The 115,039-nt window shown below is 72.9% G+C and carries 98 protein-coding genes and 2 pseudogenes; 58 read left to right on the top strand and 42 right to left on the bottom strand.

Translation table 11 applies throughout. The annotated features are described in order from the left end of the window. Positions 1-47 precede the first annotated feature (47 nt). The 5 genes from arc (at position 48) to dop (ending at position 8,051) form a co-directional block, all read left to right on the top strand. Positions 48-1,811, top strand: coding sequence for a proteasome ATPase (gene arc / locus AB0J76_RS41310; RefSeq protein ID WP_352326893.1), 1,764 nt, complete (start codon positions 48-50; stop codon positions 1,809-1,811). Between the two features lie 146 nt (positions 1,812-1,957). Then, the gene (hypF, locus tag AB0J76_RS41305) at positions 1,958-4,216 is read left to right on the top strand and encodes a carbamoyltransferase HypF (RefSeq protein ID WP_352330913.1); all 2,259 of its coding nucleotides are present in this window, start codon (positions 1,958-1,960) and stop codon (positions 4,214-4,216) included. Positions 4,217-4,281: 65 nt separating this feature from the next. Further along, entirely contained in the window at positions 4,282-5,301 is a 1,020-nt protein-coding gene (locus AB0J76_RS41300) for a pyridoxal-phosphate dependent enzyme (RefSeq protein ID WP_364392879.1), read from the top strand. 66 nt (positions 5,302-5,367) lie between these two features. Beyond that, entirely contained in the window at positions 5,368-6,447 is a 1,080-nt protein-coding gene (locus AB0J76_RS41295) for an acyltransferase (RefSeq protein ID WP_352327587.1), read from the top strand. Between the two features lie 86 nt (positions 6,448-6,533). Further along, positions 6,534-8,051, top strand: a complete 1,518-nt coding sequence (dop, locus tag AB0J76_RS41290; RefSeq protein WP_352327588.1) for a depupylase/deamidase Dop — start codon at positions 6,534-6,536, stop codon at positions 8,049-8,051. Between the two features lie 25 nt (positions 8,052-8,076). Here dop and AB0J76_RS41285 read toward each other — a convergent pair whose 3' ends face one another. Further along, on the bottom strand, positions 8,077-8,481 hold the full coding sequence (locus AB0J76_RS41285) for a hypothetical protein (RefSeq protein ID WP_352327589.1): 405 nt from the start codon (positions 8,479-8,481) through the stop codon (positions 8,077-8,079). 149 nt (positions 8,482-8,630) lie between these two features. Here AB0J76_RS41285 and AB0J76_RS41280 point away from each other — a divergent pair, with 149 nt between their 5' ends. Continuing rightward, entirely contained in the window at positions 8,631-8,840 is a 210-nt protein-coding gene (locus AB0J76_RS41280) for a ubiquitin-like protein Pup (RefSeq protein WP_132622197.1), read from the top strand. Between the two features lie 97 nt (positions 8,841-8,937). Here AB0J76_RS41280 and AB0J76_RS41275 read toward each other — a convergent pair whose 3' ends face one another. Genes AB0J76_RS41275 through AB0J76_RS41255 form a run of 5 tightly spaced genes read right to left on the bottom strand, consistent with a single transcriptional unit; the run spans position 8,938 to position 14,128 of the window. Then, positions 8,938-9,972: a DNA polymerase IV gene (locus AB0J76_RS41275; protein WP_352327590.1), complete on the bottom strand. Its 1,035-nt coding sequence runs from the start codon at positions 9,970-9,972 to the stop codon at positions 8,938-8,940. A 32-nt stretch (positions 9,973-10,004) separates the two neighbouring features. After that, complete coding sequence (locus tag AB0J76_RS41270) at positions 10,005-11,051, bottom strand: ABC transporter ATP-binding protein (RefSeq protein ID WP_352327591.1); 1,047 nt, start codon at positions 11,049-11,051, stop codon at positions 10,005-10,007. Then, complete coding sequence (locus tag AB0J76_RS41265; RefSeq protein ID WP_352327592.1) at positions 11,048-11,866, bottom strand: carbohydrate ABC transporter permease; 819 nt, start codon at positions 11,864-11,866, stop codon at positions 11,048-11,050. The genes AB0J76_RS41270 and AB0J76_RS41265 overlap by 4 nt, the downstream gene beginning before the upstream one ends. Beyond that, positions 11,863-12,789 carry a sugar ABC transporter permease gene (locus tag AB0J76_RS41260; RefSeq protein WP_352327593.1) on the bottom strand — a complete coding sequence of 309 codons (927 nt, stop codon included), beginning with the start codon at positions 12,787-12,789 and terminating at the stop codon, positions 11,863-11,865. The genes AB0J76_RS41265 and AB0J76_RS41260 overlap by 4 nt, the downstream gene beginning before the upstream one ends. Further along, positions 12,764-14,128 (bottom strand): extracellular solute-binding protein, encoded by a 1,365-nt coding sequence (locus AB0J76_RS41255; protein WP_352327594.1) that lies wholly within the window; start codon positions 14,126-14,128, stop codon positions 12,764-12,766. The genes AB0J76_RS41260 and AB0J76_RS41255 overlap by 26 nt, the downstream gene beginning before the upstream one ends. 170 nt (positions 14,129-14,298) lie before the next feature. On the opposite strand from AB0J76_RS41255, the gene prcB reads away from it, so the two are divergent. From prcB to AB0J76_RS41215, 8 genes are all read left to right on the top strand, one after another. Beyond that, positions 14,299-15,147, top strand: a complete 849-nt coding sequence (prcB, locus tag AB0J76_RS41250; protein WP_352327595.1) for a proteasome subunit beta — start codon at positions 14,299-14,301, stop codon at positions 15,145-15,147. A gap of 21 nt (positions 15,148-15,168) precedes the next feature. Next, a complete protein-coding gene (prcA, locus tag AB0J76_RS41245; protein WP_352327596.1) occupies positions 15,169-16,041 on the top strand; it encodes a proteasome subunit alpha in 873 nt (290 codons plus the stop codon). Positions 16,042-16,194: 153 nt separating this feature from the next. Further along, on the top strand, positions 16,195-16,770 hold the full coding sequence (locus AB0J76_RS41240) for a hypothetical protein (RefSeq protein WP_352330398.1): 576 nt from the start codon (positions 16,195-16,197) through the stop codon (positions 16,768-16,770). A 136-nt stretch (positions 16,771-16,906) separates the two neighbouring features. After that, entirely contained in the window at positions 16,907-18,265 is a 1,359-nt protein-coding gene (pafA, locus tag AB0J76_RS41235; protein WP_125642647.1) for a Pup--protein ligase, read from the top strand. Between the two features lie 119 nt (positions 18,266-18,384). Beyond that, positions 18,385-19,293, top strand: coding sequence for an FKBP-type peptidyl-prolyl cis-trans isomerase (locus tag AB0J76_RS41230; RefSeq protein WP_352330400.1), 909 nt, complete (start codon positions 18,385-18,387; stop codon positions 19,291-19,293). Positions 19,294-19,387: 94 nt separating this feature from the next. Further along, positions 19,388-20,314: an FKBP-type peptidyl-prolyl cis-trans isomerase gene (locus tag AB0J76_RS41225; RefSeq protein WP_352330402.1), complete on the top strand. Its 927-nt coding sequence runs from the start codon at positions 19,388-19,390 to the stop codon at positions 20,312-20,314. A 19-nt stretch (positions 20,315-20,333) separates the two neighbouring features. Beyond that, entirely contained in the window at positions 20,334-20,981 is a 648-nt protein-coding gene (locus AB0J76_RS41220) for a helix-turn-helix domain-containing protein (RefSeq protein WP_352331511.1), read from the top strand. A gap of 33 nt (positions 20,982-21,014) precedes the next feature. Next, complete coding sequence (locus AB0J76_RS41215) at positions 21,015-21,494, top strand: DUF3291 domain-containing protein (protein WP_352331513.1); 480 nt, start codon at positions 21,015-21,017, stop codon at positions 21,492-21,494. On the opposite strand, the gene AB0J76_RS41210 is transcribed toward AB0J76_RS41215, so the two are convergent. Further along, positions 21,440-22,507, bottom strand: coding sequence for a DUF3866 family protein (locus tag AB0J76_RS41210; protein WP_364392869.1), 1,068 nt, complete (start codon positions 22,505-22,507; stop codon positions 21,440-21,442). The genes AB0J76_RS41215 and AB0J76_RS41210 overlap by 55 nt on opposite strands. 38 nt (positions 22,508-22,545) lie before the next feature. Here AB0J76_RS41210 and AB0J76_RS41205 point away from each other — a divergent pair, with 38 nt between their 5' ends. The 10 genes from AB0J76_RS41205 to AB0J76_RS41160 all read left to right on the top strand — a co-directional run bounded on the left by AB0J76_RS41205 (position 22,546) and on the right by AB0J76_RS41160 (position 33,044). Continuing rightward, the gene (locus AB0J76_RS41205) at positions 22,546-23,508 is read left to right on the top strand and encodes a WYL domain-containing protein (protein WP_352328580.1); all 963 of its coding nucleotides are present in this window, start codon (positions 22,546-22,548) and stop codon (positions 23,506-23,508) included. Next, positions 23,505-24,473 (top strand): WYL domain-containing protein, encoded by a 969-nt coding sequence (locus AB0J76_RS41200; RefSeq protein ID WP_352328578.1) that lies wholly within the window; start codon positions 23,505-23,507, stop codon positions 24,471-24,473. Before AB0J76_RS41205 ends, AB0J76_RS41200 begins: the two co-directional genes overlap by 4 nt. Further along, positions 24,470-24,688, top strand: coding sequence for a hypothetical protein (locus tag AB0J76_RS41195; RefSeq protein WP_352328577.1), 219 nt, complete (start codon positions 24,470-24,472; stop codon positions 24,686-24,688). Before AB0J76_RS41200 ends, AB0J76_RS41195 begins: the two co-directional genes overlap by 4 nt. Before the next feature lie 13 nt (positions 24,689-24,701). Continuing rightward, complete coding sequence (tatA, locus tag AB0J76_RS41190) at positions 24,702-25,052, top strand: Sec-independent protein translocase subunit TatA (protein ID WP_352328575.1); 351 nt, start codon at positions 24,702-24,704, stop codon at positions 25,050-25,052. 35 nt (positions 25,053-25,087) lie between these two features. Further along, positions 25,088-25,981, top strand: coding sequence for a twin-arginine translocase subunit TatC (tatC, locus tag AB0J76_RS41185; RefSeq protein WP_352328573.1), 894 nt, complete (start codon positions 25,088-25,090; stop codon positions 25,979-25,981). A gap of 16 nt (positions 25,982-25,997) precedes the next feature. Further along, positions 25,998-26,882, top strand: coding sequence for a YegS/Rv2252/BmrU family lipid kinase (locus tag AB0J76_RS41180; RefSeq protein WP_352328571.1), 885 nt, complete (start codon positions 25,998-26,000; stop codon positions 26,880-26,882). Between the two features lie 79 nt (positions 26,883-26,961). Continuing rightward, on the top strand, positions 26,962-29,688 hold the full coding sequence (locus AB0J76_RS41175) for a DEAD/DEAH box helicase (RefSeq protein ID WP_352328569.1): 2,727 nt from the start codon (positions 26,962-26,964) through the stop codon (positions 29,686-29,688). Positions 29,689-30,263: 575 nt separating this feature from the next. Then, positions 30,264-31,916, top strand: coding sequence for an ABC transporter ATP-binding protein (locus AB0J76_RS41170; RefSeq protein WP_364392865.1), 1,653 nt, complete (start codon positions 30,264-30,266; stop codon positions 31,914-31,916). Positions 31,917-32,045: 129 nt separating this feature from the next. After that, positions 32,046-32,624 carry a helix-turn-helix domain-containing protein gene (locus AB0J76_RS41165; protein WP_352331509.1) on the top strand — a complete coding sequence of 193 codons (579 nt, stop codon included), beginning with the start codon at positions 32,046-32,048 and terminating at the stop codon, positions 32,622-32,624. A 249-nt stretch (positions 32,625-32,873) separates the two neighbouring features. Further along, the gene (locus AB0J76_RS41160; protein ID WP_352331507.1) at positions 32,874-33,044 is read left to right on the top strand and encodes a hypothetical protein; all 171 of its coding nucleotides are present in this window, start codon (positions 32,874-32,876) and stop codon (positions 33,042-33,044) included. Positions 33,045-33,187: 143 nt separating this feature from the next. Here AB0J76_RS41160 and AB0J76_RS41155 read toward each other — a convergent pair whose 3' ends face one another. Both AB0J76_RS41155 and AB0J76_RS41150 read right to left on the bottom strand, forming a co-directional pair. Beyond that, entirely contained in the window at positions 33,188-34,603 is a 1,416-nt protein-coding gene (locus AB0J76_RS41155) for an RNB domain-containing ribonuclease (protein WP_364392954.1), read from the bottom strand. A 36-nt stretch (positions 34,604-34,639) separates the two neighbouring features. Beyond that, a complete protein-coding gene (locus AB0J76_RS41150) occupies positions 34,640-34,972 on the bottom strand; it encodes an STAS domain-containing protein (protein WP_352324744.1) in 333 nt (110 codons plus the stop codon). 279 nt (positions 34,973-35,251) lie between these two features. Here AB0J76_RS41150 and AB0J76_RS41145 point away from each other — a divergent pair, with 279 nt between their 5' ends. Then, entirely contained in the window at positions 35,252-37,336 is a 2,085-nt protein-coding gene (locus tag AB0J76_RS41145) for an alpha-galactosidase (protein WP_352324745.1), read from the top strand. A 25-nt stretch (positions 37,337-37,361) separates the two neighbouring features. Here the strand turns inward: AB0J76_RS41145 and AB0J76_RS41140 are convergent, their stop codons facing one another. Beyond that, positions 37,362-37,760 (bottom strand): DUF3592 domain-containing protein, encoded by a 399-nt coding sequence (locus tag AB0J76_RS41140; RefSeq protein ID WP_352324746.1) that lies wholly within the window; start codon positions 37,758-37,760, stop codon positions 37,362-37,364. 261 nt (positions 37,761-38,021) lie between these two features. On the opposite strand from AB0J76_RS41140, the gene AB0J76_RS41135 reads away from it, so the two are divergent. The 3 genes from AB0J76_RS41135 to AB0J76_RS41125 all read left to right on the top strand — a co-directional run bounded on the left by AB0J76_RS41135 (position 38,022) and on the right by AB0J76_RS41125 (position 41,043). Next, positions 38,022-39,653, top strand: a complete 1,632-nt coding sequence (locus AB0J76_RS41135) for an FUSC family protein (protein WP_352324747.1) — start codon at positions 38,022-38,024, stop codon at positions 39,651-39,653. Positions 39,654-39,737: 84 nt separating this feature from the next. Further along, positions 39,738-40,241: a MarR family transcriptional regulator gene (locus tag AB0J76_RS41130; protein WP_352324748.1), complete on the top strand. Its 504-nt coding sequence runs from the start codon at positions 39,738-39,740 to the stop codon at positions 40,239-40,241. 154 nt (positions 40,242-40,395) lie between these two features. Further along, entirely contained in the window at positions 40,396-41,043 is a 648-nt protein-coding gene (locus tag AB0J76_RS41125; RefSeq protein WP_352324749.1) for a DedA family protein, read from the top strand. Here the strand turns inward: AB0J76_RS41125 and AB0J76_RS41120 are convergent. From AB0J76_RS41120 to AB0J76_RS41105, 4 genes are all read right to left on the bottom strand, one after another. Then, entirely contained in the window at positions 40,987-41,727 is a 741-nt protein-coding gene (locus tag AB0J76_RS41120; RefSeq protein WP_352324750.1) for a GntR family transcriptional regulator, read from the bottom strand. The genes AB0J76_RS41125 and AB0J76_RS41120 overlap by 57 nt on opposite strands. Before the next feature lie 28 nt (positions 41,728-41,755). Continuing rightward, a complete protein-coding gene (locus AB0J76_RS41115) occupies positions 41,756-42,457 on the bottom strand; it encodes an HAD family hydrolase (protein ID WP_352324751.1) in 702 nt (233 codons plus the stop codon). Continuing rightward, complete coding sequence (locus AB0J76_RS41110) at positions 42,454-43,179, bottom strand: hypothetical protein (RefSeq protein WP_352324752.1); 726 nt, start codon at positions 43,177-43,179, stop codon at positions 42,454-42,456. The genes AB0J76_RS41115 and AB0J76_RS41110 overlap by 4 nt, the downstream gene beginning before the upstream one ends. A 110-nt stretch (positions 43,180-43,289) precedes the next feature. Next, positions 43,290-43,943, bottom strand: a complete 654-nt coding sequence (locus AB0J76_RS41105) for a GntR family transcriptional regulator (RefSeq protein WP_352324753.1) — start codon at positions 43,941-43,943, stop codon at positions 43,290-43,292. Positions 43,944-44,003: 60 nt separating this feature from the next. On the opposite strand from AB0J76_RS41105, the gene AB0J76_RS41100 reads away from it, so the two are divergent. Both AB0J76_RS41100 and AB0J76_RS41095 read left to right on the top strand, forming a co-directional pair. Further along, on the top strand, positions 44,004-45,191 hold the full coding sequence (locus tag AB0J76_RS41100; RefSeq protein WP_352324754.1) for a CoA transferase: 1,188 nt from the start codon (positions 44,004-44,006) through the stop codon (positions 45,189-45,191). After that, on the top strand, positions 45,188-46,030 hold the full coding sequence (locus AB0J76_RS41095) for an aldolase/citrate lyase family protein (protein ID WP_352324755.1): 843 nt from the start codon (positions 45,188-45,190) through the stop codon (positions 46,028-46,030). Before AB0J76_RS41100 ends, AB0J76_RS41095 begins: the two co-directional genes overlap by 4 nt. Here AB0J76_RS41095 and AB0J76_RS41090 read toward each other — a convergent pair. Next, complete coding sequence (locus tag AB0J76_RS41090) at positions 46,027-46,665, bottom strand: TetR/AcrR family transcriptional regulator (RefSeq protein ID WP_352324756.1); 639 nt, start codon at positions 46,663-46,665, stop codon at positions 46,027-46,029. The genes AB0J76_RS41095 and AB0J76_RS41090 overlap by 4 nt on opposite strands. Positions 46,666-46,795: 130 nt before the next feature. Here AB0J76_RS41090 and AB0J76_RS41085 point away from each other — a divergent pair, with 130 nt between their 5' ends. The 9 genes from AB0J76_RS41085 (at position 46,796) to AB0J76_RS41045 (ending at position 56,194) form a co-directional block, all read left to right on the top strand. Continuing rightward, complete coding sequence (locus AB0J76_RS41085; RefSeq protein WP_352324757.1) at positions 46,796-47,776, top strand: sugar ABC transporter substrate-binding protein; 981 nt, start codon at positions 46,796-46,798, stop codon at positions 47,774-47,776. A 34-nt stretch (positions 47,777-47,810) separates the two neighbouring features. Continuing rightward, the gene (locus AB0J76_RS41080; protein WP_352324758.1) at positions 47,811-48,851 is read left to right on the top strand and encodes an ABC transporter permease; all 1,041 of its coding nucleotides are present in this window, start codon (positions 47,811-47,813) and stop codon (positions 48,849-48,851) included. Then, a complete protein-coding gene (locus AB0J76_RS41075) occupies positions 48,848-49,603 on the top strand; it encodes an ATP-binding cassette domain-containing protein (RefSeq protein WP_352324759.1) in 756 nt (251 codons plus the stop codon). Before AB0J76_RS41080 ends, AB0J76_RS41075 begins: the two co-directional genes overlap by 4 nt. A gap of 108 nt (positions 49,604-49,711) precedes the next feature. Further along, positions 49,712-50,671: an alpha/beta hydrolase gene (locus AB0J76_RS41070; protein ID WP_352324760.1), complete on the top strand. Its 960-nt coding sequence runs from the start codon at positions 49,712-49,714 to the stop codon at positions 50,669-50,671. Between the two features lie 88 nt (positions 50,672-50,759). Continuing rightward, positions 50,760-51,176, top strand: coding sequence for a nuclear transport factor 2 family protein (locus AB0J76_RS41065; RefSeq protein ID WP_352324761.1), 417 nt, complete (start codon positions 50,760-50,762; stop codon positions 51,174-51,176). A 212-nt stretch (positions 51,177-51,388) separates the two neighbouring features. Then, positions 51,389-52,708 (top strand): MFS transporter, encoded by a 1,320-nt coding sequence (locus AB0J76_RS41060; protein WP_364392852.1) that lies wholly within the window; start codon positions 51,389-51,391, stop codon positions 52,706-52,708. Next, positions 52,705-53,640 carry a hypothetical protein gene (locus tag AB0J76_RS41055; protein ID WP_364392849.1) on the top strand — a complete coding sequence of 312 codons (936 nt, stop codon included), beginning with the start codon at positions 52,705-52,707 and terminating at the stop codon, positions 53,638-53,640. The genes AB0J76_RS41060 and AB0J76_RS41055 overlap by 4 nt, the downstream gene beginning before the upstream one ends. After that, positions 53,637-54,692: a DUF917 domain-containing protein gene (locus AB0J76_RS41050; RefSeq protein ID WP_352329779.1), complete on the top strand. Its 1,056-nt coding sequence runs from the start codon at positions 53,637-53,639 to the stop codon at positions 54,690-54,692. The genes AB0J76_RS41055 and AB0J76_RS41050 overlap by 4 nt, the downstream gene beginning before the upstream one ends. Next, positions 54,689-56,194, top strand: coding sequence for a helix-turn-helix domain-containing protein (locus AB0J76_RS41045; RefSeq protein ID WP_352329781.1), 1,506 nt, complete (start codon positions 54,689-54,691; stop codon positions 56,192-56,194). Before AB0J76_RS41050 ends, AB0J76_RS41045 begins: the two co-directional genes overlap by 4 nt. A gap of 21 nt (positions 56,195-56,215) precedes the next feature. Here the strand turns inward: AB0J76_RS41045 and AB0J76_RS41040 are convergent, their stop codons facing one another. The 3 genes from AB0J76_RS41040 to AB0J76_RS41030 all read right to left on the bottom strand — a co-directional run bounded on the left by AB0J76_RS41040 (position 56,216) and on the right by AB0J76_RS41030 (position 61,225). Then, positions 56,216-57,436, bottom strand: a complete 1,221-nt coding sequence (locus AB0J76_RS41040) for a hypothetical protein (RefSeq protein WP_352329783.1) — start codon at positions 57,434-57,436, stop codon at positions 56,216-56,218. A 124-nt stretch (positions 57,437-57,560) separates the two neighbouring features. Next, positions 57,561-59,201: a hydantoinase B/oxoprolinase family protein gene (locus AB0J76_RS41035; RefSeq protein WP_364392845.1), complete on the bottom strand. Its 1,641-nt coding sequence runs from the start codon at positions 59,199-59,201 to the stop codon at positions 57,561-57,563. Next, the gene (locus tag AB0J76_RS41030; protein WP_352329033.1) at positions 59,198-61,225 is read right to left on the bottom strand and encodes a hydantoinase/oxoprolinase family protein; all 2,028 of its coding nucleotides are present in this window, start codon (positions 61,223-61,225) and stop codon (positions 59,198-59,200) included. The genes AB0J76_RS41035 and AB0J76_RS41030 overlap by 4 nt, the downstream gene beginning before the upstream one ends. Before the next feature lie 135 nt (positions 61,226-61,360). Between AB0J76_RS41030 and AB0J76_RS41025 the strand changes: the two genes are divergently transcribed. Then, positions 61,361-61,981: a YigZ family protein gene (locus tag AB0J76_RS41025; RefSeq protein WP_352329031.1), complete on the top strand. Its 621-nt coding sequence runs from the start codon at positions 61,361-61,363 to the stop codon at positions 61,979-61,981. Positions 61,982-61,987: 6 nt separating this feature from the next. Here the strand turns inward: AB0J76_RS41025 and AB0J76_RS41020 are convergent, their stop codons facing one another. Then, entirely contained in the window at positions 61,988-63,223 is a 1,236-nt protein-coding gene (locus AB0J76_RS41020; protein ID WP_352329030.1) for an isochorismate synthase, read from the bottom strand. 218 nt (positions 63,224-63,441) lie between these two features. Between AB0J76_RS41020 and AB0J76_RS41015 the strand changes: the two genes are divergently transcribed. The 3 genes from AB0J76_RS41015 (at position 63,442) to AB0J76_RS41005 (ending at position 65,812) form a co-directional block, all read left to right on the top strand. Beyond that, positions 63,442-64,272, top strand: coding sequence for a GDSL-type esterase/lipase family protein (locus AB0J76_RS41015; RefSeq protein ID WP_352329028.1), 831 nt, complete (start codon positions 63,442-63,444; stop codon positions 64,270-64,272). Between the two features lie 119 nt (positions 64,273-64,391). Continuing rightward, positions 64,392-64,952 carry an RNA polymerase sigma factor gene (locus AB0J76_RS41010; RefSeq protein WP_352329026.1) on the top strand — a complete coding sequence of 187 codons (561 nt, stop codon included), beginning with the start codon at positions 64,392-64,394 and terminating at the stop codon, positions 64,950-64,952. Then, positions 64,949-65,812, top strand: a complete 864-nt coding sequence (locus AB0J76_RS41005; protein WP_352329024.1) for a CU044_5270 family protein — start codon at positions 64,949-64,951, stop codon at positions 65,810-65,812. The genes AB0J76_RS41010 and AB0J76_RS41005 overlap by 4 nt, the downstream gene beginning before the upstream one ends. Before the next feature lie 86 nt (positions 65,813-65,898). Here AB0J76_RS41005 and AB0J76_RS41000 read toward each other — a convergent pair whose 3' ends face one another. From AB0J76_RS41000 to AB0J76_RS40970, 7 genes and pseudogenes are all read right to left on the bottom strand, one after another. Further along, on the bottom strand, positions 65,899-69,075 hold the full coding sequence (locus AB0J76_RS41000; RefSeq protein ID WP_352328282.1) for a S8 family serine peptidase: 3,177 nt from the start codon (positions 69,073-69,075) through the stop codon (positions 65,899-65,901). A 79-nt stretch (positions 69,076-69,154) separates the two neighbouring features. Next, positions 69,155-69,868: an HNH endonuclease family protein gene (locus tag AB0J76_RS40995; protein WP_352328283.1), complete on the bottom strand. Its 714-nt coding sequence runs from the start codon at positions 69,866-69,868 to the stop codon at positions 69,155-69,157. A 208-nt stretch (positions 69,869-70,076) separates the two neighbouring features. Then, a complete protein-coding gene (locus tag AB0J76_RS40990) occupies positions 70,077-71,447 on the bottom strand; it encodes a glycosyltransferase family 4 protein (protein WP_352328284.1) in 1,371 nt (456 codons plus the stop codon). Positions 71,448-71,581: 134 nt separating this feature from the next. Continuing rightward, the gene (locus AB0J76_RS40985; RefSeq protein WP_352328285.1) at positions 71,582-74,716 is read right to left on the bottom strand and encodes a PDZ domain-containing protein; all 3,135 of its coding nucleotides are present in this window, start codon (positions 74,714-74,716) and stop codon (positions 71,582-71,584) included. Between the two features lie 272 nt (positions 74,717-74,988). Further along, positions 74,989-75,540: a hypothetical protein gene (locus AB0J76_RS40980; RefSeq protein WP_364392951.1), complete on the bottom strand. Its 552-nt coding sequence runs from the start codon at positions 75,538-75,540 to the stop codon at positions 74,989-74,991. Positions 75,541-76,419: 879 nt separating this feature from the next. Continuing rightward, positions 76,420-77,697, bottom strand: a pseudogene (locus tag AB0J76_RS40975) (GTP-binding protein); the annotation flags it as partial. Positions 77,698-77,864: 167 nt separating this feature from the next. After that, on the bottom strand, positions 77,865-78,908 hold the full coding sequence (locus tag AB0J76_RS40970; protein ID WP_352328163.1) for an Rv2578c family radical SAM protein: 1,044 nt from the start codon (positions 78,906-78,908) through the stop codon (positions 77,865-77,867). A gap of 134 nt (positions 78,909-79,042) precedes the next feature. On the opposite strand from AB0J76_RS40970, the gene AB0J76_RS40965 reads away from it, so the two are divergent. Continuing rightward, a complete protein-coding gene (locus AB0J76_RS40965; RefSeq protein ID WP_352328164.1) occupies positions 79,043-79,321 on the top strand; it encodes a DUF3040 domain-containing protein in 279 nt (92 codons plus the stop codon). 24 nt (positions 79,322-79,345) lie between these two features. Here AB0J76_RS40965 and AB0J76_RS40960 read toward each other — a convergent pair whose 3' ends face one another. The 5 genes from AB0J76_RS40960 to AB0J76_RS40940 form a co-directional block, all read right to left on the bottom strand. Further along, positions 79,346-79,813 (bottom strand): OsmC family protein, encoded by a 468-nt coding sequence (locus AB0J76_RS40960; RefSeq protein WP_352328165.1) that lies wholly within the window; start codon positions 79,811-79,813, stop codon positions 79,346-79,348. Further along, entirely contained in the window at positions 79,810-80,454 is a 645-nt protein-coding gene (locus tag AB0J76_RS40955) for a GntR family transcriptional regulator (RefSeq protein ID WP_352328166.1), read from the bottom strand. The genes AB0J76_RS40960 and AB0J76_RS40955 overlap by 4 nt, the downstream gene beginning before the upstream one ends. A gap of 86 nt (positions 80,455-80,540) precedes the next feature. Beyond that, on the bottom strand, positions 80,541-82,115 hold the full coding sequence (locus AB0J76_RS40950) for a penicillin-binding transpeptidase domain-containing protein (RefSeq protein ID WP_352328167.1): 1,575 nt from the start codon (positions 82,113-82,115) through the stop codon (positions 80,541-80,543). A 79-nt stretch (positions 82,116-82,194) separates the two neighbouring features. Then, complete coding sequence (locus AB0J76_RS40945; RefSeq protein WP_352328168.1) at positions 82,195-82,872, bottom strand: lysophospholipid acyltransferase family protein; 678 nt, start codon at positions 82,870-82,872, stop codon at positions 82,195-82,197. A gap of 239 nt (positions 82,873-83,111) precedes the next feature. Further along, positions 83,112-83,726: a TetR family transcriptional regulator gene (locus AB0J76_RS40940; RefSeq protein ID WP_352328169.1), complete on the bottom strand. Its 615-nt coding sequence runs from the start codon at positions 83,724-83,726 to the stop codon at positions 83,112-83,114. A 66-nt stretch (positions 83,727-83,792) separates the two neighbouring features. Between AB0J76_RS40940 and AB0J76_RS40935 the strand changes: the two genes are divergently transcribed. The 3 genes from AB0J76_RS40935 to AB0J76_RS40925 all read left to right on the top strand — a co-directional run bounded on the left by AB0J76_RS40935 (position 83,793) and on the right by AB0J76_RS40925 (position 87,943). Continuing rightward, positions 83,793-85,763 carry an AAA family ATPase gene (locus AB0J76_RS40935; protein ID WP_364392834.1) on the top strand — a complete coding sequence of 657 codons (1,971 nt, stop codon included), beginning with the start codon at positions 83,793-83,795 and terminating at the stop codon, positions 85,761-85,763. A gap of 84 nt (positions 85,764-85,847) precedes the next feature. Beyond that, positions 85,848-86,159, top strand: coding sequence for a hypothetical protein (locus tag AB0J76_RS40930; RefSeq protein WP_352326542.1), 312 nt, complete (start codon positions 85,848-85,850; stop codon positions 86,157-86,159). 116 nt (positions 86,160-86,275) lie between these two features. Next, positions 86,276-87,943, top strand: coding sequence for an acetolactate synthase large subunit (locus tag AB0J76_RS40925; RefSeq protein ID WP_352326541.1), 1,668 nt, complete (start codon positions 86,276-86,278; stop codon positions 87,941-87,943). A gap of 18 nt (positions 87,944-87,961) precedes the next feature. On the opposite strand, the gene AB0J76_RS40920 is transcribed toward AB0J76_RS40925, so the two are convergent. Both AB0J76_RS40920 and AB0J76_RS40915 read right to left on the bottom strand, forming a co-directional pair. After that, entirely contained in the window at positions 87,962-88,558 is a 597-nt protein-coding gene (locus AB0J76_RS40920) for a CoA pyrophosphatase (RefSeq protein ID WP_352326539.1), read from the bottom strand. Positions 88,559-88,601: 43 nt separating this feature from the next. Then, positions 88,602-89,780 (bottom strand): cysteine desulfurase-like protein, encoded by a 1,179-nt coding sequence (locus AB0J76_RS40915; protein ID WP_352326538.1) that lies wholly within the window; start codon positions 89,778-89,780, stop codon positions 88,602-88,604. Positions 89,781-89,789: 9 nt separating this feature from the next. Here AB0J76_RS40915 and AB0J76_RS40910 point away from each other — a divergent pair, with 9 nt between their 5' ends. From AB0J76_RS40910 to AB0J76_RS40890, 5 genes are all read left to right on the top strand, one after another. After that, positions 89,790-90,845: a winged helix DNA-binding domain-containing protein gene (locus AB0J76_RS40910; protein ID WP_352326536.1), complete on the top strand. Its 1,056-nt coding sequence runs from the start codon at positions 89,790-89,792 to the stop codon at positions 90,843-90,845. Between the two features lie 80 nt (positions 90,846-90,925). Continuing rightward, positions 90,926-91,492 (top strand): 3'-5' exonuclease, encoded by a 567-nt coding sequence (locus AB0J76_RS40905; RefSeq protein WP_352326535.1) that lies wholly within the window; start codon positions 90,926-90,928, stop codon positions 91,490-91,492. An 82-nt stretch (positions 91,493-91,574) separates the two neighbouring features. Next, the gene (locus AB0J76_RS40900; RefSeq protein WP_352326534.1) at positions 91,575-92,174 is read left to right on the top strand and encodes an SMI1/KNR4 family protein; all 600 of its coding nucleotides are present in this window, start codon (positions 91,575-91,577) and stop codon (positions 92,172-92,174) included. 50 nt (positions 92,175-92,224) lie between these two features. After that, positions 92,225-92,521, top strand: coding sequence for a hypothetical protein (locus AB0J76_RS40895; protein WP_352326533.1), 297 nt, complete (start codon positions 92,225-92,227; stop codon positions 92,519-92,521). A 54-nt stretch (positions 92,522-92,575) separates the two neighbouring features. After that, positions 92,576-93,142, top strand: coding sequence for a DUF4291 domain-containing protein (locus tag AB0J76_RS40890; RefSeq protein ID WP_352326531.1), 567 nt, complete (start codon positions 92,576-92,578; stop codon positions 93,140-93,142). Between the two features lie 270 nt (positions 93,143-93,412). Here AB0J76_RS40890 and AB0J76_RS40885 read toward each other — a convergent pair whose 3' ends face one another. Then, on the bottom strand, positions 93,413-94,405 hold the full coding sequence (locus tag AB0J76_RS40885) for a hypothetical protein (RefSeq protein WP_352326529.1): 993 nt from the start codon (positions 94,403-94,405) through the stop codon (positions 93,413-93,415). A gap of 448 nt (positions 94,406-94,853) precedes the next feature. Here AB0J76_RS40885 and AB0J76_RS40880 point away from each other — a divergent pair. The 6 genes and pseudogenes from AB0J76_RS40880 to AB0J76_RS40855 form a co-directional block, all read left to right on the top strand. Then, positions 94,854-95,756 (top strand): annotated as a pseudogene (locus tag AB0J76_RS40880) (RNA polymerase sigma factor); the annotation flags it as partial. Between the two features lie 326 nt (positions 95,757-96,082). Next, positions 96,083-96,841 (top strand): class I SAM-dependent methyltransferase, encoded by a 759-nt coding sequence (locus tag AB0J76_RS40875; protein WP_352326527.1) that lies wholly within the window; start codon positions 96,083-96,085, stop codon positions 96,839-96,841. Between the two features lie 11 nt (positions 96,842-96,852). Further along, positions 96,853-97,791, top strand: coding sequence for an adenosine deaminase (add, locus tag AB0J76_RS40870; RefSeq protein WP_352326525.1), 939 nt, complete (start codon positions 96,853-96,855; stop codon positions 97,789-97,791). 157 nt (positions 97,792-97,948) lie between these two features. Continuing rightward, positions 97,949-101,800 (top strand): Pls/PosA family non-ribosomal peptide synthetase, encoded by a 3,852-nt coding sequence (locus tag AB0J76_RS40865; protein ID WP_364392824.1) that lies wholly within the window; start codon positions 97,949-97,951, stop codon positions 101,798-101,800. Then, positions 101,797-103,092 (top strand): M1 family metallopeptidase, encoded by a 1,296-nt coding sequence (locus AB0J76_RS40860; RefSeq protein ID WP_364392948.1) that lies wholly within the window; start codon positions 101,797-101,799, stop codon positions 103,090-103,092. Before AB0J76_RS40865 ends, AB0J76_RS40860 begins: the two co-directional genes overlap by 4 nt. Before the next feature lie 92 nt (positions 103,093-103,184). Then, the gene (locus AB0J76_RS40855; protein ID WP_352329953.1) at positions 103,185-105,278 is read left to right on the top strand and encodes a molybdopterin-dependent oxidoreductase; all 2,094 of its coding nucleotides are present in this window, start codon (positions 103,185-103,187) and stop codon (positions 105,276-105,278) included. On the opposite strand, the gene AB0J76_RS40850 is transcribed toward AB0J76_RS40855, so the two are convergent. The 8 genes from AB0J76_RS40850 to AB0J76_RS40815 form a co-directional block, all read right to left on the bottom strand. Further along, on the bottom strand, positions 105,271-105,753 hold the full coding sequence (locus AB0J76_RS40850) for a metallophosphoesterase family protein (RefSeq protein ID WP_352329954.1): 483 nt from the start codon (positions 105,751-105,753) through the stop codon (positions 105,271-105,273). The genes AB0J76_RS40855 and AB0J76_RS40850 overlap by 8 nt on opposite strands. Before the next feature lie 7 nt (positions 105,754-105,760). Beyond that, on the bottom strand, positions 105,761-106,495 hold the full coding sequence (locus AB0J76_RS40845) for an SRPBCC domain-containing protein (protein ID WP_352329956.1): 735 nt from the start codon (positions 106,493-106,495) through the stop codon (positions 105,761-105,763). Position 106,496: 1 nt separating this feature from the next. After that, positions 106,497-107,084, bottom strand: a complete 588-nt coding sequence (locus tag AB0J76_RS40840) for a helix-turn-helix domain-containing protein (RefSeq protein WP_352329958.1) — start codon at positions 107,082-107,084, stop codon at positions 106,497-106,499. Positions 107,085-107,116: 32 nt separating this feature from the next. Continuing rightward, positions 107,117-108,343: a sigma-70 family RNA polymerase sigma factor gene (locus tag AB0J76_RS40835; protein ID WP_364392819.1), complete on the bottom strand. Its 1,227-nt coding sequence runs from the start codon at positions 108,341-108,343 to the stop codon at positions 107,117-107,119. Continuing rightward, positions 108,340-108,684 carry a YciI family protein gene (locus AB0J76_RS40830; protein ID WP_352331477.1) on the bottom strand — a complete coding sequence of 115 codons (345 nt, stop codon included), beginning with the start codon at positions 108,682-108,684 and terminating at the stop codon, positions 108,340-108,342. Before AB0J76_RS40830 ends, AB0J76_RS40835 begins: the two co-directional genes overlap by 4 nt. Positions 108,685-108,729: 45 nt before the next feature. Beyond that, complete coding sequence (locus AB0J76_RS40825) at positions 108,730-109,206, bottom strand: ATP-binding protein (protein ID WP_352331475.1); 477 nt, start codon at positions 109,204-109,206, stop codon at positions 108,730-108,732. Between the two features lie 138 nt (positions 109,207-109,344). Beyond that, the gene (locus tag AB0J76_RS40820; protein ID WP_352330563.1) at positions 109,345-111,693 is read right to left on the bottom strand and encodes a SpoIIE family protein phosphatase; all 2,349 of its coding nucleotides are present in this window, start codon (positions 111,691-111,693) and stop codon (positions 109,345-109,347) included. 25 nt (positions 111,694-111,718) lie between these two features. Next, a partial coding sequence (locus AB0J76_RS40815) for a HAMP domain-containing protein (protein ID WP_364392814.1) occupies positions 111,719-115,039 on the bottom strand: 3,321 nt, incomplete at its 5' end.

The following is a 115,039-nucleotide window of genomic DNA, read 5'->3' as shown; positions in this document are numbered from 1 at the left end:
GTAAGGTCCTTAGTAGTCGCCCTCGACTGGGAAGGAGGTGACGGGGCGTGGCAGCTCGCGATGATGCTGAGGCTCGAGCCGCGCAGCGCGAACGGGAGGTCGCTGATCTTTCAACACAGGTCTCCTTCCTGCAGGAGGAGATCACCGCGCTGAGGCGGAAGCTGGCCGAGTCACCCCGTCAGGCCAGAGTCCTCGAAGAGCGTCTCCATGAGGCACAGGCGAATCTCGCGGCCGTGACAGGCCAGAACGAGCGCCTGGTGGCCACACTCAAGGAGGCCCGGGACCAGATCGTCGCTCTCAAGGAGGAGGTCGACCGGCTGGCGCAGCCGCCGTCCGGCTTCGGCACCTTCCTTGAAGCCCGAGAAGACGGCACGATCGAGGTGTTCACCGGAGGGCGCAAGCTCCGGGTGAACGTCAGCCCCGCCGTCGACGTCGACTCGCTGAGGCGTGGCCAGGAGGTCATGCTCAACGAAGCACTCAACGTGGTCGAGGCACTCGGCTACGAAGAGGTCGGCGAGATCGTCATGCTCAAGGAACTGCTGGACGAGGGCAGGCGTGCCCTGGTCATCTCGCACGCCGACGAGGAGCGCGTCGTGCGACTGGCCGACTCGCTGGTCGGCCAGCCCATCAGGGCCGGTGACTCGCTCCTGCTCGAACCCCGCTCCGGCTACGTCTACGAGCGCATACCCAAGTCCGAAGTCGAAGAGCTCGTGCTCGAGGAGGTCCCCGACATCTCCTACGAGGAGATCGGCGGGCTCATGCGGCAGATCGAGCAGATCAGGGACGCCATCGAGCTGCCCTACCTGCACGCCGACCTGTTCCGCGAGCACAAACTCCGTCCCCCGAAGGGCGTGCTGCTCTACGGCCCGCCCGGCTGCGGCAAGACGCTCATCGCCAAGGCGGTCGCCAACTCCCTGGCCAAGCAGGTCGCGGAGAAGACCGGCCAGTCCGGCAAGAGCTTTTTCCTCAACATCAAGGGCCCGGAGCTGCTCAACAAGTACGTCGGCGAGACCGAGCGGCACATCCGCCTGGTCTTCCAGCGGGCCCGTGAGAAGGCCTCCGAGGGCACCCCGGTGATCGTGTTCTTCGACGAGATGGACTCGATCTTCCGCACCCGAGGCTCCGGCGTCTCGTCCGACGTGGAGAACACCATCGTCCCTCAGCTGCTGTCGGAGATCGACGGCGTCGAGGGCCTGGAGAACGTCATCGTGATCGGCGCCTCCAACCGCGAGGACATGATCGACCCCGCGATCCTGCGGCCGGGCCGCCTGGACGTGAAGATCAAGATCGAGCGGCCCGACGCCGAGGCGGCCAAGGACATCTTCTCCAAGTACCTGCTGGCCGACCTTCCCCTGCACCCCGACGATCTGTCCGAGCACGGCGACTCTCGCGAGGCGACGATCCACGGCATGATCCAGAGTGTGGTGGAGCGCATGTACACCGAGAGCGAGGAGAACCGCTTCCTCGAGGTGACCTACGCCAACGGTGACAAGGAAGTCCTCTACTTCAAGGACTTCAACTCCGGCGCGATGATCCAGAACATCGTCGACCGGGGCAAGAAGATGGCCATCAAGCAGTTCCTGGAGAGCGGCCAGAAGGGCCTGCGGGTGCAGCACCTGCTCACCGCCTGCGTCGACGAGTTCTCCGAGAACGAAGACCTGCCCAATACCACCAACCCCGACGACTGGGCCCGCATCTCCGGCAAGAAGGGCGAGCGGATCGTCTACATCCGCACGCTGGTCTCCGGCAAGCAGGGCACCGAGGCCGGCCGTTCGATCGACACGGTCGCCAACACCGGCCAGTACCTGTAGGGAACGTCTGGAAAGGGCCGCGCGGCCGTCCGCGCGGCCCTTTCCATGCCCGCCGGCGGAGCTGGGCACGTGACTTCCTGAGAGGAAGGCCGCGACACGCGTCATCCGGCGTACAAGCCGGCCCGGCGAGGCGCACACTGGGGCCTGTGACCGTCCGTAAACGGGTGGACGTCCGCGTCGAAGGCGTCGTGCAGGGCGTGGGGTTCCGTCCCTTCGTGTATTCGCTGGCCAGCAGGCTCGGCCTGGCCGGCCGCGTGCGCAACGACGTCGAGGGGGTGTTCATCGAGGTCGAGGGCGCTCTGGCCGGGGTCGAGGAGTTCCTGACCGCGCTGGAGCGCGACGCGCCCGCCCTGTCGGAGATCGAGAGCGTCACCGTCGTCAGCGGCCCGCCTGCGGGCCACCGGGGCTTCAGCATCGCCGCCGGCGACCCGGCCGGCCGGCGCCGCGCCCTCGTCCCGGCCGACCTGGCCACCTGCGACGACTGCCTGCGCGAGCTGGCCGACCCGGCCGGACGCCGCCATCGCTACCCGTTCATCGCCTGCGCCAACTGCGGGCCGCGCTTCACCGTCGTGCGCGGCGTGCCCTACGACCGGCTGCTGACCACCATGGCCGGGTTCGCGATGTGCGCCGACTGCTCGGCCGAGTACCACGACCCCGGCGACCGCCACTTCCGCGCGGAGTCCACCTGCTGCCCGGCCTGCGGCCCGTCCCTGCGCCTGCTGGACGCCCGCGGCGCCGAGCTGTGCGGCGACCCGGTCAGCGCCTGCGCGACCCTGCTGCGGGCCGGCCGCGTCGTCGCCGTCAAGGGGCTGGGCGGGTTCCACCTGGCCGTGGCCGCCGCCCACCAGGAGGCCGCCGCGGCGCTGCGGGCCCGCAAGCACCGCGCGGAGAAGCCGTTCGCCGTCATGGTCGCCGACCTCGACCAGGCCGGCCGGCTGTGCGCGGTCGACGGGCAGGGCGCCGCGCTGCTCACCGGCCGCGCGCGCCCGATCGTGCTGCTGCCCCGGCTGCCCGGCGCGCCCGTCGCCGACGCCGTCGCGCCCGGCAGCCGCGACCTCGGCCTGATGCTGCCCTGCACGCCGCTGCACCACCTGCTGCTCGCGGAGCTGGCCGAGCCGATGGTGCTGACCAGCGGCAGCGTCGGCGACGAGCCCATCGCCTACGAGGACGCCGACGCGATCACCCGGCTCGGCGGCATCGCCGACGCCTTCCTCGTCCACGACCGGGCCATCCACGTCCCCGCCGACGACTCGGTGCTGCGCCCCTGGTCCGGGGGGCACACCGTGCTGCGGCGCGCCCGTGGCCACGCGCCCGAGCCGCTCACGCTGCGCCGTCCCGCGCCCCGCCCGGTGCTGGCCTGCGGCGCCGAGCTGCGCAGCACCTTCTGCCTGGTACGCGGCCGGCGCGCGTTCCTGTCCCAGCACATCGGCGACCTGGACGACCAGGAGACCCTGCGCTCCTTCATCGAGGGCATCGACCACTTCTGCGGCCTGTTCGACATCCGTCCCGAGGTCGTCGCCCACGACCTCGACCCCGGCTACCTGTCCACCAGGCACGCCCTGGAGCTGACCGGCGTCGAGCTGGTCGGCGTCCAGCACCACCACGCCCACATCGCCTCCTGCCTGGCCGACAACGGCGAGACGGGCCCGGTGATCGGCGTGGCCCTCGACGGCCCCGGCCACGGCCTGGACGGCACGCTGTGGGGCGGCGAGTTCCTGCGCGCCGACCTGACCTCCTTCCACCGGCTCGGCCACCTGGCCCTGGTCCCGATGCCCGGCGGCGCCGCCGCGCTCCGCCAGCCGTGGCGCATGGCCGCCGCCTACCTGCGCGACGAGCACCCCGGCCTGGACGTCGTCCGCCGCAACGCCGCCCACTGGCCGGACGTGCTCGCCCGGACCCGCACCGGGCTGGGCGCGCCCATGACCTCCAGCGCCGGGCCGCTGTTCGACGCCGTCTCGGCGCTGCTCGGCATCCGGGACGCCGTCACATACGAGGGGCAGGCGGCCGCCGAGCTCGAACAGCGCGCCGACCCGGCCGAGAGCGGCTCGTACCCGGCGACCATCACCGAGGGCGACCTGCTCGTCGTGCACGCCGCCGACCTCGTCCGGGCCGCCGCCGCCGACGTCGCGGCCGGGATCGCCACCGGCTCGATCGCGGGCCGCTTCCACAACGGCGTGGCCGACGCCGTCGTGCGCTGCTGCGTCATGATCAGGGACGGCGCCGGCCTGAACACCGTGGCGCTGTCGGGCTCGGTGCTGCAGAACGCGCTGCTGCTCGAACGGGCCGTCGAGCGCCTGCGCGGGGCCGGGTTCCGGGTGCTCACCCACACCCGGGTGCCGCCCGGCGACGGCGGTCTCAGCCTCGGCCAGGCCGCCGTGGCCGCCGCCCGGGACCGCTCCTCGTGACATGCGGCCGGGCGCGCCCGCCGGGTGCCGGGGAACGCCGCCCGGCCCGTCCTAGCATGGCGATCATGCACTTCTTCAACCCCGGCCGCACGCCCTACGCCGAACGCGACCGTGAGCTGATCGGCGTGGAGCACGCCCGGCTCGCCCGCGCCCACTTCGCCCGGCACCCCGCCTACCGGCCCACGCCCGTGCACACCCTGACCGATCTGGCCGGGGCGGGCACCGTGCACGTCAAGGACGAGAGCGGACGCATGGGCCTGGGCAGCTTCAAGGCGCTCGGCGGGGCCTACGCCGTGCACCGGCTGTCCGAACGCGACGGCGGCGGCACGACGTACGTCTGCGCCAGCGCCGGCAACCACGGCATCTCGGTCGCGGCCGGGGCCAGGGAGCTCGGCGCGCACTGCGTCGTCTACCTCAGCGAGCAGGTGCCCGAGCCGTTCGCGCACCGGCTGCGCGCCCTGGACGCCGAGGTCCGCCGCGAGGGCGGCGACTACGACGCCAGCCTGGCCGCCGCCCTGCACGCCTCCCAGGAGCACGGCTGGCGCCTGGTCGCCGACACCTCCTGGGAGGGCTACGACGACATCCCCCTGGACGTGATGCGCGGCTACACCGTCCTGTTCGACGAGATCGAGATCCCGCCCACCCACGTGTTCGTGCAGGCCGGGGTGGGCGGGCTGGCCGCCGCCGCGGCCGGGTACACGCGCGACCGCTGGGGCGAGCAGCCGACGATCGTCGTCGTCGAGCCCGACGGCGCGCCCTGCCTGCTGGAGAGCGCCCGCGCGGGACGGCCGGTGCACGCGACCGGCTCGCCCACGCGCCTGGGCCGGCTCGACTGCCTGGAACCGTCCCTGATCGCCTTCGACCTGCTGAGCCGCCAGGCCGACCTGTTCGTCACCGTGGCCGACGAGCAGGCCGCGCAGGCCGCCGCGCTGCTGGCCGAACGCGGGGTGGCGCTGTCGGAGTGCGGCGCGGCGGGGGCCGCCGGGCTGCTCGCCCTCGACCCGGGCACCCGCGAGGCGATCGCCCTCGGCCCGGCCGCGCGGGTGTTGCTGGTGGGAACGGAGGGACCGGTGGAACCAAAGTGATCAGCGGGTCGTCAAAGGGGCGTGCATCAAGCTAACCGGCCAAAGCATGCTCGGGGAGACGGCCGGTTGGCCGAGCTCGACCTGCTGCGCTTCCTCGCCGCCCTGGCGGTCGTCGCCTTCCACTACCTGGTGGCCTTCGCCTCGGTCTGGGGGGCCAGGCCCGCCGCGCTGTTCCCCGCGCTGGCGCCCTTCGCCGGGCTGGGCATCCTCGGCGTGGAGCTGTTCTTCGTCATCAGCGGGTTCGTCATCCTCATGACCGTGTGGGGGCGGGGGCTGGGGGCGTTCGCCCGGTCGCGGCTGGTGCGGCTCTACCCGGCGTACTGGCTGAGCCTCGGCGCGGTGGCGGCCCTGTACGGGCTGACCGGCGCGACCGCGCTGGACCCAAAACTTTCACCAGGCCAGTACCTGGTGAACGCCACCATGTTCCAGCGGCTGTTCAAGGTGGCCGACGCCAGCGGCGTCTACTGGTCGCTCTGGGCCGAGCTGCGCTTCTACCTGCTGATCGCGATCCTGGTGATCGTCGGCGTCACGTACGGGCGCGTGCTGGTCTTCTCGGGCGTCTGGCTGGCCGCCGCGCTGGCCGCCAGGTTCGTGGAGAACGATCTGCTCAAGGAGATCGTCATGCCCGACTACGCCCCCTACTTCGTCGCCGGCATGGCCCTGTATCTCATCCACCAGAACCGCAAGGCCCTGCTCCCGTGGCTGTACGTGGCCGCCGGATACGCCATGGCGGTCCCCGCCGCGCTGGGCCGCGTGCACCGCCGGATCGACGCCGCCGGGTTCAAGAACATGCCCGTCACCGACACCAGCGTGATCGTCACCCTCACCCTGATCTTCGCCGCCATGGCCCTGGTCGCCCTCGGCCTGATCCGCCTCAAACCCTCCAGGACGCTCACCGCGCTGGGCGCCACCACTTACCCGCTTTACCTCTTCCATGGGGTCGCCGCGGCGGCGCTCATCCCGCTGCTCACCGGCGACCTGCCCCCCTGGGCGGTGGCCCTGGTCACGACTCTGGCCGCCGTCGTGCTGTCGTATCTGATCTACTCCTTTGCCGAACGGCCGATCCAGCGACTCCTCAAGCCCCGCAGATCACCGCAAACCACAACAAGCTCCGCCGTACAGATTCAGAAGGCGTCGGTGCCATAACTCTGTGGCCTCGGGGCACTGTGAAGGGCATAGGCTCGGGCATATAAACGGCGGATAGGCAGATCCGGACGAACAGAGGGTGTTGCATGACGGTGCGTCGGGTGATGGGCATCGAGACCGAATACGGCATCTCCGTACCAGGTCAGCCAGGCGCCAACGCGATGGTGACCTCCTCCCAGGTCGTGAACGCCTACCTGGCCGCCTCGGCGGCCCGCGCGCGCAGAGCGCGCTGGGACTTCGAGGAGGAGAACCCGCTGCGCGACGCGCGCGGCTTCGACCTGGCCCGCGAGGTCGCCGACCCCAGCCAGCTCACCGACGAGGACCTCGGGCTGGCCAACGTCATCCTCACCAACGGGGCCAGGCTCTACGTCGACCACGCCCACCCGGAGTACTCCTCGCCGGAGTGCACCAACCCGCGGGCCGCGGTCATCTGGGACAAGGCCGGCGAGCGCGTGATGTACGACGCGGCCACCCGCGCCTCGGCGATCCCGTCCAACGCGCCGATCCAGCTCTACAAGAACAACACCGACGCCAAGGGCGCCTCCTACGGCTGCCACGAGAACTACCTGATGCGGCGCGCCACGCCGTTCGCCGACATCGTCCGGCACCTGACGCCGTTCTTCGTCTCGCGGCAGGTCGTCACCGGCGCGGGCAAGGTCGGCATCGGCCAGGACTCCCGCGGCGAGGGCTTCCAGATCAGCCAGCGCGCCGACTTCTTCGAGGTCGAGGTCGGCCTGGAGACCACGCTCAAGCGGCCCATCATCAACACCCGCGACGAGCCGCACGCCGACCCGGAGAAGTACCGCCGGCTGCACGTGATCATCGGCGACGCCAACATGTCGGAGATCTCCACCTATCTCAAGCTCGGCTCCACCGCGCTCGTCCTGGCCATGATCGAGGAGGGCTTCCTGACCCGCGACCTGGCCGTGGAGAACCCCGTCCAGTCGTTGCGGGCGGTCAGTCACGACCCGACCTGCCGCTACGAGATCCCGATGCGCGACGGCCGCAAGCTCACCGCCGTGCAGCTCCAGATGGAGTACCTGGAGCAGGCCCGCAAGTACGTCGAGGAACGCGGCACCGCCCAGGACGAGATGAACAAGGACGTCCTCGACCGCTGGGAGTCCGTGCTCACGCGCCTGGCCGAGGACCCGATGCAGCTCTCGCGCGAGCTCGACTGGGTCGCCAAGCTGGAGCTGCTGGAGGGCTACCGCACCCGCGACAGCCTGCCCTGGTCCCACCCGCGGCTGCAGCTCGTCGACCTCCAGTACTCCGACATCCGCCCCGACCGCGGCCTGTACAACCGGCTCGTGGCGCGCGGGCGCATGCAGCGCCTGATCAGCGAGGAGGAGGTCGAGCGCGCGATCGAGCTGCCGCCGACCGACACCCGCGCCTACTTCCGCGGGCGCTGCCTGAGCCAGTACAGCGAGTCGGTGGCCGCCGCCTCCTGGGACTCGGTGATCTTCGACATCCCCGGCCGGGAGTCCCTGCAGCGCGTGCCCACGCTGGAACCGCTGCGCGGCACCAAGGCGCACGTCGGCGAGCTCTTCGACCGCTGCCGCACCGCGGCCGAGCTGGTCGCGGCGCTGACCGGCAACGGGGAGTAGCCGGAGCCCAGGGCCGTCCCGGGGCTCACAGCAGGCCGATGCCGAGCGTCAGCGTGCCCGCGGCCAGTGACGCGCCGCCCACGGCGGTCAGCCAGATCAGCCGGTTCGGCTTGGTGTCGCGCGGACGCAGCACCGACAGGAAGAAGCCCAGCGGCATCAGGATGGGCGCGGCCACGATGAGCGTGCGCGTCAGCGCCTTCACGCCTTCGGACAGGCTCGCCTGGTCCACGTACACCATCGCGACCAGGCTGAACAGCACCAGGACGCCCGCGTGCGCGTGCCCGGCCCGCCACAGGCCCCTGCGGACGGGGTTGTCCAGATAGCCCGGCTCGTTGCGCATGAGGAACCGCAGCAGGGTCACGCCGCCGAACGCGACGCCGGGGACTGTGATGAGGAGCACACCTGCCGTGTGCAGCGACGAAGGTGACATGTCGGGATCTCCTTGTGTATAGGTGGATCCATTATTGGATAGGAGTGCTATCCAGTCAAGCCGCCAAGATCGCAGGGTGTTCGACGCGAAATGTCGTCCGGTTCGGGGAAGATATGCCTTGGAGGCAGTCCCCCAAGCGGAGGTAGGACATGGCAACCAAGGACACCGGCGGGCAGAAGCAGACCGGCCGGCGTGAGGCCGAAGTTGAGGAGACCGAGGCCTCGGCGGCGCCGGACGTGCAGGAGCGACAGGAGAAGCTCACTGACGATGTGGATGCGATCCTGGACGAAATCGACGAAGTGCTCGAAGAGAACGCAGAGGAATTCGTGCGTTCCTATGTGCAAAAGGGTGGCGAGTAGGGCCAGTAGGGCTTTGTCCTCACCGCTCTGACCATGGGGAAGGATGAGCCCCGGCCGATGCGGCCGGGGCTCACTCCTCGGACCAGCCCAGTGCTGTTCAGTCGGGCGCCGTGTAGTCGACCGCCACGCCGAGCAGCCGGACCGGGCGGTCCAGGTCGAAGCGGCCCAGCGCGGCGAGCGCCGCCTCGGTCAGCATGCCGGGGTCGGCCGTGGGCTCCGGGAGCGTGCACTGCCGGGTACGGGTCAGGAACGGGGTGAAACGCACCTTGACCGTCACCCGCGCGCAGAGACGCCCCGCCGCCACGGCGTCGCGGGCGACCTGCCCGGCCAGATCGGCCACCTGCCCGGCGACGGCCTCACGATCGGTGAGGTCGCGGGGGAAGGTGATCTCGCGGCTGTGACCGCGGGCCACCCAGGGAGTGGTGTCCACCTCGGCCTCGCCCTTGCCGAGGGCCAGATAGCGGTACCAGGGGCCGTTCACCGGACCGAAGGCGCGGGCCAGCTCGGCGGGGTCGGCGGCGGCCAGGTCGGCGACCGTGCGCAGGCCGAGCCCGGCGAGCTTCTTCGCCGTCCGGGCGCCGATGCCCCACAGCGCGTCGGTCGGCCGGTCGTTCATCACCTCCGCCCAGTTCTCGCCGGTCAGGCGGTAGACGCCGGCCGGTTTGGCGAAGGCCGAGGCCAGCTTGGCCTGGTGCTTGTTGTCGCCGATGCCGACCGAGCAGCTCAGCGTGGTGCGGTCGAGCACGACCCGCCGCAGGTCGGCCGCCAGCGCCTCGGGGTCGTCGGTCGTGGCGCCGACGAACGCCTCGTCCCAGCCCCAGACCTCCACCAGCACCGGCAGCTCGCGCAGGGCGGCCATGACGCGCTCGGAGGCGGCCTCGTAGGCGGGCGGGTCGCTGGGCAGGAAGACGGCGTCCGGGCAGCGCCGCAGCGCCGTGCGCAGCGGCATGCCGGAGCGCACGCCGTGCGCGCGGGCCTCGTAGGTGGCGGTCGCGGCGACCGTGCGCGGCTGGGCGGGGTCGCCGGAGCCGCCCACGACGACGGGCCTGCCGCGCAGCTCGGGATGGCGCAGCAGCTCGACGGCGGCGATGAACTGGTCGAGGTCGACGTGCAGGATCCAGGCCCTGGCCATGGGTCCAGTATGCGAGGCGGGCCGCCCCGGGGTCACAGCAGCCGGTCGTCGCGGTAGACCAGGGCGCGGCGCGGCACGGCCCAGCGGGCGGCGCCGAGCGGCGGCTCCTCGCCCTCCGGCACGACGGCCTGGATGAGCGCGTCCGGGGACTCCAGGGTGATGAGGGTGTGGGTGCCCATGTTCTCCAGGACGGAGACGACGCCGGGGAAGGCGTCCGGGCGCTCGGCGGGGGACAGGTCCATGTACTCCGGGCGTACGCCGTACGTCACGGGGACGTCGTCGTCCGGCGTCAGGCCCTCGGGCAGCGGGAGCAGGGCGCCGGCCACTTTGAGCCCGGAGCCGGTGACCTCGGCGGGCAGCAGGTTCATCGGGGTGGAGCCGATGAAGGAGGCCACGAACGTGGTGGCCGGCCGGTGGAAGATCTCCGCCGGCGTGCCCACCTGGATCATCGAGCCCCTGGACATGACGGCGATGCGGTCGGCCAGCGCGAGCGCCTCGGCCTGGTCGTGCGTGACGAACACGGTGGTGACGGCCAGCTCCCGCTGCAGCCGCTTGAGGAAGGTGCGCGCCTCCAGGCGCAGGCGGGCGTCGAGGTTGGACAGCGGCTCGTCGAACAGGAACGCGGCCGGGTGGCAGGCGATCGCGCGGGCCAGCGCCACCCGCTGCTGCTGGCCGCCGGACAGCTCGGACGGACGCCGCAGCAGCAGCTCGGTGAGGCTGAGCCGGGCCGCGACCTCGGCTGCCTTCTCCGCCCGCCGGGCGCGGGGCACCTTCCTGATGCGCAGCGGGTAGGCGATGTTGGCGGTGACGTCCATGTGGGGGAAGATCGCGTAGTCCTGGAAGACCATGGCGACGTCGCGCTCGCCCGGCGGCAGCGCGGTGACGTCCTTGCCGTTGATGGCGACGGTCCCGGAGGTGGGGGTCTCCAGGCCGGCGATGCTGCGCAGGAGGGTGGTCTTGCCGCAGCCGGAGGGGCCGAGCAGGGCGAAGAACTCGCCGTCCTCGATGGTGAGCGCGAGGCCGTCGAGCGCGCGTACGCCCCCGGGGAACACCTTGGTCAGGCCGTGCAGGGAGATCAACGCTTGATTCCTCCGTGGAAGCGGAAACCGTACCGCTGGGAGACGAACAGGTACATCAGCACCACCGGCAGGGAGTACAGCAGCGAGAAGGCGGAGATGAGGTCGAGCCGGGGCGCGCCGCCCTCGGTGTAGAGCGTGTAGAGGATGATCGAGCCGGGCGCCTTCTCGGGGTCGCGCAGCAGGATGAACTGGAACAGGAACCCGCCCCACACGCTGGCCAGCGCCCACACGGCGATGGTGGCCAGCCCCGGCCGGACGAGCGGGACCACGATGTGCCGCAGGATCTGCAGCGACGAGGCGCCGAAGACCCGGGCCGACTCCTCGTAGGAGGTGGGCGTCTCGTCCATGAAGTCCTTGAGGATGAAGATGGCGGCCGGCAGCAGGCCGGCCGAGACCACGAGGACGACGCCGAGATGGGTGTCGATGAGGCCGAGCCGGGTGGCCAGCTCGAAGATCGGCACCATCGCCGCGGTGCCGGTGACCACGGACGACAGCAGCAGGAGCAGGTAGAGCAGCACGTCGCGGCCGGGCAGCCGGACCCGCGACAGGGCGTAGGCGGCCAGCGCCGACAGGACGACGACCAGCACCGCCGCCCCGCCCCCCTGGATCAGCGAGTTGCGGATCGAGCCCAGCGCGTACGGGTTGTCCAGGACGGCGGCGAAGTTGCGCAACGTGAACTCGGGGATCGACGTGGTGATCGTCGGCGTGGCGTCGAAGGGCGCGCTGGCCAGCCAGAGCATGGGCAGCGCGAAGAAGGCCAGGACGACGGCGACGAACACGGTGGCGGCCAGCCGTCCGAGCGTGTGGCGGATCATGCGGGCGGTCCTCCGGCGGCGGCGACCTCCCGGGTGCGGCGGCGTCCGCGCAGCAACCGCAGGTAGGCCAGGGCGAAGACGAGGTTGATCAGCAGGATGAGGAAGGAGATGGCGGCGCCGACGCCGAGCCGGCCGTCCTGGAGCGCGACGCGGTAGACGTACACGGGCAGGATCTCCGAGTGGCCCTCGGGCCCGCCGCCGGTCAGCACGAACGGCGTGAAGTCGTTGAACGTCCACAGGCTGATCAGCAGCAGGTTCGTCAGGACGTGCCGTCTGATGGCCGGCAGCACCACGTCGCGCAGCTGCTGCGGCACGCTCGCGCCGGCCAGCCTGGCGGTCTCCAGGTGCGAGGGCGGCACGTTCTCCAGGGCTGCCGAGTAGAGCATCATCGAGAACGCGGTGCCGCGCCACACGTTGAAGACGATGATCGACAGCAGCGGGTAGTCCAGCAGCCAGGCGAACCCGGGCGTGTGCAGCAGGGCGTTGAGCGTGCCGTCGTCGCGGTCGAGCAGCGCGAACCACAACATGCCGACCACGGTGCTGGGCAGGATCCACGACAGCAGCACCGCGCCCTCGACGACCCGGCGCAGCGGGCCGGTGCGCGAGCGCAGGATCCAGGCCAGGGCGAAGCCCAGCCCGGCCTGCCCGACGACGGCCGAGCCGCCGACGTACAGCAGGGTGAGCCACAACGAGGACAGGAAGCGCGGGTCGGCGAGCGCGGCGGTGTAGTTGTCCAGGCCGACGACCCGGGGGTCGGCGGCGGCCAGGCCGGTCAGCCGGTAGTCGGTCAGGCCGAGGTAGATGGTCCACAGGGCCGGGAAGAGCAGGAAGACGCCGATCAGGACCAGGGCGGGCAGGACGAACGCGACCGCCCTGCCCCGGCCCAGCCCCGCGGCGTCAGCCGCCGACGTTGGCCGCGCCACCGACCAGTCCCTCCAGCTTGCTCCGGTACGCCGCGGCCGCCTCGTCGGCGCTCTTCCCGGCCACGACGGCCGCGGTGGCCTCCTGCAGGGCGGTGGAGACCTGCGGGTAGACGGCCAGGCCCGGCCGGTAGGCGGTGATGGGCAGCACCTCGTCGGCGACGAACTTGAGCATGGGGTCGGCGCTCAGCACGTCTTCGTTGACGTCGGTGCGGGCGCTGACACGGGCCTGCCCGGCCAGCTGCGACTTGGTCGCGGCGGCCGAGTGCATGAAGGCCAGCAGCTCCCAGGCCGCCTTGGGGTTCTTGGAGAAGGGGTTGAGCACGCGGACGGCCCCGCCGGACATGCTGACGAAGTCCTGGCCGCGGATGCCGCCGCCGGGCTGCCTGGCCGGGATCTTGGCGTAGCCCACGACCTGGTCGCGGTCGGGCATGGGGGCGACCCCGGCCTTGGGCTCGATGACCGAGCGCCAGAAGTAGTCGCTCTCGGCCAGGATGGCGATCTTGCCGGCGGCGAACTGCGCGAAGGACTTGTCGCGGCCCTTGGCCTCCTGCTGGAGCTTGGGGTCGCCGAGCCCGCTGCCGCCGTAGATCTGCTGGTAGAAGCCGAGGACGTCCTTGACGGCCTGGGAGGCGCCGGTCCACTTGCCCGCGGCGTAGATCTCCGCCCCGGCGCCGGCCAGCAGGGGCAGCACGCCCTGCATGGTGGTGGCCTCGCCCATGGCGGTGCCGGCGTCGATCTGGACGGGCGTGGGCACCCCGGCCGCCTTGAGCTTGACGCCGGCGTCGATGATCTGCTGCCAGCTGGTCGGCTGCCAGGTCTCGGACAGCCCGGCCTTCCTGAACAGCGCCTTGTTGTAGAACAGCACGCGGCCGTCGGTGCCCTGGGGCAGGCCGTACTTCTTGCCGTCGAAGATGCCCAGGCCCTGGACGGCCTGCGGGATCTGCGACCAGCCCTCCCACTGCTCGACGCCGGCGCCGCCGACCTCGGTGAGCGGCTTGATGTATCCGGCCTGGGCGAACTCGCCGACCCAGATGCCGTCGAGGTCGATGACGTCGGCCCCGGTCCTGGACTTGAGGTCCAGAGCGATCTTGGTCTTGTACTGCTCGTCGTCCACGCCGTTGCCCTGGAAGAGCACCTTGACGTTCTGGTGGGTCTTCTCGAACTCGGGGATGACCCACTTCTTGATCCAGGTGGCGGACTCTGAGTTCTTGCCGCCCTCGATGGAGTTGGCGGTGATGGTGAGGGTGATGCTGCCCCCGGACTGGTCGCCGGAGCCGCAGGAGGTGAGGGCCAGGACGGCTGCTGCCGCGACGAGCGCGGGCCGGCTGGGGAGTCGCAAGTCGGCCTCCTGTTCAGGACGTGCAGACATACCGACAATCGCACGGGGTGTGGCGGGCGTAAAGAAACGATCTGATGAACGGTTCGCCGTGAGCTGATCGTGGGAAGTGCAGACAGCAGCGCAACATGAGTAGGGTCGGCCTAGAGACACTGATGTTGGGAGGGAGTCGCGTGGCACCGAACAGGGATCTGCCCGTCGGCCTGGTGGACCAGCTTTTCCGAAACTCAGGGAACTCCTCGTTCACCGAGTTCGTCGGCTCGTACGCGCCCGAGTTGCTGCCGCAGCGTCACCAGGCGCTGGCCACTCCGATCGGCGACCAGGTCCCGCACGCGACCACGATCGTGGCCGCCACCTTCGCCGGCGGCGTGGTGATGGCGGGCGACCGGCGGGCCACGTCGGGGAACATCATCTCGCAGCGTGACATCGAGAAGGTGTTCCGCGCCGACGACTACTCGTGCATGGGCATCGCGGGCACGGCCAGCACCGGCATCGAGATGGCCCGCCTCTACCGCGTGGAGCTGGAGCACTACGAGAAGATGGAGGGCCGCACGCTGTCGGTGGCGGGCAAGGCCAACCGCCTGGCCACCATGATCCGCGGCAACCTCGGCATGGCGATGCAGGGCCTGGTGGTGGTGCCGCTGTTCGCGGCCTACGACCCCGACCGCGACGAGGGCCGCATCTTCAGCTACGACGTGGCGGGCGGCCCCTACGAGCGCGACCGGTTCGACGCCATCGGCTCCGGCTCGATCTTCGCCCGCGGCTCGCTGAAGAAGCTCTACCGCGACGGCGCCTCCGCCGACGACATGGTGATGACGGTGATCCAGGCCCTCTACGACGCGGCCGACGACGACTCGGCGACCGGCGGGCCCGACGTGTCCAGGAAGATCTGGCCGATCGTGTCGGTGATCGACGCCGACGGCTTCCGCAGGCTGACCGACCAGCAGGTGGCCGCCAAGGTCGAACAGATGCTGGAGGCCCGGATGATCTCGCCCGACGGCCCCATCGCCCCGCTGCGCTAGAAAGGACCACTGCCCGTGTCCATGCCTTTTGGATATGCGTCCCCTGAGCAGATCATGCGGGACAAGGCCGACTACGCGCGCAAGGGCATCGCGCGGGGCCGGTCGGTCGTCGTGTTGCAGTACGTCGACGGCATCCTGTTCGTGGCGCCCAACCCGTCGCGGGCGCTGCACAAGATCAGCGAGATCTACGACCGCATCGGGTTCGCCGCCGTCGGCCGCTACAACGAGTTCGAGGAACTGCGCCTCGGCGGCATCCGCTACGCCGACATCAACGGCTACACCTACGACCGCTCCGACGTGACCGGCCGCGGGCTGGCCAACCTCTACGCCTCCAACCTGGGCCGCATCTTCACCGAGTCGATCAAGTCGCTGGAGGTGGAGGTCGTCGTCGCCGAGGTCGGCGACAGCCCCGACGGCGACGCCATCTACCGGCTGACCTTCGACGGCTCGGTGTTCGACGAGCACGGCTTCGCGGCCATGGGCGGCCAGGCCGACGCCGTGGCCGGGCGGCTCAAGGAGCGCTACCGCGAGTCGATGTCGCTGGCCGACGCCCTCGGGGTGGCGCTGACGGCGCTCACCGAGCCGGGCGGCGAGCGGCCGCCGGTCGCCCAGCTGGAGGTCGCGGTGCTCGACCGCAACCGCGAGCACCGCAAGTTCCTGCGGCTGACGGGCGCACGTCTGGAGCGCCTGCTCGCCCAGACGACGACGTCCACCACGCCGTCCAGCACGCCGTCCGCCACATCCGCCACGCCGCCCGAGGCCCCGGCGACCGGGCCCGCGGCGGAGTCGTCCGAGACGCCGGAGACCCCGCCCACCACGCCGCCCACCGCGCCGCCGACCGGTCCGCCCACGGGCCCCGAGGGCGACGTCGACGACGGCTCCGGGCCGCTCTGAGCCTTCCGAGACCGCCGGGACAGGGCGGGGGCCGCCATGGCGGCCCCCGCCCTGTCGCATGAGCTCACCGCGCGCCACAGGGGCCCGTGCTGTGTGACCTGTATCACTGGCGCGGCGGTGAACCGCGGGGCGCGAGGTGGGATCTCAGCAAGCGTGAACACAACGATGCGCACCCTCCTCGCCGGCGGCACCGCCGCCGCCGCGCTGCTGGCCTCCGGCGTCGCCGCCCACGCGGCCACCGCCGCCACCGCGGCCACCGCGGGCGCCACCACGGCCGGTAAGACGGCCACGGCCTACCCGGCGTACAAGAAGCCCGCGATCTTCGGCACGAGCTTCCAGGCCGACCCCGGCCACGACTTCACCAAGGGCATCTCCTCCCGCCACAGCGGCATCCTGCGCGGCTGGATCACCGACGTGCGCGACGGCGTCGCCGAGTACGAGCCCATCAAGTGGAAGCGGTCCAAGACCACCGAGGGCTACTTCGTCGGCCCGCCCGAGGGCGACGTGACGGCCTACGCCTCCCCGATCGCCAAGGACGTCGTCTTCCTGTCGGCCTACGGCTGCAAGCCGACGATGGCGGCCATGACCGTCGACCGCAACACCGGCCTGGGCGCCAAGCGCTGCCCCACGTCGGTCCTGGTCAAGCGGCACGACAAGCAGCGGCAGCCGTCGCTCATCACGGTGCACAAGGGCAAGATCGTCAAGGTGCAGGAGATCTACACCCCGTGATCCCGGCTCCGCGCTTCGCGGGGGCGGGCGCGGACCTGGTAAAACCCACCCAGCAAATCTGGCAAATGGGACGTCCGCCGGAAAACACCTGTGAAGATCTCTCCCGATCGCCGATCTGTGGGCATAGTGTGAGGTGATGGATCGTCGCATCTTCGGGCTGGAGAACGAGTACGGCGTGACCTGCACGTTCAGGGGACAGCGCAGGCTGTCCCCCGACGAGGTCGCGCGCTACCTGTTCCGGCGGGTCGTGTCCTGGGGCCGATCGAGCAACGTCTTCCTCCGCAACGGCGCACGTCTCTACCTCGACGTGGGCAGCCATCCTGAGTACGCAACACCCGAGTGTGACAACGTCATCGAACTCGTCACCCACGACAAGGCGGGCGAGCGCATCCTTGAGGGCCTTCTCGTCGACGCCGAGAAACGCCTGCGCGAAGAGGGCATCGCGGGTGACATCTACCTGTTCAAGAACAACACCGACTCGGCCGGCAACTCCTACGGCTGCCACGAGAACTACCTGGTGGGCCGGCACGGCGAGTTCGGCCGCCTGGCCGACGTGCTGATCCCGTTCCTGGTGACCCGGCAGATCGTGTGCGGGGCGGGCAAGGTGCTCCAGACGCCGCGCGGCGCCGTCTACTGCGTCTCGCAGCGGGCCGAGCACATCTGGGAGGGCGTCTCCAGCGCCACCACCCGGTCCCGGCCGATCATCAACACCCGCGACGAGCCGCACGCCGACGCCGAGCGCTTCCGCCGCCTGCACGTGATCGTCGGCGACTCGAACATGAGCGAGACCACGATGCTGCTCAAGGTCGGCGCGACCGACCTGGTGCTGCGCATGATCGAGGCCGGCACGGTGATGCGCGACCTGTCCCTGGAGAACCCGATCAGGGCCATCCGCGAGGTCTCCCACGACATGACCGGCCGCCGCCGGGTGCGCCTGGCCAACGGCCGGGAGGCCTCCAGCCTGGAGATCCAGCAGGAGTACCTGTCCAAGGCCCAGGACTTCGTCGACCGGCGCGGCGGCGACGCCATCACCCGCCGGGTGCTGGAGCTGTGGGAGCGCACGCTGCGCGCGGTCGAGACCGGCGACCTCGACCTGGTCTCGCGCGAGATCGACTGGGTGACCAAATACCAGCTGATCGAGCGCTACCGCAAGAAGTACGACCTGCCGCTGTCCTCGCCCAGGGTGGCCCAGCTCGACCTGGCCTACCACGACGTCCACCGCAAGCGCGGCCTGTTCTACCTGCTGCAGAAGCGCGGCTCGGTCGAGCGGGTGGCCTCCGACCTGAAGATCTTCGAGGCCAAGTCGGTGCCGCCGCAGACCACCAGGGCGCGCCTGCGCGGCGAGTTCATCCGCAAGGCGCAGGAGAAGCGGCGCGACTTCACCGTCGACTGGGTTCACCTGAAGCTGAACGACCAGGCCCAGCGCACGGTGCTGTGCAAGGACCCCTTCCGCAGCGTGGACGAGCGCGTCGACAAGCTCATCGCCGGCATGTGAGGCAACGGCCGGGGTGTGGTGTTTACCTCGGCCCTACCTCGATGTCGGGTAGGGTGACGCGAATCTGACGTCTTTTCCGAGGGAAATCCATGCGCCGCGCTCTGGCCGTACTGGCAGCCGTGCCTTTGATCTTCTTCGCCGCAGCGTGCGGCGACACCGACGCCGGGGCGAACGGAGGCGCCGCCACCAGCACCGGCTCGGCCGGGCTCACCGTCACCGGGAACGTGGGCGTCAAGCCCACGGTGACCTTCCCCGCCGGCTCGCCGGCGACGAAGTCCTCCTACCAGGTGATCCAGCCGGGCACCGGCCCCGAGGTCAAGACCGGCGACAAGCTGATCGTCAACCTGACCGTCTACAACTGGGACGGCAAGGGCAACGCGATCCAGGGCTCCTCCTACGACACCAAGCAGCCCGAGACGGTCCCCGTCAACGAGCAGCTGCCGCAGGTGTTGCGCGACGGCTTCACGAAGGTCAAGCACGGCGGCCGGCTGCTGGCCGTGCTGGCCAACGACTCGGCTCCGGCGGGCCAGGCCACGGCCGGCGCCGAGCCGACGAAGGTGTTCGTGCTCGACGTGGTCGGCGCCCGGCCGCCCGCGCTGAAGGCGGCCACGGGCAAGGAGACCGGCCAGACCCTCAAGGGCGTCAAGGTGGACAACCCGGGTGGCGAGAAGGCCCCGACGCTGACCACCAAGACCGACGAGAAGCCGTCCAAGGAGCTGGTGGTCAAGACCCTCATCGAGGGCACCGGCGCCAAGGTGCAGCCCACCCAGACGCTGACGGTCCACTACACGGGCAAGGTCTGGGGCACCGACAGCCAGTTCGACTCCAGCTGGGAGCGCGGCGAGCCGGCCGAGTTCCCGCTTGCGAACGTGATCCAGGGCTGGCAGAAGGGCCTGGCCGGGGTGCCGGTCGGCAGCCGGGTCGTGATGAGCATCCCGCCCGACCTCGGCTACGGCGACCAGGCCCAGGACAAGATCCCCGCCAAGAGCACGCTGGTGTTCGTGGTCGACGTGCTGGCGGCCTCCTGACCGGGTGATCTCCTGACGGGCCGTCCGACGAGGCGGTAGCATCTCGTGGCCCGGTGGCCTCTCGCCGCCGGGCCACTTCGTCGTGGGAGGGCAGATGCGCCGCCGTACGATCGTGCCGTCGCTGGCGCTGCTGCTTCTGCTGGCCGCCGCCTGCACGGGCCCGACGGCCGGCGGCCCCGCACCCGAGGCGGAGCGGAAACTCGACCTGAAGGTGGGCGGCGCGTTCGGCGCCCGGCCCACGATCGTCTTCCCCGCCGGCCGGCCCGCCGCCGATCTCCAGGTCGCCGAGCTGACCACGGGCGGCGGCGACCGGCTGAGCGACGACGACGTCGCGGTCGTCCAGTACACCGCGCACGTCTGGGACGGCCGTGACAACCGCCTGGTCGACTCCAGCTTCAACCGGGGCGCCCCGGCGGCCTTCCCGGTGGGCTCGCTGCTGCCGGGGCTCGGCAGGGCGCTGCGCGGCCGTACGGTGGGCAGCAGGGTGCTCGCGGCCGTCCCGCCCGACCAGGGCTTCGGCGGCGCCCCGCCGCGTGGCCTCGGCCCGGCCGACGACCTGGTCTACGTCGTGGACATCCTGGGCGCCCACCGCAAGGGCGCCTCGGTCGAGGCGGCCGGCGGGTCGCTGGCCGGCGTCCGCGTGGCCGGCGGCGAGCGGCCGAAGGTGTCGATCCCGGACGCCGCGCCGCCGCGCGCCTTCACGGCCAAGGTCCTGCGGCGGGGGAGCGGCAGCCCGGTGCGGGCCGGCCGGCTCCTGGTCACCCAGTACGAGGGCGCGATCTGGGCCCGGCGCGAGGTCTTCGACGCCACCTGGTCGACCGGCCTGCCGAAGGCGTTCCGGATCGGCGACGGCACCGTGATCAAGGCGTGGGACAAGGCGCTGGACGGGGTGCCGGTCGGCAGCCGGGTGCTGATGATCGTCCCGCCCGCCTACGGCTACGGCGCGCCGGGCCATCCCGCGTACGGGATCAAGGGCTCCGACACCCTCGTGTTCGTCGTGGACGTCCTGGCCGCCTACTGAGGCTCCGTAGACTCCGGCTGTGAGCAGTGACGACGACCTGCAGGCGCTCGGCCTGCTGCACGACCCCGTGCGCCGCAGCCTGTACGAGGCCGTGACGGCCGGCGGCGGCGACGTCGGCAGGGGCGAGGCGGCCGAGGCGGCCGGCGTGTCCAGGACGCTGGCCGGCCACCACCTCGACAAGCTCGTCGAGGCCGGGCTGCTGGAGAGCGGCTTTCGCCCCCAGGACAGGAAGGGCCCCGGCAGCGGCCGCCCGGCCAAGGTCTACCGCAGGGCCAAGGGCGAGCGCACGGTCAGCCTGCCCCCGCGCGACTACGCGACGCCCGCCTCGGTGCTGGCCGACGTGGTGGAGCTGCTCGGCGCCGAGGAGCAGGCCGAGCAGGCGGCCCGCCGGGCGGGCGCGCGCATCGGCAGGGGACGCGGCGGTGAGCCCGTCGACCGGGTGCTGCGCGAGCGCGGTTACGAGCCCTACGACGAGGGCGGCGCGCTGCGGCTGCGCAACTGCCCCTTCCACCTGCTGTCCCAGGAGCAGCCGCTGCTGGTGTGCTCGATGAACCTGGCGCTGTGCCAGGGGCTGCTGGAGGGCATGGGGGAGGACCCGGGCAGGGCGCGGCTGGATCCGCGGCCGGGGGAGTGCTGCGTCTCGCTTTCTAAAACAAATGAAGATTGACATAGAAGCCGCGAGAGTGATGTGCTGAGCCCCATGCATCTGGCCCAGCTCAACGTCGCGCACCTGCGCGCGCCCATCGACGCCCCCGAACTCGCCGAGTTCGTCGCCCTGCTCGAACCCGTCAACGCCGTCGCCGACGAGGCCCCCGGCTTCGTGTGGCGGATGAAGGAGAGCGAGAGCGACCCCACCGCCACCGTCACGCACGACTACGGCGACCACCTGCTGATCAACTTCTCGGTGTGGGAGTCGCTGCAGACCCTGTGGGACTTCACCTACCGCAGCGTGCACCTGGGCGTGCTGCGCCGGCGCAGGGAGTGGTTCCTGCGCGTGGCCGAGCCCTACATGGTGATGTGGTGGGTGCCCGAGGGGCACATCCCCTCGCTGGCCGAGGGCATGCGGCGGCTGGAACGCCTCAGGACCGAGGGGCCGAGCCCCGAGGCGTTCACCTACAAGGACTCCTACGACAGCAGCGAGGCCGCCAGCCTGCCCGCCGCCGCCGAGGTCAGGAAGTAGGGCAGGTCCTCCTCCAGGCCCCTGCCCATGGTGGACAACTTCACGGGCGCGGCGCGCAGCGCCTCGTGCAGGCCGTCCACCGGCACCGGCACCAGCCGGTGCCGGGCCGCCAGCGGCCCGGCCTGCTCGCGCACCCGCTCGCCGAACGCGCCGGGCAGCCGCGGCACCGCCACGTCGGCCGGCGACAGCGCGACCCGGCCGTAGGCGGTCAGCGAGTGGTGGGAGACGCCGACGTGCCGCTCGCGCGCGTCGCCCTCGCTGACCCGCAGCGCCGCCACCGGACGGCCGCCCAGCACCCCGGCGGCGTTGACCGCCTCGCCCGCCGCCACGCCCGAGAAGCCCCAGCGGGTGCCCGTGCCCAGGTTGCCGGGGCCCTGCGTGACGATCGCCACGTCGGCCCGCAGCACGTGCCTGGCCGCCAGCAGCCCGGTGTGGACGGTGACCGTCTCGACGTCGCCGCCGAATGCCTGACCCGTCGTCACCACGCCGGCCAGCCAGCCGGTCTCGCGCAGCCGGGCCGCCGACATCGAGAACCAGGCGGGCAGCGCGCCGCCGTCCTGCATCACGTACGCCACCCGCAGGCCGGGGGCGCCGTCGTACAGGCCGGACAGGATCGGGGCCAGCGCGGAGTGCAGATCGGCCACGATCACCGGCATCCCGGCCAGGTCGTCGGCCTCGCTCAGGACGTCGTGGAACGGCGAATCCTGCTCGTCGGCGCCCAGCACCGTGGCCTGCAGCGGCGTGTAGCGCGCCTTCACCAGATGCCCGGGACCCACCGGATCTTGCGGCAAACGGTTCGGGACGGCCACCACCATGGCGTAACCTCCCGTACCGAGACCCATCGCGAGTGCGGTCGTGTTGAGCAGCACCTCGTCACCGGGTTCCGGGCGGCCCACCAACGGGGGGTAGGCCAGTGCCCGGCACTCACCTTCGGGGACGGCGACATCCAGCTCCACCGCTCCCGGCCACTCGCGTCGGATCCGGACAACCTCGCCCTTGCGCCATCTGATCACGGGGGCAGGGTAGCGTCGATGAAGGAGGAGTGAGGCAGATGTCGCGCCGTAAGACCGAGCGGTTGCTGAATCTGGTGATCTGCCTGCTCGCCACCCGTCGCCCGCTGTCGGCCGAGCAGATCCGCCAGGCGGTTCCCGGCTACGACCGCGACGGCGACGAGGCGTTCCAGCGCATGTTCGAACGCGACAAGAACGAGCTGCGCGAGATCGGCATCCCCATCGACGTCGTACGCGACCCGTGGGAGGACGAGCCGGGCTACCGCATCGACCCGCAGTCCTACGAGCTGCCGGAGATCACCCTGGAGCCCGACGAGGCCGCCGTGCTGGGCCTGGCGGCGCAGGTGTGGCAGCGGGCCAGCCTGGCCGAGGCCGCCTCGGGGGCGCTGCTGAAGCTGCGCGCCGCCGGCGTGGCCACCGACGAGCCGGTCGGCGGCCCGATCGGCGGCGGCGCCCTGGAGCTGCGCGTCGACACCCGTGACCCGGCCTTCCCCGCCCTGTGGGACGCCGTGCGCGACCGCCGCGTGGTGCGCTTCGACTACCGCGCCTCCGGCAGCGAGACCGTGCGCGCCCGCACCGTCGAGCCGTGGGGCGTGGTCAGCCGGCGCGGGCGCTGGTACCTGGCCGGGTTCGACCGCGACCGCGCCGCGCCGCGCGCCTTCCGCCTCAGCCGCATCGCCGGGCCGGTCACCGCCCTCGGCCGTCCCGGCGCCGTCGAGGTGCCCCACGGGGTCGACCTGCGGGCCATGGTCGGCTTCCCCGAGGAGCCCGTGGACGAGCGCGTCGCCGTCATCCGGGTGCGCCGGGGCACCTGCGAGGGCCTGCGCCAGCTCGCCAGGGCCGTGCACCCGCGCGCCGACGGCTGGGACGAGGCCGAGCTGGCCTTCGCCGACCCCGAACGCCTCGCGGGCTGGATGGCCAGCCTCGGCGCCGACGTCGAGGTGGTCGGGCCGCCCGACGCCCGCGAGGCCGTCATCCGCCGTCTGAAGGGAGCCCTGGCATGAGCGGTTCGGCTGACCGGCTGCCCAGGCTGCTGGCGCTGGTGCCGTACCTGATGTCCCACCCGGGGGCCCAGGTCGGCGAGGTCGCCGAGGTGTTCGGGCTGAGCGAGAAGCAGCTCATCGACGACCTGCAGCTGGTGTGGATGTGCGGCCTGCCCGGCCACACCCCCGGCGACCTCATCGACGTCTCCTGGGACGGCGGCGAGATCATCATCGACAACGCCGACACCATCGCCCGGCCGCTGCGGCTCGGCATCGACGAGGCCAGCGCGCTGCTGGTCGCGCTGCGCATGCTGGCCGCCACGCCCGAGCTGGCCGACGTGGCCGCCGGCGACGCGCTGCCGCGCGTGGTGGCCAAGCTGGAGCGCGCCGCGGGCGAGGGCGCGGCCACCGTCAGCAGCCAGGTCGCCTTCGACGTCGAGGCCGCCCCCGACGCGCTCGGGCGGGTGCGCGAGGGGCTCACCGCCCGGCGCCGGCTGTCGCTGCGCTACTACGTGCCGGGGCGCGACGAGGTCACCCCGCGCGAGGTCGACCCGACCCGGGTCGTGGTCGCCGACGGCCGCACCTACCTGGAGGGCTGGTGCTACCGGGCCGAGGCGATGCGGCTGTTCCGGCTCGACCGGGTGCTCGGCGTCGACGTGCTCGACGTGCCGGCCGACCCGCCGGCCGAGGCCGAGCCCATCGACGTCACCCGCGGCGTCTTCCGTCCCTCGCCAACCGACGAGCTGGTGGAGCTGGAGGTCAGCGCCGCCGGGCGGTGGGTGGCCGAGTACTACCCGTGCGAGGAGGTCACCGAGCTCGGTGAAGGACGGCTGAAGATCTCGTTGCGGGCGCGTGACGAGGACTGGATCGTCAAGCTGGCGCTGCGGCTCGGCGACACCGGCCGGGTCGTCTTCCCGCCCGCGATGGCCGAGACCGTGCGCGAGGAGGCCGAGCGGGCCCTGGCCCTGTACGCTCAGCACCCATGACGTGGATCTTCTTGGCCGCCGGGCTGGTCCTGGCCGGGCTGGCCGTGCTCGGCGTCGCGGGCGCCAGGGCCGTCGCCGCGGCACGCACCCTGACGAGGGAGGTCGCCGCGGCGAAGGCGCGTCTGGAGCGGGGGCAGGTCAGATTGACGCCCCGGAAGGATGAGACCACGGCCCCTGGGGGCGTACCATCGGGGCTGAAGACCGGCACTCGCTGATAAAGGACGTTTCATGTCGAACCTTGGAGTTCCCGAGCTCCTGATCATCGCAGGCGTGCTCGTCCTGCTGTTCGGTGCCAAGAAGCTGCCCGACGTGGCCAGGGGCGTCGGCAGGTCGCTGCGCATCTTCAAGTCGGAGACCGCCAAGCTCCGCGATGACGACGACGACACGCCCCACACCACGGTCCAGGCGCAGCAGGCTCCGGCTCCGGCCCAGCAGCCCGCACCGCAGCCGATCACCCCCGCTCCCGCCCCGGCCCCCGCCGCCGCCCCGGCGCTCTCGGCCGAGGAGCAGGCCCGCCAGCTCGAGGAGCAGGCCGCCCGCCTGCGCGCCAGCGCCGCCCAGGCCGACAAGCAAGGCTGACCCCCCTTCCTCCTCCTTCACCCCTGGACGTGCGAATGGCGCTGCTCAAACGGTCGAGAGAGTCCGGATCGGCCCCCGACCCCGAGGGCCGGATGCCGCTCATGGAGCACCTGCGCGAGTTGCGCAACAGGCTGCTCATCTCGGTTCTCGCGGTGGTCGTGGGCATCGTCGTCGGCTGGATGTTGTTCGACCCGGTGTGGGAGGCGCTGCGCGCGCCCTACTGCGAGACGGTGCAGTCGCGCCAGCTCAACGGTCACTGCAGCCTGGTCTACAACGGCATCTTCCAGTCCTTCTTCATCACCCTGAAGGTCTCGGCGATGGTGGGCGTCGTGGTGGCCTCACCGGTCTGGCTCTACCAGATCTGGGCCTTCGTCACCCCGGCCCTCTACCGCAACGAGAAGCGCTACTCCATCGCGTTCCTCGGCCTGGCCGTCCCGCTGTTCGTGTTCGGCGCGGGCCTGGCCTACGTCATCATGGACACCAGCCTCGGCATCCTGCTGAGCTTCTCGCTCGAGGACACCGTCGCGACGATCTCGATCGACGAGTACCTCGACTACGTCCTGATCATGTTGTTGATCTTCGGCGTGTCGTTCGAGCTGCCGTTGCTGCTGGTCTTCCTCAACGTCATCGGCGTCCTGTCCCACGCGGCCGTCAAGAAGCACCGGCGTACGGTGATCTTCGCGATGTTCGTGTTCGGGGCGGTCATCACCCCCGGTGGCGACCCGCTCACCATGATGGCGCTGGCCGCGCCGATGATCATCCTGTACTTCCTCGCCGAGCTCTTCATGTACGTGCGGGAGCGCCGCAGGCCCGCGGGCGAGGACTTCTCGCACCTGTCCGACGACGAGGCCTCGCCGCTGGCCGACGCTCCGTCCGACATCGCGTCCGACGCCGCGTCCGACACCGAGGATTCCGACGGCGCCCGATAGGCGATAGGTTCCGGGCGTGGCCCCCCAAATCGCCCTGCTCGTCAACCCCGCCGCACGCGGCGGGCGCACCCTGCGACTGCTCGAACCCGTCGCCCGCCGGTTGCGGGCCGGCGGCGCCGAGCTGTCGGTGATCGTCGGCACGGACGCCGCCGACGCCCTCGAACGTGTCTGCACCGCCGTCGCCGAGCGCCCCGACGCGCTGGTCGCCTTCGGCGGCGACGGGCTGGTGCACCTGGCCGTCCAGGCCGTGGCGGGCACCGACGTGCCGCTGGGCATCATCCCGGCCGGCACCGGCAACGACTTCGCCGCCGCCCTGGGGCTGGCGCGCGATCCGCTGGCCGCGGCCAGGACCGTGCTGCGGATGCGGGCCCGGCCGGTCGACGCGGCCCGCGTCCGGGCGGGGGAGTCGGAGGAGCTGTTCGCCGGGGTGCTGTGCTGCGGCTTCGACTCGCGCGTCAACGAACGCGCCAACCGGCGCACCTGGCCGCCGGGCAAGGGCCGCTACCTGGTGGCGGTGGCCGAGGAGCTGCGCGCCTTCCGGCCCATCCCGTTCCGGGTCACGCTCGACGACGGCGAGGTGGTCGAGCAGGAGGCCATGATGGTCGCCGTGGCCAACACCCGCTCCTACGGGGCCGGCATGCGCGTGTGCCCCGACGCCTCGCCCGACGACGGCCTGCTCGACGTGATGATGGTCGGCGCGGTGTCCAAGGGAGAGTTCCTGCGCGTCTTCCCGGGCGTCTACCGGGGCACCCACGTGGGGCACCCGGCGGTGTCGGTGCGGCGGGCCCGCCGGGTCACGCTGGAGGCGGCCGACGTGGTGGCCTACGCCGACGGCGAGCGCGTGGGGCCGGTGCCGGTCAGCTGCGAGATCCAGCCCGGCGCGCTCCGCGTGCTCACCTGAGCCGCGACGTGAGGGCTGTTCGCCGCGGGCCGAGTCCGCCAGGACGGACCGGAATGGCGATTTCGGTAGGCTGACGGGTATGACAACGCCAGCGGAACGCTACGCGGCCTTCCGTCAGAAGCACGGAGACGACGGAGGGGCGCTGAGATCGTTCCGCGGTCTCTACGACTTCGAGCTCGACGACTTCCAGCTCGACGCCTGCCGGGCCCTGGAGGCGGGCGACGGCGTCCTGGTGGCCGCGCCCACCGGGTCGGGCAAGACGGTCGTCGGCGAGTTCGCCGTGCACCTGGCCCTGGAGCAGGGCCGCAAGTGCTTCTACACCACCCCCATCAAGGCGCTGTCCAACCAGAAGTACAACGACCTGGTCAAGCGCTACGGCACGGCCAAGGTCGGCCTGCTGACGGGCGACAACAGCGTCAACGGCGAGGCCCCGATCGTGGTCATGACCACCGAGGTGCTGCGCAACATGCTCTACGCCGGCTCGGCCACGCTGGCCGGGCTGGGCTTCGCCGTCATGGACGAGGTCCACTACCTCGCCGACCGCTTCCGCGGCGCGGTGTGGGAAGAGGTCATCATCCACCTGCCGGAGTCGGTGCGCCTGGTGGCGCTGTCGGCCACGGTCAGCAACGCCGAGGAGTTCGGCGAGTGGCTGGGCGAGGTGCGCGGCGACACCACGGTCATCGTCGACGAGCACCGGCCGGTGCCGCTGTGGCAGCACATGATGGTCGGCAACCGCGTCTACGACATGTTCATGACCGACGACCTGACGCCGCGCATCAACCCCGCGCTGATGCGGGTCACTCGCGACGCCGAGCGGCTGATGGCCGGGCGGCGCGGGCGCGGCGGCTACGGCAAGGTCCACCGCTCGCGTCCGCCCGACCGCGTCCAGGTGATCGAGAAGCTCGACTCCGAGGGGCTGCTCCCGGCGATCACCTTCATCTTCTCGCGGGCCGGCTGCCAGGCGGCCGTGCAACAGTGCCTCTACGCCGGCATCCGGCTGACCACCGACCGCGAGCGCCACGAGATCAGGCAGCTCGTCGACGAGCGCACCGCCCACCTGCCCGACGAAGACCTGGCCGTGCTGGGCTACCTGGAGTGGCGCGACTGCCTGGAGCGCGGCCTGGCCGCCCACCACGCGGGCATGCTGCCGGCCTTCAAGGAGGTCGTCGAGGAGCTGTTCACCCGCGGCCTGGTCAAGGCCGTCTTCGCCACCGAGACGCTGGCGCTCGGCATCAACATGCCCGCGCGCAGCGTGGTGATCGAGAAGCTCGACAAGTGGAACGGCGAGACCCACGCCGACCTCACCCCGGGCGAGTACACCCAGCTCACCGGGCGGGCCGGGCGGCGCGGCATCGACGTCGAGGGGCACGCGGTGGTGCTGTGGCAGCCGGGCATGGACCCGCTGTCGGTGGCCGGGCTGGCCGGCACCCGCACCTACCCGCTGCGCTCCAGCTTCCAGCCGTCCTACAACATGGCCGTCAACCTGGTGGGCCAGTTCGGCCGCGAGCGCGCCCGCACGCTGCTGGAGGAGTCCTTCGCGCAGTTCCAGGCCGACCGGGCGGTCGTGGGCCTGGCCAAGCAGCTGCGCAAGCACGAGGAGGCCCTGGAGGGTTACCAGGAGGCCATGACGTGCCACCTGGGCGACTTCCCCGAATACGCCGCGCTGCGCCGGCGTCTGTCCGACCGCGAGGCCGAGCTCTCCAAGCAGCGCGGCGCGGCCCGGCGCGCGGCGGCGGTGCGCTCGCTGGAGGCGCTGCAGCCCGGCGACGTGATCCGGGTGCCGGGCGGGCGCCGGGCGGGCCTGGCGATCGTGCTCGACCCGGGGCGCAACCCGCGCGGGCACGGCCCGAGCCCGCTGGTGCTGACGATCGGCAAGCAGGTCAAGAAGCTCGACCCGGCCGACTTCCCGGTGCCGGTCGAGCCGCTGGAGAAGCTGCGCATCCCGAAGAACTTCAACGGCCGCTCGCCGAAGGAACGCGCCAACCTCGTCTCCACCCTGCTGGCCAAGATCGGCGACCGCGACCTCGGCAAGCCGGCCAGGGCGCGCGACCACTCGATCGACGACGACGAGGTCATCGAGCTGCGCCGGCGCATCCGCCAGCACCCCTGCCACGGCTGCGACGAGCGGGAGGACCACGCCCGCTGGGCCGAGCGCTACTACAAGCTGCAGCGCGAGACCGAGGGGCTGCGCCGCCGCGTCGAGGGCCGCTCCCACGTCATCTCCCGCACCTTCGACCGCATCTGCTCGGTGCTGGAGCAGCTGGGCTACCTCGACGGCGAGGCCGTCACCGACGAGGGCCGCCGCCTGGGCCGCCTCTACACCGAGCTCGACCTGCTGACCGCCGAGTGCCTGCGCGGCGGCCTGTGGGAGGAGCTCGAACCGGCCGAGCTGGCCGCGTGCGTGTCGGCGCTGGTGTTCGAGTCGCGGCAGTCCGACGACGCGCGCCGTCCCAAGATCCCGGCCGGGCGGGCCCAGGACGCGCTGTCGTCCATGATCCGGCTGTGGGGCGAGCTGGAGGGCATCGAGTCCGACCACGGGCTGTCCACCATCCGCGAGCCCGATCTGGGGTTCGCCTGGGCGGCGTTCCGCTGGGCCAAGGGCCACAGCCTCGACGCGGTGCTGCTGGAGGGCGTGGCCGGCAACGAGCTGGCGGCCGGCGACTTCGTGCGCTGGATCAAGCAGCTGATGGACCTGCTCGGCCAGCTCGGGAACGCGGCCCCCGAGGGCAGCAAGATCAAGCAGACCGCGGGCAAGGCGATGGACGCCATGCGGCGCGGCGTCGTGGCGTACTCGTCGCTCACCTGAGGGCTCGCCTTGAGGGCTCGCCTGAGCCGCGGGAATGCGCGCGAAGGGCGGGCGGATCCGGCCGGATCCGCCCGCCCTTCGGGTTTTCCGATGAGGTGAGAACCAGTTCTGAGGAGCATCTTTGAGCGTTTCGTGACCGCCATAAGCGCATTTGGCGATTTACGGCGCATTTAAGCGGCCGGCAGAACTGCCTTTGTGGCCGGGATTCACCGGTCAATTCTCCCTTTAACGGCCGAAGTTCGGGTGATTTGCGGCGAATTCGTGGGTATCGTCCCATTTGTCGAATGGAACAGCCATACGGGGGAGGAAGAGATGGCTAACAACCAGCTGACCCAGCCCGGCTTCCAGGAGTCCTGGCGCTGCCGCCGTCGTCGGTGGTACCGCCGTCGCTGCTGCAACTACCGCAGGTGGTGGGGCTGGGGGTGGTAGAGCAACCCCGTGAGAGCCGGCGGCCCAGCCGCCGGCTCTCCCTTACGCTCTCCGGCCGTGAACTCGCTCCCGCCGTTTCCATCCGTCGAACCTTTCGCGAGTTCTGGCCGGACACCAAAGGTCTGCGCCGGTTCTTCGCGTGTGGCGTGGTGTTCGCCGTCCTCGCAGCACTCTGCGAGGTCGCCGCGATCCGCCTGTTCGGGCACATCACGGACGACGTGCTCGCCACACGCGATCTGGACGCCTTCTGGGCGCCCGCCTTCACCTGGCTCGGCCTCGCCGCCCTCGCCGGGCTGACGTCCTTCGTCGGGACGTACGCCACGGCCTACGGCGCGGAACGTTTCCTGCTCGCCCTGCGCGACCGCGTGTTCGCGCACATCCAGACCCTGTCGCCGGACTTCTCGGAGAACCGGCGGCTCGGCGACCTCATGGCCCGGCTGACCGACGACATCCAGGCCATCGAGGAACTGGTCGGCTCCGGCCTGGTCAAACTGTTCACCACCGCGGCCAGCGTGGTGTTCTTCGCCGGCGCCGCCTTCCTCATCCGGTGGGACCTCGCCCTCGTCACGATGGCGCTGATCCCGGCGTTCCTGGTCGTCTCGAAGCTGTTCGCGGCCAGGTTCAGGACGGCGGCGGCGCGCGAGCGGCTCAGCAACGGCGCCATGAACAGCGTGCTGGAGGAGGGCCTGGCCAACCAGGCGCTCGTCCAGGCCTACAACCGGCAGGCGGCCGAGTCCGGGCGCCTGCACGGCGAGGGCCGCCGCTGGCTGCGCGCCAACCTGTCCCAGGCCTGGCTGTCGGGGCTCTACCAGCCCGTCGTCCAGGTCATCGAGACGGTCTGCCTGATCGTCATCATCGGGTTCGGCGCCTGGGAGATCGTCTCCGGACGGCTCACCCTGGGCGGCCTGCTCGCCTTCGCCGCCTACCTGGCGATGCTCTACCCGGCCGTGCAGAGCCTGGGGGAGCTCGCGCTGACGGTGTCGGAGGCGGCGGCGGGATCGGACCGGGTGATCGAGGTCCTGCGCGTCCGGCCCCTCGTCACCGACCCCGAGGGGGCGGTGGCGCTGCCCGGCCGGGCCGAGGGACGGGTGGAGTTCGACGGCGTCGGCTTCACCTATCCGGGACGCACCCGGCCCGCCGTGCGCGATGTGTCGTTCACCGCCGGGCCCGGCGAGCTCGTCGTCTGCACCGGGCCCAGCGGGAGCGGCAAGTCGACGCTGGCCAAGCTGCTGCTGCGCTTCTACGACCCGGAACGCGGCCGCATCCTGCTCGACGGCCGCGACATCAGGGGCCTGACGCGGGAGTCGCTGCGTGCCAACGTGGCGATCCTGCACCAGGAGACGCTGCTGTTCTCGGGGTCCGTACGCGACAACATCGCCTACGGCCGGCCGGACGCCTCGCTCGGCGAGGTGATCAGGGCGGCCGAGGCGGCGGGCGTGCACGACTTCGTCAAGCTGCTGCCCCAGGGGTACGACACCCCGGTCGGGCAGCGGGGCCGGCTGCTGTCCGGCGGCCAGCGGCAGCGGATCGGGATCGCCAGGGCCATCCTGCGCGACGCGCCCGTCCTGGTGCTCGACGAGCCGATGACCGGGCTGGATGACGCCACCGTCGCCCAGGTCATGAAGCCGCTGCGGCGGCTGATGGCCGGGCGCACGACCATCCTCATCACCCACGACCTGCGTCACGTGCCGGAGGGCGCGCGAACCGTGGAGCTGGAGCCGGTGCCCCGCGAGGAGCGCATCAGGCTCAAGCGCGTCGGCTCGTTGGGCCTCCGGCCGCCGCTGGCGGCGCCGCCCTGAGCGGCGGGTGCCACAGGTCCGCCTGCGGCCGCCCCTCCTGGCTCCGGCCAGGGCGGGCGGCCGCGCCACGCCGGGCTACCGCCCGGTAGAATCGGAGCCCTCCCTCCGCTTGCCGAAGGCAGGTTCCCCATGGGCGACCACAGCTCCGCCCGGCCGTTACGCGCCGACGCCCGCCGCAACCGCGAGCGGGTCCTGCAGATCGCGCAGGAGGCGCTGACCGCCGACGGGCTGACCATCTCCCTCGACGAGATCGCCCGCCGCGCCGGGTTCGGGGTCGGCACCGTTCACCGGCACTTCCCCACCGAGGAGGCGCTGCTGGAGGCCGTGCTGCTGGGCCGGGCCGAACGTTTCGTGGCCGACGCCCGCGCGCTGGCCACCGCCGAGGACGCCGGGCGGGCCTTCTTCGGCTGGTTCTGCCGGGTCGCCGAGCAGGCCGCGGCCCACCAGGCGCTGTGCGACCTGCTGGACGGCGGCGCGGAGCCGGCGCCGCGGCCCGGCCCGGGGCTGGAGGCCGACCTCGCCGACGCGATCGGGCGGCTGCTGGCCCGCGCGCAGCGCGCCGGGGCCGTGCGCCGCGACCTGTCCGCCGACGACGTCCGCGACCTGCTGCGCGGCGCGGTGGCCGCCGAACGCCACGCGCGGGGCAGGGGCGCGGCCGGGCGGCCGGCCGCCGTGATGTGCGACGGCATGCGCGCCGGCGCCCACTGACGCCGCCGTGAGGTGCGGCGGGACGGGCTGACGCCGCTGTGAGGTGCGGGACGTGCTGACGGACACGACGTGCGGCGGGACGGGCTGGGCCGACTTGACCGGCCGGTCAAGGGGGTGTCGTCATATGGCTACACATCGTCACCCTCGGGGCAGTTTCTCCGCCGAATCCGGCGGACATCCCCAAGACGTAGGAAAGGGATCCCCTTCAGGCCCATCAGGCCGGGGTCCGGTCAGCTCGGGAGGTAACCCGTGTTCGCTCTCATCGCCGCCCTGTTCTTCCTGCTCGCCCTGATCTTCGACATCGCCGGCACCGCCGTCGGCAACGTGCTCACCGCGGGCACGCTCACCACGGCCGGGCTGCTGTGCGTCGCCCTCCACCTGCTGGGGGTCGGCGCGGGATGGTCGCCGCTCAAGCGGTGAGGGCAGGTCCGCCCCCGGGGCCGCGCGCGAGCACGTCCGGCGCGCGGCCCTCGCCGTGCCCGCGGTCGCCCGGGGCGCGGCGACTCGCCGTGCCCGCGAAGGGCGGCCTCGCGGCGGGCTTCAGGCCAGGGTCGCGGCGGGCTTCAGGCCAGCGTGAAGCGGACCTCGCGGGTGGCCGGGTCGGCCTGCGTCAGGCGGACGGTGACCCGCTCGCCCAGCGGCAGGACGCCGTCGCAGCGGGCGATCACGGCCGGTTCGACGAGCTGCACCTGACCGCCGCCGCGGCGCTCGTCCACGTCGATCACCATCGCCTCGAACGACTGGCCGATCCGCTCGCGCAGCAGGAACGCCTCCACCAGGTCCACGCAGGCCCGGTCGACCGCTCCGGCGCGGCGGCCGGTCGCCGACATGATGTCGGGCAGCAGCGGCAGCGCGGCCCGTATCTCGGAGGGCACCGGCTCGCCCGCCGCGACGGCCAGGCACACCTCGGTCGCGTACCGGTCCACCAGGCGCCGCAGCGGCGCCGTGACGTGCGCGTACGGCGCGGCCACCGCCGCGTGCTCGGCCAGCTTGGGCGGCGCGCCGTCGAAGGCCGCGTACCCGGCGCCGCGCAGCAGCACCTTCGACTCCTGCAGGAACGCCGCCTGCTGCGGATTCTTCGGGTCGAGGTCGTGCACGACCTCCCCGTAACCGGCGCCCTCGGGCCACGGCACGCCGAGCGCCTGCGCGACCCTGCGCACCTTGGCCAGGTCGTCCGGCTGCGGCGCGGGCAGCACGCGCAGGATGCCGACCTCGGCGTCCAGCATCATCGAGGCGGCGGCCATGCCGGTCAGCAGCGAGATCTGGGCGTTCCACGCCTCGGCGGGCAGTGGCACGCGGAACTCCAGCCGGTAGCCGCCGTCGGCGTCCCGGACGACCTCCTGCTCGGGCGTGGGCAGGGTGACGCCGCCGCGCGCCCGCTCCAGCCCCAGCCGCAGCGCGCCGATCTCGGCCAGCAGGCTCAGGGTGCCGTCGGCGGTGCCGGTGTCCACGGCCGCCTGCACGTAGGCGTAGTCGAGCCGCTCGCGGCTGCGCACCCGGGCGCGCTGCACGTCGGCGCCGACGATCCGGCCCTCGGCGTCGAGGTCGACGCGCCAGACCGCGGCCGGACGGATCGCGCCCGGCAGCAGGCTCGCCGCGCCCTCCGAGAGCACCTTGGGATGCAGCGGCACCCTGCCCACCGGCAGGTACACCGTCTCACCCCTGGTACGGGCCTCGGCGTCGATCTGCCCGCCCGGCCGGACGAAGGCCCCGACGTCGGCGATGGCGTACCAGACGCGGTAGCCGTCGCGCAGCCGTTCCAGGTGCAGGGCCTGGTCGAGGTCCATCGAGCCCGGCGGGTCGACGGTCACGAACGGCACGTCGGTCAGGTCTTTGGCGTCAAGCCTGGGCACCTGCGCCACCCAGTCGGCCTCGTCGAGCACGTCCTGGGGGAAGCCGGCGGGCAGCCGCTGCTCGCGCAGGACGCGGTCGAACCCGTCCTCCAGCCTGGCGGGGATCGGGCCAGGAACCTGAATCATCGACACGCCCACAACCTACTCAAGGCGGGCGTAACGTCACGACTGGGGCGTCAAATGGGCGTCGAGGCCGGTGATGCGCAGCAGCCGCTTCATGTTGGGCGGGACGTTGGCCAGCCGCAGGCTGGTGTGCCCGCGGGCGGCCTGGTTGTGCAGCGAGACCAGGATGCCGAGCCCGGCCGCGTCGATGAAGGACAGGCCGCCCACCTCGATCACCACCGACATGTCCGGCCGCCGCGCGCGCCCGGCCTCCTCCAGCACGCCGAGCAGGTGGCCGCGGACGGCCTCGGTGGTGGCGATGTCGAGCTCGCCGCTCAGGGAGACGGTCACGGTCGTGTCGTGGCGGCTGGTGGTCAGGTGAAGAGAATCCATGTCGGCTCCCCGCTGTTGGTCCGGGCGGAGGAAAGTGGTGCTGACTACGGGGACCCGCCCCTGGCCGAAGGCGCCGGATGCGACGATCGTCACGCAGCGCTACGGTCTGTTTCCGAAGAGGAGTGTACATGCCCTCCTGTCCGGGCTCGCGGAGCAGGCCCCCTCCGTGCGAGGAGCCCGCCGCGACCGGCCCCACGGGTCTTGCGGGCGTTGCGGGCGGGGGTGTACTGCCCGGTAACGTCTCGTTCCACGTGATCCACCGACTTCGAGGAGCGTGACGTGCCCCCCGTCATCCTTTCCGCCGCCGGCTCGGCCCTGGTGCTCGACGACTCCGGCGCCGGGCTGCCGCGGGTGCGGCACTACGGCGCCGACCTCGGCGCGGTCACCGGCGCCGACCTGGCGCCCGCACTGCTCTCGCTGACCCCCGCGCTGGCGCTGCTGCCCGGCCAGGACGAGTCCTGGTTCGGCCGGCCGGGCCTGTCCGGTGACCGGGCCGGTGAGCACTGGCCGGTGCGCTGGAGCGCCGAGAGCGTCGAGACGGCGGCCGAGCCGGGCGCGGGCGGCCGCGTGACCGTCGCCGCCGTGGACGCCGAGGCGGGGTTGCGGCTGCTCAGCGAGCTGGTGATGGACGCCTCCGGCGTCGTCATGATGCGGCACACGGTGACCAACACCGCCGCCTCGCCGTACCGGCTGCAGGGGTTGACGTGTGCGCTGCCGCTGCCCGCCAGGGCCGGGGAGCTGCTGGACTTCACCGGACGGTGGGCGCTGGAGAAGGTGCCGCAGCGCAGGGAGTTCGGGCAGGGGGTGTGGTCGCGGGAGAGCCGGCGCGGCCGTACCGGGCACGACGCGACCGGCCTGCTCGTCGCCGGCACGCCCGGATTCGGTTTCCGGTCCGGCGAGGTGTGGGCCGTGCACGCCGGCTGGAGCGGCGGCCACGTCCACTACGCCGAACGGCTCGTCGAGGGCCAGGCCGTGCTGGCCGCCGGCGAACTGCTCGAACCCGGCGAGATCACCCTCGCCCAGGACGGCGCCTACAGCACCCCGTGGGTCTACTTCACCTGGTCCGGCAGCGGCCTGGACGAGGCCGCCGGCCGCCTGCACGACCATCTGCGGGCCGCCCGTCCCCTCCCGGTGCGCCCGGTCACCCTGAACAACTGGGAGGCCACCTACTTCGACCACGGCCTCGACCGGCTGCGCGAGCTGGCCGACAAGGCGGCCGCCGCCGGCGTCGAACGGTTCGTGCTCGACGACGGCTGGTTCCGCCACCGCCGCCACGACCGCGCCGGGCTCGGCGACTGGTACGTCGACGAGGACGTGTGGCCCGGCGGCCTGCACCCGCTGGCCGAGCACGTACGCGGGCTGGGCCTGCAGTTCGGCCTGTGGTTCGAGCCCGAGATGGTCAACCCCGACTCCGACCTGGCCCGCGCCCACCCCGACTGGATCCTCGCCCGCGCCGCCCGTCCGCCCGCGCTCTGGCGCAACCAGCAGGTGCTCGACCTGGCCCGGCCCGAGGTCTACGACTACCTCCTCGACCGCCTGGACACGCTGACCCGCGAGTACGCGCTGGACTACATCAAGTGGGACCACAACCGAGACCTGGCCGAGCCCGTCCACGACGGGACGCCCGGCGTGCACGCCCAGACGGCCGCGGTCTACCGGCTGATCGACGAGCTGCGCCGCCGCCACCCCCGGCTGGAGATCGAGTCGTGCTCGTCGGGCGGCGCGCGCATCGACTACGGCGTCCTGGCCCGCACCGACCGCGTGTGGGCCTCCGACAGCAACGACGCCCTCGACCGGCAGGCCATCCAGCGCTGGACCGGGCTGCTGGTGCCGCCGGACCGCATGGGCTGCCACGTCGGCGCGCCCCGCGACCACATCACCGGCCGCGCGCTGCCGCTCGCCTTCCGGGCGGCGACCGCGATGTTCGGCCACATGGGCGTGGAGTGGGACCTGACCTCGGCGAGCCCGCAGGAGCTGGCGGAGCTGGGCGTCTGGATCGCGCTGCACAAGCGGCTGCGGCCGGTGCTGCACGCGGGCCGGGTCGTGCGGGCCGACCATCCCGACCCCTCGACGCTGCTGCACGGGGTCGTGCTGCCCGAACGGGCCGTGTTCGCCTGCGTCCAGCTCACCAGCCGCGTCACCGTCAGCCCCGATCCGTTGCGGCTGCCGGGGCTCGACCCGGCCGCGCTGTACGAGGTGCGCGCCGCGGGGCCGCTGCCGGAGGGCGCGGGGTTGCCGCAGTGGGTGTTCGCGCCGGCGCGGCTGCCGGGGGCGGCGCTGGCCGAGCTCGGGTTGCCGGGGCCCGCGCTGCGCCCGGCCTCGGCGCTGGTCTTCGAGGTCGAACGGGTGGGGCGGCACGGCTAGCCGAGCGCTCGCCGTGCCCCGGCGGTCAGTGGGCGGCCGGGCGCCAGGGGGCGTCGGCGGGGGAGGGGCGCCAGGCCGCCCAGTCGATGCGCACCCGGTCCGGGCGGGCCGGGTCCACCTTCACGGGCAGCACCGCGCCCGGGACCACCAGGCCCATGGGGATGCGCGGCAGCGTCTGGCGGTGGGCGACCCGGTAGGCGGGGCCCTCGTGCGGCTGCACCACCAGCCCGAAGCTGACGACGGGCTGGTCGTTGACGGACATGTGGGTGTCGGCCATCGACTCCACCACGGCCTGCGCGGGAATCCCGGTCGCCAGGAGCCGCCGGCCGTTCCTCGCCATGATCAGGAACGGCACGCCGACCGCGGCCGTGATCAGCGTCGTCCCGGCGGTGATCGCCACAGCCAGCAAGATTCCCGTGGTCACTGTGCTTCCCCAGTTCTGTCCTCCGCCCGGCGTCCGGGCGGCTCGTCCCGTCTGTTCTCGAAGGAGTTTCTAGCCGGGACGGCTTGACCGCCGCTTGATCGCCGGTTGCAAGATCCCGTCGCCGACCTGGTTTATTTCACGGGTAAAACACCTGGTAACCTTTTGGGGATGACCAGCGCCCGCAGACCCCGAGCCCGATCCCGGTCGTCCCGCCTCCCGCCGTCCCCTGTGGCGTCGGCGGGGTGGCGTGCGCGGCTGCCCGTGCGTGCGGCGCTGCGGCTGGGGCCCGTCGGCGACATCTGGCACAAACCCGCCCTGAGCGCCGTCGTCGCCCTCGCCGTCCCGCTGCTGGCCCTCCTGTGGGCCGGACGGCTCGACCTCGTGCCCTACGCCGCCGCCGGCTCGATGTGCGCCCTGTACGGTCACGGCTTGCCGTACGCGGCCCGTGCCAGGGCGCTGGCCTGGGTGGTGCTGGGCATGACGGCCGGCACGGCGGTCGCGCTGGCCGCCTCGGCCCTCACCGGCTCGGTCGCCGTCCGGGTGGCGGTGGCCGCCCTGCTGGCCGGGCTGCACAAGGCGGTCTGCGACGCCACCCGGATCGGGCCGCCGGGGAACGTCGTGCTCACGTTCGTCGCGGCCGGCGCGGTGTTCGTACCGCAGGAACTGGGCGACGTGCCCGCCCACGTCGGCCTCGGGCTGCTCGGCGGGCTCCTCGCCTGGACGGTCGGCATGGCCCCGGGCCTCCTCCGCCCCGACGGCCCCGAACGCGTCGCCGTCGCCCGCGCCCTCGAATCCACCGCCCACCTCCTGCGCACGGCCCCCGGCCCCTGCGCCCTCCGCGAGGGGCGCGAGGCTGCCGCGGACCACCGGGCGCGCCATGCCGCTGCGGCGGCGGTCAACGCCGCCTGGCAGACGCTGCTGCGCTCCGGCGTCCCCGCCCGGCGCCGCGACGCGCTGGCCCGGCTGCTGGTCCGCGCCGAGTCGGCCGCCGCCGGGATCGCCGGGATCGCCGGGATCGCCGGGCAGACCGGTCCGGGCGCTTCGGGGGGCGTGCGGCGGGTCGTCGCGGGAGAGCTTGGCGGATGGGCGCGGGATCTGCGTAAAGGTCGTCCGCTGCCGTCCCCGCGCGAGGTCGTGCCCGCCGCGGGCGAGCGGGCCGAACTGGCGGGCGTCGCGGGGGAGTCGGCGGAAGGTTCCGGCGTCGCGCGGGTGGTGGCGGAGGTGGCGAGGCGGTGGCGGGTCGTCGGGATGGTGTTCGCCGGGGCCGCGGTGGCCGGGTGGGGGTCGATGGCGCTGGGGGTGGGCAGGCCGTACTGGGCGGTGGTGACGGCGGCGGCCGTGTTCGCGGCCAACACCACCCTGTCCTGGAGCCGCGCGATCCAGCGCGTCGTCGGCAACCTGCTGGGCGTCGGGCTGTTCACCCTGGTCGCCCCCGTGACCCGGCTGGGCGCGGCGGCGCTCGTCGTGGCCGTCCTGGCGTTGCAGTTCGCGACGGAGGCGGCCATCACGCGCAACTACTGGCTGGGAAGCGTCTTCGTCACGCCGATGGCCATCCTCATGGGGGAGTTCGCCGGGACGCGGCCGGTGGCCGAGCTCGTGGCCGATCGCTGGCTGGACACGTGTCTCGGCGCCGCGGCGGGGCTGCTGGCCTGCGTGCTGGTGCCGGACCGGCGGGCGGCCCGGCGCGTACGGGCGGGGCTCGTACGTCTGGAACGGATGCTGGCCGGGACGCCGGAACCGGGGGAGCGTGACCGGCTCCGCGCGGCGCTGGTGGAGGTCCGCGAAGCGGCCGACGTCGCCGCGGGCGAGTGGTGGCCCGCGGCGCTGCCCCACGAGCGCATCGCCGCCGCCGAGCGCGCCGGCCACCGCAGACTCGCCACCCTGTACGCCTGATCGCCCCGCCCGGGGCCGGGGCGGCGCCGCCGGCGCGTACGATCGGAGCCACCGGAAGATCGGCACGATGAGAGGAACGAGCACGTGGAGGACGCCGTCGCGAAGGCGTTGCGGCAGTGGCGGCAGGTCCTTCCCGACGCCGACCTCGACCCGATCGCCGTCATCGGCAGGCTCAACCGCTGCGCCGCGCTCCTGCAGCAGGCCGCCGACGCCCCGCTCGGGCGTGCCGGGGTCAGCCGTCCCGAGTACGACCTGCTGTGCGCCCTGCTCAGGGTCGGCGGCGAGCTGACGCCGGGCAGGCTCGCCCGCGAGACGTTCGCCTCGGGAGCCGCGGTGACCAAGCGGGTCCGGCGGCTGGAGGAGATCGGCCTGGTCGCCCGGCGGGTGGACGAGCGGGACCGGCGCGTCGCCCACCTCTCGCTGACCGGCCGCGGCAGGGAGCTGATCCTGCGCCTGCTGCCCGAGCAGCTCGACTACGAGACCGAGCTGCTGGAAGGGCTTCCCCGCGACCGCGAACGCCAGCTCGCCGACCTGCTGGCCGAACTGCTGCTCGTCCTGGAGGGCCGCCTCGGCGGCCTGCTCGGCTGAGCCCCCGCCGCCTCCGCACGCCGGCCCCGGGAAGCGCGGCCCGGCAAAGCGGTCCGGGCGTGCGGTCCGGGCGTGCGGCTCGGGCTGCGGCGCGGGCGTGAGGTTCGGGTGGCGGAGGGATGGAGGAGGCGGGGAGCGGGGTTAGGGTGGCCGCGTGCATATCGACGAATGGCTGCAAGCGATCCCCGCCGCCTGGTTGTGCGCGATGGTCGCGCTCGTGATCGGCCTGGAGAGCCTCGGCATCCCGCTGCCCGGCGAGATCGTGCTGGTCAGCGCCGCCATTCTGTCCGCCAAGGGCGTGGTCAGCCCGGTCGCCGTCGGCGTCTGCGCGAGTGCGGGGGCGATCGTGGGCGACTCCGCCGGCTACGCCATCGGGCGCAAGGGCGGCCGCCGGCTGTTCGAACGGCTGGGCCGCCGCTTCCCCCGCCATTTCGGCCCCCGTCACGTCGCCAAGGCCGAGAACTACTTCCACCGGTACGGCGTCTGGGCCGTGTTCGTCGGCCGCTTCATCGCGCTGCTGCGCATCCTGGCCGGGCCGCTGGCGGGGGCGCTGCGCATGCCGTACTGGCGGTTCGCCGTGGCGAACGTGCTGGGCGGCATCGTGTGGGCGGGTGGCACCACCGCGGTGATCTACTACCTCGGCATGGTGGCCGAGAAGTGGCTGAAGGGCTTCTCGTGGGTCGGGCTCGGGGTGGCTGTGCTGTTCGGCATCGGCACCACGCTCTACCTCAAGCGCCGCGCGGCCTCAGCGCTCGATGAGGGTGACCTCGAGGGAGTAGTGAGAGGCCCGATAGACGTGTGAGCCGTGCTCGACGGCCCGGCCCTGGTCGTCGTACGTCGTCCTGATCATGGTGAGCAGCGGCGCGCCGCGGCGCTCGTCGAGCAGCTTGGCCTCGACCTGGCCGGCGGCGCGGGCCCCGATGCGCTGGTTGGCCACCCGCATGCGCACACCCGCGCCGCGCAGCAGCTCGTACAGGCCGCGGCCCTCCAGGTCGGCGGCCGAGAGCGGGGCCAGGCCCAGCGGCAGCCAGTTGTGCAGCACGGCGAGCGGCTCGCCGGCGGCGAAGCGCAGGCGTTCGAGGTAGAGGATCTCGGTGCCGGGCTGGACGCCGAGGATGGCCGCCTTGTCCTCCTCGACCGGGCGCGGCTCCAGCGCGAGCACCTGCGTGGCCGGCTCCTGGCCCGAGCGGCGCAGGTCGTCGTAGAGGCTGGTCAGCTCGACCGAGCGCTTGACCTGGCCGTGCACCACCTGGGTGCCGACGCCGCGCTTGCGCACCAGCAGGCCCTTGTCCACGAGGTATTGGATCGCCTGGCGGATCGTCGGCCTGGACAGGCCGAGTTTGTCGGCGAGCAGGATCTCGTTGTCCAGCCGGGAGCCGGGCGCCAGGTCGCCGCGCCGGATCGCCTCGGCGATCTGCTCGGCCACCTGGAAGTAGAGCGGCACGGGGCTGGATCGGTCCAGGTCGATGGCCAGGTTCGGGGTCATGCTGATCAGCCTAACCGAGGTCAGAATGTCAAGACAAATAGCGTGTGGCGAGCAGTGCGGGCAGCCCGGCGAGCGAGGTGAGGCGGGGGAACCCGGCCGGCGCCGCCTCGACTCCCAGCCGGTCGATCCACACCGAGGGCATGCCGGCCGCCGCCGGGCCGCGTACGTCGTTGTCGAGGTCGTCGCCCACCAGCAGCACCTGCCCGGGCGGCAGCCCGAGGGCCCGCGCGGCGGCGGCGTAGCAGGCGGCGGACGGCTTGAAGTGCCCGCCCAGGCACTCGCCGGTCAGCACCGGGCCCACGTCGAGGCCGAGCGCCCGGATCTTCGCCTCCTGCACGCCCTGCGACCCGTTGGTCAGCACGCCCAGCGGGTAGCCGCGCAGCTCGGCCAGCGCCGGGGCCACGTCGGGGTAGGCGGCCCAGCCGCGCCGGTAGTGGTCGGCGTAGCTCGCGAAGGCGGCCTCCAGGTCGGCGGGCGCCTCGACGGACAGCTCCCGGCACAGGGCGCGCACCCGGCGGCGGCGCTGCTCCTGCCAGGAGCACTCGCCGGCCTGCCAGGCGGCCAGGTGGGGGATCTCCAGCGCCGCCCACAGCGCGGCGACCTCGGGCAGGCGGGGATGGCCGGGGGCCAGCTCCGACGCCCACGCGGTGATCGCGGCGTCGGCCGCGCCGCGATGGTCGAGCAGAGTGCCGTCGAGGTCGAACAGGATGCCCTTGATTCCGCCGCTCACCCGGCGAGCATATCGGCGGCGACGCGGGCGGCCGTCTCGCGCGGCGGGTAGCCCAGGGTGAGGCCGCGCACCGAGCGCGGCGCGGCGGCGAAGCGCGCCTCGGCGTCCTCGCCCAGCACGTAGGCCAGGGCGGGGGACAGGCCGCGATGCGCTTCCAGCGCCGCCACCTCGGCCGCGGCCCGCGCGGGGGGCAGGGCCTCGTGGTAGTCGGCGATCAGGGAGTCGAGGTCGAAGAGCCGCTCGTAGGGCTCGGTGGTGCCGGCCACGACCCGGACGGCCGCGCCTTCGGCGCGCGCCCGGTAGACCAGGCCGGTGCCGCCGCTCCTGGCGAACCAGCGCAGCGCCTCCTCGGCGGGCAGGGTGAAGGTGCCGTACGGCTTGCGCCCGTACAGCAGGGCCTCGGCGATCCAGCGGTCGCACCAGTGCTCGTCGCGGTACGGCGTCGGCGACCCCGGGTCGCAGCTCAGGCCCTGGGCCAGCACCGGGTTCCAGGCCGAGACCAGCGGGCTGCTGAAACGCGGCATGCGGGGGCCCAGGCAGCGGCTCAGCGCGTAGCCGTACCAGACGGTGACGACCTCGGTGCGCCGCCTGGGACGCCTGCGCTCGTAGGCGCCGTTCATCACCTGGCCGTCGGGGTGGCGCCAGGGGCCGGGTTCGGTGGCCTGGTCTGTGGGGACCCGGGGGGTGCGGTAGTCGGGATTGAGCGTCCACACGTCCGCCACAGTGTCGGCTCCTTCGGCGTCGGGGTCGCGGCAAGACCATCAGAGTGACTCATCGTGCAACACCCGTCACGCTGAATCAATGAACCGGTGGTGAACGATGATGTTTGTCATCAGTGGTGCTTGCGGTACTCGCCCGCCTGCCGGATGTGGTCGATCATGACGCGTTCCGCGGCGTCGGCGTCGCCCGCCTCCAGGGCGGCCAGCAGCCGCTCGTGCGCCTGGAGCTGCCGCCCGACCTGCTCCGGGTCGAGCCACAGCGACGCCTCGGCGGGCACCGGGACGCCGTTGCGCACCGACCTGGCGTGGGCGCCGAGGAAGGCCGGGCCGCCGATGTCGACGATGCGCAGGTGGAAGCGGCTGCTCTGCTCGGCCAGCCGGTCGTGCCTGCCCTGCTCGGCGTCGGCGGCCATCTCGCGGTGCAGGTCGCGCAGCCCGGCCAGGTCGCCGGCGGTGATCCGGGCGGCGGCCAGCCGCGCGCCCAGGCCCTCGACGACCGCGCGCAGCCCGTAGTACTCGGCCAGGGCGTCGTCGCCGAGGTCGATGACGGTCGCGCCGTGGTGGGCCTCGTAGCTGATCAGCCGGTCCTTCTCCAGCCGCCGCAGCGCCTCGCGCACGGGGGTGACCGAGACGCCGAGCCGCCGGGCGACGGCCCCGGCGCGCAGGGCGGTGCCGCCCGGGATGCGGCCGCCGCGGATCTCGTCCAGCAGCACGCTGTAGACGTAGTCGGCCTTGCTCATGGGCGGCGTGGGCTCGCTCGCTGTCATGTCTCCAGTCTCTCGCACGGCCGGTCGCGGCTATTACTTATTTCTTATAACTTACAAACTATGACAAGTCTCGCCGACCTGCGGGTCATCGACGCGGCGACGCTGTTCGCCGGTCCCTCCGCCGCGATGATGCTCGGCGACTTCGGCGCCGACGTGATCAAGATCGAGCACCCGCGCCGCGGCGACCCCTCGCGCGGCCACGGCGCCTCGGTGGACGGCGTCGGCCTGTGGTGGAAGTCGTTGTCCCGCAACAAGCGCACCGCCGCCGTCGACCTGTCCCGCGCCGAGGGCCAGGAGATCCTGCGCCGCCTGGCCGAGCGCTCCGACGTGCTGATCGAGAACTTCCGTCCCGGCACCCTGGAACGCTGGAACCTCGCGCCCGAGGACCTGCTCAAGGCCAACCCGCGGCTGATCGTGGCCCGGATGACCGGGTTCGGGCAGATCGGTCCGATGGCCGGGCGGCCGGGGTTCGGCACGCTGGCCGAGGCCATGAGCGGGTTCGCGGCCATGACCGGCGAGCCGGACGGCCCCCCGACCCTGCCGCCGCTGGCCCTGGCCGACGGCATCGCCGGTCTGGCCATGTCGTACGCGATCATGGTGGCGCTGCACGCCCGCGCGGCGACCGGCCGCGGCCAGGTGATCGACCTGGCCATCATCGAGCCGATCCTGGGCCTGCTCGGGCCGCAGATGACCGCGTACAAGGCGCTCGGGGTGGTGCCGCGGCGCACCGGCAACCGGTCCAGCAGCAACGCCCCGCGCAACACCTACCGCACCCGCGACGGCCGCTGGGTGGCGATCTCCACCAGCGCCCAGCCGATCGCCGAGCGGGTCGTCACGCTGGTCGGGCGGCCCGACCTGGTCGAGCAGCCGTGGTTCGCCAGCGGTCACGGCCGCGTCCAGCACGTGGACGAGCTGGACGAGGCGGTCGCCACCTGGATCGCCGCCCGCGACGCCGACGAGGTGATCGCCCGCTTCGAGGAGGCCCAGGCCGCCGTCGCCCCCATCTACGACGTCACCGACCTGGCGACCGACCCGCAGTACGCCGCGCTCGGCACGTTCGTCGAGCTGCCGGACGAGGAGCTCGGCACGGTCACCCTGCAGAACGTGCTGTTCCGCCTGTCGGAGACGCCCGGCGAGATCCGCTGGCCGGGCCGCCCGCTCGGCCACGACACCGACGAGGTGCTCGGCGAGCTGGACTACCCGGCCGAGACCGTCGCGGCCCTGCGCGCGGCCGGGGTGATCGCGTGAACGCCCCCGTCACCTGGCTGTACGTGCCCGGCGACCGCCCTGAGCGCTTCGCCAAGGCCGCCGCCTCGGGCGCCGACGTCGTCATCGTCGACCTGGAGGACGCGGTCGCGCCCGCCGCCAAGGACGCCGCCCGCGCCCACGCCGTCGCCTACCTGCGCGGGCCCAGGCAGGCCGGGCCGGCGATCCACGTCCGGGTGAACGACGTGACGACCGCGCGCGGCCTGGCGGACCTGGCGGCCGTGGGCGAGCTGGCCGACGCCGTACGGCTGCCCAAGGTCGAGTCGGCCGCCGCGCTGGACGCCCTGCCCGGCACGGCCCCCCTGTACGCGCTGCTGGAGTCGGCGGCCGGGATCGTCGAGGCCCGCGCCGTGGCCGCGCACCCGCGGGTGGCGGGCGTGGCGCTGGGCGAGCAGGATCTGGCCGCCGAGCTGTCCCTCACCGACGAGACCGCCATGAACCAGCTCAGGCTGCAGGTCGTCCTGGCCGCCGCGGCGGCGGGCCTGCCGCCGGTGCCCATGTCGGTCTACCCCGACATCAAGGACGAGGACGGGCTCCTCGCCTCCTGCCGGGCCGGCCGCGCGCTCGGCCTGTTCGGCAGGACCGCCATCCACCCCGCACAGCTCCCGGCCATCCGGCGGGCCTTCCGCCCCACCGAGGAGGAGACGGCCAGGGCCGCCGAGATCGTCGAGGCGGCCGAGCGGGCGGGCACGGGCGCCGGCGCGGGGGCGGTCGCCCTGCCCGACGGCCGCTTCGTGGACGCCCCGGTCCTGGCCAGGGCCCGCCGCGTGCTGGACCTGGCCCGCCGGCTCGCCCCCGCCGACCGGCCCGGACCCGGTTAACGGGAGGGGTACCAGCGGACCTGCAGCTCCTCGTCCGCCGGGGCCGGGCCGGGCAGGTCGCGGTGGGCGGGCGGCACCCGCAGCGAGTCCATCATCAGCGTCAGGTAGCGGTGGCGGAGCTGGGAGGTGCGCTCCTCGTCGCCCAGCTTGATCGAGGCGATCTGCTCGAACAGCAGCGCGATGTCGGCCACCGTGACGTCGGCCCGCAGCACGCCCGCCTCGACCGCCCGGCGGTGCAGCCGGGTGGCCAGGTCTCCGGCGTGGACGGCGTCGTGGTAGAGCTCCTCCGTCGGCTGGAAGGTGCCGGCCAGCTTGATCGTCAGGGAGTTGGTGTCGGCGTCCACGATGCCGCGCAGGTAGGAGGCGAACGCCTCCCAGGGGTCGCCCTCGTCGTCCATCGCCCGCTGGGCCACGGCGGCGTAGAGCTTCAGCCCGTCGCCGCACAACTTCTGCAGCAACGCCTCCTTGCTGGGGTACCGGCGGTAGAGCGCGCTGATCCCGACACCCGCCTTCTCGGCCACGGCCGCGATGGGCGCGCCCGGATCGGCGGTGAAGACCGCCCTGGCCGCCTGGAGGATCAACTCGTCGTTGCGGGCCGCCTGCGCCTTGCGGCCGCTCATGGGTGCGCTGGTCATGCCTCCAGCATACGGGAACGAAAGATTCCGTTCTACTTCCGAGAGTGATCGAGGCGCTGGTCCGTATGTCTATACAAAGAGATCACATTGCGGTAGAACCAGGCTAGCCCGTTGGTCTTGGAGGTATTCGATGAGACGTACCCCGATCGTGCTGGCGCTGGCCGGCGTACTCGCCCTGACCAGCTGTTCCTCCTCCGGCGAGCAGGGCGCGCAGAGCGCCGCCCCAGGCTCGGCCGCCGCCCCGGCGGGCGGCGGCGGCCGCTTCGCCGTCATCACCCACGGCGGCGCCGGGGACGCCTTCTGGGACGTCGTCAAGAACGGCGCCGAGGCCGCCGGCAAGCAGTACGGCGTCAAGGTCACCTACCAGGGCGACGGCGACCCCGCCAAGCAGTCGCAGCTCATCGACCAGGCCGTCGCGGAGAAGGTGGACGGCCTCGTCGTCTCCATGGCCAACCCCGACGCGCTCAAGGAGGCCGTCGGCAAGGCCGTCGCGGCGAAGATCCCGGTCGTCACCATCAACTCCGGGGCCGACTCCTCCAAGGCGTTCGGCGCCCTCACCCACGTCGGCCAGTCCGAGGACGTGGCCGGCCGCGGCGCGGGCGAGCAGCTCAGGGCCGCGGGCGTCACCAAGCTGCTGTGCGTCGTGCACGAGGCCGGCAACGTCGGCCTCGACCAGCGCTGCAAGGGCGCCGAGCAGACCCTGGGCGGCACGGTCGAGCGCCTGCAGGTGGACGTCGCCAACCTGGCCGACGTGACCTCCAAGGTCACCGCCAAGCTGCAGTCGGACAAGCAGGTCAACGGCGTGCTCGCGCTCAACCCGGCGGTCGCCGTCGCGGCCAGGGACGCGATCAAGGACTCGGGCTCGCAGGCGAGACTCGCCACCTTCGACCTGTCGGGCGACGTGGTCACCGCGATCAAGGACGGCGAGATCCTGTTCGCCGTCGACCAGCAGCAGTACCTGCAGGGCTACCTGCCGATCACGTTCCTGAAGCTGTACAAGGACAACCTCAACACCGTCGGCGGCGGGCTGCCGGTCAACACCGGGCCCGGGTTCGTCACCAAGGACAACGCCGAGCAGGTGGCCAAGCTGGCCGAGGCGGGCACCCGATGAGCGGCCGCCGGCATGAAGGCGGGGAGGGGCGCCGATGACGGCCGCCCCCGCGCGGGCCGACGAGCGGGTCGCCCGGGTCGGCCTGGCCCGCCGCCTGATCGTCCGGCCGGAGCTCGGCGCCGTGGTGGGGCTGGTCGTGGTGTTCGCGTTCTTCGCCGCGCAGTCGGAGGTGTTCCGCTCGCCGGCCGGGATCGCCAACTGGCTCGACCCGGCCGCCACGCTCGGGATCATGGCGGTCGCGGTGGCGCTGCTCATGATCGGCGGCGAGTTCGACCTGTCGGCGGGCGTGCTGACCGGCACCAGCGGGCTGATCCTGGTCACGCTGGCCACCCGTTACGGGTTCGGGGTGTGGCCGGCGATGCTGGCCGGGCTGGTCGTGGCGCTCGCCGTGGGGTTCGCCAACGGCCTGGTGGTGACCCGGACGAAGCTGCCCAGCTTCATCGTCACGCTGGGCACGTTCCTCATGCTGCAGGGCGTCAACCTCGGCGTCACCAAGGCCATCACCGGGACCGTCCAGGTCGGCGGGCTGCGCCGGGCGGCCGGGTTCGACGGCGCCAGCGCGCTGCTCGCGGGCACGATCCAGATCGGCGGCACGTCGTTCCGGGTGGCGATCCTGTGGTGGATCGCGATCACCGCGCTGGCCACGTGGGTGCTCATGCGCTCCAGGCCGGGCAACTGGATCTTCGCCGTGGGCGGCGACGAGCAGGCCGCGCGGGCGGTCGGGGTGCCGGCGGCCCGGACGAAGATCGCGTTGTTCATGACCACGGCGGTGGCCGCCTGGCTGGTCGGCTCGATCCTGGCGCTGCGCTACACCTCCGTCCAGGCCAACATCGGCATCGGGCAGGAGTTCATCTACATCATCGCGGCCGTCATCGGCGGCTGCCTGCTGACCGGCGGGTACGGCTCCGCCGTCGGCGCCTCCATCGGCGCGGTGATCTTCGGCATGGCCGACAAGGGCATCGTGTTCCTGGGCTGGGACGCCGACTGGTTCAAGTTCTTCCTCGGGGCCATGCTGCTGCTCGCCACGCTGGCCAACCGGATGGTCCGGCGCTACGCCGAGGAGGTGCGGCATTGATTCTGCAGACCCGCGACATCGGCAAGACGTTCGGCTCGGTGCTGGCCCTGCGCGGGGTATCGATGGGCGTGGAGGCGGGCTCGGTCACCTGCGTGCTCGGCGACAACGGCGCCGGGAAGTCCACCCTCATCAAGATCCTGGCCGGGGTGCACCAGCACGACACGGGGACCTACCTGGTGGACGGCGCCGAGGTGCGCTTCTCCAGCCCGCGCGAGGCGCTCGACCGCGGCATCGCCACCGTCTACCAGGACCTGGCGATGATCCCGCTCATGTCGGTCTGGCGGAACTTCTTCCTCGGCTCCGAACCCCGCAAGGGGATCGCCTTCGACGTGGCCGGGGCCCGGCGGACGGCGGCGGAGGAGCTGCGCGCCATGGGCATCGACATCCGGGACGTCGACCAGCCCGTCGGCACGCTGTCCGGCGGCGAGCGGCAGTCGGTCGCCATCGCCAGGGCCGTGCACTTCGGCGCGCGCGTCCTCATCCTGGACGAGCCCACCTCGGCGCTGGGCGTCAAGCAGGCGGGCGTGGTGCTGCGCTACATCGCCCGCGCCCGCGACCGGGGGCTCGGCGTGGTGTTCATCACCCACAACCCGCACCACGCCTACCCGGTCGGCGACCGGTTCCTGCTGCTCAACCGCGGGACCGGCATGGGGGAGTACGCCAAGTCCGACATCGGCAAGGACGAGCTGACCGCGCTGATGGCCGGCGGCGCGGAGCTGGCGGAGCTGGACCACGAGCTCCGGCGCGAATGAGCGCCGCTTGATGGGAATTTGACGCAACCGGGCGATCGGATCGAGGCAGGCCAAGGCAGGAACCGGGGTGGACCACACTGACGACCGGGGACGGCCACCGTGACGACGATGATCAGCAAGCAGATCGTGCTGGAGAAGGCGGCGCAGGAGTTCGCCGACGCCAACGCCAAGCGCCCCTTCATCTACGAGCTGCCGCCCGAGCAGGGCCGCGAGGTCCTGGAGAAGCTGCAGTCCGACCCGGGCGTGCCCAAGCCGGAGATCGACGAGGAGTGGATCCAGGTGCAGGGCGGCCCGACGGGCATCGTCCCGGTGCGCATCGTCAAGCCCAAGGGGGCCACGGGCACGCTGCCGGTCATCTTCTACATCCACGGCGCGGGCTGGGTGTTCGGCTCGGCGCACACGCACGACCGGCTCGTGCGCGAGCTGGCCGTGCGCACCGGCGCCGCCGTCGTCTTCCCCGAGTACGACCGCGCGCCCGAGGCGAAGTACCCCACGCAGATCGAGCAGAACTACGCCGCCGCCCAGTGGGTGGCCGAGCACGGCGCGGAGAAGGGCCTGGACCCCTCCCGCATGGCCGTGGCCGGGGACTCGGTGGGCGGCAACATGTCGATCGTGCTCACGCTCATGGCCAAGGAGCGCGGTGACGTGCGGCTGCTCGGCCAGGTGTTGTTCTACCCCGTCACGGACGCGAACTTCGACACCGAGTCCTACAAGCAGTTCGCCACGGGCTACTACCTCAACCGGGACGGTATGAAGTGGTTCTGGGACCAGTACACGACAGATCCGGCGCAGCGCGCGGAGAGCCACGCCTCGCCGCTGCGCGCGAGCGACCAGGAGCTGCGCGGCCTGCCGCCGGCCCTGGTGCTGAACGGCCAGGCCGACGTGCTGCGGGACGAGGGCGAGGCGTACGCGGCCCGGCTGCGGGAGGCGGGCAACGACGTCACGGCGGTCGAGCTGGCGGGGATGGTGCACGACTTCGCCATGGTGGACCTGCTGCGCGACACCAACGCCAACAAGGCCGCCATGAGCCTGGCGGTCGGCAAACTGCGCGAGTGGCTGAACCCCTGATCTACAAGGTAAAGACGCCTGCGTTCCACGCTGCCCATACGGTGAGAAAGAACGATATTTCTCCACCAAGCCAAAGGAGTACGGAAGCGTGGCACGCGACGCTGTCTGGGCCGTTATTACCGGCATGTACGACGCCTACGCGCGAGGCGACAGGCAGGGCATCGACCGGCTCCTCCACCCGGAGGCCACGATCTGGGACTCCGCCGAGCCCGGCCTGATCACCAGCAGGCGGCAGCTCGACAGAGTGCGCGACGCGCGGCCGTCGGACGGCCCGGCGGAGACCTCCGTCCGGCCCATCGACGAGATCGTGGACGTGTGGGGCGACACCGCCCTGGCCAGGTACCTGCTGCAGGTGGATTTCGAGCAGGGCGACCCCGAACTCGTCCGGACGACGAGCGTGCTGCGGCTGGTGGACGGCGAGTGGAAGATCGTGCACGTGCACGAGAACACGCTCAGCTCGTGCACCAGGCCGCACACCGACGACGTGCGCGCGGACACGCCCTGACGACGTGACCGGACGCGGGCACGCCGCGCGACGGCACCGGCGGTGACAGCGGCAGTGCCCCGGCAGCGACAGCGGCATGATTCCGGCAAGCGACCCCGGCAGTGCGCCGCGCACAGCCGGGCCGGCCCCGGCCGGGCGTCGCGCACACCGAGGCGGAAGGGGGACGGCCCTATGGTGCGGCAATACTTCGCGCCCCCCTCCGAGGAGCTTGCATGACCGCCACCGACGCACCGACGCTCCCCATCGGGGCGGCGTTCGACCGGATGCCGTTCTCCCGCCGGCACGTGCTCATCGCGCTCGCCCTGTTCATCGCCTTCGTCATCGAGTCCTGGGAGCAGCTGGCCCTGGTCTACGTCTCCGGCGACCTCGGGCCGGCGTTCGGCATCGACGAGGCCGGGATCGGCGTCGTGCTGTCGGCGGTGGCCTTCGGCATGATCCCCGGCGTGCTGGTCTGGGGGCCGCTCGCCGACCGCGTCGGACGCCGGCCGACCGCGTTCTGGTCGCTGCTGGCCTACGGCGTGATCGCGCTCGCCTCGGCGTTCGCGCCGAACATGGAGACCCTGGTCGCGCTCCGCGTCTGCTCCGGGCTCGCGCTGGCCGGGGTCTACACGATCACCTTCCCGCTCTTCCTGGAACTGCTGCCGACCAGGCACCGGGGCCGGGCCGCGGTCTACCTGTCGATCGGCTGGCCCATCGGCATGCTGGCGGCCATCGCCGCCTCGGTGACGCTCGGCGGGCTCGGCTGGCACGTCGTGGTCATCGCCAGCGCGGCGGCCGGGCTGTGGGCGTTCGCGATCAGGGCGTGGGTGCCCGAGTCGCCGTACTGGCTGGCCGCTCGCGGGCGGCAGGAGGAGGCGCGGGCCGTGCTCCGTCTCCTGGGCAGCCCCGACGCCGAGGCCACGTTCACAGTCGCCGGGACTGTGGCGAGCGAGCGCGCGGGCAACCCCATGGACCTGTTCCGCGGCCGGCTGGCCCGGATCACCGTGCTCATGCTGCTGCTCAACTTCGTCTTCAACTGGGGCTACTGGGGGCTGCAGACCTGGCTGCCGACGCTGCTGCAGGCCAAGGGCCTGTCGCTGTCGGCCTCGCTCGGCTTCGCCGCGCTCAGCGCGCTGATGATGATCCCCGGGTACGTGAGCGCGTCCCTGCTGACCGGCCGGTTCGGCCGCAAGAAGGTCTTCCTGTTCTACGTGGTCGCCGCGGTGCTGGGCGGCCTGTGGTTCGCCACCGCGAGCAGCCTGACCGGCCTGTACCTGGGCAACTTCGTCCTGTCGTTCTTCAGCCTGGGCGCGTGGGGCGTCTGGAACACCTGGAACGGCGAGTTCTACCCGACCGCCCTGCGCGGCACCGGCTACTCCTGGGCCACGGCCTCCCAGCTCGTGGCCACCACGGTCGCGCCGTCGGCCGTGGGCGCGCTGCTGGCCCACGCCACCGGCTTCACCGCGACGATGCTGGTGATCAACGCGTTCATGGTGGCCACGGCGCTGCTGGCCATGCCGCTGCCCGAGACCGAAGGGCGCGAGCTGGAGTGATCCTCGGCGTCGCGCTGGACGGGCCGTCGCCGGCGGTGGTGGCCGTCGGCGACGGCGCGCCGCCGTCGCAGGCCGTACGCGCCTGCGTGGCGGTCGACCTCGACGGGATGCCGCGCGCGCCGGTGGCCGCGATCCGCGTCGGCGGACCGTGCCCGCCGGTGCTGCGGCCGGTGGCCGACCCGGGGGTGGCCACGATCGTGCGCGGCGGGCACAGCCTGACCGGCCGCCCGCTGGCTCCGCTGGACACCGGCGCGGTGCGCGCCTTCGCCGCCGGCTGCGGCCTGCTCGACTTCGCGGTGACGGCGACCGGCTCGCCGATGCTGGCCGACCACGAGCTGGCGGTGGCCGCGATCATCGCCGCCGAGGTGCCCGCGGCCAGGATCACGCTGTCGTACGAGTTCGGCCGCCCCGGCCTGCGGGAACGTGAGGCGCACGCGATCCGGAACGCGGCGCTCGGCCCCGAGGCGGGCCGGATCGCCGACCGGGTGGCGCGGGAGCTGCCCGGGGTGCCGGTGTTCTTCGCCCGCACCGGCAGCGGCCTGGTGTCGGCGCACTACTTCCGCAGGTACCCGCGGGCCTGCGACCGCGGCGGGACGACCAGCCTGCGCCGCGGCCGGGCCGCCCTGGCCACGGCGGACGTCCCGGCGCCGTTCCAGGTGATCGAGCCGGCGGGCGAGGACCTGCTGGCCGCGGCCTACGGGGCGGCGCTCGCCCGTCCCGAGGCCCAGGTGGAGCGCATCGTGCAGGCCCGCGGCCGGGCCGAGCTGGACCGGGCGCTGCAGGACGCCAGGGACGAGGCCCTGACCCGGGTGGTCAGCGCCGGCGCCGCGCCCGGCTTCGCCCGGATCGCCGAGACCACCGTCAACCCGCTGTCCTACCTGCCCGACGGCTTCTACCGGGTGCGCGTCACGGCCGAAGGCGCGACGCCGTGACCCGGCTCGTCGGCCCCGATGAGCTGCGCCGCTTCTCGGCGGGGTCGCGGCTGTTCGCCACGGGCGCGGGCGAGTCGTCCTACGGTCTCACCCTCGCCTGGGCGGAGTCGGTGCTCGGCGACGGCGTCGAGCTGGCCGCCGCGCACGAGCTGGACCCGGGGACGTTGTGCATGGTGGTCAGCCTGGTCGGGTCCACGACCGCGCTGGGCGAGCAGCTGCCCGCGGGCGACGAGCCCGTACGGGCGGTGCGGGCGCTGGAGCGGCGGCTGGGGGAGCGGGCCGGCGCCGTGGCGGCGCTCAACCTGGCGGCCGAGAACGCGCTGATCCCGCTGGTCGCCGCGGCGGCCCTGGGCGTGCCGCTGGTCGACGGCGACGGGACGGGCCGGGTGTTCCCGCTGGTGGAGCAGACGACGTACACGCTGGGCGGGCTGAGCGCGTCCCCGATGGCGCTGGCCGGGGCGTCGGGGGAGCTGGTGCTGCTGGAGACCGCGGGCGGCCGGGTGGAGGAGCTGCTGCGTCCCGTCGTGCTGGCGGTGGGCGGGTGGGCGGTGGCCGCCTGCTACCCGATGGCGGCCCGGGACCTGGCACGGGTGCTGGTGCCGGGCACGGTCAGCCTGCTGCTGGCGGCCGGGGTGACCGGCGCACCGCGCTCGGCGGCGGCCCCGTACGGGGTGCGCACGCTGTGCGCGGGCCGCATCCTGGCCGTCGAGGGCAGCACGGGGCACGGCGCCGACGTGGCCATGCCCTCGCTGCCCTCCAGCATCGTGGTGCAGGAGACGGGCGGCCTGCGCAGGCTCGTCCGGCTGGAGGCGCACAACGAGATCGTGCTCGCCCTGGCCGACGGGGCGCCGGTGGCGATGGCGCCGGACCAGATCTGCATGATCTCGTCGGCCGACGGCCTGGTCGTGGACGTCGACAAGGCGGCGCCCGGCATGGAGGTGGAGATCATGGTGGTCAAGGCCGCGCCGGTCTGGCACACGGACGCGGGGCTCGCGCTGGGCGGGCTGCGGGCGTTCGGGATCCCGTTCGAGCAGCGGGCGGAGTCGCCGTGAGCGGCCTGCGCGAGCCCGGCTGGGAGGCGCCGGTCACGGTGGCGGAGCTGGTCAACGCGGGCCCGCTGGCCGGGGCCCGGATGTACGGCAGCGGCGACAACCCCGTGCACCAGGTCCGCATCGTGGACGACCTGTCGGTGTTCGGTGCGGTGACGCCGCACACGGCGGTCGTGCTGATCGGCGCGGCGGCCGGCGGCGGCTGGGCGGTCGAGATGGCCATGCGCCGGGCCTGGGAGCAGGCGGCGGCCTGCGTGATCGCGCCGTCGGGCGGCCTGAGCGCGGGGTCGGGCGAGGTGCTGGCCGAACGGCTCGGCGTCACCCTGATCTTCGTGGACGAGGACCCGCTGATCGTCGCCGTCCGGGTCGCCTCGGCGGCCTCCAGGCCGGAGGCGGCCCGCACCCAGCTCGTCGCCCGCTGCGCGACCCGGCTGGCCGACGCCGGCCCCTCGGCGCGGCGGGTGCTCGGGGTGCTCAACGCCGAGCTGCCCGGCACGTCGGTGGCCTTCCTCGACCGGTACGGCCTGCACGTCGCCGGCCGCCAGAGCGCCGCCCGCGCGCCGGGCGAGCACGAGCCGGCCCGGCCGCCGGGGTCCCGGTGGGCGGCCGAGGTCGAGGTGCCCGGACAGGAGGGCCCGGCGCTCGGGACGCTGGTGGCCGCCGGCACGTCCCGCTCGCCCGGCTGGCCCGCGGTGGTGCGGACCGTGCTGGGCCTGGCGGTGGCCCCGCTGGCGGCGTGGGCGGCCCAGGAGCGCCTGCGCGCCTCGCGCGACTTCGCGCTGCAGTCGGCGCTGGCCCGGCGGCTGCTCGCGGTCGGCCGGCCGGCCCACGAACCGGCCGGCGACGGCGGCATCTGGCTGGAGGGAGCCCCCGCGGAGGCGGTGGCGCTGGGGTGGGGGGTGCGCGGCACGCTGACCGCCTACCACGTCCGCCCGATGGGGGCGCTGGCCGACGACGGGCCGCTGGTGCAGGCGCTGGTCACCGCGGCGCTGGGCCAGGTTCCGGTGCTGCGGCGCGGCGAGGGCTGGGCCGGGTGGTCGCCGGAGCCGCCCGGCGACCTCGCCGAGCACCTGCGGCGCTGCGTGCACGGCATGCCCTGGCCGTGCGCGGCCGGGGTGGGCGCGGCGGTGGAGGGGCTGGAGGCGGTGGAGGAGTCGCTGCTCGGCGCCGAGGCGGCGGCGTTCGTGGCCGGGGCGGGCACGGTGGCCCGCGCCGACCGGATGGGACCGGCCGAGCTGCTCGGCGCGCTCCCGGCGGGGGTGCTGCGCGCGCCGGCGACCGTCGTGCTCCAGCCGCTGCTGGCCGTCGACAAGGACGGCACGCTGCTGGTGACGCTGGCCGCCGTGCTGGACGAGGGCGGCGCGCTCAAGGCCGCCGAACGCCTGGGCGTGCACCGCAACACGGTCACCACCCGCCTGGACCGCATCAAGGCCGCCGGCTTCGACCTGGACGACGCCGCCACCCGCCTGGCGCTGCAGCTGGCCTGCCACGTGCTGCTGCGCTGAGCCGGGGGCGGCGTCGCCGGATCAGTAACCCCTGCTCAGGTGGACGCCCGCGCCGACCTTGCGCCGCTTCCCGACGCCGTCGAGGAGGTTGCCCGAGGAGGCGACCGACATCGACTCGCCCTCGCCCTTGGCCAGCAGGATGCCGGTCTCGCGCTTGGTGTCGTGGCCGACGACGGTGTTGCCGGTGATCGCGGCGTGGCCCGCGCCGTAGTTGACCGCGTCCAGCGCCAGGTAGACGAAGTCCACGCCGTCGGGGAGCGGGCCGGTCGCGGCGATCTTGCGCTCGGGCGGCGCCGCACCGCTCTGGCGGGCCTTGCGCAGCTCGGCCAGCGCGTTCGGGGGCGGCAGGAACTTGTGCACGCGGTTGCCGGTGATCGTGGTGGCGGCGTCGCCCTGCAGGTCGCAGCGGATGCCGTAGTACGTCTGGCCCGTCGTGCTCTCGGCGCCGAAGTCCTCGATGTAGTTGTCCTGGATCGAGGTGCCGAAGCAGCGGTGGGCGTCGATGGCGTTCTTCGGGGTCGCGTACAGGTGCAGGCCGCTCATCGTCCAGCCGGCCGCGTTGTCGCTCTGGATGGCGTGGGTGCCGCTGAAGCCGATCCAGGAGCGCTGCAGCGTCCAGTCGGTGACGGAGTTGCCGGGGTCGACGACGCGGATCCCGGCCTCGGCGGCGCCCTCGATGTAGACGTCGCTGATGACGCTGTTGACCATCGTGTTGCGCAGCGTCGTGCCGTTCCTGGACGGGTTGCTGATGCGGATGCCGTCGGACGGCGTGCCGTAGATGTCCACGTCGTAGACCCGGGTGTTCCACGAGCGCAGCAGCAGGCCGACCGTGCCGGTGTTGTGGTCGCGGTTGCCGTCGATGGTCAGCCGCTCGACGCGCACGCTCTCGCCGCTGAACTCGGTGTCCTCCAGCCAGCCCTTGGAGGCCAGCACCGCGGGCAGGTTGGCGCCGTCGGCCTGCTTGAGCACCGTGCCGGCCTTGGCGTCGCCCCGGTAGGTGCGCCGGTCGGCCAGGCTGATCGTGGTGTTGATCAGGCACGGCCCCTTGATGACGATCTCGTCGCCGTCCTTGGAGGAGTCGATGGCGGCCTGGATCGCCGCGGCGTCGCCGGGGGCGTCGGAGCAGGCGGCCTCCACCCGGGCGGCCGAGGCGGGCGCGGCCGGCGTCAGCACGGCGACCGCGGCCAGGCCCGCGGCGAGCGCGGCCGAGCCCGCGAGAAGGCGCGTTCGTAACGCAGTCATGAGAGTCCCCTCGTGAAGATGGTCATGACGGGGACACAGCCTCCCCAGGCTTCGCGTGCCCCCGCGTTGTCGATCATCTTCACAGACCGGAGAACAATCCGTGCGATTTTCGGTCGGATGCGGATCAGTTCGTGATCATGCCCTCGGCCAGGTCGGCCGCGCGCGCCTGCGGGGAGCGGCGGTCGGCCGGGCCGTAGCCGCCGCCTCCGCCGGACTCGCAGCGCAGCACGTCACCGGCCGACACCGGCAGGGCGTTGACCTTGAGCATCCGGCGCTCGCCCGCCGTGCCCGGGTTGAGCGTCACCCGCGGGGGAGCGCCCGCCGCGCCGCCGGCCAGCCCCCACGCCGGCGTGACCGAGCGCTCGAACCACAACGACAACGAGGTGTCGCCGCAGAACTCGTACTCCCGCACCACGCCGTTGCCGCCGCGCCACTGACCGGCGCCGCCGGTGTCCGGGCGCACCTCGTACCGGCGCACCCGGACCGGGAACAGCGTCTCCAGCACCTCGATCGGCATGTCCCGCAGCGAGCCGTTGACGTTGTTGATCAGGCACGACTCGCCGTCGCCGCCCTCCCACGCCCCCCAGCCGCCGACGGTGGCCTCCTGGGAGACGTACAACTTCCCGGTACGCGGGTCCGTCCCGGTGAACTGCACGATCATCGAGTCCCCGTACGAGGCCGCCGCCGCCTTGCCCGGCAGCGCCGGGGCCAGCGCCTTGACCACCAGGTCGATGAGCAGCCCGAGGTGGGAGTAGTAGTACTGGCAGGCGGCCGGCGACCGCGCGGCCAGCATCGAGCCCGGCCGGGTCTCGACGCTCAGCGGGCGGAAGGAGCCGCCGTTGAGCGGCACGTCCCCCGACACCAGCAGCTTGTACCCCACCCGCACCGCCGCCACGGCCTGCGCCGCGCCGCAGTTGACCGGCCCGCGGGCCTGGTCGGCGCAGTCGGTCAGGTCCACGTGCATCGACTCGCCCGACACCGTGACGCGCACGTTCACCGGCAGCGGCGTGGCCAGGTCGACGCCGTCGTTGTCGAGGAAGCCGGACGCCTCGTACACGCCGTCGGGGATCGCGGCGATGGCCTGGCGTTCCATGCGCTCGGTCTGGGCGAAGATCTCGTCCCGGGCGGCCATGACCGTCTCCAGGCCCCAGCGCGAGACGATCTCCTGCAGCCGCCGCTGCCCGGTCATCGCGCAGCTCACCTGGGCCCGCATGTCGCCGAGGGTGGCGTGCGGGAAGCGCACGTTGCGGGCGATCACCTCGTGCAGGTCGCGGCACGGCCGCCCGCCCGCGTACACCTTCACCGGGCCCAGCCGCAGGCCCTCCTGGAAGATCGAGGTGGAGTCCATCGAGCCGCCCGGGTCCTTGGAGCCGACGTCCAGCCAGTGGGCGCGGGAGGCGGCGAACCCGGCCAGCTCGCCGCCGGCGAAGATCGGGCCGTAGACGGTGACGTCGTTGAGGTGGGTGCCGCCGACGTAGGAGTCGTTCAGCACCCACACGTCGCCCTCCTGCCACACCTCGCGGCCGTACATGCGCTCGGTCTCGCGGGTGCACACCTCCAGGTTGCCCAGGAAGATCGGCAGGCCGGACGACTGCCCCAGCACGTTGTGGTCGCGGTCGAGCAGCGCCACCGCGCAGTCTTTGGCCTCGTAGATCACCGGCGTGTACGAGCTGCGGATCAGCGTGGTGTTCATGTCCTCGGCCGCCTGCAGCAGAGCACACCGGATGATCTCGGTGGTGACCGCGTCGATCATCGGGTCGATCATTGGACGTCCACCTTCACGATGAGGAAACCGTTGTCGTCGACGGCCGCCAGGCAGCCCGGCGGGATGACCGTGGTCGCGGTCTCCTCGACCACGATCGCGGGCCCGGCGAACGAGCCGGACAGGCCCGCCCGCCGCAACACGGGCGTGCGGTGCACCACCCCGTCGAAGATCACGTCCCGGACGTTCCCGGACGTCTCCTCGCGCGGCTCGGCGGCCCCGGCGGCGGCGCGCGGGAAGGAGCCGAACCCGGTGCTGCGCAGCATGACGAACTCGACCGGCGCCTCGGGGGTGGCGTGGCCGTACCGGCTGGTGTGGGCCTCGGCGTAGCGGGCCGCGACCGCGGCGAGGAAGCCCGGCTCGCCCGGCTCGGCGGCGTCGCGCAGCGGGACGGTGAGCGTGTAGTCCTGGCCCTCGTAGCGCATGTCCACGGCGTGCTCGACCCGGCGCCGCTCCTCCGGGACGCCCTGCCCGGCCAGCGCCTCCAGCGCCTCCCGCTCCAGTCTCGCCAGGTTCGCGGCCAGGTCGTCGCCGTCGAGCGTGTCCTGCGGCCGGAAGTACGGGTGCGTCAGGTCCCGCCGCACGTCCGCCTCCAGCATCCCCCAGGCCGAGAACGCCCCCGGGAAGCGCGGCACGACCACCTCGGAGATGCCCAGCTCGCGGGCGATGAAGACGGCGTGCATCGCGCCCGCGCCGCCGAAGGCGACCAGCGCGAACTCCCGCGGCTCCACCCCGTGCTCGACCGTCAGCGTGCGGATCGCCTGGGCCATCTTGGCGTTGGCCACGTCGCACACGCCCTCGGCCAGCCGCAGCGGGTCCAGGTCCAGCTCCCGCGCCAGCGTGACCACGGCCGCGCCCGCCGCCTCCTCGTCCAGCGTCATCAGCCCGCCCGCGAACCAGGCCGGGTCCACCCGGCCGAGCACCACGTTCGCGTCGGTCACGGTGGGCCGGGTGCCGCCCCGGCCGTAGCAGGCCGGGCCCGGCACGGCCCCGGCCGACTCCGGGCCGACGCGCAGCGCGCCCGCCTCGGCGTAGGCGATCGAGCCGCCGCCCGCGCCGATGGTGTGCAGGTTCACGATGGGCATGAGCACCGGGTAGCCCTCGATGCGGGCCTCGGCGCTGACGTCGGGCCGTCCGTTCACCACGAGCGAGACGTCGAAGGAGGTGCCGCCCATGTCCACGCAGATCGCGTTCTCCCGGCCCAGCATGCGGGCCGCGGCGACGCCGCCCATCGTGCCGCCGACCGGCCCCGACAGCAGGGTCTGCAACGGCCGCCGCATCGCGTACGAGGCGTTGACCAGCCCGCCCGACGACTGCATCACGTGCACCGGCACCGACAGGCCGCGCTCGGCGAAGCGCCGCTCGATCCTGGCCAGGTACCTGCGCACGACCGGCCCGGTGTAGGCCTCCAGCACGGCCGAGGAGGTGCGCTCGTACTCGCGCCACTCCCGCGCGACCTCGTGCGAGAGCACCACGAGCACGTCCTCGCCCAGCTCGGCCCGCAGGATCTCGCCCGCGCGCAGCTCGTGCGCGGGGTCGGCGAAGGAGAACAGCAGGCACACGGCGACGGCTTCGAAGCCCTCCTCGCGGGCGCGCCGCGCGGCCCGCCGCACCGCCTCCTCGTCGAGGGGCTCCAGCTCGCGGCCCCGGTGGTCGAGACGGCCGCCGGCCTCCATGACGTCCTGACGCGGCACGAGCGGCGACGGCTTGCGGTAGCGCAGGTCGAACATGCGGTCGCGGTTGCCGCGGGCGATCCGGTAGACGTCCCCGGCGCCCCGGCTCGCCAGCAGCAGCACCCGCGCGCCCTTGCGCTCCAGCAGGGCGTTCAGTCCCTGCGTGGTGCCGTGCACGAAGAAGGAGATGTCCGCGGGGTCGTCCACGACCCGGCCGAGCGCGGCGAACACGCCCTCGGCCAGGTCCCCCGGCGTGGTGGGCGCCTTCGAGGCGGTGACGGCCCCCGTGCGCTCGTCGTAGCAGACGACGTCGGTGAAGGTGCCGCCGATGTCCATGGCGACGCGATAGGTCATGCGCCGCACCGTACGCGCGGGACGGCGCCGCGATCATGGGCGTCCTGCACAGGGAAGGGCCGCCTCCCGTGCATCGCGCTCAACCCGGTGCACCCGCTCAGAAATCTACAACGTAAAGGCGGTAGCCTGGCGGGCGTGTCCCAGTCGTACCTCACCCTCGCGACCGGCGTCGAGCACGAGACCGAGGTGCGCCGCTCCCGGTTCGTCTGCGCGCTGGCCCCCGCCCGTACCGTCGAGGAGGCCGCCGCCTTCATCGCCGCCCGCCGCCGCGAGCACGCCGGCGCCACCCACAACTGCACCGCGTACGTGATCGGCGGGCGGCTGCAGAAGGGCGACGACGACGGCGAGCCCGGCGGCACGGCGGGCACGCCGATGGTCCAGGCGTTGGTCGGCCGGGGGTTCAACGACGTGGTCGCGGTGGTCACGCGCTATTTCGGCGGCGTCCTGCTGGGCGCGGGCGGGCTGGTGCGCGCCTACGGGGGAGCGGTGACCGAGACGCTCGACCTGGTGCAGCCGGTGCGGATGGTCCCGGCCAGGCTGGTGAGCGTCTCGGTGGCCCACGACCAGGCCGGCCGGGTGGAGAACGACCTGCGCGCCTCCCGCTACGCGCTGCGCGAGGTGACCTACGCGGCCGGGGTGACGTTCTCGGTGGCGGTGGGGGAGGACGAGGTGGCGGCGTTCGGCGAGTGGGTGGCCGCGCTGACGGCCGGCCGGGCCCGCGTCGAGGTGGGCGAGGGCGTGCACGTGCCCGGCTGAGGCCGCTCAGCCCTCCAGGGCGTACTGCATGACGCGGAACTTGGCCTGGGCCTCGGCCAGCTCGGCGGCCGGGTCGGAGTTGCCCATGATGCCGCCGCCGGCGAACAGCCGGGCGCGGTTGCCCTCGATCAGCCCCGAGCGCAGGGCGATGCCCCATTCGCCGTCGCCGTGGGCGTCGATCCAGCCGACGGGGCCCGCGTAGCCGGCGCGGTCCATGCCCTCCAGCTCGCGGATGACCTTGATGGCGGTGTCGGTCGGGGTGCCGCCGACGGCGGCGGTGGGGTGCATGGCGGCCACCACGTCGAGCACGGACGCGCCGTCGGCCAGCCGCCCGGTGACGTGGCTGGCCAGGTGCTGGACGTTGGGGAGCACGAGGAGTTCGGGCTCGTCGGGGGTGTGCAGGGAGGAGCAGAGGGGGGCGAGGGTCTGGCGCACGGAGGCGATGGCGCACTCGTGCTCGTGGCGGTCCTTCTGGGAGGCGAACAGCGCGGCGCCGCGGGCGACGTCGTCGGCCGGGCCGGTGCCGCGGGCGGTGGTGCCGGCCAGGACGAGGGACTCGATCTCCTGGCCGGTGCGGCGGATGAGCAGTTCGGGGGTGGCGCCGACGAGGCCGGCGACGGAGAAGGTGTAGCACTCGGGGTAGCGCCGGGCCAGCCGGGTCAGCAGCAGGCGCACGTCGATGGGGTGCTCGGCGGTGGCGAGCAGGTCGCGGGCGAGCACGACCTTCTCCAGCTCGCCGTCGCGGATGCGGCGGGCGGCTCGGGCGACGACGTGCTCCCATTGGGGGGCGGTGAGGCTGCCGTCGCCGTAGCTGATGCGGCCGGGCTCGCGGATGGGGCTGAAGGTCTCCAGCGGGGCCTCGCCGACGGTGGTGAGCCAGGCGCGGCCGCCGCGGCGGGCGAGCACGGCGCGGGGGACGACGAGCACGGACCCGGGGGCGTCCTCGTCGAAGGTGAAGCTGCCGAAGGCGACGGGGCCGGAGCCGGAGCCGGGGGCGCGCCCGGCGTCGTCGGCGGGTGCGTCGCCGAGGACGGTGCGCAGCCACTCGCGGGCCCAGGCGAAGCGGCCGGGGCCCGGCGGCACGGCGACGCGGGCGGCCTGGCCCCATCCCACCAGGCCCTCGCCGTTCCTGATCCAGGCGTAGGGCGCCGTCTTCGGGAGGGATGCCAGCAGGTCACCGGGGTCGCCGACAGGGGTGGTGCGAACCGGTAGCGGGCGGGTTGTTCCGAGCGCGACACTCACTCAAGACACTCTATGCGGGAACTGAACACGTTCGACTCGGACCCCCGTTAATGCGGTGTTACTGCCCACGAGCCAGGAAATAACCGGATCTTGACGTTTATTGAGGGCGCCCAGGTCGCGGACGCACTGTCAAGCGGCGATAGGAAGACGGTCCTGAAATGGCAGACCTCCCCTGAAGGTCATGGTGCGGCCATGATCGACTCCCTACCTTTGGGGCCATGATCGGTCGTCTGTCCCCCGTCGTCACCGCCCTCCTCGTCCTGGCCGCCTCGGGCCCCGCGCAGGCCGTCGTCGCAGCTCAGCCCGTCCCTGAGACGATGGCGGCGCTGGGCGACTCGATCTCCACGGGCTTCAACGCCTGCGGCTGGTACGTCTCCTGCGCGGCCCGCTCCTGGGCGGCCGGCGACAACGCGCAGGTGGACAGCCACTACCTCCGGCTGCGGGGCCTGGCTGGAACGCTCCATCGGGAGAACTTCGCGGTGCCCGGTTCCACGAGCGCCGACCTGCTCGGTCAGGTCAACCAGGCGATCGCGGCGAAGGCCGATTATGTGACGATCCTCATAGGCGCCCAAGACGCGTGCAAGCGCACCGAGCGGGAGATGACGCCGGTCGCGCTCTACCGCCGGCGCATGGACGCCGCGCTGTCGGCCCTGCGTGCCGGCATGCCGCAGGCCAGGGTGTTCATCGCCAGCGTCCCCGATCTGCGGCGGTTGTGGCAGGTCGGCAAGGGCAACCCGCTGGCCCGTACGTTCTGGACCGTCGGGAGGATCTGCCAGACGATGCTGGCCGACCCGGCCTCGGTGAAGAAGGCCGACGTCGAGCGGCGGGCCCGGGTGCGGGCGCGGGTGATGGCCTACAACAGGGAGGCGGCGCTGGCCTGCGCGGCGATGGGGCCCTCCTGCGACACCGACGAGGGCGCGATCTTCTCCTTCCCGTTCACGCTCGACCACGTCAGCAAGTGGGACTTCTTCCACCCCAACCTCGCCGGGCAGAAGGCGCTGGCCGAGCAGACGTTCGAGCACGGCTTCGTCTGGGAGGACCCGCGCTAGGTCGCCCCTGCTGAGTGGCCGCCTTCCGGCACGCGGGAAGAAAAGCCGCGTACGCCGCGAAGGATGGGTGAAAGTAATGATCACCCACCGGAAGGCACACTCATGACGGAGACCGGCACATGACCGCCGACGTGGGCGAGCAGGTGACCGACGCCGCCCTCGTCGCCGGCTACCGGCGGAACCCTGAGCTGTTCACCGCCGTGTACGACCGGTATTTCCATGACGTCTACCGGTACGTGGCCGGACGCCTGGGCGCCCAGGTGGCCGAGGACATCGCCGCCGAGACGTTTCTGCTGGCGTTCGACCGGCGTGACCGCTTCGAGGTGGAAAGAGGTGCTCTGCGGCCCTGGCTGCTCGGCATCGCCACGAACCTGGTGGCCCGGCATCGTCACAAGGAGGCCCGCCGGTACCGGGTGCTGGCCCGGCTCGGCCCCGTGCCGGTCGTGGAAGGGCACGAGAACCGGGTCGTCGCCGCCGCGACCGCGCAGCCGTACCTGGCCATGGCGCTCGCCTCGCTGAACGGCGGCGAGCGTGACGTGCTGCTGCTCCTGGCGCTGGGCCAGCTCAGCTACAACGAGATCGCCCAGGCGCTCGGCATTTCCCTCGGCACGGTGGGGTCGCGGCTCAGCCGGGCCCGCGCCAAGATCCAGGCCATCACCGACAAGGAGACCCACCCATGAACGACCTGGACGAGATCGCCACTCTGCTGGGCGAGCCGGAGCCGTCCGCCGGGGCGGTCGCGCGCGGCCGGGAGCGCCTCAGGCGACGGGCGCGGTCGGGCCGGGCGCGCCGGCGCATGGGCTGGTTCGTCGCGGGAGCCGCCCTGGCCGCCGCCGCCGGATCCGCCGCGGCGGTCGTGTTCACCGCGGGGGCGCCCGCGAGTGACGGCGCGTCGGTCACGGGCAAGGAGGTCCTGCTCATGGCCGCCGTCACCGCGGAACGCACGCCCCAAGGCTCCGGGACGTACTGGCACGTCACGCACAAGGGGTTCGAGACGGGCAGTGCGCCGATGGAGAGCTGGACCAGGCGCGACGGCAGGCGCTGGACCAGGGGCATGGCGGACGGCCCCCCGGACGCCGTCGTACCGGCGCCGGCCGGGCGGACGCTCAGCCTCAAGGGCGCCGAGGTGAGCTTCGAGGAGCTCGAAGGGCTGCCGACGGACCCGGAGGCGCTGAAGGCGTGGATCGTCGCGCGCAAGGGCGAAGAGGCGAACATGTCCGCGTCCGAGATCCGCGGCGATCCCACCCTCACCCTGCTCGCGCTGATCACCGACCTGCCGACGCCCACGGCGGTCCGCTCGGCCGCGTTCCGCGCGCTCGCCGCGACACCGGGGCTGGTGGACGTGGGCGCGGTCGAAGGCGGCCGGCATCTGCGCTTTCCCGACCCCGACGGCGGTGAGGACGACCTCGAACTGGTCGTCGATCCCGACAAGGCCCGGGTGGTCCGCGCCGACCTCGTCATCCTCGACGACGGCAGCGTGGCGTTCAACGCCGGCTTCTTCTCCGTGGACACCGAGTGGACCGACCGGCTCCCTCGGTGAATCGCAGGTCTGCCCGCGACCGGGCACGGGCCGGGGGGACGCCCCGGCCCGTGCCCGGTCCGCCCGCTTGACCGGCGGCTCGGCCGTCAGCCGACAGCGTAGGCGCGGGTCACGGTCTGGGTGACGCCGTCGCCCGCCTGGTCGGTGACGGTGGCGCGCAGCGAGACGTACCCCGGAGTGGTGGGGTTGTCCAGCCGTGCCGTCCAGCCCGATCCGGTCGCCAGGACGCGCACCGGCCGCCACGTCCGCCCGTCGTCGGCGGAGGCCTCCAGCGTGATCGAGGAGACGGCCGCCGCTCGGGCGCCGGGAGCCCGCTCGACCCGGATCGGCACGGTGGTCCGCGAGCCCGGCTCGGCGCGGTTGCCGTCATCGAGGCCCTGCGGTGCGTAGCGCACGGCCATCAGCGGCAGGGGCCGGGCCTTGGCCGTACGGGCGGAGCGGAACGTCCAGACGGCGTCGACGCCCGTGGACAGCCCCGCCTCCGGCCGCCGGGAGGAGGCGGTCAGCGTGTAGGCGGTGTCCGCCTCCGGCAGCCTGGCGGTGAGCACGCACCTCGCGCCCGGGTAGGGGGTGCAGCCGGAGATGCCGGTCCTGGCGATCTCCTTTCCGTTCCCGGTCAGGGTGAGGGTGCCGGTCGCGGTCTCGTCCATGCCGGTACGGCCGGGGACGCCGCTGGTGTACATGCCGTCGATGGGGAAGTCGAGCCTGTCGCCGGTGCGGCTGCCGCCGGTGGCGGCGAACGAGGGGCCGGTCACCGCGGCGTTCCAGAGCTGGGTGAACTTCCTGTCGCGCACCGGGCCGGTGCCGAGCTCGGTCAGGCCGCCCGCCCTGAACTCGTCGTTCCACGCCAACCCCGGCGTGAGGTACCGCGTCAGGCCGCTCGGCAGCGGGATGTCCCAGGTGGTCAGCCCCGCCGAAAGGGCGCCGCCGGGCGGCACCGGCCCGGAGGTCAGCGTGCCGGTGGCGCCAGGGACGGCCGAGCGGTAGGTCTCGCTCGCCTTGACCATGTCCCGGGTCCGCGCGGCGTACCCGGGGGCGTCGGGGAAGCCGTCCGTACGGCGGTCCACGAGGTCGTAGCGGTACGGGCTGGGCGTCGTGTCCTTCTTGGTCCAGACGGTCTGGGCCAGGTAGGCGAACCCCGGTTGCCGCATCGGGAGGACGTGGAAGCCGCCGCGGAAGTTGAACGCGGCCATCGTGGCGTTCCAGGGGCCGTTGACCATGGTGAGCGCGAACGCGGGAGCGGGGACGGCAGTGGGGTCGTCGACCGTGAACGTGAACCGCTTCGCCTCGCGGCCGTCGACCGTCAGCGACACGTCGGCGTCGCCGACCTCGAACGGCCGGTGCGCGAGCGTCAGGCTGTGCTCCGCCCTCCCGACGATCTCGGTGTAGAGGTTCCAGTGTCCCTTCGGCAGCCTGATCCTGGCCGTGCCGCCGTGGAGGACGAGGGTGCGCTGCGCGCCGGTCGCCTGGTCGTAGACGACGCCCTGCACGTCCTCGGCGGCGGCCCCGTCCCTGCCCAGGACGGCCACCGTGACGTCATAGGACTCCGGCTCCACGTACGCCCCGGCCGGGGTGCGGACCACCGTGTCACCGGCCGTGGCGGTGACGATTCCCGGATGGTCGCCGGGGCTCTCGCCCTCGGCGTCGATCGTCACCACGACCGACGCCTGCCCGCCCGCGGGCACCTCCAGCCGCTGTGGCGACAGCGTGAGCACGTCCGAGTCGGTCGCGAGATCCAGGGTGACGGGCGCGGTCCCGGCGTTGGTGTAAGTGATCTTCCCGGTGGCCCGCCGCTCGCCCGGCTGCCCGTACGGGAACGCGGCCCACACGCCGGTGGGAGCGGCGATCACTTCCTGGTCCAGCGAGCGCGGCACGTCCACCCGCCCGGTGCCCTGCTGGTACGGCGTGGCGCCGGCGGTCGGCCGGGCGCTGCCGACGAGCGCCGCCTTGAGCTGCTGCCCGCTCCAGCCGGGGTGGCGCTGGGCGAGGATGGCCGCCGCTCCCGCCACGTGCGGGGCGGCCATCGACGTGCCGCTCATCGCCACGTGGGTTCCGTCGGCGGTGTCCGCCGCGGCGGCGGCCACGATGTCCACGCCGGGGGCGGTGACGTCCGGCTTGACCGCGTGGTCGCCGCTGCGCGGGCCCCTGCTGGAGAAGTCGGCCAACTGGTCGGAGCGGTCCACCGCGCCGACGGTCAGCGCGGCGTCCGCGCTGCCGGGGCTGTTCACGGTGCCCTCGCCGCCGTCGTTGCCCGCGGCCACCACGAACAGGGCGCCCGTCTTCTGCGACAGGGTGTTCACCGCCTGTTCGACGGGGTCGAGGCCGGGTTCGTCGGGGCTGCCGAAACTCATGTTGACGATTCTGGCCTTGACCTCCGTGGCGGCCCACTCCATGCCGGCCAGGATCGCGGAGTCGCTGATCTGCGTGCCCAGCTTGCCGAAGGCGATGCGGGCTCCCGGCGCCACGCCGCGGTACTTCTCGCCGGCGCCGGCGATGATCGAGGTGACGTGCGTGCCGTGCCCGAGACGATCAGTGATGTCGGGCTCGTCGGAGAAGTTCCGCGACTGGGTCACCACGTCCTTCAGGTCGGGATGCGTGGGGTCGTACCCGCTGTCGAGCACGGCGACCGTGACGCCCTGTCCGGTGAGACCCCGCTGCCACGCCTCGGTCGCGCCGATCTGCCGGGTGCTGCGGTCCAGGGTGTACGAACGCCGGCCGTCCAGCCAGACCCTGCCCTTGCCCGCGGCCAGCGTGGACGCCCCGCCGACCAGGCTCCGCCACGTCTCGCTGGCGCTCTTCTTGGCCACCCGCTGCGCCGTCATGCCCAGGCTGGTCAGCCGCCGGGTCGTCGCGGAGCCCTGGAGCGCCGGGGCCGTTCCCGCCGGCGACTGTGTGAGCAGCGGGATGTCGGGCGTGTCCGCGTCGCCGTAACGCCAGGCGAGCAACTGGGTGACGTCGAACAGCCGCTCGTCCAGCACTCCCCGGGCGACCAGGGGCCCGGCGTCGGACGGGACGACGTACAGATGCCCGTCGCGGTATCCGGAGGAGAAGTACACCTCCCGGCCCGCACCCGGCTCCACCCGGAAGCTCCTGCCCGTGACCACGACACGGTCGCCGGTCAGCAGCGTCACGCCCCCGGTCGTGCCGGGGCGCGGCTGTCCGGGGGCTGCCTGGCCCGCGTCGGCCGGGCGGGTTCCCGTGGTCGCGCCCACACTCAGCGTGCCTGCCAGGACCGCTGCCAGCAGTCCCTTGCCTAACGTCATTGATCCTCACAAGAAGAGAAATCGAGCGTTTCTCCTCTTGTTCACAGAAGGGTGGATTCTTCTTCCCTGAGCCCCGGGGCTAGCGGCACTGCGCGAGCATGGCGTTCTTGTCGGCCCTGGTCACGGGCAGGTCGTACTTGAGCGCGACCTGGGCGAACCGGGTGACGTACGCGCAGCGGACGCGGCGCTGGGGAGGCAGCCAGCCGGCCGGGCCGGAGGCGTCCTTCTCCTCGTTGGCGCGGCCGTCGACGGGTAACAGGTTGAGCGGGTCGTTGGCGAAGTCCAGGCGTTTCGCCATCGGCCAGCGCGGCGCGCCCATGCGCCACCCGTAGTTGAGCGGCACCACGTGGTCCACCTGCACCTCGTCGGCCTCGGACTTGTGCCAGGAGATGAGCCGGCCGGTGTAGGGGTCGGTCAGCTCCATGGCGACGACCTCGCAGCTCGACCCGGGCCGGTACTCGACGCCGGTGCCGTCGCGGGCGAGCAGGTCGTCGCGGGTGCGGCAGCCGTTGCGGGCGTAGGGGACGCCGGTGGCGGTGTCGGCCCAGTTCTCGCCGTACCGGCTGCGGGCGTAGCCGGTGTTGGGGCCGCGGCCCTTGACGCGCAAGCGGCCGATGAGGCCGCGCGCCCTGGCCTTGTCGCCGTCGGACAGGATCGGGGCGAGGCCGGGCAACGTCCCGCTGGCGTTGCTGAGGGGGCTGGCGGCGGTGGCGGCGGGGCTCTTGGCGCTGCCGGCGAAGGAAACGACGATGACGGCTCCGGCGAGGATCGCGACGGCGACCTTCGTGCTCAAGCGGCCCTCCGTGGTTCCCGCGGGCGAAGTTGTCTAGAGAATTCCCGCCATCGCCGGATTTGACACAGGAAGGCTTCCGTCACTGATCACCCACACCAGGCGGTTCACGCCGCACCGGTGAAGCGGCAATGACGGCCGCTCGGGATCCCCGGCGCGCGTCTTCGCCGAGCCGGTGGAAGTCCGGCTCGGCGACGTGACGCCCGTTCCGTCAGGCCCGGGGGCCGGCCGGCTCGGTGGCCTCGGCGGGCGTGGCGGCCTCGCCGGGTCCGGTGGCGGCTTCCGGGGTGGCTTCGGGGGCGGCTTCCGGGACGGGGCGGAGCGGGCGGACGTACGTGCCGTTGCGGCGGGCCACCAGTTCGGCCAGCAGCTCGTCCCACTTCTCGCCCACCGCGTTCACGTCGTACGTGCGCGCCGTCTCCAGCGCGGCCGCCGCCAGCGACCGGCGCAGCGGCTCGTCCTCGATGACCCGCATGATCGCGGCCGCCAGGTTGGCGTTGGTGCGCGGCTTGACCAGCAGCCCGTCCACCTCGTCGGTGATCATCTCCTTGGGGCCGTGCGGGCTGTTGAAGCTGACGATGGCCAGCCCCTTGGCCATGGCCTCCAGGATCGTCATCGGGAAGCCCTCGTGCCGCGAGCTGAGCACGAAGATCGACGCCTTCTCCAGCTCGGCCCCCACGTCGCTGGTCGGCCCCGGCAGCTCCACCTTGCCCTCGAGCCCGGCCTCGACGATCTGCGCCGCCAGGTTGTCCTGCTGCGGCCCGGCGCCGAAGATGCGCAGCTTCCAGTCGGGGTGCGCGGCGGCGACGGTCTCCCACGCGGTGATCAGCCGGTGGAAGCCCTTGAGCCGGGTCATCCGGCCCACGGCGACGACGACCTTGGCGTCCAGCCTGGACACCTCGCCGCTCATCGGCGGGACGGCGTTGGGGATGCGCGCCAGCTTCTTCGGCTTCTTCGGCAGCGTGCTGCGGTAGTCGCGCAGGTCGGCCTTGGTGAGGGTGACCAGGGCGTCCATCCGCCGGTACCGCCACTTGATCAGCTTCTGCATCGGCTCGGCCTGGGTGCGCAGGGCCACGTGCTCCTGCCCGATGGTGATCACGCCCGGCTGCGCTAACTGCGCCATGGCCAGGTTGAGCCCGGGACGGGTGGCCATGAGCACGCCGCTGTCGAGCGAGCGGATGTAGCGGGCCAGCTTGTAGTCGGTCCACAGGGTGAAGCGGTGGTAGGCCGTCTCCTCCGGCGGGATCAGCTTGCTGGGGAACTTCGACAACATCGCCCGCAGCGGATCGGGGCTCGGCTTGAGCCGGTCGTCCAGGAAGCGGAAGCGCACCCGCGGGTCGATCGGGAAGAACGGCTCCTCGGCCTCCTTCAGGATGCTGACGATCTCGACGTCGTGCTTCTCGGCCAGGTAACCGGCCAGGTTGAACACCGTCCTGATCGTCCCGCCCATGCCGTTGGCATGCAGGAGCAGGATCCTGATGCGGTCGGTCGACGGCGGCGGCGCGTTGCGTGCCTTGCGGCGGTTGTACCCCCGGTACAACCGGACCATCGCCGACTTCCCCCTGCGTGCCAGTGCGCGCACCTGGACGATCCCCCTTGTGCTCGGTTGCATTCGCGTACGCGCGAGGCCGGTCGTCAGGCCGCGCGCGAGCGGAGTGCACATGTCATCCCCTGTGCGCTTTCCCCGCCTATGATCTTTAGACGCCCAAGAGGATCCTAAGGTTGCATACCTGGCCGATGCGACGGATCCGGCGTATGCGGCGAATGCTCGGCAAGCAGGCCCAGGGCGACGTCGATGGCCCGCTCCAGCTGCGTGTCGATGCCTTTGGCGTAGTCCTGCGGGGTGATGTCGACCTCGATGTCGGGATCCGTGCCGTAGTTCTCCACCTGCCAGCCGACGTCGTCGAAGGCGAAGGAGAACTCCGGCTGCGTGGTCACGGTCCCGTCGGCGAGCCGGTGGCGCGGCCAGATGCCGATCACCCCGCCCCAGGTGCGCTTGCCGACCAGCGGGCCCAGCTTGAGCAGCTTGAAGGTGTGGCTGAAGATGTCGCCGTCCGAGCCCGCCCACTCGTTGGTGATGGCCACCAGCGGCCCGCGCGGCGACTCGGGCGGGTACGGCTCCGGGTCCCCCCACCGCGGGTAGTCGTAGCCGAGCCGCCGCCTGGCCAGTTTCTCCAGCAGCAGCGCCGAGACGTGCCCGCCGCCGTTGAAGCGCACGTCCACGATGAGGGCGTGCCGGTCGTACTCGGCCAGGAAGCCCCGGTGGAACTCGCCGAACCCCTCGGTGCCCATGTCGGGGACGTGCAGGTAGCCGATGCGCCCGCCGGACCGCTCGTGGCACTCGGCGCGGTTGAGGTTCACCCAGTCGCGGTAACGGGCGGGCTGCTCGTCGGCCAGCGCGCGCACGGTCACCGTGAACACCCGCTCCTCGCGTCGCAGGGTCAGCTCCACCTCCTCGCCGGCCTGGTTGACCAGCCGCTCGTTCGGGGTGGCCGCGCGGCCGATGGGCGCGCCGTTGATGGCCAGCACCGCGTCCCCCGGCCGCACGTCCAGCCCCAGGCGGTTCAGCGGCGAGGTGGCCTCGGGGTCCCACGGGTCGCCGGTGACGATCGCGCGCACGTGGTATACGCCGTCCCGGTAGTCCCAGTCGACGCCCAGCTTGCCCTGGCTGTAGTCCGGCCCGGGACGGTACTCCCCGCCGCTCTCGTAGGCGTGGCTGGTGCCCAGCTCGCCGTGCAGCTCCCACAGCAGGTCGGAGAACTCGCCCCGGGTGGTGACCCGGTCCACCAGCGGCTCGTAACGCCGGTAGACGCCCGGCCAGTCGATGCCGGCCATGTCCTCGGTCCAGAAGTTCTCCCGCTGCAGCCGCCACGCCTCCCGGAACATCTGCCGCCACTCCGACTCCGGCGCCACCGACACCTTGATGCGCGACAGGTCGATCCAGCCGCTCTCGCGGCCCGGCGGGTCGTCGTCGTGCTCGGGCACCTCGCCGGCCCTGACCACGCGCAGCCGGCTGCCGGCCCGGTACAGCAGCGTCTTGTGGTCGCGGCCCAGCTCGAACGCGGTGACGCCGTCGGCGAACGTCTCGTTCCTGCCCTTGGCGAAGTCGTACAGGTGCAGGGTGTTCTCGCCCTCCAGCGGGCTGGTCAGCAGCAGCGCCTTGCCCTTGAGCCCGGCCACCCCCTCGTAGCGGCCCTCCGGCAGCGGGAAGGCGGTGACGCGGGCGGCCAGCCCGTCCAGGTCCACCCGGACGGCCTCCGCCGGCTCGTCCTCCTCCTCGTCCTTGCCGTTGAGCGGACGCCGTCCGGGCACGAACGGGTCGGGCGCGTCGGCCCGCAGCGCGATCGCGTACGGCCGGGTGCCCAGCGGGAAGCCCAGGTCGAACTGCAACTGGTCGTAGACGGGCGAGAAGACCCGCTGGCCGATGAAGTACAGGTAGCGGCCCTGGGGGTCGAAGGCCGGCATCGAGTCCTTGAGCACCGGCTCGGAGGCGGCCACCGTCCGGCCGGTCTCCGGGTGGTGCAGCTTGATCGCGGTCGTCTGGGCGTTGAGCGGCCCGGCGTAGGCCAGCCACTGCCCGTCGTGCGACCAGGCCGGGTCCTCGGGCGGCCCGTGCGGGTTGCGTTCCACCAGGGTGGCCGCGCCCGTGGCCAGGTCCAGCAGGTACAGCTCGTGGCGATGGTTGACGACGGCCACGCGGTCGTGCGCGGGGTCGGGGACCAGCTCGTTGATCCGGCCCAGCCGGGCCACCTCGACGCCGCAGCCGCCCTCGTGGCCCTCCAGGACGACCAGCGTCTCCTCGTCGGACTCGCCGCTGGCCGCGGCGATCAGCCGCACGCCGTCGTTCAGCCAGGTCAGGAAGCGGTAGCGGACGCCGTCCGGCTCGCCGTGCTGGCTCACCGGGCCCTCCCAGTCGGCCATCGCGTACGCCTTGCCGCGCGAGGTGATCGCCAGCGCGCTGCCGTCCGGGCTGAGGGTCGCGCTGTCGAGGTAGTCCTCGGCGTCGACGAACCGGCGGTTGCGCTGCGTCCTGGAGCTGGCCAGCCGCACCTCCAGCCGCCTGGGCCCGTCGTCCGGCCCGTCGTCCGGCTCCTCGTCCGGCTCCAGCAGGTACAGGTCGGCGCCGGCGTGGTAGACCAGCCGGTGGCCGTCGCCGGACAGGTTGCGCGCGTAGTAATCCTCGTGGTGGGTGTGCCTGCGCAGGTCGCCGCCGTCCGGAAGGCAGGAGTAGACGTTGCCGACCCCCTCGTGGTCGGACAGGAAGCAGACCCGCCGGCCGCTCCAGCACGGCGAGGCCAGGTTCCCCGGCAGCCGGATCAGCCGCCTGAACTCGCCGTCGCCGTCGGTGTCGATCCACAGGTCGCCGACCGTGCCGCCGCGGTAGCGCTTCCAGCGCGCGGGGTCGGCGGTGTTGCGGCCGAGCACGATCATCCCGTCGGGGCCGTGGGCGATCGAGTTCGCCGGTCCGTACGGCAGCCGCTGCGGCACCCCGCCCGGCGCCACGCGGTGCAGCCATTTGCGCCCGGCGAACGGCTGGGACTGGTCGCTGGCGTACAGGATGCGGCCCTCGTGGTCCCAGCCGGTGACCGTGCAGCGGGCGCCGTGGAAGGTGACCCGGCGCGCGGCGCCGCCGACGGCCGGCATCACGTAGACCTCCTCCGGGCCCTCCTCCCGGCCGACGAACGCGATCTGGTCGCCACGCGGGGAGATGCGCGGGTAGCCGGCCTCGGCCGCGCCGGCGGTCAGGCGGAACGCGCGGCCGCCCTGGGCCGAGACCATCCACAGGTCGTCCTCGGCGGCGAAGACCACCACGTCCTGAAAGACAGTGGGAAAGCGGAGATAGGCCGACATGTGCGCAGCTCCTCTTCCACCGGACAGCCGGGGGCCGCCGGCCCCCGGCTGCGCGATTCACCTCACGGGGTCATCCCTCGTCGGTCCTTCTGGTTTCCTTCTTGGTCTCCTTGGCCTGGCGGCTCGTCTTGATCGCCTGCTTCTTGGCCTTGCCCGACTTGGTGGCCGGTTTCTTCTTCGTGTCAGCCATCGTTTCCCCCTGAAACGGTTGCGCCCGATTGGCACACTATGGCGGATTAATACCCATCTATCCCAGATAACCGACATACCGCCTATCGCACACTAATCGGGCGATCTCCGGACGGACGTGACCACCACACCCCCTCGCCGCGCGACAGCCCCGGCAGCCGCCGCTCGGCCTCGTGCACGGCCGCCGCCGGGATCTCCCCTTCGAGCACCCACGTCCCGTCCCGCCTGCTCGTGCCGTCCAGGACCGCGCCCAGCCCGGCCAGGCGGGACGACACGGCGGCGAAGGCGTCGGCGGGCACCTCCGCCTCGAAACGGTGACACGGCTCGTACACCCTGGTGCCGGCCCTGCGCAGCGCCGCGGCCAGCACGGCCCGCGCCTGCCCGCGGAAGTCGCCGGCGGTCGTGACCGGGGAGGCGTAACCCGTCGCCGTCAGCGTGACCAGCACGTCGGTGACCGGCCACCCGTGCGGGCCCGCCCCCAGGCCGCCCCGCACGCTCTCCTCGATCGCCCGGTGGAAGGCCATCGGCAACGAGCCCAGATCGACCTCCAGCCGGTAGAGCACGCCCGAGCCCGGCGCGGCCGGCTCGACCCGCAGGCCCACGGTCGCCATGAACGCGTCCCCGGCCTGGCGCATCTCCTCACGGGCCGTCCCGGTGCCCGCCGGACGCTCGAAGTACACCGGACGGCTCGGCTCGAACTCCGCCTCCACGCCGAAGTCCCTGGCCAGGGTCTCGCCGATGACCTCCTTCTGGACCTCGCCGTACAGCAGGACCGACGTCCGGCCGCCGGGCAGCGTACGGGTGCCGATCAGCGGGTCCTGCTCGGCCAGCGCGACCAGCGCGGCGTGCAGGCGCGGCTCCTGGCCGGGGACCCGGGGGCGTACGACGGTCTCCAGGCTGGGCGGCGTGAAGTGGGCCTGCCCCGCCGGGCCCGGCTCGCCCAGCCGGTCGCCGACCCGGATCCCGGGCACGCCCCGGACCGTGGCGATGTCGCCCGCCACCGCCACCCGCGCCCCGGACCCGACGACGACCACCCCACTCGGCCGCCCCTCGTACGCATGGACGCCCCCACCCGGCTCCCGCCGCAGCAACGTCAGCCGCTCCCGCGCCCGCAGTTCCCCGCTCCACATCCGCAGATACGCCACCTTCTCCCCACCCCGCCCCCGCTCCACCACAAACACCACACCCACCGCCGTCGTTGCAGCCACCGTCGTTTGTGTAGCCGCCGCCGTCGTGGGTGTCGCCGTTGCTGGCGTGGTCGTCGCGGGCTCGGCCGTCATGCCGCGACCCCCATGACGGTCCAGCTCCACGGCCCCCGCCAGCCCAACGGCCCCACCTCCGGCCGCCGCCGGTCCGACAGGCCCGCCTCTGGGCGTCACCGGTTCGACGGGCCTGCCTCCGGCTTTCGCCAGCTCGACGGGTCCGCCTTCGGCCGCCGCCGTCATGCGGCCGGCGCTTCTACCCGCGCCGGCCGGCGGCTGGGGAACCGCGGGCAGCAGCCGGACCGCCCCGAGCAGCTCGGCCACCCCCTCGCCGGTGATCGCCGACCCGAACAACACCGGATGCGCCTCGCCCGCCGCGCACTGCGCCGCAAGCGCCTCCCGCACCCGCCCCGCCCCCGGAACCACGTCATCGACGAGCAACTCCAACAGCCCGTCATCCCCCTCAGCCAACAGCTCAGCCGCCACCATCCCAGCCGCCTCCAAGCCGTCCCCTGCGTCGGCCCCTGCCTCCACGTCGGCCCCCGCGCCGGCCACTGCGTCGGCTCTGAGGTCGGCCCGCGCGCTGACCCCCGCCTCAGGCCCTGCCTCGGGACTCGCGTGGGGCCTCACGTCGGGCCTCGCGTCATGCGCCGTCTCGGGCTCCGTACTGGCGGGATCGGCATCGACGGGCCCAGTGGCCCGCACCACCTCCTTCGAGCCGCCGCCCGCCACCCCTGAGCGGGGAGCACCCCCAGAGGCCGGGGGAGCGACGACGGGGGAGCGGGATGCGACGGCCGGGTCGCCGGAACCCGCCCCGGACGTCGAGGAAGTCAAGGGGAGGGGTCGGGTTGCGGGGGCCGGGTCCCTGGGAGCGGCCCCGGAGGACGGGGAAACGGAGGCGATGGGCTCGGAGGGAGCCGGGCCGCGGGAAGCGGGCCCGGACGCGAGGGGCCCGGAGGTGATGGGCTCGGAGGGAGCCGGGCCGCGGGAAGCGGGCCCGGAGGCGAGGGGAGGGGAGGCGAGGGGGTGAGGGGGCGGGGCGCTCGGGGTGGTGCTGAAGGGAGGTGGGGCGAAGGTGAAGGAGTGGGTGGTGGCGGACGGGCCGCCGATGCCGCTCACCGTGTTGAGCGCGACCGCTCGCGGCGACAACCACCGCCGGACCTCGGCGAGCACCCCCGCCTCCCGGGCCCCCATCCGGTCGATCTTGTTCACGAAGATCAGCGTGGGCAGCCGCAACCGCCGCAGCGTCTTCATCAGGACGCGCGTGTGCGGCTGCACGCCTTCCACGGCCGACACCACCAGGACGGCGCCGTCGAGCACGCCGAGCGCGCGTTCGACCTCGGCCACGAAGTCGGCGTGGCCCGGCGTGTCCACCAGGTTGACCCGCAGGTCGCCCATGGTGAACGAGGCCACCGCCGAGCGGATGGTGATGCCGCGGCGGCGTTCGATCTCGCCGCTGTCGGTCTGCGTGCTGCCGTCGTCGACGCTGCCGAGGCGCGCGATGACCCCGGTCTCGAACAGCAGCCGCTCAGTGAGGCTGGTCTTGCCCGCGTCTACGTGCGCGAGGATGCCGATGTTCAGGATGTGCATGAGTGGTGGAGCCCTCGAGAACTCTCGTGCCAATGGGGCGCTGGAAGATCTCTGGGCGGCGCCGCATCTCGTGCTCCTGAACGTCGTCCGGCTGGTGCCCGGTCATCCTGCCAGCGGGGCGGGCCGGCGGGCCACCGATTTAAACCGGCTCATACCAGTCATACGGGTCACAACAGGCGAAGCTGCTCCGGCTCGGCGACGGCCGGGACGGCGCCGGGCGTCCGGCGGGGCGGCACGCGGCGGGCCATGGCGGGCGTGGCTCTGCCGACCCCGTGGCGCCGGGCCAGCTCCTTGACCTGGGCGACGACGCGGTCCTGGTAGGAGGCGGGGGCGTAGGCGCCGCGGCCGTACAGCTCCAGATAGCGCGGCACCAGTCGCGGGTGCTCGCGCCCGAGCCAGCTCAGCCACCACTCGCGCGCCCCCGGCCGCAGGTGCAGGACGATCGGGGCGACGTGGGTCGCGCCGGCCTCGGCGATCTCCTTGACGGTGCGTTCGAGCTGGGCGGGGGAGTCGGTCAGGTACGGCAGGATCGGCGCCATCAGCACCCCGCACGCCACGCCGTTGTCGTTGAGCGTGGCGCACGCCTCCAGCCGCCGCCGCGGGTTGGGCGTTCCGGGCTCGGCCCCGCGCCACACCGTCTCGTCGACGAAGCCGACCGACATGCTCGTGCTGACGTCGGTGACCTCGGCCGCCTCGGTGAGCAGATCGAGGTCGCGCAGGATCAGCGTGCCCTTGGTGAGCACCGAGAACGGGTTCGCGGCGTCGCGCAGCGCGGCCAGGATGCCCCGCATGAGCCGGTAGCGGCCCTCGGCGCGCTGGTAGCAGTCGACGTTGGTGCCCATGGCCACGTGGTGGCCGCCCCAGCGGGCCGCGGCCAGCTCCTTGCGGGCCAGCTCGGCCGCGTTGACCTTGACGACGATCTGCGAGTCGAAGTCGGCCCCGGCGTCGAGATCGAGGTATTCGTGCGTCTTGCGGGCGAAGCAGTAGACGCAGCGATGCCCGCACCCGCGGTAGGGGTTGATCGTGTACTCGAACGGCACCCGGCTCGCCCCCGGCACCCGGTTGATGACGGACCGGGCCTGGACCTCGTAGAAGGTCATCCCCCTGAACTCGGGCGTGTCGAACGTACGGGTGACCGCGCCGCGGGCGAACAACGGCACGGCTGGATCGGCCTGACCAGGCCCGGTCAGGCGCAGGTTGTCCCAGCGCATCCCATGATTAGAACAAAGGTTCGAGCGTGATCGCAAACCGAAAAGAGGCGGTAATTAGGGGGTCACGTCAAGGCTAATGATCTTCATGGTTGGGGAGGAATACGCCACAGTGCTTGCGTTCCGGAGGTGCGTCTATGGCCTGGTCGCAGGACGAGGAGCGAATGCTGGCCCAGATCGAGCAGCACCTCGTCGACGACGATCCGCGGCTCGTCGCCCGGCTCGAGTCGTTCAACGAGCGGGCCCGTCGCAGCGAGGCGCGGGCGAAGGGGCAGCCGGGCCACAGGCGGCCACGCCGGTCGACGGTCATCATCGTGATCAGCTGGGTGCTCATCGCGACGCTGGTGGCCACCCTGCTGATCATGGTGCTCCAGCACGAGGCCGCCACCGCCGTGGCGCTGGCCGCCTCGCGCTGACCTCTCCCGGATCGTCGGCCTGCCTCAGGCCGTGCGGACGGTCGGCTCGTGGCGTACCGGGAAGTTGACCGAGGCGGCGATGAAGCACGCCTTGTGGGCGTCCTCGTGCAGGCGGGCGGCGGTCTCGGCCATCTCCGGCGCGGCCACGGTCACCTCGGGGCGCAGCACGACCTCGGTGAAGTGGCCGCCGGTCCTGCTCTCGGCCATGGTGCCCGCCGCGTGGTCGGCGTACGAGGTGACCACGACGCCCGCCTCGGCGCACAGGTGCAGATACCACAACATGTGGCACTGGGAGAGCGAGCCGACCAGCAGCTGCTCGGGGTTCCAGCGGGCGGGGTCGCCGCGGAAGGCCGGGTCGGAGCTGCCCGCGATGACCGGCGGGCCCTCGGCGGACAGGTTGTGGTCGCGGTCGTAGTCGCGGTAGCCGCTGGTGCCGGTGCCCCGGTTGCCGGTCCAGGTCACGGTGGTGGTGTACGTGTGGTGGCGGGTCATTCGGGTTCGTCCTTGCTGTGAGTGACGGCGCGGGTGTCGAGGACGTGCGCGCGGGCGATGGCCGCGGCGTCCTGCGGCCGGGCCTCGCTGATCGCGGCGAGAAGCTGTTCGTGCTGGCCGGAGACGTGCGCCGGACGTGACGGCGGCGCCAGCGAGCGCAACGTGGACACCTGGATCTGGTCCCACACGCGCTCCAGCGTGTGCAGCGCGACGGCGTTGGCCGCCAGTTCGGCGATCCGCCGGTGGAAGCGGCGGTTGAGCCCGACGGCCTCGCCGAGCCGGCCCTGCGCGGTGGCGGCCGCCGTAGCGTCGGCGACCTGCCGCAGCGAGGCCAGGTCGGCGGGGGCGATGCGCCCCTCGCCCTGGCGGGTGGCCGCCAGCTCGGCCGTGAGCGCCTCCAGGGCCGCCCGCACCTGGTAGGCGTCCTCCAGCGCGGACGGCTCCAGGGCCACGACGACCACCCCCCGCCCGGCCGGGCGCACCAGCCCGTCGGCGGTCAGCGCCCGCAGCGCCTCGCGCACCGGGGTGCGGCTCATCTCCAGGCCCGCCGCGACCTCCGTCTCGGTCAGCCGCGCCCCTGGCGGGTAGGTGCCGTCGAGGATCAGCTCCCGCAACCGGCTCCAGGCCACATCGCTCTGCACGGACACGACTCTAGCTCTTTGCATACATTGCATGCAATGCACGACCGGCCTTGGGAGAGGAGGCACGAGCTGTCCTTGAGGAGAGGTCAGAGGCCCTTGAGGAAGGTGGCCGCGACCGGGGCAGCGACCTTGCCGCCCGTGCCGCCCCCCTCCACGACCACCGCGAAGGCCACGTCGCCCTTGAACCCCATGAACCAGGCGTGGGTGTCGAGCTTGTCGCCGGTGCCGAACTCGGCCGTGCCGGTCTTGCCGTGGGTGCCGGCGGGCAGGCCGCTGCCCCTGGCGGTGCCCTTGGAGACCACGGCCGCCATCATGCTGTGCAGCTGCTCCTTGACCCCCTTGGGCAGCGGCTGCTCGTCGGCCTGCTGCTTGAGCGAGGGCACCAGCGTGGGCGGCCGCCACGTGCCGTCGGCGATGGCGGCGGCGACCGAGGCCATCGACAGCGGGCTCGCGGTGATCCTGCCCTGGCCGAAGGACTCGGCGGCCAGCTCGGCGTCGGACTGGGCCCGCGGGAAGCTGGCCTTCGTGGCCGGCACGCCGATGTTGAGCGGCTGGTTGAAGCCGACGCCTTCTGCCGTCTTGAGCAGCTTGTCGGCGCCGAGCCGCTGTTCGGCCAGCGGCGCGAAGGTGGTGTTGCAGGAGTGGGCGAAGGAGTCGAGGAAGGACAGCGAGCCGAACTCCTCCTTCTCCGAGTTGCGGATCTTCAGCCCGCCGACGGTGGCGTACATCGGGCAGGTGACCTTGTCGGCGGGCGACAGGCCGGCCGCCAGCAGGCCGATCGCGGTGACCGCCTTGAACGTGGAGCCGGGCGGGTAGCGGCCGTCGAGGGCCCGGTTGAAGCCGCCCTGGTTGTTGACCACGGCCAGGATCTCGCCCGTGGAGGCCCGGATGGCGACCATGGAGGTGGGCTTGGTGACGTCTTTGACCGCGGTCACGGCCGCCGCCTGCGCCCGCGGGTCGAGCGAGGTCTCGACGGGCTTGCCGTCGGTGCCCTCGATGGTGCCGAGGGTCTTGCCGCCGAGCTGGATCTGCGTGGTGGGGGTGCCGGCCAGCCGCTTCTGGAACGTCTCCTGCAGGCCGCCGCGCCCGATCGCCTGCCCCACCTTGTAGGAGGTGCCGAGCTTGGCGACGTCCTTCTTGGTGGCCTTGTCGAGGTAGCCGACGAGCTGCTGCACCGAGCCGCCGGACGTGCCGGTGTCGATGCGGCCGCCGTCGGCGTCGGTGATCTTCGCGCGCTGCGGCCAGCTCGTCTTGAGGGCGAACGCCGCACCCGCGGTCAGCTGCGGGTGCAGCGTGGCAGGCCGCCAGTCGACCTTCCACGTGCGGTCGGCCACCACCAGGTCGAGCTGCCCGTCGTAGGACCAGGAGCCGATGTTCTTCAGCGCCAGGGTCGCGGTGTAGGGCACCTTGGCCCGGCCGTCGCCCTCGACGACGCGCCCCAGCTTGACCGTGGCCGACTCGACGCCGAGCGCGGCGCGCTGCTGGTCGTAGGCGGTGAGCTGCTGCCGGGCGGCCAGCTCGGCGGTCATGGCGGCCTTGTCGCCGGCCTGCCAGGCGGCGGCGAAGCGCTGCGCCGTCTCGCCCGGCGTGCCCTTGGTGCGCAGCAGGTAGTAGGCGCCCCCGCCCGCGGCCCCCGCCACGAGCACGGCGGACACCGACACGATCGCGATGGTACGGCCCCGCGCCACTGGTCAGCCCCCCGGTCCTCGACGTCAGGTGTCAGAGCCTAGCGGTGACCGGTCACGTCGTTCCATTGGCGGTCTTGAAGCTGGAGGCGTACGCGGGCACGTACTCCTGGCCGGACAGCTTCTGGACGGCCTCCATGACCTCGTCGGTGACCCGGCGCCGGTCGCGCGCCTTGGTGTGGTCGCCCTCGAAACGCATGGGCCGGCCGATCGAGATGCCGATCTTGGCGGGCCTGGGCACCTTGGCCCCGACCGGCAGCACCTTCTCGGTGCCCTTGAGCGCCACCGGCAGCACGGGCGCGCCCGTCTTGAGCGCCAGCCAGGCCACGCCGACCTTGCCGCGGTAGAGGCGGCCGTCGGGGGAGCGGGTGCCCTCGGGGTGGATGCCGAACAGCTCGCCGCGCTCCAGCAGCTCGGCGGCGGCGTCGAGCATGGCCTGGGCGGCGTGGGCGCTCTCGCGGTCGATCGGCAGGCTGCCGCCCAGGCGCATGAAGAAGCCGGAGACGGGGTTGCCGTCGAAGTACTCGTTCTTGGCGGTGAACGTGACGCGCCGGGGGAGCAGCGCGGGCAGCAGGAAGGAGTCGAGCACGGAGAGGTGGTTGGCCGCCAGGATGGCCGGACCGAGCCTCGGCACGTTCGCGGCGCCGGTGATGTGCGGCCGGCACATCGCGTGGGCGAGCGGCGCGGCGGCGAACTTGACCACTTCGTACAGCAACGGGCTCTCCTGGATCATGGGCAGTCAACCTTGCCACCCTAAGGCAGCGGGACGCCCGGAAAGCTTTAAGGCCGATGTGGTGGTCGCCTCCTCGGCGAGGTGCACAACACGGTTCCAGCCGAACGGTATTCCGTGAAGGCGGTAATTTGCGGCCCGGGGGACACAGCCACATCGGCATTTCCGAGTTAAGCACAGCCTCTGGCGTTGGAGGTAATCGTGCCCGCCGGATGGGGCGCGCGTGACCTGGACGCCGGAGCTCAGGGGCCGGCGGGGCCGTCCATGAGCAGCGCGAAGGCGTGTTCGGCGGCGCGCACCGCGTCGGCCTCGGCCTCGGCCAGGGGGCGGCCCCCGGCGAGCTGCGCCCAGGTGCGGCGGGCCAGCACCCGCTGCACGGCCAGCGCCTGGGCGGCCAGCAGCGCGGCGGTCAGCTCGTCCATGCACTCGGCCAGGGCCTCGGTCAGCTCGGCCTCGTCCTGGCTCATGTGGTGGAACAGGCGCACGGCCAGGCTGGGCGTGTCGAACACCATGCGGTGGAAGGCCAGCACCTCGGGGTCGTCGTTGAGGCCGGTGACGGGGTCGTGGGCGGCCAGGCCGTCGAGGTGGTGGCGGCGCAGCGCCGCGACCGGGTGCTCGCCGGGCCCCCGCCCGCGCACGACGCGGGCCGCCTCGCCCTTGTGGTCGGCGAACCGGTGCAGGACGAGGTCCTCCTTGGTCGGGAAGTACTTGAACAGTGTCGGCTTGGACACACCGGCCGCCGCCGCGATCTCGGTCACCGGCACCTCGTCGAAGCCGCGTTCCAGGAAGAGCGCGATCGCCGCCGTCGAGATGGCCTCGTGCACCCGCTGCCGCTGCAGCTCCCGCAGTCCCGTCATGACCGCACTCTATCAAAGTGTTAACCTGGTCAATGTCTTAACCGAGTTAACGCTTTGGGGGTGGGCATGGGCACGCTCGACGACGAACGGCGTCACGTCGAACGATGCAGGGCGGGGCTGCGCAGGATGCTGGAGGGCGCGCGGGAGAACGTGATCGTCGGCGAGACCGTCGCCGGCGACCGCTACAGCGCGGAGCGGCTGGGCCGCCATCTCAAGAGCCTGGCCAAGGAGCTGAGCGAGGAGCCCGACGGGCCGCCGTTCTTCGGCCGGCTCGATTTCGGCCAGGCCTCGGCCGAGCACCGCGGGCGGGCGTACCACATCGGCCGGCGGCACATCGCCGGCGAGCACGGCCGGCTGCCGGTGGTGATCGACTGGCGCGCGCCCGTGGCGCGCGCGTTCTACCGCGCCGGCGCCCGCGACCCCCAGGGGGTCGAGGTGCGCCGCCGTTTCGGCTGGTCGGGCAGCACGCTGACCGGCTACGAGGACGAGCTTCTCGGCGCGGGGCAAGAAGGCGGCGGCGCGCTCCTGGCCGCCGAGATCGAACGCCCCCGCGTCGGCCCGATGCGCGACATCGTCGCCACCATCCAGCCCGAGCAGGACGACCTCGTCCGCGCCGACCTCGACACCACCATCTGCGTCCAGGGCGCCCCCGGCACCGGCAAGACCGCCGTCGGCCTGCACCGGGCCGCCTACCTGCTGTACGCCCACCGCCGCCGCCTCGAACGCTCCGGCGTCCTGGTGCTCGGCCCGAACCGGACCTTCCTCGGCTACATCTCGGCCGTGCTGCCCGCGCTCGGCGAGGTGGACGTCGAGCAGACCACCCTGGAAGGACTGCTCGGCGCCCACCCCGTACGGGCCGTCGACTCCGCGGCGGCCGCGGCGGTCAAGCACGACGTCCGGATGGCCGAGCTGCTGCGCCGCGCGCTGTACGGCCGCATCCGCAGGCCCGCCGAGCCCGCCGTGGTGGCCGACGGCTCCTACCGCTGGCGCGTCGGCGAGGACGAGCTGCGCCGCATCGTGGAGGACACCAGGCGGGCCGCCCTGCCGTACGGGATCGGCCGCGAACGCGTCAGGGCCAGGACGGTGGCGGCGATGCGGCGGCAGGCCGAGGCCCGCGGCCGGACCTGCAACGCCGCCTGGGAACGCCGCATCGGCCGGGCGCTCGCCCCGGCGCTCGACGCGACCTGGCCCGCCGTCCGCCCCGAGGACGTGCTGAACGAGGTCCTCAGCGCCCCGCCCGAGGGCCTGCTGACCGACGCCGAACGCGCCGCACTGGCCAGGCCCGGCCCGCCGCGCGGCGCCAAGAGCGCCGCATGGACCGAGGCCGACCTGGTGCTGCTGGACGAGCTGGCCTGCCTGCTGGAACGCCCCCGCGGCTACGGCCACGTCATCGTGGACGAGGCCCAGGACCTGTCGCCCATGCAGTGCCGGGCCGTGGCCAGGCGCAGCGAGCACGGCTCGCTGACCGTGCTCGGCGACCTGGCCCAGGGCACCACGCCGTGGGCGGCCAGGTCGTGGCCGGAGCACCTGGAGCTGCTCGGCAGTCCCGGCGGCCGGATCGTCGAGCTGACCACCGGCTTCCGCGTGCCCGGCGTGGTCGTGGAGCTGGCCAACACGCTGCTGGCCGCGCTCGACGCCGACGTGCCCCCCACCCGCTCCCACCGCTCCGACGGCAGGCTGCGCGTCATCGCGACGGCCGAGCTGGAGAAGGGGGTCGTGGCGGCCGTCCGGGAGGCGGGCGGGTTCGAGGGGTCGATCGGGGTGATCGCGGCCGACGCCCACGTCGAGGCGATCACCTGCGCGCTCTGGAACGAGGGGCTGGACCTCGGCGAGCGGCTGAGCGTCATACCCGCCTCGATGTGCAAGGGCCTGGAGTACGACCACGTGGTGCTCGCCGAGCCGGCCGCCGTCGTCGCGGCCGAGCCGCGCGGACTCAACCGCCTGTACGTCGCCCTCACCCGCGCGGTCTCCCGGCTCGACGTCGTCCACGCCGAACCCCTTCCCCCTCAGCTTTCCCGCCCGTCAAAACCCTTCTGAAATGGGCAGATGTCTGGACTCGGCGGCTCGACAGGCCCACGGCTCTGGTGTGTGATGTGATTCACTTCACGAGGGAGCCGGAGAATGACCGCTTCGCAAGAACCGCCCCCGGGCGACGACGAGCACACCCGCGAAGGGCGCCGGCCGCAGCCGCCGCCCTATGACCGGCCGCCGCAGCGGCAGGGCGCCCAGATCCTGTCGATCATCGGGTTCGTCAGCGCCGCGGTGGCCATCCTGTTCATACCGATCCTGTTCGGCCTGGCCGGCATCGTGCTGGGCATCGTCGGCCACACCCGCGGCGAGTCCCTGGGCAAGTGGGCCGCCATCGCCGCCGCGGCCTGCATGGTCGTCGGCATGGTCCTCGGCGCGCTGGCCACGCGCGCGCTGGGCTCCTGACCCGCTGTGCCCGCGTGAGATCCGCCGTCGCGCGGGCACAGGGCCGCGTCCCGGAATGAAGCGCGCCTGCCGGGTGCTGTCAGGGACGCAGTCGCTCATGGAAGAAGGCGTTAACCATGTCCCCGCAGGTGTCCTCGCAGGCGGACGCGGCCCATCTGATCGTGCGAGCCCTGGAGGCGGAAGGCGTCGAGTACGTCTTCGGCATCCCCGGCGAGGAGAACATCCACTTCGTCGACGCGCTCAACGACTCCTCCATCCGCTACATCCTCGTCCGGCACGAGCAGGGCGCGGCGTTCATGGCCGAGATCTACGGCAGGCTCACCGGCAAGGCGGGGGTGGCCTCGGCCACGCTCGGCCCCGGCGCGATCAACCTGCAGCTCGGCGTGGCCGACGCCACCACCAACAGCACCCCCGTCGTGGCGATCACCGCCCAGGTCGGCCTCGACCGCATCTACAAGGAGTCGCACCAGGTGGTCGACCTGGTGTCGCTGTTCCGGCCGATCACCAAATGGGCCGACCTCGCCCCCACGGCCCTGGCCCTGCCCGAGATGATCCGCAAGGCGTTCAAGACCGCCCAGACGGAGCGGCCCGGCGCCGTCTACCTGGCCATCCCCGAAGACGTCGAGTCGGCTCCCGTGCCGGCCGGCCTCGGGCCGCTGCCGGTCAACGTCGTACGTCCCCAAGACCCCTCGGCCGCCCAGATCGCCCGCGCGGCCGACGTGCTGGCCCGCGCGCGCAGGCCGATCGTGCTGGCCGGGCACGGCGCCGTCCGGGCCGGGGCCGCCGCCGCGCTGGTGCGCTTCTCCGAGCGGCTCGGGCTGCCGGTGGCCACCACGTTCAACGGCAAGGGCGTCTTCCCCGACGACCACCCGCACGCTCTGGGCGCGGTCGGCTTCATGCGCCACGACTACGTCAACTTCGGCTTCGACGAGGCGGACGCGCTGATCAGCGTCGGCTACGAGCTCCAGGAGTTCGACCCCGTCAAGATCAACCCGAACCGCGACAAGGAGATCATCCACCTCCACCGGTTCCCCGCCGAGGTCGACGACCACTACCCGGTGGCCGTCGGGGTGCACGGCGACATCTCCCGGTCGCTGGACGCGCTCGCCGACGCCGTCCCGCGCCGTTTCGAGCTCAACGGCACCGGCGAGAAGATCCGCCGGCTGATGCGCGAGGAGCTGGAGCAGGGGCGCGCGGAGGACGGCTTCCCGCTGTCGCCGCGGCGCGTGGTCGCCGACATCAGGCAGGCCATGGGCCGCGAGGACATCGTGCTGGCCGACACCGGCGCGGTGAAGATGTGGATGGCCCGCATGTACCCGACGTACGAGCCCAACACGATGCTGGTCTCCAACGGGCTGTCCTCGATGGGATTCGCGGTGCCCGGGGCGCTGGCCGCCAAGCTGGCCTTCCCCGACCGCAGGGTGCTGGCCGCCACCGGCGACGGGGCGTTCCTGATGAACTCCCAGGAGCTGGAGACGGCCGTTCGCGAGCGCGTCCCGATCACGGTCCTGGTGTGGGTCGACGACGCGTACGGGCTGATCGAGTGGAAGATGGACCTGGAGCTCGGCCGCCACTCGGGCATCCGCTTCGGCAACCCCGACTTCGTCGCCTACGCCGAGAGCTTCGGCGCCCGCGGCTACCGGGTCACCAGCGCCGGGGAGCTGCTGCCCACGCTGCGCAAGGCGCTGGCCGACGAGACGGTGTCGGTGATCGCGGCGCCCGTCGACTACGCGGCCAACCTGGAGCTGACCGGCAAGCTCGGCGAACTCACCGGCCCCTTCTAGCCGGCGGGGGCGGTCGGGTCAGGTTCTCGTCCAGTGGGGCTGCGCGACGTCGAACACCCGCTGTTCGCGCCCACGCAGCGCCACCTCGGCGAACTGCCACAGGATCGCCCCGGTCGGCGCGTGGATCACGATGTCCGGACCGAGCGGCATCTGCAGCAGCTCGCCCTGCCAGCGCGGCACGCCGGGCGCGAGGAACCGCTCCAGCGGCACCGCGTGCACCGAGGCCACCTCATGGGCGTCGCCCACCGGCTCCTGACGGCCCCCGAACGCCACCACGGGAGTGATCACGAACCCGGAGTCGGCGACGAAGTCGTCGAGCAGCCCGGCCACCGCCACGCCGGTCACCCCGACCTCCTCGGCCAGCTCGCGCAGCGCCGCCTCCACCGGCAGCTCGCCGTCGTCGAGCCGCCCGCCCGGCAGCGCCCACTGCCCCGGGTTGCGCCCCCGCGCCGCCCTGCGGATCAGCACCGTGTACGGGACGCGCTCGGCGTCCTCCAGCACGCACACCGTCACGGCCGCCCGGCGCACCCCTGAGACGGGCGGCACCTCCCGGCGGTCGAAGGCGGCGAGACGAGCGGCGACCTGCTCGCGCAGCACGTCGATCGGGGGCAGCATCCCCTCAGGATCTCACGCCCCGCCCGTACGGGCCGAGGGCCCGTCAGGAGAGGGCGGCCACCCCCTCCAGCAGGCGGTCGACGTCCGAGCGGTCGTTGTAGTGGACCAGGCCCGCGCGGACGGCGCCGCCCGAGTCGCGCACGCCGAGCGCGCCGGTCAGCTCCCAGGCGTAGTTGTGGCCGTTCCAGACGTTCACCCCCAGCCCGGCCAGATGCTCGGCGACCTGGCGCGGGGTGTGCCCGGCGACGGTGAAGTAGGCGGTCGCGGTGCGCCTGGCGGGCTTGCCGAGCAGGGTGACGTGGGGCATCGTCTCCAGGCCGGAGATCAGGCCGGCGAACAGCTCCAGCTCGTGCTCTTCGGCGGCGGCCATCGAGGCGAGGAGACGTTCGCGGCGGGTGCCGGCGCCGGGGACCATGGCGGCCAGGTGGTCGACGGCCGCGGTGACCCCGGCCAGGTCGGCGAACGCGGACGTACCCGTCTCGAACCTCTCCGGCACGGTGTCGGGGGAGGGCCGCAACTTGGCCGGGCGGACCGTCTCCAGCAGCGCCGGGTCGGCGACGACGGCCCCCACGTGCGGCCCCGACCACTTGTAGGCGCTGGTGGCGTAGAAGTCGGCGCCCAGCGCCCGCATGTCCACCGGGCCGTGCGGGGTGGCGTGCACGCCGTCCACGTACAGCAGGGCGCCCGCGCGGTGGGCCAGCTCGGCGATGGCGGCCACGTCGGGACGGGTGCCGAGGATGTTGCTGGCCGCCGTCACCGCGACGACCTTGGTCCGCTCGCCGATCAGGTCGGCGTACTGGTCGACCGGGAGCTCGCCGGTCACCGCGTCCACCTCGGCCCAGCGGACGGCGGCGCCCGTCTGGGTCCAGGGGCGCACGTTCGCGTCGTGGTCCAGCCTGGAGACCACCACCTCGTCGCCGGGCCCGGTCAGCGCCCTGGCCAGCCGGTACGTCAGCGTCGTCATGTTCGGGCCGAGGATCACGCCCTCGGGACGGCCGCCGACCAGGTCCGCGACGGCGGCACGGCAGGCGGCGACGATCTCGTCCGCCCGGCGGCTGGCGGGGAACGCGCCGCCCACGTTGCCGAGCCCGGCCCGGTAGGCGGCGGAGATGGCGTCGATCACCGACTGTGGCGTCTGGGTGCCGGCCGCGCCGTCAAGGTAGGCGAAACCATCGGAAAGCGCAGGATAGGAGGAACGTACGGACTCCAGGGGGAAAGGCATGATAAGTAGATGCTCACCCTCAGAGACCTCAACCGCGCCACCTTGGCCCGGCAGCACCTCCTCGCCCGGCACGAGGGCCGCCCGGCCGACGTCGTGCACCGGCTGGCCGGGCTGCAGGCCCAGGAGCCGCGGCCGCCCTACCTGGGGGTGTGGACGCGGCTGGCCGGGTTCCGGCGCGCCGACCTGCACGACTCGCTGCACGCCGGCGACCTGGTGCGGGCGACGATGATGCGGGCCACGCTGCACCTGGTGACGGCGGAGGACTACGCGTCCTTCCGACCGCTGCTGCGTCCCATGCTGGCCGCCGCGGCGCTCCGGTTCGAGGGCGTCGACTTCGAGGCCGTCGCCGCCGTCGCCGACCGGCTGCTCGCCGACGGGCCGCTCACCTTCAACGAGCTGCGGCCGCTGCTGCTGAAGGAGTTCCCCGGCGCGGACGAGCGGGTGCTCGGTTACGCCGTCCGCATGATGACGCCGCTGGTCATGGTGCCGACGCAGGACCGGTGGAGCTTCCCGCGCGAGTCCGCCTTCGGGCTGCCCGCCGTCGAACTGGACCCGGCGTCCAGCGTGGAACGCCTGGTCGAGCGGTACCTCGCCGCGTTCGGCCCGGCCACGCCCGCCGACGTCCAGACCTGGTCGGGACTGGGCGGGATGCGGGCCGTCATGAAGGGGATGGAGCTGGACAGGCTCGCCGACGAGACGGGACGCGAACTGTTCGACCTGCCCGGCGCGCCGCGGCCGGGCGGCGACGTGCCCGCGCCGGTGCGCTTCCTGCCCGACTTCGACAACCTCGTCCTGGGGCACGCCGACCGTACGCGGGTGCTGGCGGACGAGTTCAGGCCGCTGGTGGCGACCAAGAACCTGCGGATCAAGGCCACGTACCTGGTGGACGGGTTCGCGGCGGGGACCTGGCAGATCAAGCGGTCCGGCAAGAAGGCCAAGCTCCTCATCAGCCCCTTCGCCGCGCCGACGCCACTGGACGTGCTGGAGGAGGAGGGCCTGGCACTGCTCGCCTTCGCCGAACCGGACGCGACCACCCACACCCTCGAACACACCCCACCCAACTGAAGAGGGTCTGCCAGTCGCGTCGGTGAGAGCGGTGAGAAATCGAGGTGCCGGAACCGGGTGCATATCCCTACCCTCGGGCCATGCGCCGCCTGTTGAACGTCATCGACGTGGAAGCCACCTGCTGGGACGGACAGCCGCCGCCCGGCTCCGTCAACGAGATCATCGAGATCGGCCTCACCGTCGTGGACGTGTCAGCACGGCGCAGGGTCTCCCGGCACCGCATCCTGGTCCGGCCGGTCCGATCGGCGGTGAGTGACTTCTGCACGGAACTGACCGGCCTGACGCAAGCCGAGGTGGAACAGGGTGTCACCTTCGCCGAGGCATGCCGGATCCTTGCCGAGGAGCACGACGCCGGGGAGCGTCCGTGGGCGAGCTGGGGCGAGTACGACCGCCGGCAGTTCGCTCGGCAGAGTCAGGCCGACGGGGTGGCTTATCCGTTCGGCTATCCGACGGAACGCACCCACACCAACGCCAAGGCCGTGTTCGCGGCGGCGTACGGGCTGCCCAGGAAACCCGGCATGGATCACGCTCTGCGGATCGCCGGACTGCCGCTGGAGGGACGCCATCACCGCGGCGAGGACGACGCGTGGAACATCGCGGCACTCGTCCTCGACCTGTTGGGCCGCGGGGCATGGCCGGCCCTCTAGGTCCCGGTGCGACCGACCCCGTCGCGGCGTTGTGTCGGTGTGACCTCGTAGACTCCCCGGCCACGTCGTCGAAGGGATTGCCGTGGAAGACCCGACAGGCATCGCAGCGCTGACCGAGATCCTGCCTCCGGATCTCGGCGCGGACGAGGAGATCGACTGGTCGGCGGCGGAGGCGCGGTGGGGCACGCGGTTCCCGCGTGACTACATGGCCTTCATGTCCGTCTATGGCGCCGGCTCGTTCGCCGAGGTCGGCATCCTCATGCCGCTGCCCAAGGAGTACATCCAGTGGGACCCCGGGACGTTCGAGGAGGAGACGGAGAACGCCCGTGACATCTGGAAGATGCTGGGCGGTCAGGAAGGGCTCGACATCGACCCGGACCACATCCTCGCCTGGGGCATCACTTCGGGCCCCGACATCCTGTGCTGGCTGACCACCGACCCCGACCCCGACCGGTGGCCCGTCCTGGTCTGCGGCCGGCACACCCGCGAGGACTTCACGCTCTTCCCCTGCGGCATGGTCGAATTCCTGCGCATGCTGCTCCTGGACGAGCACGACCCCTATCCCCTCAGCGTCGACCTGCGTAACGCCTCGCCGCGCTACGTGCACTGGCTCGAAGAACAGAAGCGCTGGAAGGCGAGATCGGACGCCGGCTTCGGTTCGCCGCGGTCAGCCGGCCAGTAGGGCTGGTCGCGAGAGCGCTGGTCGCAGCCGCGAGCCTTCCGGCTCCGCTGGTGGCGCTGTGGCGGGTGCGGGACGGCCTGCACACGGAGTCCGGTGTGGTGGTGTACTCGGCGGGGGACATCGGTGAACGCAACGCCACTCACGAGGTCGCGCGGTATGCGCCAGGATTCCTCCTCGTCGGCGACGACAGCGGCGGCTGCGGATTCCTGCTGCGTGCCGACGACCCGGACTCCGCCGTGTTCTCCTCCGATCTGGGCGATCTGGACCCTGCGGGCTTCGACGTCGTGGCCGCGGACTTCGCGTCCTGGATCGAATCGCTCGAAACAGCCGTCAGCGAGTCGCTCTGACCGGAGGCGAAAAGGCTTCGCGATGTGAGTGCGCCTGATGGCAGGGTGCAGCGCATGGCACCCCAGTACCAGATTCGCGCGGACTACGACGCTGACACGATCGTGGTCTACCAGGCGTACGCGCCTGCCATCGCCGACGCGGCGCTGCGAGCGGGCCGTTTCGTTGCGCCGTTCTCGTTTCACCGGATGACCTGGATCAAGCCCTCGTTCCTGTGGCTCATGCATCGCAGCAACTGGGCCCGCAAACCCGGTCAGGAGCGCGTTCTCGCAGTGCGGATGACCCGGCAGGGGTGGGAGGAGGCCTTGTCCCAGGCCGTGCTCACGACCGCGGATCCGGCGGCTGTGGCCGAGGCGGCCGTACATGTCCAGTGGGACCCGGAACGTTCGTCGCGCGGCGCGGCACTGAACCACTACAGCATCCAGGTCGGCATCGGCCGCAGGCTGATCCGCACCTTCACCGACGACTGGATCGTCAGCCTCACCGACCTGACTCCTCAGGTCCGCAAGGCCACGGTGTTGACGCAAACCGGACACGCCGCCAAGGCCCAGCGGCTGCTCCCCGCCGAACGGGTGTATCCACTGCCGCGGACACTGGAAAGCCTCCTTTCCCCGGGCAAATGACGGCCAGCCGGAGAGAGGCACATGGGTGTGCCGTTCGCCGCGGTTCTGGCCGGTCGCGGACGCCGTGGGGTGATGCCGCCGGGCAACACCGTGAAGAGTCCGTCACCGGCTGCGGCAGGCGCGAGTCAGCTGCCGCTCCTGCCGCGCGAGTAGACCTGCTTGGCGGGTGGGGCCGTCACCCGCACCTTGCCGCCCCACCTGGTGAAGCGCTCGCGCCTCCCTCGACCCGCGAGCGCTGCTCACGCTCAGCGGGCGCGCGGGCGTGCCAGGCTAGGCGAGGCCGAGGTCCCGCCGCACGCGGGCGTAGTGGCGGCCCGGCAGCAGGCTGCCGACCGCCCACGGCTGGGTCTCCGGCATCCGCCTGCCCACGCCCTCCAGCAGGCGCTGCGCGCCGGTGAGGTGGCCGCCGTGGTAGAGCGCCGCGCCGAACAGGTGCGCGGCGTCCAGCGCCCGCGGATGCGGCCGGCCGCCCTCGCGCCACTTGCCGGCCGCCGCCACCAGCGGGCCGGCCACCTCAGGGTCGCCGAAGTAGCCTTCGAGAACCTGCCGCGCCGTACGCTCCGACTCGCCGATCCGGCTCCACACGACCTCGAAGTGGGCCAGCGCCAGCGTCGCCGTCACCGGGTCGCCCGGCGGCGCCGCGTCCGCCGCGTGGCGGGCGAAGGCCAGCACCTCGCCGTCGGAGCCGTGCCACTTGGCGCACAGCACCTGGACGCGGGTGCGGTGCCCGGCATACAGGTGCGGGGCGCGGGCGGTCAGCTCCGTCCAAAGGCGGTCGAGCTCCTGCCGGCCGGCCTGCGCGCCGAGCGCGTGCCACTGCAGCCGCTCCCACGGAACGGGATCGTCCGGACGGGCCTCGGCGGCCTGCCGCAGCGGGGCGGCGGCGTGCGCCAGCACCTCGTGGAAGCGGGCGAAGCGCTGGTCGCTCACGTGCGCGGCGGAGGAACCGCCGCGGATCGCCCACGCCTGCTGGATCCGGGCGGCGCCGAGCCAGAGCAACGCGTCGGGGTCGTCGCCGGCCAGCCGGAGCAGCGCCTCGGTGTGCGCGCGGGCGGCGATCCCCAGTTGCTCGACGCGCAGCGCACGCGACTCGTGGTCGTCGCGCGCCTGGCGGACCAGCTCCAGGCCGGCCTCCAGCCGCCCGGCCCGCACCTGGCGCAGCGCCTGCTCCAGCGCGGGATCGTCCCACGAGCGGCCCGGACGCATCCGCGAGGTCTTGTCGAGCAGCTCGGCCACGGCCGTGATCACCCGTATCAAGGACATCCGTGATCAATACCGCACGTGATCATGGCGTCGCAACGGGGATGTTCAGGTGGGGCGCCCGTCGCCATGAACCAGGGCGAGAGGGCGGGCGTCTTCTGGAGTGCCGTCGATCGGAGGAGGTGAAGGCGAGGGGACGGGGTCGGGGCGCTGGTCAGGGGGTGGATGTGGGCGGCGGGTCAGCGGTGATCGTGTTTTCGTCGAAGCCACGTTCGAGGAAGTGTTGGGTAGCCTGGTCAGAGACGGCCCTGCCAGGCCCCGCTTCTTCCGTTCCCTCATGCCCTGAAGGTCCCGACGCCTATCGGCCCGCTACGTTTCCCGCCGGCCCTGCCCGCAGGCCGGCTCAGTCACTGAGCGTCCACCCAACGCGAGCGAGGAGAGAATTTTGTCCCAAGCAGCAGAGGTTCTCGAACTGGACGACACCATCGCCGACGGTGGCACGGCCGTCGGCGCCGACTCGGTCAAGACCTACCTGAAGGAGATCGGGCGCGTCCCGCTGCTCACCGCCGAGCAGGAGATCGAGCTCGCCAAGCGCATCGAGGCCGGCCTGTTCGCCAGGGAACGGCTCGACAGCGAGCCTGGCCTGCCCTCCGACCTGCGTGCCGACCTGGAGTGGATCGCCGACGACGGCCTTCGTGCCAAGCGCCGCATGCTGGAGGCCAACCTCCGGCTCGTCGTCTCCATCGCCAAGCGTTACACCGGCCGCGGCATGCTCTTCCTCGACCTGATCCAGGAGGGGAACCTCGGCCTGATCCGGACGATCGAGAAGTTCGACTACCGGCTCGGCTACAAGTTCTCCACCTACGCCACCTGGTGGATCAAGCAGGCCATCACCCGTGCCATGGCCGACCAGGCCCGGACGATCCGCATCCCCGTCCACATGGTCGAGCTGATCAACAAGGTGGCCCGCGTGCAGCGCCGCCTGCAGTCCGACCTGGGCCGCGAGCCCACCCCCGAGGAGATCGCCGCCGAGACCGATCTCGACGTCGAGCGGGTGTCGGAGGTGCAGAGCTACGGCCGGGAGCCGATCTCCCTCAGCACGCCGCTCGGCGAGGAGGGCGACAGCGAGTTCGGCGACCTGATCGAGGACACCGAGGCCGTCTCCCCGGCCGACGCGGTCTCCTTCACGCTGCTGCAGCAGCAGTTGCACAGCCTGCTCGACCAGCTCTCCGAACGCGAGGCGGGCGTGATCACGATGCGCTACGGCCTGGCCGACGGCAAGCCGCGCACCCTCGACGAGATCGGCCGCGTCTACGGCGTCACCCGTGAGCGCATCCGGCAGATCGAGGCCAAGACCATGTCCAAGCTGCGCCACCCCTCCCGGGCCATGGCGCTGCGCGACTACCTGAGCTGACAGCCCCGCCCACAACGCCGCTGCCGGAGCCGATCGTTGGCGCCCGGGAGCAGCATCACGCGACACGCCGAGCACGGCTCGCCGCGTGGACGTGGAGCGTCACCGCCTCGTCGACCGAACCAGCCGCCGCGACGCCGGCGCGACCCGCGACAGGCACGACCTCCGTCCACCCCGGCGACGGCCACCCGAGCACCCGCGTGCCGCGGCGACGTCCCCCGTCGCCCACGGGGAGAGCGGTCCAGGGGTGGGAAAGGGCAGGTAAAGGGGCGCTCTGGAGTGTGTGGAGCCTGGAGCGGGCCGGGTGGGCCGGACCTACTCTGCCCAACGTGAAACGCTCCCGTACGAGCCTCGTCCACCAGGCCGCCTACGCGTTCCGGCACCCCCACAGGATCGCTCCCCACCTGCGCCGGCTGGCCCGCGACACCTGGTTCCGGCTCCGCAGCCCCGACCACGTCACCTACTACCGCGCCGTCATGAGGTCCGACACGGCCCGCGACCCCGAGGGCGCCGTGGGGTCGCACCGGCACCGGCGCTGGCTCGCCCTGGGACGCATGCAGTTCGACTACCTGGTGGAGCACGGGCTCAAGCCCGACTGCCGGATGCTGGAGATCGGCTGCGGCAACCTGCGCGCCGGCCGGCTGTTCATCGGCTACCTGTTCACCGGCAACTACTACGGCATCGACATCTCGCCCGACATCCTGCTGGCCGCCCAGGACACGATCGAGAAGCACGCCCTTCAGGACAAGCTGCCCTATCTGGCGCCGGTGCGCGACCTGCGGCTGGCGTTCCTGCCGGACGAGTACTTCGACGTCGTGCACGCCCACAGCGTCTTCTCGCACTCGCCGATCGAGGTCATCGAGGAGTGCTTCGCCAACGTGGGCCGCGTCATGAAACCGGACGGCTGGTTCGACTTCACCTTCGACCGGACCGAGGGCGAGGAGCACCACGTCCTGCGCGAGGACTTCTACTACCGCACCGAGACGCTGGTCGAGCTGGCCCGCAAATACGGACTGAAAGCGACGTTCATGGACGACTGGGAGCAGGGCCCGCATAAGCAGTCGAAAATCCGCATCACCCGGCGCTAACCTCCCGGAGAGTGAGAGACCTCCGCCTGCTGCCCAAGGCCCACCTGCACGTCCACCTGGAGAGCACCGTACGGCCCGCGACCGTGCGCGAACTGGGCGGCCCGCCCGAGCCCGACGGCCCGTTCGCCGATTTCCGCGAGTTCGCCGACCAGCGGGCCAAGGTGCGCAACCTGCTGCGCACCCCCGAGCACTTCCGGCGCCTCGCCCTGGAGTTCTGCGAGGACGAGGCCGCCCAGGGCACCCGCTACGTAGAGGTCACCTTCACCGCCGCCGCCCACGGCGAACGGCTGGGCGCTCCGGAGATGCCGCTGGAGGCGGTGCTCGACGGCCTGGCCGAGGGCAGGCGGTACGGCATCGAGGCCCGCGTGCTGCTCGACCACTCCAGGCGGCGGCCCCTGGAGCGGCTGTGGCGGACGTACGAGCTGGCCACCCGCTACGACGAGGTGATCGGGCTCGGGCTCGCGGGCGACGAGGCCCATCCGCTGGCCCCCTTCGCCGAGGTGTTCGCCGCGGCCGGGGACGCGGGCCTGCACCTGGTGCACCACGCGGGCGAGGCGGCCGGGCCGGCGAGCATCCGCGAGGCGCTGGACCTCGGCCGCACCGAGCGGCTCGGCCACGGCATCCGGGTGCTGGACGACCCGGCGCTGGTCGCCGAGGTGCGCGAGCGGGGCGTCCCGCTGGAGGTCTGCCCCACGTCGAACGTGCTGCTCGGGCTGGTGCCGTCGCTGGCCGAGCACCCGCTGCCGCGCCTGCGCGAGGCCGGGCTCGCGGTCACGGTCAACACCGACGGCGAGACGGGGCTGGCCGAGGAGTACCTGCGGCTGCGCGAGGTCTTCGGGTACGGCGACGACGTCCTGGCCGAGCTGGCCCGCGCCTCGATCAGGGCCTCCTTCGCCCCGGACGCCCTCAAGGCGGACCTGCTGGCCGCCGTCGACGCCTGGCTGCGCTGACCCGCCCGGCCCCCGCCGGGCACGGCGATCTCCGTCACATCGTGGAATAGTTGGCGAATCGCCGACCGTTGCGAACGGAGGTGGCGCGAACGCCACGCCAGTGGCAGCCCGCGGCATTGACGGGCCGGGGCCGACCGCCCGACCGAAGGAGCAGCGTTTGCGCACCGACTCGGCAGACTTAGGATTCAGGACCGCGTCGGCGGTCTACCCGGCGGGCGTGCTGGCCGCGCCGCCCCGCACCCTGATCGACATCCTCGACGAGACTACCCGCCGCCACCCCGGCGCGCCCGCGCTGGACGACGGCGCCGTCTGCCTGGACTACCGGTCGCTGCGGGCCGAAGTCGGCCGGGTCGCCGCCGAGCTGGCCGCGGCCGGCGTCGGGCGCGGCTCCCGGGTGGGCGTGCGCATCGCCTCCGGCACCGCCGAGCTGTACGTCTCCATCCTCGCCGTGCTCGCGGCCGGCGCCGCGTACGTCCCCGTGGACGCCGACGACCCGGACGAACGCGCCGAACTCGTCTTCGCCGAGGCCGCCGTGGACGCCGTGCTCGACGGCGGCCCGGTCCCGCGGGTCCGCCGGGCGGCCACGGCCGCCACGCCCGAGCGGCCCACCCCGGACGACGACGCCTGGATCATCTTCACCTCCGGCTCCACCGGCAGGCCCAAGGGCGTGGCGGTGACGCACCGCTCGGCCGCCGCGTTCGCCGACGCCGAGGCCGGGCTCTTCCTCCAGGAGCGGCCGCTCGGCCCGGGCGACCGGGTGCTGGCCGGATTGTCGGTGGCCTTCGACGCCTCCTGCGAGGAGATGTGGCTGGCCTGGCGGCACGGCGCCTGCCTGGTGCCCGCCCCCAGGGCGCTCGTGCGCACCGGCATGGACCTGGCCCCCTGGCTGGCCGGGCAGGGCGTCACCGCCGTCTCGACCGTGCCGACGCTGGCCGCGCTCTGGCCCGCCGCGCACCTCGACGGCATCCGGCTGCTCATCTTCGGCGGCGAGGCCTGCCCGCCCGAGCTGGCCGAACGGCTGGCCGTGCCCGGCCGCGAGGTGTGGAACACCTACGGGCCCACCGAGGCGACCGTGGTGGCCTCGGCCGCCCGCCTGACGGGCGAGGGGCCCGTACGCATCGGCCTGCCCCTGGACGGCTGGGACCTGGCGGTCGTGGACGGCGCGGGCGAGCCGGTCGCCATGGGCGAGACCGGCGAGCTGATCATCGGCGGCGTGGGCCTGGCCCGCTACCTCGACCCGGCCAAGGACGCCGAGAAGTACGCGCCGCTGCCGTCCCTGGGCTGGGCGCGCGCCTACCGCAGCGGCGACCTCGTCCGCGCCGAGCCCGAGGGCCTCGTCTTCGCCGGCCGCGCCGACGACCAGGTGAAACTGGGCGGACGCCGGATCGAGCTCGGCGAGGTGGACGCCGCGCTGAACGCGCTGCCGGGCGTCACCGGCGCGGCCGCGGCCGTCCGCACCGCGGGCGGCGGCCACCAGGTGCTCGTCGGCTACGTCGTCACCGGTCCCGGCTTCGACGCCGGACGGGCCCGCGAGCTGCTGGCCGGCTCGCTGCCCGCCGCGCTCGTGCCCCGCCTGGCCCCCGTGGACGCCCTGCCCACCAGGACCTCCGGCAAGATCGACCGGGACGCGCTCCCGTGGCCGCTGGACGGCCCGGCCCCCGCGGACACCGCCCTGACCCCGGCCGAGGCGCTGCTGGCCGCGCAGTGGACCGAGATCCTCGGCGTGCGCCCGGAAGGGCCCGGATCGGACTTCTTCGCCGACGGCGGCACCAGCCTGGCCGCCGCCCGCCTGGTCTCCGTGCTCCGGGCCACCCACCCCGACGTGGCCGTCGGCGACGTCTACGCCCACCCGACCCTCGCCGGGCTGGCCGAGCTGCTGGCCGCCAGGGGCGGGACGCCGGCTCCCGCGCACGCCGCGGCCGCCCCCATGCCGGCCCGCGCCGCGCTGGCGCAGACCGCGCTCATGATCCCGCTGCTCACCGTAGGCGCGCTGCGCTGGGTCGTTCCGCTGGCCGCCCTCGGCAATGTGCTGGCCCCGCCGTGGGCGCCGCGGCTGTCGTGGTGGTGGGTGACGCTCGGCGCGCTGGCGTTCGTCACCCCCATGGGACGCATGGGCCTGTCGGCGGCGGTCGCCCGGCTGCTGCTGCGCGGCGTGCGCCCCGGCGCCCACCCGCGCGGCGGCGGCGTGCACCTGCGGTTGTGGTTCGCCGAGCGGTTCGCCGAACGGCTCGGCGTGCCCGACCTGGCCGGCGCGCCGTGGATGGCCTGGTACGCCCGACTGCTCGGCGCCACCGTCGGCCCGGACGCCGACCTGCACTCGCCCCCGCCGATCACCGGCCTGCTCAAGCTCGGCAGGGGCGCCTCCGTCGAGCAGGAGGTCGACCTGTCCGGCCACTGGTACGACGGCGACGTGCTGCACGTCGGCGAGATCCGCATCGGCGCGGGCGCCACCGTCGGCTCCCGCTCCACCCTGCTGCCCGGCGCGCGCGTCGGCAAGAACGCGCAGGTCGCCCCCGGCTCCGCGGTGGCCGGGACGGTCCCGTCGGGTGAGCGCTGGGCCGGCGTCCCGGCCTTCCGGCAGGGCAAGCCGCGCCGTTCCCGGCCGGCCGAACGCGCCGCCCGCTCGCGCCCATGGGTCGCGCTGTACGGGGTGAGCGCGATCGTGCTCAGCCTGCTCCCGGTGGCCGCGGCCGGTGTCGCGCTCGCCGTCCTGGCCGCCTTCGCCGGGGACGAGCCCACGCTCGGCGGCGCGCTGGCCGCCGCCCTGGCCGCCGTGCCCCTGGCCACGGTCGCCGGCATGGCCTTCTTCGCGCTGGTCACGCTGGCCGGCGTGCGGCTGCTCGGCCTCGGGCTGCACCCCGGTCACCACCCGGTGCACAGCCGTCCGGCCTGGCAGGCGTGGGTGACCGGCCGGCTGATGGCCTCGGCCCGGGTGTGGCTGTTCCCGCTGTACGCCAGCGTCCTGACGCCCGTCTGGCTGCGGGCGCTCGGCATGAAGGTGGGCCGCGGCGCCGAGCTGTCCACGGTGCTCGCGCTGCCCACGATGACCTCCGTCGGCGACGGCGCCTTCCTGGCCGACGACACCATGGTGGCCCCGTACGAGCTGGACGGCGGCTGGATGCGCCTGGCCTCGGCGCGGATCGGCAAGCGCGCCTTCCTCGGCAACTCCGGGATGACCGCCCCCGGCCGCAAGGTGCCCAAGGACGGCCTGGTCGGCGTGCTGTCGGCGACGCCCAAGAAGGCCAAGTCGGGCTCCTCGTACGTCGGCATGCCGCCCATGGAGCTGCGCCGCACCGCCGAGGAGGCCGACCGCAGCAGGACCTACGACCCGCCCGCGCGGTACCGGGCGGCGCGGGCGCTGGTCGAGGTGTGCCGGGTGGTGCCCGCGATGGGCGTGGTCGCGCTGGCCGTGCTGGCGGTGGCCGCGTTCGAGTGGCTGGCCGCGGGTCACGGCTTCGCCGTGGCCGCCGCGCTGGGCGGGCTGGTCGTGCTGGCCGCCGGGGTGCTCGCCGCGGCGGTCGCGACGGCCGCCAAATGGGCGCTGGTCGGCCGGATCAGGGCCGGGAACAGGCCGCTGTGGAGCTCGTTCGTGTGGCGCAACGAGCTGGCGGACAACTTCGTCGAGGTGCTGGCCGCGCCCTGGTTCGCCCAGCCGTGGCTGGGAACCGCCCCGCTGAACGTGTGGCTGCGCTCCCTGGGGGCACGCATCGGACGTGGGGTCACCTGCGAGACGTACTGGCTGCCGGAGGCGGATCTGGTGACGCTCGGCGACGGCGCGTGCGTCAACCGGGGATGCGTGCTCCAGACGCACCTGTTCCACGACCGGGTCATGAGCATCGACACGGTGACGCTGGAGGCCGGCGCGACGCTCGGCCCGCACGGCGTCGTCCTGCCCGCCGCGCGGGTGGGCGCCGGCACGACGGTCGGGCCGGCGTCCCTGGTCATGCGCGGCGAGGCGCTGCCCGGCGGCAGCCGGTGGTTCGGCAACCCCGTCTCGGCGTGGCGATGACGGCGTACTTCCCGGGGCACGGCGACCACCGGTACGCGGTCGAGGACTACGACCTGGCGCTGCACTACCGGGTCGCGGCCAACCGGCTCGACGGCACGGCCCGCCTGACGGTCCGCGCCGCCGAGCCGCTGGGCGAGCTCGGTCTCGACCTCGGCCACTTCCGCGTGCAGGGCGTCACGGTGGACGGCCGGGCCGTCCGCCACACGCACGGCCAGGGCAAGCTGCGCCTCACCCTGCCCGGCCCGCTGGCCGCCGGGGAGCGGGCCGTCGTCGAGGCGCGGTACGCGGGCACGCCCGTCCCGGTGCGCAGCCCGTGGGGCGGGCTCGGCTGGGAGGAGCTGACCGACGGCGCTCTCGTGGCCGGTCAGCCGATCGGCGCGCCCTCCTGGTTCCCGTGCAACGACCGGCCGGACGACAAGGCGGCCTACCGGATCTCGGTGACCACGGCGCCGGCGTACCAGGTGATCGCCAACGGCGTGCTGACCGCCCGGCGGCGGGCGTCCGGGACCACGACGTGGGTCTACGAGCAGGCCGAGCCGATGGCGACGTACCTGGCCAGCGTGCAGATCGGCCGCTACCAGCTCTCGGAGGCGGGCGGCACGCGCCTGGCCCATCCCGCGCGGCTGGCCGCCCGCGTCCGGCACGACTTCGGCCGCCAGGGCGAGATGATGGCGCTGTTCGGCGACCTGTTCGGGCCCTACCCGTTCAGCGGCTACACCGTCGTCGTGGCCGACGACGACCTCGACATCCCGGTCGAGGCGCAGGGCATGTCGATCTTCGGCAGGAACCACGTCGACGGCGCGCGCGGCTGCGAGCGGCTGGTCGCGCACGAGCTGGCCCACCAGTGGTTCGGCAACAGCCTCACCGTGGCGGGGTGGGCCGACATCTGGCTGCAGGAGGGGTTCGCCACGTACGCGGAGTGGTTGTGGTCGGAGCGCTCGGGCGGCCCGCCCGCGGACGAGCACGCGCTGCGCTGGCACCGCAGGCTCGCCGCGCTGCCGCAGGACTTCGTGCTGGCCGACCCCGGCCCGGCCACGCTGTTCGACGACCGTGTCTACAAGCGCGGCGCGCTGACCCTGCACGCCCTGCGCCGGACGGCCGGCGACCAGGCGTTCTTCACGATCCTGCGCTCCTGGGCCGACAGCCGCCGGTACGGCAGCGTCACCACGCGGGAGTTCGCCGCGCACGCCGAGCGGCACGTCCCGGCCGGCGCGCTGCTGACCGCGTGGCTGCACGACCGGCCCCTGCCGCCGATGGCGGGCGGCGCCCTGACCCGCGACCGCGGCGCCTGACCGGCCCCGAGCCGCGCACACCGCGCCGACCTGCCGGACGGTCGCCGGGGTGGCGTCTCGGGGACGGGCGCGTCCGCTCATAGCCTGGTCACATGGTGACCCGGCTCGCGACCTGCAACCTGTGCGAGGCCATGTGCGGCCTGCGCGTCGACCTGGACGGCGACCGGATCACCGGCATCCGCGGCGACGAGGACGACCCGCTGTCGGCCGGGCACCTGTGCCCCAAGGCCGTGGCCCTGCAGGACGTGCGCGAGGACCCCGACCGGCTGCGCCGACCCGTGGTCCGCACCCCGGACGGCTGGCGCGAGGTCTCCTGGGCGGACGCCTTCGACCGGGTCGCCGCCCGGCTGGCCGGGACGCGCATCGTGCACGGCCCCGACGCCGTCGCCGTCTACCTCGGCAACCCGGTGGTCCACAGCCTGGGCGCGCTGACGCACGCGCCGCCGTTCGCCCGCCTGCTGGGCACCCGCAACCGCTACTCCGCCGCCTCCCTCGACCAGCTCCCGCACCAGTACGTCGCCCGCCACCTGTACGGCAGCCAGTGGCTGCTCCCCGTGCCCGACATCGACCGCACGGCCTACTTCCTGGCCTTCGGCGCCAACCCGGCCGTCTCCAACGGCAGCGTGATGAGCGCGCCCGGCGTCGTCCGGCGCATCCGCGACCTGCGCGCCCGCGGCGGCCGGATGGTGCTGTTCGACCCGCGCCGCACGGAGACCGCCCGCCTCGCCGACGAGCACCACTTCGTCCGCCCCGGCACCGACGCCGCGCTCATCCTGGCCATGGTCAGACTGATCGTCGCCGGCGGCGCCGCCCGTCCCGCGCCCTACGTGGACGGGCTCGACCGGCTGGCCCCGGCGCTGGAGGCGTTCACGCCGGAGCGGGCCGCGGCCGTCACCGGCGTGCCGGCCGAGGTGATCACCCGGATCGCGGCCGAGTTCGCCGCCGCCCCCGGCGCCGCCGCCTACGGCCGGATCGGCGTGTCCACCCAGCGGTTCGGCACCCTGTGCCAGTGGGGGATCCAGCTGCTGAACCTGGTCACCGGCAACCTCGACCGGCCCGGCGGCACGCTGATGAGCAGGCCGGCCGTCGACCCGGTGCGCAACCGCCTGATCGACCCCGGGCACGAGGGCAGGTGGCGCAGCCGGGTGCGCGGCCTGCCGGAGTTCGGCGGCGAGCTGCCCGCCGCGGCGCTGGCCGAGGAGATCCGCACGCCCGGCGAGGGGCAGGTGCGGGCGCTGGTGACCATCGCCGGCAATCCGGTGCGCTCGGCCCCCGGCGGGCACGAGCTGTCGCGGGCCCTTTCCGGGCTCGACTTCATGGTCAGCCTCGACTTCTACGTCAACGAGACCACCCGGCACGCCGACGTCATCCTGCCGCCCACCGACCTGCTCGAACGCGACCATTACGACCTCGTCTTCAACCTCGTCGCGGTCCGCGACCACGCCCGCTACACCCCGGCCGTGCTGCCCAGGACACCCGGCGCCCGGCACGACTGGGAGATCCTGCGCGAGCTGGCCCGGCGATACCGCCGCCTGGTCCGGGCCGGGTCGCTGTCCGACCGGCTCATGTTGCGGCTCTCGCCGGAGCGGATCGTGGACCTCGGGCTGCGGGCGGGGCCGTACCGGCTGAGCGTGGCGCGGTTGCGCCGCCACCCGCACGGGCTGGACCTGGGCCCGCTCAAACCGAGCCTGCCCGGCCGGCTGCGCACGCCGGGCCGTCGCGTCCAGGCCGCGCCGCCCGTCCTGCTCGACGGGCTCGACCGCGCCCGCGCCGAGCTGCTGACCGCCGCCCCTCCCGGGCTGCTGCTGATCGGCCGCCGGCACCTGCGCGACGACAACTCCTGGCTGCACAACTCCGCCCGGCTGGCCAAGGGCCGCCCCCGGCACCACCTGCTCATGCACCCCGCCGACCTGCGCGCCCGCGGGCTCACCGACGGCGCGCCGGTCCGGGTGCGCTCCCGCAGCGGCGAGGTGACGGTGGAGGTCAGCGCGAGCGAGGACGTCATGCCCGGCGTGGTCAGCCTGCCCCACGGCTACGGCCACGACGGGCCGGGCGTGCTGCTGTCGGTCGCGGCCACGCTCGGCGGCGCCAGCGCCAACGACCTCACCGACCCCCGCCTCCTGGACGAGCTCACCGGTACGGCGGCGCTCAACGGCGTGCCCGTCACCGTCGAGCCGCTCAGCTGACGGGCACGATCTCCGCGCGGGTCAGCACGCCGTCCTCGACGGTCAGCAGCCCGATCGTGCCGTGCGGCTGGCGGCGGCGGTCGGTGGGGGAGCCGGGGTTGAAGATGCGCAGCCCCTCGCCCGACTCGTCGAGCGGGATGTGCGAGTGGCCGAAGACCACCAGGGCGGCCTCGGGGAAGCGGCGGCGCAGCCGGGCCAGGCGGCCCTTGGCGGGCCCGCTGTCGTGGATCATCCCGATCCGCAGGCCCTCCAGGGTCAGCTCCAGCGTCTCCGGCGCCACCACGTCGGGGCCGTCGTTGTTGCCCTTCACCACGTGCACCGGGGCGTAGGCGGCCAGCTCGTCGAGCACCGAGCGCACGCAGACGTCGCCGGCGTGCAGGATGACGTCGGCCCCGCGCAGGTGCTCGGCCACCCGGGGCGGGCAGGCGCGCCACCGCCGGGGCGCGTGGGTGTCGGACAGCGCCACCACGTTCATCCGGAAGTCATGCCCGATCCGCGGGCAGATCCTCCAGCCAGGCCCGCCAGGCCGGAGCCTGCCCCGCGGGGTCGCCGAACAGCAGGTGCATGGCCAGCATGCTGCCGCCCATGCCCTGGACGAACCGGTAGAGGGCGTCGGGGGCGCGCACGCCGACGGTCTGGGCGTTGCGGAAGTAGACCACGCCCTGCACCGGGGGCAGGCCGGGCGGCGCGAGCCGGACGGCGTCGCCGGGCTCGGGGCGGCCGCCGAGGGCGGCGTACAGGGCCCGCCAGGCGCGCGGCCAGTCGCTCACCGGCGGGCCGGCCTCGGTGAGCGGGGTCGCGGCCCGGCCGGCGAAGTGGCCGAGGTACTCCGTCAGCGTGGCGAAGAACAGGGCCACGCCCGTGGACATCGCCTCGTACTCCTGCTCCCAGTCGTCGCCGGGCAGGAAGCCGCTGGTGACCATGCGGAGCAGGGTGCTGCCCTGGCCGCGGCCCTCCAGCAGGAACTCGTAGGCCACGAACCGGCCGTCGGGGCCCGGGACGCCGGAGTGGGCGAAACGCTTGAGCGGGTCTTCGGCGGTCACCCTGGACTCGGGCAGCTCGGCCCCGGCGAAGGCGGTGCGGATCGCGCCGCCCTCGACCTCGTTGCGGCCCATGAACCACGAGTCGATGCCCGGCCCGGTGGTGATGGCCGCCCACACCTGCTCGGGCGTCGCCTCGACCAGGGACTCCAGGGGGATCTCGAACTCGTGCCCCACCTCAGGAGCCCTTCTTCACGGACGGGTGCACGGCGACGATCAGACGATGGTCCCGCCCGCCTTCCGCGGACTCGTCATGATATTTGCTGACCAGCGAGGTCACGCACTGCGTCAGCTCCTCGGCGAACGCGGCCCGGTCGGCGGCCGAGGCGAAGCGCACCTCGCCGTCGATGGCGAACGTGGCCACCTTCTTCTGCGCCTTGGCCGCGCCGGTGATCAGCGTGCCGACGTCGCGGACGAGCTGCGCCGCCAGGGCCAGCAACCAGCGCGCCGACAGCCGGTCGGGGGACCGGGCGGGATCGGGCTGCACGGCGGCCAGGGCCGTGGGGGAGATCACGAAGGAGGCGGCCGCGGCCTGCATGACGCGCTCGGTGACGTTGCCCTTCCTGCGCTCCTCGACCAGCTCGACCAGCCCGTGGCGTTCGAGGGTGCGCAGGTGGTAGTTGACCTTCTGCCGGGCCAGGCCCACCTTGGCGGCCAGGGACGTGGCAGAGCCCGGCTCGACCAGCTCGGCCAGCAACTTCGACCGCATCGGGTCGAGCGACGCCTCGGCGGCCGCCGCGTCTTCGATCACTGCCACTTCGTGCATGCCTGAAACGATCGCACCGAAAAAAATCGTTGTCAAGCCAGCCGGGCGGCCTTGCCCTCCAGATAGCGCTGCTCAGGCAGGCTGAGCGTACGCCGGGCCGCCTCGCGGAAGGCCAGCGCCGCCCCCTCCGCGTCGCCCTCCATCTCCAGCAGGTGGGCGCGGACCGCGGCCAGCCGATGGTGGCCCGCGAGCCGGTCGTCGGCGGCCAGGCCGTCGAGCAGGTCGAGCCCGGCCCGCGGCCCGTGCACCATGGCCGCGGCCACGGCCTGGTTGAGCCGGACCACCGGGTTGTCCTCCAGCCCGGCCAGCACGCCGTAGAGCGCCAGGATCTGCGGCCAGTCGGTCTCGGCGGCGGTGGGCGCCTCGTCGTGCACGGCCGCGATCGCCGCCTGCAACTGGTACGGGCCCAGCGCGCTGGTGGCCAGCGCCTTGCTGACCAGCTCGACGCCCTCCTCGATCAGCCGCCGGTCCCACGACGAGCGGTCCTGCTCGGCCAGCGGCACCAGCGAGCCGCCCGGCCCGGTGCGCGCCGCCCGCCGCGCCTCGGTCAGCAGCATGAGCGCCAGCAGCCCGGCGACCTCGCCGTCGCCGGGCAGCAGCCGGTGGACGAGCCGGGCCAGCCGGATCGCCTCGCCGGTCAGCTCGGGCCGCTGCAGGTCGGGCCCGGAGGTGGCGGTGTAACCCTCGTTGAAGATCAGGTAGAGCACGTGCAGCACCACGCGCAGCCGCTCGGCCCGCTCCGGCTCCGGCGGCGGCCCGAACGGCACCCCCGTGGACCTGATGCGCTGCTTGGCCCGGCTGATGCGCTGGGCCATCGTCGCCTCCGGCACCAGGAACGCCGCCGCGATCTGCGCCGTGGTCAGGCCGCCCACGGCCCGCAGCGTGAGCGCGAGCTGCGAGGGCTCCGACAGCGACGGGTGGCAGCACAGGAACAGCAACGTCAGCGTGTCGTCGCCGGACGGCGTGCGCTCCTCGCCCGGCGCCGGCTCGACGAACTCGTCGGCCGGGACGGCGACCGCCGCGCTCTCCTCCCGCCGCCGGCGCGCGCTCTCGCTGCGGAAGTGGTCGATGACCCGGCGGGAGGCGACCGTGATCAGCCAGGCCCGCGGGTTGTCCGGCACGCCCTGCTCGGGCCACTGCACGGCGGCGTCGAGCAGGGCCTCCTGGACGGCGTCCTCGCAGGCGTCGAACTGCTCGTAACGGCGGACGAGCACGCCGAGCACCTGCGGCGCCAGCTCGCGCAGCAGCCCTTCGATCACTCCGCCACCTCGTCGATGACGGGCCGCACCTCCATGGCGCACAGTCGCGCGTCCGGCCAGCGCGCGGCGATCTCGGTGGCCCGCTCGACGCTCGCGCAGTCGACGATCAGGTAGCCCGCCAGGTACTCCTTGGCCTCCAGGAAGGGGCCGTCGGTGACGGCGGGCACGCCGTCGCGCACCATCACGGTCTTGGAGGAGGCGGGGTCGCCCAGCGCCTGACCCCCGGCCAGCTCGCCGTTGGCCTCCAGCTCGGCCATGAGCGCGTCGACCTCGGCCATGACCTGGTCGAACCCGTCGGCGACGGCCTGCTGGGCGGCGGGGTTGCTGTAGATGAGCAGCATGTATTTCACCTGCCTCATCCTAGGGTTCCGGGAAATTGCCTCATCCTAGGGTTCCGGGAAATCCGGCCGGGCCGGGCCGGGCTCGGCGGGGTCGCAGCCCTGATGGACGAGGGTGCCGGGCGGCCGGTCGTGGGCGGTGCGCACGCTCATGTGCAGGCGTAACCGGGAGCCCCGCGGGCTCTGGTCGAGCTCGACGCGGTCGCACAGGTGCTGGATCAGCCACAGGCCGAAGCCGAACCCCGCCGAGTGGGCGCGGCCGTGTTCGGCCGCGGCCAGGTGGGCGGCGCTGAGCCGGCCCGCCTCGTCCGAGATCTCCACCGTGACGCCGCCGGAGCCGGTGCGGGCCACCACGGTGCCGGTGCCGCCGCCGTGGTCGAGGACGTTGGTGACCGCCTCGTTGACCGCCAGCACGAAGTTGTCCAGGCGCTCACCGGACAGCCCGGCGCGGCCGGCGTGGTCGCGCACGAGGCGGCGGATGGCGTCGAGATCGGTGCTGATGGGACAGCGTAGCTCCGGTTCCATGCCCATGGTCTGATCAGTCCTGCCTGGGTGTGGCGTGGCGGGGGACCCGGCTACGGTTGCTTACCAGACGAAAGCCCGGCAAACGCCCGCCCCGGCCGGCGTCCCGGGGCGCGGCCGGGGCGGGCGCGGCGCGGACGGCTACTGGAGGCGGGCGCCGATGATGCACGTGTCGTCGTCGGTGTCGGAGTTGCTGTGCGTCAGCAGGTGGTCGAGGCGCTGCTCCAGGGTGGCCGCGGGGTGCCGGGCGGTGTCCAGGAGCCGCTGCTGGGACTCGTGCAGGTTGACGTCCCGGCGTTCGATCAGGCCGTCGGTGTACATGAGCAGGATGTCGTCGGAGGCGAGCTGGACGTGCGTCTCCTCGTACTCGGCCTCGGCGACCGCCCCGAGCAGCAGGCCCTTGGTCAGGTCGAGCTCCCTGGCCTGGCCGTCGCGGACCAGGATGGGCGGCAGGTGCCCGGCCCTGGCGTAGCGCAGCACCCGGGTGCGGGGGTCGAACAGCCCGCAGATCGCGGTGGCCGTGACGTTCGCGGTCAGGTGGTGGGCGACCAGGTTGAGCCAGGTCAGCAGCTGGGCCGGCCCGGCGCCGGTGGCGGCCAGGCCGCGCAGCGCGTTGCGCAGCACGACCATGCCGGTGGCCGCCTCGATGCCGTGCCCGGCGACGTCGCCGACCGACAGCAGGATCTGCTTGGTGGGCAGCACGACCGCGTCGTACCAGTCGCCGCCGACCAGGTGCTCCTTCTCGGCCGGCCGGTAGCGTACGGCGATCTGCAGGTCGAACGCCTCCAGCGGCTCCCGGCTCGGCGGCATGATCGCCTGCTGGAGCTGCAGGGCCAGCCGGTTGCGCTCGGCGGCCTGCTGCTCGGTGTGGGCGAGCTGGTCACGGGTGGCGGCCAGCGCCACCTCTGTCCAGTGCTGGGAGGAGATGTCCTGGTAGGCGCCGCGGATGGACAGCAGCAGGCCGCTGTCGTCGAAGACGGGCTCGGCGACCACCCTGATGTGCCGGACGGTGCCGTCGGACCGCTGCAGCCGGTAGGCGGTGGAGGCCGGACGGCGGTGGTGCAGCACGGCCCGGACGAACCGGCCGATGGCCACGGCGTCGTCGGGGTGGGCGTGCGAGGCCAGGCGTTCCAGCGGGATGGGCGGCTCGTCGAGGGACATGCCGTACAGGTCGTGGAGCTGGGCGCTCCAGACGATCTCGCCGGTGAGCAGGTTCTCCTCGAAGCCGCCGATGCGCCCGAGACGCTGGGCGTGCTGGAGCAGGTTGGCGAGCTGGGTGTCCTGGTCCTGCAGCCGCCAGATGAGCAGCACGCTGTCACCGAGCCGGATGATCGCGACGCCCGCGACGGTGTGCAGCGGGATCTGGTCCACCATGGCCGTGAGCGTCATCTTCTCGGCCCTGAAGGTCTCGCCCGTGGCGTGCACGTGCTCGATCCTGGCCAGCAGCGCGCCCTCCTCGGCGGCCAGCGGGTACGCCTCCAGGAACAGGCTCCCGACGACCTCGCCGCGCGGCCGCCCGGCCGGGTCGAGGAAGCGGGGGTTGGCGTGCACGATCCGGAAGTCGGTCAGCCGGCCCTCGGTGCCCAGCTGCGGGCGCAGCACCAGCGTCGAGTCCGGCAGCGCGTCGGCCAGGTCGACCAGCTCGGGCACGACCTGGGGCTCGGGGACCGCCTGGTCGGCGGTCTCGAAGGTGTGGGCGCACAGGTCGGCCAGCACCTCGATCTGCTTGATGACCCGCGGGTCGGGCTGCGGCCTCGCGTCCGGCCAGCCGATCTCCAGCACGCCCAGGATCCGGCCGCCCGTGCCGGCCGGGGCGGTCGCCCGCGCGCCGGGGGTCTGTCGCTGCCCGATCGAGGGCAGGCCGACGGCGGCCAGGTCGTCCAGCCACACCGTGCCGCGGGCCAGCAGCGCGCGGCGGGCCGGCGTGGCCACGCCCGGCGGCACGTAACGCCAGCGCCTGGCCTCCTCGTCGGCCAGCCCCGCGTACCCGGCCAGGGTGAGCGACGCGTCCGGCCCGGCCTCCCAGATGGCGACCGTCGTCGCGCCGAGCGCGGACAGGGCGTGCTCCAGCAACGACTGCGCCACGGCCTGCGCGTCGGTGGCGGTCAGCGCCCCGTTCTCGGCGGTGCGCAGCCGCACCGCCACCTCCGCCGACTCCTCGGCGCGGGTCGAGTCCAGGAAGTCGCGGGCGGCCTCGCTGATGCGGTCATGGGCGGCCTGGTTGATGATGTCGGCGGCCAGTTCGAGCTGCGTCACGCCCGCCTGTTCGGCCAGGGTGGCGAGCTGTCTGGCGGCGGTGGCCAGACTGCACTGCAGGCGCTCGACGAGCACGCCCTTGGCCACCTCGACCAGGGCGCGGCCCTCGGCGGCCCGCTGGGCCTCCAGGATCTGGTTGTGCAGGCGGGCGACCGTCGCGGCCAGACGGCCGAGGTTGGGCGGCTCGGTACGCTCCGGCGGCACGGCGGCCGCCGGATCGTGCTGCTGGTGCACTGCGTTGCTCCTTGAGGGGGACGGGTCAGGCGCCGAGCCAGTGGCGGATGCGTTCGACGAGATGGTCGGCCTCGACGGGCTTGGTCACGTAGTCGCTCGCGCCGGCCGCCAGCGCCTTCTCCTGGTCGCCCGGCATCGCCTTGGCCGTGACCGCGATGATGGGCAGGTCGGCGTACTGGGCCATCGCGCGGATGCGGGCGGTGGCGGTGTAGCCGTCCATCTCGGGCATCATCACGTCCATCAGCACCAGGTCGATCTGCGGGTGGGCGACGAGCGTGTCGATGCCCTTGCGGCCGTCCTCGGCGTGCAGCACGTCGATGCCGTGCACCTCCAGCATGCTGGTCAGCGCGAACAGGTTGCGGGCGTCGTCGTCGACGATCAGCACGGTCCGGCCCGTCAGCGAGGTGTCGATCTCGGCCCCGGCGACCTGGTTGACGTTCCCGGCCCGGATCAGCGGCAGCACGTCGCCGGGCTGGTCGGCGGTCAGGTGCAGGGCGATGCGCTCGCGCAGCTCGTCGAGGCTGGACAGCAGCTCCAGCGGCTGGCCGCCCTCGCGCGTCTGCAACGGCACCGCCTGCTGGGAGCTGGCCCGCCAGTTGTTGTAGGCCAGGACCGGCACCGAGTTCAGGCCCTGGTCGCCGTCCATGGCCTCCAGCAGGCGGTAGGCGCTCTGGTCGGGCAGGTCGAGGTCGAGCACGATGCAGTGGCAGGGGTCGGCGGCGAGCGTGGCCGCGGCCTCCTGCGCTCCGGCGGCCGTGACGATCTCGATCGTCTCGTCCTTGCTCAGCGCCAGCTCCGTCACCACGCTCTCGGCCACGTGCGAGAGCAGGCCCTGCGGCCGTTCCTCGATGACCAGCAGGCGGCGCGGCTGCGGCTGGTGGGGCCTGGCCGGCGCGGCCGCCTCCTGCTCCGGCGTGGCGACGCGGGCGGCCTCGACGATGACCGAGGGGTCGGCCAGGGCCTTCTTCGGGGAGAGCCCGATGAAGTCCGGCCGGGCGATCGGCAGGTAGAGGGTGAACACGCTGCCCTGGCCCGGCGTGCTCTGCGCCCCGATCGCGCCGCCGAGCAGGTGGGCGATCTCGCGGCTGATGGACAGGCCGAGGCCGGTGCCGCCGTACTTGCGGCTGGTGGTGCCGTCGGCCTGCTGGAACGCGCCGAAGATGGCTTCCAGCTGCTGGGCGGCGATGCCGATGCCGGTGTCGACCACCCGCAGGGCGATGGCCGCGCCGTGCTGGCGCACCGAGGCGGGCAACTCGTCCTGGGCGGCCGGCTCGATGCGCAGCTCGACGCTGCCGGTCTCGGTGAACTTGACCGCGTTCGACAGCAGGTTGCGCAGCACCTGGCGCAGGCGCGAGTCGTCGGTCACGACCTCCACCGGGATGCCGGGGGCGTTCGTGATCGTGAAGTCGAGGCTCTTCTGCGACGTCATCGGCCGGAACGTGGCCTCGACGTAGTCGAGGAGCTGGCGCAACGGCACGCGTTCGGGGTTGATGTCCATCTTGCCCGCCTCGACCTTGGACAGGTCGAGGATGTCGTTGATCAGCTGGAGCAGGTCGGAGCCGGCCGAGTGGATGATCTCGGCGTACTCGACCTGCTTGGGCGTCAGGTTGCGCGTGTGGTTCTGGGCCAGCAGCTGGGCCAGGATGAGCAGCGAGTTGAGCGGCGTGCGCAGCTCGTGGCTCATGTTCGCCAGGAACTCGCTCTTGTACGTCGAGGCCAGCGTCAGCTGGTGGGCGCGGTCCTCCAGCTCCTGCCTGGCCTGCTCGATCTCCAGGTTCTTGGTCTCGATGTCCTGGTTCTGGCGGGCCAGCAGCGTGGCCTTCTCCTCCAGCTCGGCGTTGGAGCGCTGCAGCTCCTCCTGCTGCTGCTGCAACTCCTCCGACCGGGCCTGCAGCTCGGCCGCGAGCCGCTGCGACTCGGCCAGCAGCTCGTCGGTGCGGGCGTTGGCCACGATCGTGTTGAGGTTGACGCCGATCGTCTCCATGAGCTGGTCGAGGAAGGCCCGGTGGACCGGCGTGAACGCCTGCACCGAGGCCAGCTCGATCACGCCGAGCACCTGCTCCTCGACCACGATCGGCAGCACCACGACCGAGGCGGGCTCGATCGTGCCGAGGCCGGTCGAGATCCGGACGGAGCCGGAGGGCACGTCGTCGACGGCGATGACCCGGCGGCTGCGGGCGGCCTGGCCGACCAGCGCCTCGCCGAGCCGGAACCTCGTGGGCCTGCCGGGGTCGGCCGGGTAGCCGTAGGCGCTGATGAGCTGGAGCTCGTTCTCCTCGGCCAGGAAGAACGCGCCGTACTGGGCGCTGACCAGCGGGGCCAGCTCGTTCATCACCAGCTCGGCGACGGCCGCCAGGTCACGGTGGCCCTGCATGAGACCGGACATGCGGGCGAGGTTGGACTTGAGCCAGTCCTGCTGCTCGTTGGCGGTCGTGGTCTCGCGCAGCGACTTGACCATCGAGTTGATGTTGTCCTTCAGGTCGGCCAGCTCGCCCTCGGCGTCGACCGTGATCGAGCGGGTCAGGTCGCCGGAGGTGACCGCGCTGGTGACCTCGGCGATGGCGCGCACCTGCCGGGTCAGGTTGGCGGCCAGCTCGTTGACGTTCTCCGTCAGCCGCTTCCAGGTGCCGGACACGCCCTCGACCTCGGCCTGGCCGCCGAGCCGTCCTTCGCTGCCGACCTCGCGGGCCACGCGGGTGACCTCGGCGGCGAAGGAGGACAGCTGGTCGACCATCGTGTTGATGGTGGTCTTCAGTTCCAGGATCTCGCCCCGGGCGTCGACGTCGATCTTCCTGGTCAGGTCGCCGCGGGCGACGGCCGTGGTGACCTGGGCGATGCTGCGCACCTGGTTGGTCAGGTTGTCGGCCATCGAGTTGACGTTGTCGGTGAGGTCCTTCCAGGTGCCGGCCACGTTCGGGACGCGGGCCTGGCCGCCGAGCTGGCCTTCGGTGCCGACCTCGCGGGCCACGCGGGTGACCTCGTCGGCGAACGCGCTCAGCGTGTCGACCATGGTGTTGATCGTCTGGGCGAGCGCCGCCACCTCTCCCTTGGCCTCGACGGTGATCTTCTGCGACAGGTCGCCGCGGGCGACGGCGGTGGCCACCTGCGCGATGCTGCGCACCTGGCTCGTCAGGTTCGACGCCATGACGTTGACGTTGTCGGTGAGGTCCTTCCAGGTGCCCGACACGCCCCGGACCGTGGCCTGGCCGCCCAGGTTGCCCTCGGTGCCCACCTCCCGGGCCACCCGCGTGACCTCGTCGGCGAAGGCCGACAGCTGATCGACCATCGTGTTGATGGTCTCCTTCAGCTCCAGGATCTCCCCACGGGCATCCACCCGGATCTTCTG

Source organism: Nonomuraea sp. NPDC049624, assembly GCF_040675255.1.
Classification (GTDB): Bacteria; Actinomycetota; Actinomycetes; order Streptosporangiales; family Streptosporangiaceae; genus Nonomuraea.
The sequence above is the reverse complement of the archived record's forward strand: the minus strand, read 5'-3'. Positions and strand labels throughout refer to the sequence as shown.

What these genes read in the sequence shown, in the direction of transcription:
- AB0J76_RS41005 (WP_352329024.1), top strand. Translation starts at nt 64,949, where the DNA reads ATGAACGACCTGGACGAGATCGCCACTCTGCTGGGCGAGCCGGAGCCG.
- AB0J76_RS40925 (WP_352326541.1), top strand. Translation starts at nt 86,276, where the DNA reads ATGTCCCCGCAGGTGTCCTCGCAGGCGGACGCGGCCCATCTGATCGTG.
- AB0J76_RS40825 (WP_352331475.1), bottom strand. Translation starts at nt 109,206, where the DNA reads ATGGAACCGGAGCTACGCTGTCCCATCAGCACCGATCTCGACGCCATC.
- AB0J76_RS41205 (WP_352328580.1), top strand. Translation starts at nt 22,546, where the DNA reads ATGTCGCGCCGTAAGACCGAGCGGTTGCTGAATCTGGTGATCTGCCTG.
- AB0J76_RS41195 (WP_352328577.1), top strand. Translation starts at nt 24,470, where the DNA reads ATGACGTGGATCTTCTTGGCCGCCGGGCTGGTCCTGGCCGGGCTGGCC.
- AB0J76_RS41165 (WP_352331509.1), top strand. Translation starts at nt 32,046, where the DNA reads ATGGGCGACCACAGCTCCGCCCGGCCGTTACGCGCCGACGCCCGCCGC.
- prcA (WP_352327596.1), top strand. Translation starts at nt 15,169, where the DNA reads ATGCCTTTTGGATATGCGTCCCCTGAGCAGATCATGCGGGACAAGGCC.
- AB0J76_RS40965 (WP_352328164.1), top strand. Translation starts at nt 79,043, where the DNA reads ATGGCCTGGTCGCAGGACGAGGAGCGAATGCTGGCCCAGATCGAGCAG.
- AB0J76_RS41225 (WP_352330402.1), top strand. Translation starts at nt 19,388, where the DNA reads ATGCGCCGCCGTACGATCGTGCCGTCGCTGGCGCTGCTGCTTCTGCTG.
- AB0J76_RS41215 (WP_352331513.1), top strand. Translation starts at nt 21,015, where the DNA reads ATGCATCTGGCCCAGCTCAACGTCGCGCACCTGCGCGCGCCCATCGAC.
- AB0J76_RS40970 (WP_352328163.1), bottom strand. Translation starts at nt 78,908, where the DNA reads ATGCGCTGGGACAACCTGCGCCTGACCGGGCCTGGTCAGGCCGATCCA.
- AB0J76_RS40960 (WP_352328165.1), bottom strand. Translation starts at nt 79,813, where the DNA reads ATGACCCGCCACCACACGTACACCACCACCGTGACCTGGACCGGCAAC.
- AB0J76_RS41100 (WP_352324754.1), top strand. Translation starts at nt 44,004, where the DNA reads ATGACAAGTCTCGCCGACCTGCGGGTCATCGACGCGGCGACGCTGTTC.
- AB0J76_RS41090 (WP_352324756.1), bottom strand. Translation starts at nt 46,665, where the DNA reads ATGACCAGCGCACCCATGAGCGGCCGCAAGGCGCAGGCGGCCCGCAAC.
- AB0J76_RS41300 (WP_364392879.1), top strand. Translation starts at nt 4,282, where the DNA reads ATGCACTTCTTCAACCCCGGCCGCACGCCCTACGCCGAACGCGACCGT.
- AB0J76_RS41105 (WP_352324753.1), bottom strand. Translation starts at nt 43,943, where the DNA reads ATGACAGCGAGCGAGCCCACGCCGCCCATGAGCAAGGCCGACTACGTC.
- AB0J76_RS40855 (WP_352329953.1), top strand. Translation starts at nt 103,185, where the DNA reads ATGGTGACCCGGCTCGCGACCTGCAACCTGTGCGAGGCCATGTGCGGC.
- AB0J76_RS41080 (WP_352324758.1), top strand. Translation starts at nt 47,811, where the DNA reads ATGACGGCCGCCCCCGCGCGGGCCGACGAGCGGGTCGCCCGGGTCGGC.
- AB0J76_RS40890 (WP_352326531.1), top strand. Translation starts at nt 92,576, where the DNA reads ATGGCACCCCAGTACCAGATTCGCGCGGACTACGACGCTGACACGATC.
- AB0J76_RS40930 (WP_352326542.1), top strand. Translation starts at nt 85,848, where the DNA reads ATGACCGCTTCGCAAGAACCGCCCCCGGGCGACGACGAGCACACCCGC.
- AB0J76_RS40910 (WP_352326536.1), top strand. Translation starts at nt 89,790, where the DNA reads ATGCTCACCCTCAGAGACCTCAACCGCGCCACCTTGGCCCGGCAGCAC.
- AB0J76_RS41015 (WP_352329028.1), top strand. Translation starts at nt 63,442, where the DNA reads ATGATCGGTCGTCTGTCCCCCGTCGTCACCGCCCTCCTCGTCCTGGCC.
- tatC (WP_352328573.1), top strand. Translation starts at nt 25,088, where the DNA reads ATGGCGCTGCTCAAACGGTCGAGAGAGTCCGGATCGGCCCCCGACCCC.
- tatA (WP_352328575.1), top strand. Translation starts at nt 24,702, where the DNA reads ATGTCGAACCTTGGAGTTCCCGAGCTCCTGATCATCGCAGGCGTGCTC.
- pafA (WP_125642647.1), top strand. Translation starts at nt 16,907, where the DNA reads ATGGATCGTCGCATCTTCGGGCTGGAGAACGAGTACGGCGTGACCTGC.
- AB0J76_RS40860 (WP_364392948.1), top strand. Translation starts at nt 101,797, where the DNA reads ATGACGGCGTACTTCCCGGGGCACGGCGACCACCGGTACGCGGTCGAG.
- AB0J76_RS41285 (WP_352327589.1), bottom strand. Translation starts at nt 8,481, where the DNA reads ATGTCACCTTCGTCGCTGCACACGGCAGGTGTGCTCCTCATCACAGTC.
- AB0J76_RS40850 (WP_352329954.1), bottom strand. Translation starts at nt 105,753, where the DNA reads ATGAACGTGGTGGCGCTGTCCGACACCCACGCGCCCCGGCGGTGGCGC.
- AB0J76_RS40935 (WP_364392834.1), top strand. Translation starts at nt 83,793, where the DNA reads ATGGGCACGCTCGACGACGAACGGCGTCACGTCGAACGATGCAGGGCG.
- AB0J76_RS40915 (WP_352326538.1), bottom strand. Translation starts at nt 89,780, where the DNA reads ATGCCTTTCCCCCTGGAGTCCGTACGTTCCTCCTATCCTGCGCTTTCC.
- AB0J76_RS41085 (WP_352324757.1), top strand. Translation starts at nt 46,796, where the DNA reads ATGAGACGTACCCCGATCGTGCTGGCGCTGGCCGGCGTACTCGCCCTG.
- AB0J76_RS40945 (WP_352328168.1), bottom strand. Translation starts at nt 82,872, where the DNA reads ATGATCCAGGAGAGCCCGTTGCTGTACGAAGTGGTCAAGTTCGCCGCC.
- AB0J76_RS41200 (WP_352328578.1), top strand. Translation starts at nt 23,505, where the DNA reads ATGAGCGGTTCGGCTGACCGGCTGCCCAGGCTGCTGGCGCTGGTGCCG.
- AB0J76_RS41010 (WP_352329026.1), top strand. Translation starts at nt 64,392, where the DNA reads ATGACCGCCGACGTGGGCGAGCAGGTGACCGACGCCGCCCTCGTCGCC.
- AB0J76_RS40830 (WP_352331477.1), bottom strand. Translation starts at nt 108,684, where the DNA reads ATGCTGCTCATCTACAGCAACCCCGCCGCCCAGCAGGCCGTCGCCGAC.
- AB0J76_RS41060 (WP_364392852.1), top strand. Translation starts at nt 51,389, where the DNA reads ATGACCGCCACCGACGCACCGACGCTCCCCATCGGGGCGGCGTTCGAC.
- AB0J76_RS41120 (WP_352324750.1), bottom strand. Translation starts at nt 41,727, where the DNA reads ATGACCCCGAACCTGGCCATCGACCTGGACCGATCCAGCCCCGTGCCG.
- AB0J76_RS41070 (WP_352324760.1), top strand. Translation starts at nt 49,712, where the DNA reads ATGATCAGCAAGCAGATCGTGCTGGAGAAGGCGGCGCAGGAGTTCGCC.
- AB0J76_RS40985 (WP_352328285.1), bottom strand. Translation starts at nt 74,716, where the DNA reads ATGTCGGCCTATCTCCGCTTTCCCACTGTCTTTCAGGACGTGGTGGTC.
- AB0J76_RS40905 (WP_352326535.1), top strand. Translation starts at nt 90,926, where the DNA reads ATGCGCCGCCTGTTGAACGTCATCGACGTGGAAGCCACCTGCTGGGAC.
- AB0J76_RS40840 (WP_352329958.1), bottom strand. Translation starts at nt 107,084, where the DNA reads ATGCACGAAGTGGCAGTGATCGAAGACGCGGCGGCCGCCGAGGCGTCG.
- AB0J76_RS41265 (WP_352327592.1), bottom strand. Translation starts at nt 11,866, where the DNA reads ATGATCCGCCACACGCTCGGACGGCTGGCCGCCACCGTGTTCGTCGCC.
- AB0J76_RS41000 (WP_352328282.1), bottom strand. Translation starts at nt 69,075, where the DNA reads ATGACGTTAGGCAAGGGACTGCTGGCAGCGGTCCTGGCAGGCACGCTG.
- dop (WP_352327588.1), top strand. Translation starts at nt 6,534, where the DNA reads ATGACGGTGCGTCGGGTGATGGGCATCGAGACCGAATACGGCATCTCC.
- AB0J76_RS40920 (WP_352326539.1), bottom strand. Translation starts at nt 88,558, where the DNA reads ATGCTGCCCCCGATCGACGTGCTGCGCGAGCAGGTCGCCGCTCGTCTC.
- AB0J76_RS41035 (WP_364392845.1), bottom strand. Translation starts at nt 59,201, where the DNA reads ATGATCGACCCGATGATCGACGCGGTCACCACCGAGATCATCCGGTGT.
- AB0J76_RS41175 (WP_352328569.1), top strand. Translation starts at nt 26,962, where the DNA reads ATGACAACGCCAGCGGAACGCTACGCGGCCTTCCGTCAGAAGCACGGA.
- AB0J76_RS41275 (WP_352327590.1), bottom strand. Translation starts at nt 9,972, where the DNA reads ATGGCCAGGGCCTGGATCCTGCACGTCGACCTCGACCAGTTCATCGCC.
- AB0J76_RS40940 (WP_352328169.1), bottom strand. Translation starts at nt 83,726, where the DNA reads ATGACGGGACTGCGGGAGCTGCAGCGGCAGCGGGTGCACGAGGCCATC.
- AB0J76_RS41040 (WP_352329783.1), bottom strand. Translation starts at nt 57,436, where the DNA reads ATGACTGCGTTACGAACGCGCCTTCTCGCGGGCTCGGCCGCGCTCGCC.
- AB0J76_RS40980 (WP_364392951.1), bottom strand. Translation starts at nt 75,540, where the DNA reads ATGCGCCAGGCCGGGGACGCGTTCATGGCGACCGTGGGCCTGCGGGTC.
- AB0J76_RS41155 (WP_364392954.1), bottom strand. Translation starts at nt 34,603, where the DNA reads ATGATTCAGGTTCCTGGCCCGATCCCCGCCAGGCTGGAGGACGGGTTC.
- AB0J76_RS41150 (WP_352324744.1), bottom strand. Translation starts at nt 34,972, where the DNA reads ATGGATTCTCTTCACCTGACCACCAGCCGCCACGACACGACCGTGACC.
- AB0J76_RS41280 (WP_132622197.1), top strand. Translation starts at nt 8,631, where the DNA reads ATGGCAACCAAGGACACCGGCGGGCAGAAGCAGACCGGCCGGCGTGAG.
- AB0J76_RS41030 (WP_352329033.1), bottom strand. Translation starts at nt 61,225, where the DNA reads ATGACCTATCGCGTCGCCATGGACATCGGCGGCACCTTCACCGACGTC.
- AB0J76_RS40885 (WP_352326529.1), bottom strand. Translation starts at nt 94,405, where the DNA reads ATGTCCTTGATACGGGTGATCACGGCCGTGGCCGAGCTGCTCGACAAG.